The 115,343-nt window shown below is 63.4% G+C and carries 94 protein-coding genes and 1 pseudogene (1 of these 95 running past the window's edge); 54 read left to right on the forward strand and 41 right to left on the reverse strand.

Annotated elements, in window-relative coordinates; genetic code table 11:
* Together AC4FWB_RS05700 and AC4FWB_RS05705 are read left to right on the forward strand one after the other, a co-directional pair.
* Positions 1-287: pseudogene (locus AC4FWB_RS05700) on the forward strand (hypothetical protein); the annotation flags it as partial.
* Between the two features lie 30 nt (positions 288-317).
* Positions 318-1,736 carry an MATE family efflux transporter gene (locus tag AC4FWB_RS05705; protein ID WP_491024858.1) on the forward strand — a complete coding sequence of 473 codons (1,419 nt, stop codon included), beginning with the start codon at positions 318-320 and terminating at the stop codon, positions 1,734-1,736.
* Positions 1,737-1,775: 39 nt separating this feature from the next.
* On the opposite strand, the gene AC4FWB_RS05710 is transcribed toward AC4FWB_RS05705, so the two are convergent.
* On the reverse strand, positions 1,776-2,966 hold the full coding sequence (locus AC4FWB_RS05710) for an ATP-grasp domain-containing protein (RefSeq protein WP_491024859.1): 1,191 nt from the start codon (positions 2,964-2,966) through the stop codon (positions 1,776-1,778).
* Positions 2,967-3,380: 414 nt separating this feature from the next.
* Between AC4FWB_RS05710 and hisD (AC4FWB_RS05715) the strand changes: the two genes are divergently transcribed.
* The 10 genes from hisD (AC4FWB_RS05715) to AC4FWB_RS05760 are packed head-to-tail and all read left to right on the forward strand — an operon-like array spanning position 3,381 to position 13,912.
* Complete coding sequence (gene hisD / locus AC4FWB_RS05715) at positions 3,381-4,721, forward strand: histidinol dehydrogenase (protein ID WP_491024860.1); 1,341 nt, start codon at positions 3,381-3,383, stop codon at positions 4,719-4,721.
* A 29-nt stretch (positions 4,722-4,750) separates the two neighbouring features.
* Positions 4,751-6,472, forward strand: coding sequence for a thiamine pyrophosphate-binding protein (locus tag AC4FWB_RS05720; RefSeq protein ID WP_491024861.1), 1,722 nt, complete (start codon positions 4,751-4,753; stop codon positions 6,470-6,472).
* A 10-nt stretch (positions 6,473-6,482) separates the two neighbouring features.
* Positions 6,483-7,229: an SDR family NAD(P)-dependent oxidoreductase gene (locus AC4FWB_RS05725; protein WP_491024862.1), complete on the forward strand. Its 747-nt coding sequence runs from the start codon at positions 6,483-6,485 to the stop codon at positions 7,227-7,229.
* A 15-nt stretch (positions 7,230-7,244) separates the two neighbouring features.
* Positions 7,245-8,501, forward strand: coding sequence for an aspartate aminotransferase family protein (locus AC4FWB_RS05730; RefSeq protein WP_491024863.1), 1,257 nt, complete (start codon positions 7,245-7,247; stop codon positions 8,499-8,501).
* Positions 8,498-9,253, forward strand: coding sequence for a phosphoribosyltransferase family protein (locus AC4FWB_RS05735; protein ID WP_491024864.1), 756 nt, complete (start codon positions 8,498-8,500; stop codon positions 9,251-9,253). Before AC4FWB_RS05730 ends, AC4FWB_RS05735 begins: the two co-directional genes overlap by 4 nt.
* Before the next feature lie 43 nt (positions 9,254-9,296).
* Complete coding sequence (locus tag AC4FWB_RS05740; protein ID WP_491024865.1) at positions 9,297-9,611, forward strand: cupin domain-containing protein; 315 nt, start codon at positions 9,297-9,299, stop codon at positions 9,609-9,611.
* 50 nt (positions 9,612-9,661) lie between these two features.
* Positions 9,662-11,248: a GMC oxidoreductase gene (locus tag AC4FWB_RS05745; RefSeq protein ID WP_491024866.1), complete on the forward strand. Its 1,587-nt coding sequence runs from the start codon at positions 9,662-9,664 to the stop codon at positions 11,246-11,248.
* An 18-nt stretch (positions 11,249-11,266) separates the two neighbouring features.
* Complete coding sequence (locus AC4FWB_RS05750; protein ID WP_491024867.1) at positions 11,267-12,013, forward strand: SDR family NAD(P)-dependent oxidoreductase; 747 nt, start codon at positions 11,267-11,269, stop codon at positions 12,011-12,013.
* Between the two features lie 18 nt (positions 12,014-12,031).
* A complete protein-coding gene (locus AC4FWB_RS05755) occupies positions 12,032-12,769 on the forward strand; it encodes a 5'/3'-nucleotidase SurE (protein ID WP_491024868.1) in 738 nt (245 codons plus the stop codon).
* Between the two features lie 3 nt (positions 12,770-12,772).
* Positions 12,773-13,912, forward strand: a complete 1,140-nt coding sequence (locus tag AC4FWB_RS05760; protein ID WP_491024870.1) for a sulfotransferase family protein — start codon at positions 12,773-12,775, stop codon at positions 13,910-13,912.
* Positions 13,913-13,952: 40 nt separating this feature from the next.
* On the opposite strand, the gene AC4FWB_RS05765 is transcribed toward AC4FWB_RS05760, so the two are convergent.
* From AC4FWB_RS05765 to AC4FWB_RS05790, 6 genes are all read right to left on the reverse strand, one after another.
* Positions 13,953-14,792: a helix-turn-helix domain-containing protein gene (locus tag AC4FWB_RS05765; RefSeq protein WP_491024872.1), complete on the reverse strand. Its 840-nt coding sequence runs from the start codon at positions 14,790-14,792 to the stop codon at positions 13,953-13,955.
* A 19-nt stretch (positions 14,793-14,811) separates the two neighbouring features.
* Positions 14,812-15,597, reverse strand: coding sequence for an ABC transporter ATP-binding protein (locus AC4FWB_RS05770; protein ID WP_491024873.1), 786 nt, complete (start codon positions 15,595-15,597; stop codon positions 14,812-14,814).
* 25 nt (positions 15,598-15,622) lie between these two features.
* Positions 15,623-16,456, reverse strand: coding sequence for an ABC transporter permease (locus tag AC4FWB_RS05775; protein WP_491024874.1), 834 nt, complete (start codon positions 16,454-16,456; stop codon positions 15,623-15,625).
* 32 nt (positions 16,457-16,488) lie between these two features.
* Positions 16,489-17,448, reverse strand: a complete 960-nt coding sequence (locus AC4FWB_RS05780; protein ID WP_491024875.1) for an ABC transporter substrate-binding protein — start codon at positions 17,446-17,448, stop codon at positions 16,489-16,491.
* 11 nt (positions 17,449-17,459) lie between these two features.
* Positions 17,460-19,538, reverse strand: a complete 2,079-nt coding sequence (locus AC4FWB_RS05785) for a N,N-dimethylformamidase beta subunit family domain-containing protein (RefSeq protein ID WP_491024876.1) — start codon at positions 19,536-19,538, stop codon at positions 17,460-17,462.
* A gap of 275 nt (positions 19,539-19,813) precedes the next feature.
* Positions 19,814-20,926, reverse strand: a complete 1,113-nt coding sequence (locus AC4FWB_RS05790; RefSeq protein WP_491024877.1) for a histidinol-phosphate transaminase — start codon at positions 20,924-20,926, stop codon at positions 19,814-19,816.
* 180 nt (positions 20,927-21,106) lie between these two features.
* On the opposite strand from AC4FWB_RS05790, the gene AC4FWB_RS05795 reads away from it, so the two are divergent.
* The 8 genes from AC4FWB_RS05795 to AC4FWB_RS05830 all read left to right on the forward strand — a co-directional run bounded on the left by AC4FWB_RS05795 (position 21,107) and on the right by AC4FWB_RS05830 (position 29,354).
* A complete protein-coding gene (locus AC4FWB_RS05795; RefSeq protein WP_491024878.1) occupies positions 21,107-21,880 on the forward strand; it encodes an SDR family NAD(P)-dependent oxidoreductase in 774 nt (257 codons plus the stop codon).
* A 57-nt stretch (positions 21,881-21,937) separates the two neighbouring features.
* On the forward strand, positions 21,938-23,260 hold the full coding sequence (gene hisD, locus AC4FWB_RS05800; protein ID WP_491024879.1) for a histidinol dehydrogenase: 1,323 nt from the start codon (positions 21,938-21,940) through the stop codon (positions 23,258-23,260).
* A 14-nt stretch (positions 23,261-23,274) separates the two neighbouring features.
* Positions 23,275-24,300, forward strand: coding sequence for a zinc-dependent alcohol dehydrogenase (locus AC4FWB_RS05805; protein ID WP_491025253.1), 1,026 nt, complete (start codon positions 23,275-23,277; stop codon positions 24,298-24,300).
* A 32-nt stretch (positions 24,301-24,332) separates the two neighbouring features.
* Positions 24,333-25,064: a histidine utilization transcriptional repressor HutC gene (gene hutC / locus AC4FWB_RS05810; RefSeq protein ID WP_491024880.1), complete on the forward strand. Its 732-nt coding sequence runs from the start codon at positions 24,333-24,335 to the stop codon at positions 25,062-25,064.
* 87 nt (positions 25,065-25,151) lie between these two features.
* Positions 25,152-26,456 carry a hypothetical protein gene (locus AC4FWB_RS05815; protein WP_491024881.1) on the forward strand — a complete coding sequence of 435 codons (1,305 nt, stop codon included), beginning with the start codon at positions 25,152-25,154 and terminating at the stop codon, positions 26,454-26,456.
* Between the two features lie 217 nt (positions 26,457-26,673).
* Positions 26,674-27,675 (forward strand): ABC transporter substrate-binding protein, encoded by a 1,002-nt coding sequence (locus AC4FWB_RS05820; protein WP_491025254.1) that lies wholly within the window; start codon positions 26,674-26,676, stop codon positions 27,673-27,675.
* Positions 27,676-27,766: 91 nt separating this feature from the next.
* On the forward strand, positions 27,767-28,561 hold the full coding sequence (locus AC4FWB_RS05825) for an ABC transporter permease (RefSeq protein ID WP_491024882.1): 795 nt from the start codon (positions 27,767-27,769) through the stop codon (positions 28,559-28,561).
* Positions 28,562-28,571: 10 nt separating this feature from the next.
* Positions 28,572-29,354, forward strand: a complete 783-nt coding sequence (locus tag AC4FWB_RS05830) for an ABC transporter ATP-binding protein (RefSeq protein ID WP_491024883.1) — start codon at positions 28,572-28,574, stop codon at positions 29,352-29,354.
* A gap of 421 nt (positions 29,355-29,775) precedes the next feature.
* Here the strand turns inward: AC4FWB_RS05830 and AC4FWB_RS05835 are convergent, their stop codons facing one another.
* The 4 genes from AC4FWB_RS05835 to AC4FWB_RS05850 are packed head-to-tail and all read right to left on the reverse strand — an operon-like array spanning position 29,776 to position 38,046.
* Entirely contained in the window at positions 29,776-31,077 is a 1,302-nt protein-coding gene (locus tag AC4FWB_RS05835; RefSeq protein ID WP_491024884.1) for a TIGR02679 family protein, read from the reverse strand.
* A complete protein-coding gene (locus AC4FWB_RS05840) occupies positions 31,074-35,249 on the reverse strand; it encodes a TIGR02680 family protein (protein WP_491024885.1) in 4,176 nt (1,391 codons plus the stop codon). Before AC4FWB_RS05840 ends, AC4FWB_RS05835 begins: the two co-directional genes overlap by 4 nt.
* Positions 35,246-36,529: a TIGR02678 family protein gene (locus AC4FWB_RS05845; protein WP_491024886.1), complete on the reverse strand. Its 1,284-nt coding sequence runs from the start codon at positions 36,527-36,529 to the stop codon at positions 35,246-35,248. Before AC4FWB_RS05845 ends, AC4FWB_RS05840 begins: the two co-directional genes overlap by 4 nt.
* A complete protein-coding gene (locus tag AC4FWB_RS05850) occupies positions 36,526-38,046 on the reverse strand; it encodes a TIGR02677 family protein (protein WP_491025255.1) in 1,521 nt (506 codons plus the stop codon). Before AC4FWB_RS05850 ends, AC4FWB_RS05845 begins: the two co-directional genes overlap by 4 nt.
* 290 nt (positions 38,047-38,336) lie before the next feature.
* Between AC4FWB_RS05850 and AC4FWB_RS05855 the strand changes: the two genes are divergently transcribed.
* Positions 38,337-40,865 (forward strand): DEAD/DEAH box helicase, encoded by a 2,529-nt coding sequence (locus AC4FWB_RS05855; protein WP_491024887.1) that lies wholly within the window; start codon positions 38,337-38,339, stop codon positions 40,863-40,865.
* Positions 40,866-40,998: 133 nt separating this feature from the next.
* Here AC4FWB_RS05855 and AC4FWB_RS05860 read toward each other — a convergent pair whose 3' ends face one another.
* The 4 genes from AC4FWB_RS05860 to AC4FWB_RS05875 form a co-directional block, all read right to left on the reverse strand.
* A complete protein-coding gene (locus AC4FWB_RS05860; RefSeq protein WP_491024888.1) occupies positions 40,999-41,520 on the reverse strand; it encodes an SRPBCC domain-containing protein in 522 nt (173 codons plus the stop codon).
* Positions 41,501-41,863: an ArsR/SmtB family transcription factor gene (locus AC4FWB_RS05865; protein ID WP_491024889.1), complete on the reverse strand. Its 363-nt coding sequence runs from the start codon at positions 41,861-41,863 to the stop codon at positions 41,501-41,503. The genes AC4FWB_RS05860 and AC4FWB_RS05865 overlap by 20 nt, the downstream gene beginning before the upstream one ends.
* Positions 41,864-42,114: 251 nt before the next feature.
* Positions 42,115-42,903 (reverse strand): undecaprenyl/decaprenyl-phosphate alpha-N-acetylglucosaminyl 1-phosphate transferase, encoded by a 789-nt coding sequence (locus AC4FWB_RS05870; RefSeq protein ID WP_491024890.1) that lies wholly within the window; start codon positions 42,901-42,903, stop codon positions 42,115-42,117.
* Positions 42,900-43,913: an NAD-dependent epimerase/dehydratase family protein gene (locus AC4FWB_RS05875; RefSeq protein WP_491024891.1), complete on the reverse strand. Its 1,014-nt coding sequence runs from the start codon at positions 43,911-43,913 to the stop codon at positions 42,900-42,902. The genes AC4FWB_RS05870 and AC4FWB_RS05875 overlap by 4 nt, the downstream gene beginning before the upstream one ends.
* Positions 43,914-44,334: 421 nt before the next feature.
* Between AC4FWB_RS05875 and AC4FWB_RS05880 the strand changes: the two genes are divergently transcribed.
* Positions 44,335-46,323, forward strand: a complete 1,989-nt coding sequence (locus tag AC4FWB_RS05880) for an acyltransferase family protein (RefSeq protein ID WP_491024892.1) — start codon at positions 44,335-44,337, stop codon at positions 46,321-46,323.
* 50 nt (positions 46,324-46,373) lie between these two features.
* Here the strand turns inward: AC4FWB_RS05880 and AC4FWB_RS05885 are convergent, their stop codons facing one another.
* The 3 genes from AC4FWB_RS05885 to AC4FWB_RS05895 form a co-directional block, all read right to left on the reverse strand.
* The gene (locus AC4FWB_RS05885) at positions 46,374-48,368 is read right to left on the reverse strand and encodes a hypothetical protein (RefSeq protein ID WP_491024893.1); all 1,995 of its coding nucleotides are present in this window, start codon (positions 48,366-48,368) and stop codon (positions 46,374-46,376) included.
* 39 nt (positions 48,369-48,407) lie between these two features.
* Positions 48,408-49,667, reverse strand: coding sequence for a glycosyltransferase (locus AC4FWB_RS05890; protein ID WP_491024894.1), 1,260 nt, complete (start codon positions 49,665-49,667; stop codon positions 48,408-48,410).
* Positions 49,668-49,775: 108 nt separating this feature from the next.
* Complete coding sequence (locus tag AC4FWB_RS05895; protein WP_491024895.1) at positions 49,776-50,711, reverse strand: hypothetical protein; 936 nt, start codon at positions 50,709-50,711, stop codon at positions 49,776-49,778.
* A 139-nt stretch (positions 50,712-50,850) separates the two neighbouring features.
* On the opposite strand from AC4FWB_RS05895, the gene AC4FWB_RS05900 reads away from it, so the two are divergent.
* Positions 50,851-52,659, forward strand: a complete 1,809-nt coding sequence (locus AC4FWB_RS05900) for an ABC transporter ATP-binding protein (protein ID WP_491024897.1) — start codon at positions 50,851-50,853, stop codon at positions 52,657-52,659.
* On the opposite strand, the gene AC4FWB_RS05905 is transcribed toward AC4FWB_RS05900, so the two are convergent.
* Both AC4FWB_RS05905 and AC4FWB_RS05910 read right to left on the reverse strand, forming a co-directional pair.
* Positions 52,656-53,495, reverse strand: a complete 840-nt coding sequence (locus tag AC4FWB_RS05905) for a class I SAM-dependent methyltransferase (protein WP_491024898.1) — start codon at positions 53,493-53,495, stop codon at positions 52,656-52,658. The two genes, AC4FWB_RS05900 and AC4FWB_RS05905, sit on opposite strands and share 4 nt — an antisense overlap.
* Positions 53,492-54,622, reverse strand: coding sequence for a glycosyltransferase family 4 protein (locus AC4FWB_RS05910; protein ID WP_491024899.1), 1,131 nt, complete (start codon positions 54,620-54,622; stop codon positions 53,492-53,494). The genes AC4FWB_RS05905 and AC4FWB_RS05910 overlap by 4 nt, the downstream gene beginning before the upstream one ends.
* Positions 54,623-54,863: 241 nt before the next feature.
* Between AC4FWB_RS05910 and AC4FWB_RS05915 the strand changes: the two genes are divergently transcribed.
* From AC4FWB_RS05915 to AC4FWB_RS05935, 5 genes are all read left to right on the forward strand, one after another.
* The gene (locus tag AC4FWB_RS05915) at positions 54,864-56,144 is read left to right on the forward strand and encodes a nucleotide sugar dehydrogenase (protein ID WP_491024900.1); all 1,281 of its coding nucleotides are present in this window, start codon (positions 54,864-54,866) and stop codon (positions 56,142-56,144) included.
* Positions 56,145-56,177: 33 nt separating this feature from the next.
* Complete coding sequence (locus AC4FWB_RS05920) at positions 56,178-57,197, forward strand: NAD-dependent epimerase (RefSeq protein WP_491024901.1); 1,020 nt, start codon at positions 56,178-56,180, stop codon at positions 57,195-57,197.
* Positions 57,198-57,222: 25 nt separating this feature from the next.
* Positions 57,223-58,017, forward strand: coding sequence for a class I SAM-dependent methyltransferase (locus AC4FWB_RS05925; RefSeq protein ID WP_491024902.1), 795 nt, complete (start codon positions 57,223-57,225; stop codon positions 58,015-58,017).
* An 80-nt stretch (positions 58,018-58,097) separates the two neighbouring features.
* Positions 58,098-60,068 carry an asparagine synthase (glutamine-hydrolyzing) gene (asnB, locus tag AC4FWB_RS05930; protein WP_491024903.1) on the forward strand — a complete coding sequence of 657 codons (1,971 nt, stop codon included), beginning with the start codon at positions 58,098-58,100 and terminating at the stop codon, positions 60,066-60,068.
* Positions 60,069-60,353: 285 nt separating this feature from the next.
* Complete coding sequence (locus AC4FWB_RS05935) at positions 60,354-61,643, forward strand: O-antigen ligase family protein (protein WP_491024904.1); 1,290 nt, start codon at positions 60,354-60,356, stop codon at positions 61,641-61,643.
* Positions 61,644-61,746: 103 nt separating this feature from the next.
* Here AC4FWB_RS05935 and AC4FWB_RS05940 read toward each other — a convergent pair whose 3' ends face one another.
* The 5 genes from AC4FWB_RS05940 to AC4FWB_RS05960 form a co-directional block, all read right to left on the reverse strand.
* On the reverse strand, positions 61,747-62,667 hold the full coding sequence (locus AC4FWB_RS05940; protein WP_491024905.1) for an ABC transporter permease: 921 nt from the start codon (positions 62,665-62,667) through the stop codon (positions 61,747-61,749).
* A gap of 13 nt (positions 62,668-62,680) precedes the next feature.
* Complete coding sequence (locus AC4FWB_RS05945) at positions 62,681-63,775, reverse strand: ABC transporter permease (RefSeq protein WP_491024906.1); 1,095 nt, start codon at positions 63,773-63,775, stop codon at positions 62,681-62,683.
* Positions 63,759-65,294, reverse strand: a complete 1,536-nt coding sequence (locus tag AC4FWB_RS05950; RefSeq protein WP_491024907.1) for an ABC transporter ATP-binding protein — start codon at positions 65,292-65,294, stop codon at positions 63,759-63,761. The genes AC4FWB_RS05945 and AC4FWB_RS05950 overlap by 17 nt, the downstream gene beginning before the upstream one ends.
* Positions 65,295-65,392: 98 nt before the next feature.
* The gene (locus tag AC4FWB_RS05955) at positions 65,393-66,487 is read right to left on the reverse strand and encodes a BMP family ABC transporter substrate-binding protein (RefSeq protein WP_491024908.1); all 1,095 of its coding nucleotides are present in this window, start codon (positions 66,485-66,487) and stop codon (positions 65,393-65,395) included.
* Complete coding sequence (locus AC4FWB_RS05960; RefSeq protein WP_491024909.1) at positions 66,450-67,322, reverse strand: GntR family transcriptional regulator; 873 nt, start codon at positions 67,320-67,322, stop codon at positions 66,450-66,452. The genes AC4FWB_RS05955 and AC4FWB_RS05960 overlap by 38 nt, the downstream gene beginning before the upstream one ends.
* Before the next feature lie 200 nt (positions 67,323-67,522).
* On the opposite strand from AC4FWB_RS05960, the gene AC4FWB_RS05965 reads away from it, so the two are divergent.
* The 7 genes from AC4FWB_RS05965 to AC4FWB_RS05995 all read left to right on the forward strand — a co-directional run bounded on the left by AC4FWB_RS05965 (position 67,523) and on the right by AC4FWB_RS05995 (position 73,758).
* On the forward strand, positions 67,523-68,386 hold the full coding sequence (locus AC4FWB_RS05965) for an aromatic ring-hydroxylating dioxygenase subunit alpha (protein ID WP_491024910.1): 864 nt from the start codon (positions 67,523-67,525) through the stop codon (positions 68,384-68,386).
* 33 nt (positions 68,387-68,419) lie between these two features.
* On the forward strand, positions 68,420-69,310 hold the full coding sequence (locus AC4FWB_RS05970; protein ID WP_491024911.1) for an aromatic ring-hydroxylating dioxygenase subunit alpha: 891 nt from the start codon (positions 68,420-68,422) through the stop codon (positions 69,308-69,310).
* A 23-nt stretch (positions 69,311-69,333) separates the two neighbouring features.
* Positions 69,334-71,100 carry a PDR/VanB family oxidoreductase gene (locus AC4FWB_RS05975; RefSeq protein ID WP_491024912.1) on the forward strand — a complete coding sequence of 589 codons (1,767 nt, stop codon included), beginning with the start codon at positions 69,334-69,336 and terminating at the stop codon, positions 71,098-71,100.
* Positions 71,101-71,173: 73 nt separating this feature from the next.
* Entirely contained in the window at positions 71,174-71,824 is a 651-nt protein-coding gene (locus AC4FWB_RS05980; RefSeq protein ID WP_491024913.1) for a glutathione S-transferase family protein, read from the forward strand.
* A 55-nt stretch (positions 71,825-71,879) separates the two neighbouring features.
* Entirely contained in the window at positions 71,880-73,007 is a 1,128-nt protein-coding gene (locus AC4FWB_RS05985; protein WP_491024915.1) for an S-(hydroxymethyl)glutathione dehydrogenase/class III alcohol dehydrogenase, read from the forward strand.
* A 293-nt stretch (positions 73,008-73,300) separates the two neighbouring features.
* On the forward strand, positions 73,301-73,555 hold the full coding sequence (locus AC4FWB_RS05990; RefSeq protein ID WP_491025267.1) for a hypothetical protein: 255 nt from the start codon (positions 73,301-73,303) through the stop codon (positions 73,553-73,555).
* Positions 73,556-73,569: 14 nt separating this feature from the next.
* Positions 73,570-73,758, forward strand: a complete 189-nt coding sequence (locus AC4FWB_RS05995) for a hypothetical protein (RefSeq protein ID WP_491024916.1) — start codon at positions 73,570-73,572, stop codon at positions 73,756-73,758.
* 43 nt (positions 73,759-73,801) lie between these two features.
* Here the strand turns inward: AC4FWB_RS05995 and AC4FWB_RS06000 are convergent, their stop codons facing one another.
* Positions 73,802-74,716, reverse strand: coding sequence for a LysR substrate-binding domain-containing protein (locus tag AC4FWB_RS06000; RefSeq protein ID WP_491024917.1), 915 nt, complete (start codon positions 74,714-74,716; stop codon positions 73,802-73,804).
* 269 nt (positions 74,717-74,985) lie between these two features.
* Here AC4FWB_RS06000 and AC4FWB_RS06005 point away from each other — a divergent pair, with 269 nt between their 5' ends.
* Genes AC4FWB_RS06005 through AC4FWB_RS06045 form a run of 9 tightly spaced genes read left to right on the forward strand, consistent with a single transcriptional unit; the run spans position 74,986 to position 85,692 of the window.
* Positions 74,986-76,386 (forward strand): MmgE/PrpD family protein, encoded by a 1,401-nt coding sequence (locus AC4FWB_RS06005; protein WP_491024918.1) that lies wholly within the window; start codon positions 74,986-74,988, stop codon positions 76,384-76,386.
* Complete coding sequence (locus AC4FWB_RS06010; RefSeq protein WP_491024920.1) at positions 76,376-77,617, forward strand: FAD-dependent oxidoreductase; 1,242 nt, start codon at positions 76,376-76,378, stop codon at positions 77,615-77,617. The genes AC4FWB_RS06005 and AC4FWB_RS06010 overlap by 11 nt, the downstream gene beginning before the upstream one ends.
* Positions 77,618-77,619: 2 nt before the next feature.
* Positions 77,620-77,877, forward strand: coding sequence for a sarcosine oxidase subunit delta (locus AC4FWB_RS06015; protein ID WP_491024922.1), 258 nt, complete (start codon positions 77,620-77,622; stop codon positions 77,875-77,877).
* The gene (locus tag AC4FWB_RS06020) at positions 77,874-80,723 is read left to right on the forward strand and encodes a 2Fe-2S iron-sulfur cluster-binding protein (RefSeq protein WP_491024923.1); all 2,850 of its coding nucleotides are present in this window, start codon (positions 77,874-77,876) and stop codon (positions 80,721-80,723) included. The genes AC4FWB_RS06015 and AC4FWB_RS06020 overlap by 4 nt, the downstream gene beginning before the upstream one ends.
* 2 nt (positions 80,724-80,725) lie before the next feature.
* Positions 80,726-81,322, forward strand: coding sequence for a hypothetical protein (locus tag AC4FWB_RS06025; protein WP_491024924.1), 597 nt, complete (start codon positions 80,726-80,728; stop codon positions 81,320-81,322).
* On the forward strand, positions 81,319-82,236 hold the full coding sequence (locus AC4FWB_RS06030) for a dihydrodipicolinate synthase family protein (RefSeq protein WP_491024925.1): 918 nt from the start codon (positions 81,319-81,321) through the stop codon (positions 82,234-82,236). Before AC4FWB_RS06025 ends, AC4FWB_RS06030 begins: the two co-directional genes overlap by 4 nt.
* Position 82,237: 1 nt before the next feature.
* Positions 82,238-83,206, forward strand: coding sequence for a D-2-hydroxyacid dehydrogenase (locus AC4FWB_RS06035; protein WP_491024926.1), 969 nt, complete (start codon positions 82,238-82,240; stop codon positions 83,204-83,206).
* A 14-nt stretch (positions 83,207-83,220) separates the two neighbouring features.
* A complete protein-coding gene (locus AC4FWB_RS06040) occupies positions 83,221-84,765 on the forward strand; it encodes a trimethylamine methyltransferase family protein (protein WP_491024927.1) in 1,545 nt (514 codons plus the stop codon).
* 24 nt (positions 84,766-84,789) lie between these two features.
* Positions 84,790-85,692, forward strand: coding sequence for an SMP-30/gluconolactonase/LRE family protein (locus AC4FWB_RS06045; protein ID WP_491024928.1), 903 nt, complete (start codon positions 84,790-84,792; stop codon positions 85,690-85,692).
* 65 nt (positions 85,693-85,757) lie between these two features.
* Here the strand turns inward: AC4FWB_RS06045 and AC4FWB_RS06050 are convergent, their stop codons facing one another.
* The 10 genes from AC4FWB_RS06050 to AC4FWB_RS06095 form a co-directional block, all read right to left on the reverse strand.
* Positions 85,758-86,531, reverse strand: coding sequence for an SDR family NAD(P)-dependent oxidoreductase (locus AC4FWB_RS06050; RefSeq protein WP_491024930.1), 774 nt, complete (start codon positions 86,529-86,531; stop codon positions 85,758-85,760).
* A gap of 10 nt (positions 86,532-86,541) precedes the next feature.
* Positions 86,542-87,876 (reverse strand): dihydroorotase, encoded by a 1,335-nt coding sequence (locus tag AC4FWB_RS06055; protein WP_491024932.1) that lies wholly within the window; start codon positions 87,874-87,876, stop codon positions 86,542-86,544.
* An 18-nt stretch (positions 87,877-87,894) separates the two neighbouring features.
* Entirely contained in the window at positions 87,895-88,836 is a 942-nt protein-coding gene (locus tag AC4FWB_RS06060) for a polysaccharide deacetylase family protein (protein WP_491024934.1), read from the reverse strand.
* 12 nt (positions 88,837-88,848) lie between these two features.
* Positions 88,849-89,874, reverse strand: coding sequence for an NAD-dependent epimerase/dehydratase family protein (locus tag AC4FWB_RS06065; RefSeq protein ID WP_491024936.1), 1,026 nt, complete (start codon positions 89,872-89,874; stop codon positions 88,849-88,851).
* A 30-nt stretch (positions 89,875-89,904) separates the two neighbouring features.
* Positions 89,905-90,678, reverse strand: a complete 774-nt coding sequence (locus tag AC4FWB_RS06070) for an SDR family NAD(P)-dependent oxidoreductase (protein ID WP_491024937.1) — start codon at positions 90,676-90,678, stop codon at positions 89,905-89,907.
* Positions 90,675-91,913, reverse strand: a complete 1,239-nt coding sequence (locus AC4FWB_RS06075) for an MFS transporter (protein WP_491024938.1) — start codon at positions 91,911-91,913, stop codon at positions 90,675-90,677. The genes AC4FWB_RS06070 and AC4FWB_RS06075 overlap by 4 nt, the downstream gene beginning before the upstream one ends.
* Positions 91,910-93,991 (reverse strand): ABC transporter ATP-binding protein, encoded by a 2,082-nt coding sequence (locus AC4FWB_RS06080; protein ID WP_491024940.1) that lies wholly within the window; start codon positions 93,989-93,991, stop codon positions 91,910-91,912. Before AC4FWB_RS06080 ends, AC4FWB_RS06075 begins: the two co-directional genes overlap by 4 nt.
* Positions 93,988-94,869, reverse strand: a complete 882-nt coding sequence (locus tag AC4FWB_RS06085) for an ABC transporter permease (protein WP_491024941.1) — start codon at positions 94,867-94,869, stop codon at positions 93,988-93,990. The genes AC4FWB_RS06080 and AC4FWB_RS06085 overlap by 4 nt, the downstream gene beginning before the upstream one ends.
* Positions 94,866-95,879, reverse strand: a complete 1,014-nt coding sequence (locus AC4FWB_RS06090; RefSeq protein WP_491024942.1) for an ABC transporter permease — start codon at positions 95,877-95,879, stop codon at positions 94,866-94,868. Before AC4FWB_RS06090 ends, AC4FWB_RS06085 begins: the two co-directional genes overlap by 4 nt.
* A gap of 75 nt (positions 95,880-95,954) precedes the next feature.
* Positions 95,955-97,628, reverse strand: coding sequence for an ABC transporter substrate-binding protein (locus tag AC4FWB_RS06095; RefSeq protein WP_491024944.1), 1,674 nt, complete (start codon positions 97,626-97,628; stop codon positions 95,955-95,957).
* A gap of 500 nt (positions 97,629-98,128) precedes the next feature.
* On the opposite strand from AC4FWB_RS06095, the gene AC4FWB_RS06100 reads away from it, so the two are divergent.
* Positions 98,129-100,549 (forward strand): GcvT family protein, encoded by a 2,421-nt coding sequence (locus AC4FWB_RS06100; RefSeq protein WP_491024946.1) that lies wholly within the window; start codon positions 98,129-98,131, stop codon positions 100,547-100,549.
* Positions 100,550-100,614: 65 nt separating this feature from the next.
* Entirely contained in the window at positions 100,615-102,057 is a 1,443-nt protein-coding gene (hydA, locus tag AC4FWB_RS06105; protein WP_491024947.1) for a dihydropyrimidinase, read from the forward strand.
* 72 nt (positions 102,058-102,129) lie between these two features.
* Here the strand turns inward: hydA and AC4FWB_RS06110 are convergent, their stop codons facing one another.
* Positions 102,130-102,720 (reverse strand): amino acid synthesis family protein, encoded by a 591-nt coding sequence (locus AC4FWB_RS06110; RefSeq protein ID WP_491024948.1) that lies wholly within the window; start codon positions 102,718-102,720, stop codon positions 102,130-102,132.
* 162 nt (positions 102,721-102,882) lie between these two features.
* On the opposite strand from AC4FWB_RS06110, the gene AC4FWB_RS06115 reads away from it, so the two are divergent.
* The 8 genes from AC4FWB_RS06115 to AC4FWB_RS06150 all read left to right on the forward strand — a co-directional run bounded on the left by AC4FWB_RS06115 (position 102,883) and on the right by AC4FWB_RS06150 (position 112,178).
* Positions 102,883-104,682 carry a helix-turn-helix domain-containing protein gene (locus tag AC4FWB_RS06115; RefSeq protein WP_491024949.1) on the forward strand — a complete coding sequence of 600 codons (1,800 nt, stop codon included), beginning with the start codon at positions 102,883-102,885 and terminating at the stop codon, positions 104,680-104,682.
* Positions 104,683-104,858: 176 nt separating this feature from the next.
* Positions 104,859-105,836: a flavin reductase family protein gene (locus AC4FWB_RS06120; RefSeq protein WP_491024950.1), complete on the forward strand. Its 978-nt coding sequence runs from the start codon at positions 104,859-104,861 to the stop codon at positions 105,834-105,836.
* A 22-nt stretch (positions 105,837-105,858) separates the two neighbouring features.
* Complete coding sequence (locus AC4FWB_RS06125) at positions 105,859-107,370, forward strand: aldehyde dehydrogenase (protein WP_491024952.1); 1,512 nt, start codon at positions 105,859-105,861, stop codon at positions 107,368-107,370.
* 33 nt (positions 107,371-107,403) lie between these two features.
* Complete coding sequence (locus AC4FWB_RS06130) at positions 107,404-108,480, forward strand: LLM class flavin-dependent oxidoreductase (protein ID WP_491024954.1); 1,077 nt, start codon at positions 107,404-107,406, stop codon at positions 108,478-108,480.
* Positions 108,481-108,482: 2 nt separating this feature from the next.
* Positions 108,483-109,310 carry an alpha/beta fold hydrolase gene (locus AC4FWB_RS06135; RefSeq protein ID WP_491024956.1) on the forward strand — a complete coding sequence of 276 codons (828 nt, stop codon included), beginning with the start codon at positions 108,483-108,485 and terminating at the stop codon, positions 109,308-109,310.
* A gap of 265 nt (positions 109,311-109,575) precedes the next feature.
* A complete protein-coding gene (locus AC4FWB_RS06140) occupies positions 109,576-110,409 on the forward strand; it encodes a transporter substrate-binding domain-containing protein (RefSeq protein ID WP_491024958.1) in 834 nt (277 codons plus the stop codon).
* A 54-nt stretch (positions 110,410-110,463) separates the two neighbouring features.
* On the forward strand, positions 110,464-111,438 hold the full coding sequence (locus tag AC4FWB_RS06145) for an amino acid ABC transporter permease (RefSeq protein WP_491024959.1): 975 nt from the start codon (positions 110,464-110,466) through the stop codon (positions 111,436-111,438).
* The gene (locus tag AC4FWB_RS06150) at positions 111,435-112,178 is read left to right on the forward strand and encodes an amino acid ABC transporter ATP-binding protein (protein ID WP_491024961.1); all 744 of its coding nucleotides are present in this window, start codon (positions 111,435-111,437) and stop codon (positions 112,176-112,178) included. Before AC4FWB_RS06145 ends, AC4FWB_RS06150 begins: the two co-directional genes overlap by 4 nt.
* 8 nt (positions 112,179-112,186) lie before the next feature.
* Here AC4FWB_RS06150 and AC4FWB_RS06155 read toward each other — a convergent pair whose 3' ends face one another.
* The 4 genes in view from AC4FWB_RS06155 to AC4FWB_RS06170 are tightly spaced (each overlapping or abutting the next) and all read right to left on the reverse strand, a layout consistent with a single transcriptional unit that may run on beyond the window.
* Entirely contained in the window at positions 112,187-113,476 is a 1,290-nt protein-coding gene (locus AC4FWB_RS06155) for an NAD(P)/FAD-dependent oxidoreductase (RefSeq protein WP_491024962.1), read from the reverse strand.
* Positions 113,469-114,218, reverse strand: a complete 750-nt coding sequence (locus AC4FWB_RS06160) for an ABC transporter ATP-binding protein (RefSeq protein ID WP_491024964.1) — start codon at positions 114,216-114,218, stop codon at positions 113,469-113,471. The genes AC4FWB_RS06155 and AC4FWB_RS06160 overlap by 8 nt, the downstream gene beginning before the upstream one ends.
* A complete protein-coding gene (locus AC4FWB_RS06165) occupies positions 114,142-114,972 on the reverse strand; it encodes an ABC transporter ATP-binding protein (protein ID WP_491024966.1) in 831 nt (276 codons plus the stop codon). Before AC4FWB_RS06165 ends, AC4FWB_RS06160 begins: the two co-directional genes overlap by 77 nt.
* On the reverse strand, positions 114,969-115,343 hold the 3' portion of the coding sequence (locus AC4FWB_RS06170; protein ID WP_491024967.1) for a branched-chain amino acid ABC transporter permease. It continues 621 nt past the right edge of the window; the window shows 375 of its 996 coding nt (coding positions 622-996); its start codon lies beyond the right edge, outside the window — the gene reads right to left on this strand; its stop codon occupies positions 114,969-114,971. Before AC4FWB_RS06170 ends, AC4FWB_RS06165 begins: the two co-directional genes overlap by 4 nt.

Raw genomic sequence — 115,343 nt, forward strand, 5'->3', positions numbered from 1 at the left:
GGGACGTGTGCCTGCACAACAAGGACGCGATCCTGGAAATGCTGGCGCGCTTTTCGGAGGATCTGGCCTCGCTGCAGCGGGCGATCCGCTGGGGCGACGGCGAAAAGCTGTTCGACCTCTTCACCCGTACCCGCGCCATCCGTCGCTCGATCATCGAGGCCGGCCAGGACATCGATGCGCCGGACTTTGGCCGCCAGGCGGTGGATTGCCTGACGGATGAAGATGACCTGGCAGTCGGACGGGCTTCGAGGGCCGTCAACGCGCCGGAACTTCAACGCTCGATATGAAGCGATCTTGCTGATGAATTTTATCCGGCTGTGACTGCGATAGCGACGTTCTCCCTGAAGGCCGGTTCTGCCTGGCGCGACGAAGCCCGGGCAATATTTGCTCTGGCGTGGCCGATGGTGCTGACGAACCTGGTGCAAACGGCGATGACCGCGACAGATGTCATCTTCATGGGTCGATTGGGTGGGGACACGCTGGCTGCCGGAGCGCTCGGCTCCAACCTTTATCTCATGACGCTGATCTTCGGCCTGGGGCTGGTCTATGCCACCTCGCCCGTGATGGCGGCGAAGCTTGGGGCCAAAAGGCACTGCGTGCGGGAAATGCGTCGAACGACGCACCAGGGTTTGTGGCTCGCCGTGATGATCGCGCTGCCGATCTGGCTGTTCCTTTGGAAGGCCGAAAGCGTGCTGCTGGCCATGGGCCAACAGCCAGCGCTTGCCGCTCAGGCCGGCGCCTATGTGCGTTGCCTGCAATGGGCAGCGCTGCCTTTCTACGGTTTCGTCGTGCTGCGCGCGTTTGCTTCGGCGTTGGAGCGGCCGGGCTGGACTCTGCTGATCATGGTTCTGGCCGTGGTGCTCAATGCCTTTTGCAATTGGCTGCTGATGTTCGGCCATCTGGGGTTTCCGGCGCTCGGCATCGCTGGAGCCGGCATAGCCACAAGCCTGGCCAGTCTCTTCATGTTCACTGGCATGGCAGCCATCATCGCATTCAACGGCAGGTTCCGACGCTATCGGCTGTTCGGTCGGTTCTGGCAGGTGGACTGGCCGCGTCTGGTCGCGTTGGTGAAATTGGGGGCTCCGATTTCGGCGATGCTCGCCTTTGAGGTGACGGTGTTCAACGCAGCGGCCTTTCTCATGGGACTGATCGAGCCGGCGCAGCTCGCCGCCCACTCGATCGCGATGCAGATCACGTCGATCACCTTCGCAATCCCGCTCGGCCTCGAGCAGGCCGCGACGGTGCGGGTGGGACTGGCTTACGGCGCTCGCGATGCCGAGGGCATCAGCCGCTCCGGTTGGACGGCCTTTGTCATTGGGGTCTCGTTCATGGCGGCGATGGCGCTGATCATGCTGGCGTGGCCTAAAGCGCTGATCGGCGTGTTCGTCGACATCGACGATCCCGCGAACAATGCGATCGTTGCTTTTGCCGTTTCCTTCCTTGCCCTGGCTGCCCTCTTTCAGGTGGCTGACGGCGCCCAGGCCGTCGGAGCTGGTATGCTGAGAGGGATGCAGGACACCAGGAAGCCGATGCTCTACGCCGCATTGGGCTACTGGGGCATCGGCGTGCCGGTTGGCGCGGCGCTGGCTTTCCTGTTCGGCCTGGAAGGCAATGGCATATGGATCGGCTTGTGCTGTGGTCTCGTGGCCGTCGCGGCGCTGCTGCTCGTGCGATGGACGAAGCGCGAAAGGCTCGGCCTGACAATGCTCCAGCGTCCATTGCCTGACCTGCGGTGAAGTAACCTGCTCCTCGCCGGATTATGCGGCCATGAAGGCTCAATCCGGCTGAGGTGGCGTCGTTTCTATCGATATGGTCCCCGCAATCCGCGTCGCGATTTCGGCTGCTTCGACGTTCGAGGGCGCGCAGACGAGGACATAACCCTGCCGGTCGAATGAACTCCTCACGGGCTTCACCGTGCTGCCTTTCTCCAATGGCAGTTCGATGCGGACAACATTGGCATGGCTCTTGAAACGCAGGATGCCTTGAATGTTTTTGACGGTGCCAGGCGAAGCGGCGAAATACTTTATCGATGCCGCCCGCCTGGGTTCGGTGTCGATCTGCACGGCCTCACCGGCAGCCCATCGGACATACTTCTCCAGGAGGCTGCATCCTGTCGACCGTTCGAATAGCTCGGTGATGTAGTCCCCACCGAACCGGGAATGCGTTTCGATAAGCACGGGGCCTTGCTTGGTCAGCAACACTTCGGTGTGGGACGGCCCGTAGTCCAGGCCGACGGCTTCCAATGTTTCCCGCACAAACGCGATCGCGGTGTCGCGCTGGTGCGAACTGATGCGGGCGGGATAGACATGCTGCAACTCCACATAAGGGTTGAGGCAATCGGCGCCGCCATTGATCTCTTCGTTCACGCCGAGTGAGATCAACTCATCGCCCGTGCCCAGGAAATCCAGGGAGAGCTCGACGCCCTCGACGATCTCTTCCATGAGCATTGGAAAGCTCACATCGGCCAGCGCATCCAGTTCCGACGGACCGCGGATGGCTCGAACACCCTGGCTGGCCACGCCTCCGACCGGTTTCGCGATTGCCTCTCCGCCGACCTCGATCAGGAAAGCCTTTGCCTCGTCGCGGTTCGCGACCTCCGAAAAGCGGATATCGTGTCCAAGCTTCTCCTTGAGGAGCCGACGCATCGCCGCCTTGTTTCTGCTGATCTCTACAGCGGAGACGGGAGCATATCTGAGGCCGAACTCCTTCGCCGTGAGCGCGGCGGGCATGAGCCCATACTCCGTGAAAGATAGAACACCGGATATGCTGTTTTTTGCAGATACCGACCTCAGTATATCGAGAAACTCCAAGTTGTTTATGTAATCCGTTACGATGACCAGATGCGCGTCCTGATAGCGGAAATCGCTCGCCTCGGACGGCGATACGCACTGGATAAGTGAAAAGCCGAGGCTTCTGGCGATGTCCGCAAGAACCGGCGCATTCCCAAAGATGACAAGCGTCTTCACTTCGGTGACTTCCGCGAGACTTCGTTGTTTCGAGTAGCGTCGATCGCTACTCGGTTGCGTTGAAGAATCAGATAGTTACCAGAAACCACGGCTAATCTCGCCTTGAGACCGACGTCTTATTTTTCCGCCGCGAGCCAACCAATGATCGCGGATCGCCCCTTCTGCCTGGATCATTGGATGCAAGGCTTTCAGCAACAATACCCCGTTGGGGGTATGTAACCCTCTCCCGGCAGAACATAGACTCCTTTCAGTCTAAATAAGGGGTATCTAATTCACCCATATAACGCTCATCGCTTATTCTTATATTTGAAATAGTATTACAAAATTTTATTTACCTAGCGCATCAGTCTCTCTCTTTCTGGCTTGATTTTGTCGAAGTTTTTGCAACCTAACTTATGATGAAGGAAGAGACGTTTGAACCTTGCCGCGGACCCATCTATCGAAACAGTGGCTTTCTGGGAGCTTGACAGGCTTTCCGAGACCGAAAGAACGCTTCTTCTCGTGCGGGTGGAGAGCGACCTTTCCCATTTCATCGCGGGAGCCGCGCCGATAATAGAGGCGGTGGAGCGCGAGGGGGATGCCGCTCTGGTTCGGTTCGCGCGAGAGTTCGACAAGGCCGATATTGCGCAAGACGGCGTCGCCGCCAAACAGGAAGACTTCGACGAAGCCTTTTCCATGCTCGATCGGGAATTGATCGAGACGCTTGAGTATGCGGCCGACAACATCCGCCGCTTTCACGAAGCCCAGCTTCCCGACGAAATCTGGATGAAGGAAATCAAGCCGGGCGTGCTCGTCGGCGAACGTTACACGCCCATCGACAGCGTCGCGCTCTATTCCCCACGCGGAAAGGGTTCCTTCCCATCCGCCACGCTGATGACAGCCGTCCCTGCCACGGTGGCGTGCGTGCCAATGCCGATCATCCTTACGCCGGCGGGGCCGGACGGCAAGATCGACCCGGCAACGCTGGTTGCCGCCAAGCTCGCTGGCATCAAGCATGTCTACAAAGCGGGAGGCGCCGTCGCTGTCGCCGCTGCCGCGTTCGGCACTCAAACGATACCTCGCTGCTGCAAGTTCGAAGGTCCCGGCAGTCCCTGGGTGGTGGCGGCCAAGCAGCTTTTGCACGGCAAGATCGGGTCGCGCGTCTCAGCCGGGCCTAGCGAAAGCATGGTCCTGGCCGACGAGAGCGCCGACCCATATCTCGCGGCGCTGGACCTTCTCATCGAGTCCGAGCACGGATCGGACTCCTCGGCTTTCCTCGTCACCTGGTCACCGGAGGTCGCGGCCGCCTCGCGAAAGGCGATTCCGTCCCTCTGGCGGGGGATGGGCGAGAGACGGATGGGGTATTCCCGCGATGTGCTGGGCGGATCTCGCGGAGGTATCGTGCTGACGCGCGATCGCCAGCAGGCCTATGACTTCATCAACGACTACGCGCCGGAACACCTCCAGATCCATTCCAAGACGCCGTTCGATCATCTCGGACACATACGCAACGCGGCTGAAATCCTGCTTGGCGAACATGTGCCCGGATCGATAGCTAACTATCTGATGGGCCCGAATGCCGTCCTGCCGACCGGAGGGGCGGCTCGCTACAGCTCCGGTCTCGGCGTCCACGATTTCCTCAAAGCAAGCTCGATCGGCCACATCACGGCCGCGGGTTATGCCGAGATGGCTCCGCGTACCCACCGTTTCGCTTCCTATGAAGGGTTCGATGCACACGCGAATGCGGTTTCCCATCTGCGCGAGGAAAGCCGCTAAACCGACAACTCAAGCACAGGTCCGGACAAATGGCGATTGCAGCTACAGAGACGACAGGGGCGATGACGGGCGCGGAGTTGATCGTCGATGTTCTTGCCCAGAACGGCTTCAACCAGGTGTTTGGAGTTCCAGGCCGACGTGTGCTGCCGCTTTATGACGCCATCTATCGTTCGTCCAACAAGATACGGATCGTCGCCAGTCAGAACGAGCAGGGCGCAGCGTTCATGGCAGACGGTTATGCGCGGGCAAACGGCCGTGGCTGCTGCCTTGGCATTTCCGGCCCCGGCCTGCTCAACATGGTGACCGGCGTCGCCGCTTCCTACTACGATTCCGTTCCTGTTCTGGTGCTGGGCGGGCAAGCCCAGACCAAGTCGATCGGCAAATATGCCATTCAGGAAGCGACGGGACATGGCCGTTCGCCCGATCAGTTGGAGATATTCCGGCGTATCACGAAGAAAGCGACGCGAACCCAGGCGGTCGACGACATCGTGCCGGTGCTTACGGCCTCGATCGAGGAGATGTTCTCCAAGCGCCCGGGACCCGTCTATATCGAGTTTCCGACAGACATCCTGCATCAGGAGGTTTCACCCGGGGCATACAATGCCGCGGCGGTACCGTCGATCCCGAGAAGCTCGTCGGCCGGCCAGGTGAAATGGCCTTTCGAAGCGTTCATGGCCGATCTCGGTCGGGCCAAATTCCCCGTCATCCTTGTCGGGGCCGGAGTGAACGCAAGCGGCGCGCGAGACGAGGTCCAGCGGCTCTCGGAGCGTTTCGGCATCCCTTACGTCACCACCACCTTGGCGAAAGGCACGTTGCCGGAGGACAGCGAGCTTTCGCTGGGAAGCTGCGGCATCTGGGGGCAGCCGGCGGCAAAGGAATATCTGCTCGGGCAATGCGATGCGATCCTTGCCTTCGGCACCACGTTCCAGGAGCTGTCGTCCTACGGATGGCGCATCAAGCAAGAACAGGTGCTTCTAAGGGTGGATATCGACGAGGCCGAGCTTCATCGCAACTACAGCGGCAAGCACAGTTTCCTTGGTGACGTGAAGCAGTTCCTGACGGCACTCGAAAGCCATTCCGCCGATGCCGAGATGCCGGGTTTTGCAGAGGCGCGGACCCTCGTCGCCGCACTGAAGCGCAACGCCGGCTTCTATACCAGCATCGATCACAAGCAGGAACATATTCAGTCCGATCTGGTCAACCCGATCTCGCTGGTCAAGACGATATCCCGCCTGACGCCGCACGACGTGCCGATCATCTCCGATGTCGGCGAAAACGGTGCCTGGTCGATGTACCTGATCCAGAGGGAGAAGGTGGGCAGCTATGTCATCAATGCGGGACTGGGCACGATGGGGCACGCGGCCGCGGCGGCGGTCGGAGTCAGCCTGGCGTTGCCCGGCAGCAAGACCGTATCGATCTGCGGTGACGGTGGCCTGATGATGAACGGCAACGAGATCGCGACGGCGGCGAAGTGTCGATCCGACGTCGTATGGATCGTCTTCAACAACGGCATACTCGGAACGCAGAAACACTATCAGCGGGACTATCTCGACGGGCGCTACATCGCCTCGGATATGCCGGACATAGACTATTGCGAATACGCCCGCTCGATGGGCGTGCCGGGCACGCGCGTCAAGACCATTGACGATTTCGAGCATGTCTACAGGCAGACGCTCAAGGCGAAGGGGAACCACCTGATAGAGGTCTGCATCGACCCCAACATCAAACCCGAACCCTGCTATTTCTATTGAGGCAGTCCCCATGTCGGCGCTGCTCATTGTTGGCTGTGCAAGCGGTATCGGCAAGGCGATCGCCCTGCATTTGGCGAAGCGGTTCAATGTGCTCGTGCTGGCCGACATCGATATCGAGGGCGCAGGCAAGGTCGGCGACGAGATCGCAGCCGCATCGCCAGCATGCAGATGCGAGGCCATGCATGTCGATATCCGGTGCGCGGGCTCGGTCGCAGGATTGTTCGCGGAGCTGGAAGCCCGCAACATCGGCCTTGCGGCGGCGGCGAACAACGCCGGGGTGCTTGGCCAGCGCTCGACGCTTGCAGACAGCGATCCGGTCCAGTGGCGCGACACGCTCGAGCTGAACGTTGTCGGGACATATCTCCTGGTCAAGCATGAGATCGCCGCCATGCGGAAGAATGGCGGCGGCCGTATCCTCAACACGGCCTCCGAGTTCGGCGCGCGCGGCGCCGTCAATGTTTCGGCCTATGTGGCCAGCAAGCATGCCGTCATCGGAATGACGCGGGCCGCGGCTTTGGAGGTCGCGCAATCCGGCATCCTGATCAACGCCATCTGCCCGGGAGCGATCAACGCCGGGATCACCAAGAAGTTCGTCGACGAGGTCGACGGATTCCTGGAGCGCACGACCCGGGAGATTCCGATGCGGCGACTGGGCCATGCCGATGAGGTGGCCAGTGCCGCCGCATGGCTGCTCGGCCCCGACAACAGCTACATGACCGGACAATCGATTTTCATAGACGGTGGCAACACGGCATAATGGGAAGGCACTGCGATGGAAGGGGACATCAACCTCATCAATGAAAGACTATCGGGCCGCTACGGCCACACCGATATCGTGGTGGCCAACGCTGCCGGCGCGGCCATAGAGGCCGTGGGCCGAGGCTCGTATGTCGACTATATCCTCGGCAACCTCACCCAGCTAAGGGGCTTTCGCAGCATAGCCTCGCTCTGCGAGAAGTTGGCGGACATCTCCACGCCTTCGAATGTCGGAGACAATCCGCACGAGGTCCAGAGCCAACTGGCCGGCAAGCTGCTGGCGATCGCCGGGAAGGAATGCCTGCGCTTCACCAATTCGGGGTCGGAAGCCGTCCATCTGGCGATCCGGGTCGCGCGGGCGCATACGGGCAGGAAGAAGATCCTGCGCTTCTTCGGCCACTATCATGGCTGGTATTCGGAAGAGATATTCGGCTTCCTTCCGGCCAAATACTCCGACGGGCTGGCCGAAGAGGCGGCTGCCAACAGCATATCCATCGAATGGAATGATCTCGATGCGCTGCAAGACGCTTTCGAGCGGCATGGCGATCAAATCGCCTGTGTCATATGCGAGCCCGTGCTTGCGCATTCGGGCACGATTCCGGCGAAGGAAGGCTTTCTCGAGGCGCTGGTCGCGCTGGCCGAGCGGCACGGCAGCCTGTCCATCTTCGACGAGTGTGTTACCGGCTTCCGCGTCGGGCTTCACGGCGCACAGGGTCTCTACGGCGTCTACGCGGACATGGTGGTCTATTCGAAGGCGATCAGCGGCGGCGTGCCGTTTGGCGTCTTGCTCGGAAAGGCGAAACACTTCGCGCCCCTCTCTCAGGGCAGGGTGTTCCACGCATCGACTTATGACGGCAACGTCTTGTCGGCGCTGGCCTGTCTGGAGGTGCTGTCGGAGTTGGAACAGGGGCAGACCTACCGGCTGATCGAACGCGCGCAGGACAAGCTTGTCGACGGCATCAGGACGGTCATCCTGCGCTCCGGGCTGCCCTGCCATGTGCAATCGGTGCCGGGCTTCTTCCAGGTCTATTTCACAGCCGCCAACGATGTGGACAGCTACAGCGCGGCAATGGCGACGGATTATCAGCTCTATCGCCGGTTCGTGGCCGGCATGCGGGCAAACCATGTCTTGATTTCGGAAGGCGATCTGAGCCACGCGGACCCGCGCCAGAATTGGCTTGGGTCGTGGTTCCTGTCGTCGGCGCATGACGACAAGGCCATCGGCAGGACGCTCGATGCCTGCGAGAAATCGCTCAGGGAGTTGCTCGCGTGACCGGGGATTTTCCCAAGCGTATCTTTTTCTTCAACGACGCGGAGTTCGCGATCGAGGGCAAGGCGAGCACGCACGAGATAGACCATGTCCGGCGCGCCTTCTCCCAAGTGTCGCGATATATAAAATCGCCGGAAGTCAGCGTCATCGACTATCAATTGTGCCGGCTCAATTTCAAGACCGCGCTGAAGCCCGCGCATTATGACGAGGTGATCTGCCTCGGCGGGAAGGGCCTGTCCCTTTACGACAGGGTGAGGCATCTGCTGACGGCCGATCGGGTTCGCCAACTGAAGATAAAACGGGTCTTCGAGGACGAGAGCCTCGACGGTTTCGACTTCGGCATGGCCATGACGCCGGCCGATCACGCCGACCTCGAGACGATCACCGGCAAGCGCGTGCTCATCGTCGACGACGTCATCTATACGGGACGCACGCTTGACTACGTGCTTGGCCGTATCAGCGGCTCGAATTCGATCTCGATCCTGACGATGGTCGTGATGGAGGAGACCAGGGATCAGCTCGACCGGCCTCTCTTCGCCGGCCTGATCATCCCAGGCGGACCCTGGTCGGGTCGCGGGGAGGAGCAGGACCTGTGGTGTTTTCGCGATCTGATCGAAAGCGACGCCGTCGTTTACAGCACCGGGAAATCCCAGAGTTTCATCGAGCGCGAAGACATCATGAAGCGCTATCTGTTCGGAGACGATTATGGGGCTGTCAGCTCAGTCATTGGTGAGATCAGGCATCTGTTCCAGTGAGCCGGACGCCGAAGGGGCGATCAAGCTGGATATCGGTGTCTCGATGGACATGCTCACAGACGTCACGGAATATTCCGTCGATTTCCTGGTGATCGAACCTGACACCAGGGAAGTGACAATCGTGCATCGACGCACCGATGAGGTCCTGTTTGTCGTTCGTGGAAGGCTGGTCGGCACCGTCGGAGGCAGGCAGGTGGAACTTCCGGCCGGCGGGTATGTGGAGATTCGCCGCGGCACGCCGCACACATTCACCAATGCCGGCCCGGAGAACTGCCACCTCATATCCTTCTGTGTGCCGAGATACGATTCCGAAGACGTCTTCAAAATCAACGACGCCGATTTGGGCGCCGGTATCTGAGGAGGCCGCACGGCCATCGTCCCAAATGAAAGCCGATGAGGTTACCCGCCGTGGACGTTGATGTCTGTATCGTCGGTACGGGCGCCGCCGGCGGGATGCTGGCCTATCGGCTTGCAAAACTCGGGATAAACACCGTCTCCGTCGACGCGGGCGATGTCGTTCCGAGTTCATATTTCGACCCGCGTGAAGCCCCCAACGCGGAAGACGTCCAGGATCCGTTCAATCCCTTCAATCCACGGGCGTCAGCCCTTTTTGTCGAGGCGCCTGTCGCTCCTGGCGATGGTTTTACGCAGCACCAGATCCTCAAAGTGGGCGGGCTGCAGAACCTCTGGGGCGGCGTGTCCCTGCGGTTCTCGCCGGATGATTTTTCCGGAAGACACGCCACCCGAGCCTGGCCGATAGGCTATGACGACCTGGCGCCTCACTACGCCGCCGTGGAGGAACTGATAGGCGTCACGGGATTGACAGAAGCCAATCCGGATCTGCCGGACGGCTCGTTCATAGAGCCGCTTCCACTCAACCGCCTGGACCGCCACATCCGGGGCAAGCTCATTCGGGAGCCGAGATGGTCCGGGATAACGGCCAACCGCAAGGCCGTCGAGACGCGGCGGGCCAAGCCGAACCGGTGCCGGCAATGCGGGATGTGCCAGAACGGCTGTCCCTCCGACAGCATCTACAAGTTCAGCAGCCGGCTCCTGCCGGAAATTGCGAATGCGTCAAACTACCGCCTTCAGCCGAACACCACCGTCCGCTCCCTCACGTGCGATCGTGGCGGCACGATCACGGCATTGCGTTGCTTCGACAAGACGAGGCAGGCGGAAGTCACCATCGCCGCAAGACGTTATGTGCTGTGCGCCGGGGCCATCGAAAACGCGATCATACTCCTCGGATCGGCCGGCGCCGAATACCCCCGCGGGCTGGCAAACGGCAGCGGGCTGGTCGGCCGCTATCTGATGGACAATCCCAACGTCGTGTTCGTTGCTCTTCATCCGGGATTCCTGTTCTCGGCCAAAGAAACCTATTTCGGCTACGGCAACCATCTGCTGGTGCCGGCAAGAACCCCCGTCGATCCCGAATCCAGCACGCGATACCTGGCCGACATCTACCACGGCAATCCGCAGCTCGTGCCGCTGTTCTGGCGGAACCTTCCCAAATTCATTCCCTTCTGGCTGGCCGAAAGGATCACTTTCGGATCGTCGCTGATGTTCCTGTTCGGGCCGGCAGATGCGCATGCGGACAACCGGGTAGAAGTCCGCTGCGGGCAAAAGAGGATATTCTACAACTGGACGAAAAGAGATCGCGCCGTCATCGAGGCGATCGAGACCGAAGGTCGGCAAATGGTCCGGGCGACCGGGGGACTGCTGCTGGGAGCCTATCCGGGTGGACCGGGCGATTCCATTCACTATGCCGGAACCTGCCGGATGTCCTCAGCTCCAGCCGACGGCGTGGTCGACAGCAATCTGCGTTCATTCGATCATCGCAACCTCTTCATCTGCGACGGCAGCGTCATGCCCTCGCTGCCGGAAAAGCACTCCGCATTGACGATCATGGCGCTGGCCTCGCGGCTTGCGACATATCTCGCCTCGCCAGCCGGGCGGGCAGCGGAGGCCACAGCGGGACATGTCCAATGCAACTAGGATTGGCGGAGAAGGCGTATGGGGCGTTTTGACGGAAAACGGGTTGTTGTTTTAGGGGCTAGCCGCGGTATCGGCCTTGCCACGGCATGCAGGTTTGCCGAGGAGGGCGCTCAGGTCGTCGTTACGGGTCGTTCCCTCGAGCGTCTGGAACAAGGGCTGGCGTCCCTGGACACGCCGGCGGGCGTGGTGGCGCTGCAATGTGACATCGCGGATGTTTCCGCGCTTGAGCGGCTCTTCGCCGAGATCGGCCGCCGCCTGGGAGCCTTCGACATTCTCGTGGTCAGCGCCGGCGTGGCGCAGCGCACCGCGTTTGAAAAGGTCACGCAAGAAGAATTCGACCAGATCATGGACATCAATGTGAGGGGCACGTTCTTCGCGGTCCAGAAGGCGCTTCCCTATCTCAGACCCGGCGCGGCGGTTGTGCTGGTGGGATCGAATCTCAGCTATACGGGATGGGAGCTGGCCACCGTCTACGGCGCCAGCAAGGCAGCGGTTCTAAGCCTGACGCGCTCGCTGGCTGCGACGCTGGTTGGCCGGGGCATCCGCGTCAACGGCGTCACGCCGGGCTCCGTCAGGACGGCCATGCTCAAGGAAGTGGTGCTCGATCACTATGACGAGGCCGAGTTCGTCCAAGGCGAATTGCCGGTCGGGTTCATTGGCGATCCGGACGACGTCGCCAAGACCATAGCTTTTTTGGCGTCGGACGATGCCAGATACATCGTCGGGGAAGATATTCTGTGCGATGGCGGATCAACCAGACTGTAGGAACGTCTCGAAGCGCCAATGGAAAAGCGACTGCGCCTGTTGATGACCAATGACGACGGGATCGGATCAGATCTGATATTGCCGTTCGTCGTAGCGATGCGGAAAGATTTCGATGTGGTGGCGATCGTCCCGCGCGAAAACAGCAGCTTGACTGCGCATTCCGTTTCGATGCGCCCTGACCTGCGGCTCCAGCTTATCGGCGACGACTGTTACGTGCTCGACGGCTTTCCCGCCGACTGCGTCGCATTGGGTCTCAGCGCGCCTGAATTCGGCGTGTTCGACGCGGTCGTCGCCGGCGTCAATCGTGGCCTCAATGTCGGTTTCGACGTCTGGTATTCCGGGACGGTAGCGGCCGCCCGCGAGGCTGCATTGATGGGCAATTGCGGGATCGCGATATCCTGCGCCGAATTTGCGGAGGACATCGCGGGCTCCGCTGCAATCTGCGCCGATTTGATCGACGGCGTTATCGAGCGGGGGATCGCCGAGAGGGGTGCGGTTATAAACATCAATGTGCCTTCGCTGAAGGCGGAGCGCTTGAAAGGATTGGCTGTGACGCGGCTGGCAGAGCACGGTACGCAAAGCACATTCCGGTTGGATAAGACCGGTGCGAAAGAATGGCGCGTCGTTGTGGCGCTGGAGCAGGCGCCCAGCGCCTCTTGCCGTGACGAATGCGAATGCAGGGCGTTGCAGCGGGGCTACGCCTCCGTCGCGGTCGCCCAACGGTTCCATTGCGCGTCCCCGCACGAGAGGGCATAGCCTTTGTTCGACAAGACGCAAATGCTGCAGCAGGCAGCTTCGCTCACTGGTCTCGACGACTATGGCGGGCCTGATTTCGAGGAAGCTTTCGAGAGGCTGCTCTACTCGGCCGAACACGAGGCCGGATTCAGCGAAACGGGAATCGAGATCTTTCGCGACGACATGATCCGCCTGTTGTCAAATCGTCTGCTGCTGCTCAACGAGTGGAATATGAAACCGGACTTGGCTGCGGAAGAAATCGAACGGCCGATGTTCATTCTGGGGCTGCCTCGATCCGGCACGAGCATATTGCACGAACTGCTGGCGCAGGATGAGGACAACAGGGTCCCGCTGACCTGGGAGACAACCCGGCTTGCGGCCGGCTCAGGCGAAGCTCGGAGCGATGAGGAGACGATCGCCAGGGCGGAAAGCGAATTCCGAGAAATGGACAAGGTCATCCCGGACTTCAAAAAGATACACCGGGTCGGGCCGATGTTGCCTGACGAATGCGTAGGGCTCATGAACAACGATTTCAAGAGCATGCACTTCCACGTGTCCTACAGGGTTCCAGCATTCCAGGAGTGGCTGGACCGGTCAAACTTCGTGGCCGTGTATCAGTCGCACAAAAGACAACTTCAACGGCTGCAACGCAGAAGACGCGGCGTGCAGTGGGTGCTGAAGTCGCCGCAGCATCTATGGACGCTGAAGGCGCTGTTGGAGGTCTATCCCGACGCGCAGATCGTACAGCTGCACCGGGACCCGATAGAAGCGCTGGCATCCTATGCAAGTCTTGTGCGCAACCTCAGGCGCGCCGTCAGCGATAGCCAAGACCCTCATGAGATCGGGCGCGAGTGGGCGCGGTATTTTGCGGTCGGCCTGAACAAGGCCATGGAGGCGAGGCAGGCAAGCGGGGGTAAGGCCTCCTTCCTGGAAATTTCGTACCGGGATCTCGTCACAGATCCCGTTCGCACCATCACGCAGATATATGCCCATTGCGGGCGAAGTCTTTCCCGCAAGTCCGCCGAGAGAATGCGAAACTATCTGAATGCCCACCCGGCGGACATGTTCGGTAAGCACAAATACAGCCTGCGGGATTTCGGCCTCGATCGGGATGAAGAAAGGGAAAGGTTCCGAGCCTACCGACAGGCGTACGACATAGCCTGAAGCGCGACGGGCCTCATTCATATGGCTCGTTCGGTAGCGCTCAGCAATTTCCAGGTATGACGAGGTGCTGTTTGCCGGTGGTGGGAAGCGTCAGCACCTGCTGCAGGATCGGCATCGTCAGGGCGAAGAGCTCAGCTTGGGACGATAAATTGCACCTGCGATACAGTTGTTTGCGGTAGACTTTGACCGTTTGTGGACTGATGCTGAGGTTCAGTCCTATCGAAACCGACGAATGCCCCTGCAGGATGAGCAGTGCCACCTCCGCCTGGCGCCGGCTGAGCATCAGGTTGTATTGATCGCGCATCGCGGCAATGAGGTCGTCCGTAACGGTCAGGCCATGAGGTTGACGAGACAAGAGGTCGCCGCCGCTGGACCAGTGCGATTTGAGCAACGTCATGATGACTGCTTCGTGCCGCTTCAACCGCCTCTCGTCCAGCGAAGAGAACATTTGTCCCGACGACCGGTCCTTGCCCATGGAAATGGTGATCGTGGTGTCGTCGCCCACCATCTGCACAACCGAGATTTCGTCGGTGATCCCTATTCGCCCATAATACCATTCGTAGTAACGGCTTCTTTTGAACTGGTCCGGCGCGACATCCAGAAGGCGGAAAATCCCCGATTTCTCGCGTCTGAGATGGTACTGATAAATCGGATCCAGCACATATGCGCCGGCAAGATATGTGTTTTTCAGATGCCGGAAGACGTTCGGGCCCCGTGCGCATCGAAAGTGCACCGTAGGCAGCGACGTGCCCTGATACGTTATGGCGATGATGTTGTCGTAAGGCATGCATTCGCGCAGATAGGCGCAAAGACGCTCGTGGAAATTGGTTTTTCCTATCGCCTCGATGGTCAGTGCAAGAGTATTCAGCTCAGCGTTCACAGCGATCGCACCGTGGGTATCAGGGTTTCTCCATTGCCATGACTTTCAGCGTTTCCTCGCGGATATCGGCGAATATCTCCCGCTTGTAGGCCGTGAAACTGGCATCCGTGACGATGCTGAAAGATCGCGGCCGTTCGAGTTTGATTGCAATATCTTTTTTCACCCGGCCCGGGCGACTGGCCAGAACGATCACCCTGTCGGCCAGGAATATCGCTTCGTCGACATCATGGGTGACGAACAGGACGGTTACCCTGTGGTCTTCCCAAACCTTGAGCAAGAGCTCCTGCATCATGCCGCGCGTCTGCGCATCGAGCGCCCCGAAAGGCTCATCCATCAGCAGGATCGAGGGTTTGTAGACGAGCGCTCGCGCGATGGCTACGCGCTGACGCATGCCGCCGGAAAGCTGCTTGGGATAGGCGTCCTCGAACCCCGCCAGGCCGACCGCCTGGACGAAGTGCGCCACCAGTCCGCTTTTTTCCGCCTTTGACAAGGCGCTCTTTTCCAAGGCGAAGCGGATGTTGCCCTGCACCGTCATCCACTCAAACAGGCTATAGGACTGAAAGACGAATCCGCGGTTGCGCCCAGGGCCTGAAACCGGAACGCCGTCGATCCTGATTTCGCCCGTGGTCGGCTCGTCGAGCCCCCCAACCATGTTGAGCAACGTCGATTTCCCGCAACCCGACGTACCGACGATGGAAACGAATTCATTTTCCCGAATGTCGACGTCGACGCGCTCGATGGCGACCAGCGGCGCTGCATTCACCTTGAAAATCTTTCCCACGCCGTCAATGGCGACCTTGGGCATTGGCCTGATTTGCATCATCGACAGTTCACCGCGTCTGACTGTTCCAGCGGAACAGCGATTGGCCGGTCTTCTTGAACAGATAATCGGTCAGCAGTCCGAGCACGCCAATGAACAGCGTGCCGAACAGGATCGTGTCCGTCGCCAGGTAGCGCTGCGCATCCATAATGCGTCGTCCTAACCCCTCGCTGGCGGCGACCAGCTCGGCGACCACCAGATAGGTCCAGGTCCAACCTATGGTTATGCGGAACGTGTCCCATATGCCTGGAGAGGAGGCCGGCAGAATGATGCGGCGCAGGATCTCGCTGTTGCTGAAACCCAATGTCTGGCCAGCCCGTATCAGGTTCATGTCGATGTTCTTGACGTTATCCATGATCATCAGGGACTGCTGGAAGAACGTACCGAGGAACAGGATCAGGATCTTCTGCATGTCGCCAATACCTGCCCACAGGATCGACAGGGGTATCAACGCGACGATGGGCATGTACCGAACCGTCGAAATCAAAGGCTCCAGCGCGCCCTCGATCAGCCGGTAGTTTCCCATCAATATGCCGACCGGCACGGCAACGGCCGTCGCGGCAAGCCAACCAATGACGATGCGGTAAATACTGACGGAAGCGTCGGAGAAGAGGATGCCCTCGTGGATCTGGCGCCAGCCTTCCATGAGAACCGCCATAGGGCTCGGCAGGAACAGCGGCCTGACAACGCCCAATGACGTCACCAACCACCAGGACGCCAGCAGCAGGATCGGAACGACAAGTCCCGCCGCCGAAAAAATACCGCTGGGGATTTCCTGTCTTAACCGCAGCAAGCCCTTTTTCGGTTTTCGCGAAACGCGCACTGTTTCAACAGTCTGAAGCACGTCATTCTCCTTCGCTCGCGGATGCTGGGCAGCTATTTCGCAACCGCATTGAGCTCATCGAGCGCAAGCAGATCGTTGGCGGGAGGAATCTTCTTGATCTCATCCGGTTTCGTGGCCTGCATGATCTCGCCTATTTCCTGAAGGGTCGATTGGAAGTCGCCTTTCAGGAATGCCTTGTTTTCGGCCACGCTGTAGAGACGCACGCCCTTGAATGCGGGCTCGAACTCGTTCATGGGACTGCCAACCGCCTTGGCGATGAGTTCGCCCCCTTCCGCGGGATTTGCGCGGATGAAGCCGATTGCGTCGTCCCAGGCCCGGATCAGACCTTCCACATCTTTCGGATGCGCCTTGATCCAATCCGATTTGGCGGTCAGCATGTCGCTGATCAGTCCGGGTTTTTGCGCAGCCGAGAAGATCACCTTGTAGCTGCTGTCCTGAGCAAGTGCGGTGGAGATATAGGGCTCGTAGGTGACTGCAGCGTCCACATGACCTGCGATCAGCGCAAGGCCCGCTTCGGAGGCACCCATGGGCACGTGTTCGATATCGGCCAGCGTCATCCCGTTTTCCTTAAGGGCGTAATTGATCAGCAGGTCGCTGGTGCTTCCGCTTTCAAAGGCCACCTTCTTGCCTTTGAGCGCCGCGACGGTGCCGATTCCATTGCCGGCCAGGATCGCATCGGCCTGGAAGGACACGTCCATCACCAGAAAGCCCTTCTGGTCGAACCCCTGATTGAACTTGGCGATCATGCCGTTGGTGGCGCCAGCGACAACGTCGAGGTTGCCGCTGGCCAGCGCCGCCGCCAAATCCTGATCCCAGTTGAACATGGTAAGGGCGACATCGACGCCGTTTTTCTCGAAGAAGCCCTTTTCCTTGGCCACCCAGAGCGGGCCGTAGCCGAGCCAGGGCTGCAGCCCGAGCTTGATGGTATCCGCGCAGGCAGCGCTCATGGTTGCCGCCACCATAATGGCCGCCAGTCCCAATTTCTTCAGCATTTCGGTTCTCCTCATGAGGTTTGATCGCCCGGCTTCGGAGTTGGCCTCCTGTTTTGTAATGCCGAGAGATGGTTGAGCAGGTTGAGGGTGATCCTCCCCACATCGTTCATTGCTTTGCCGGCAGGCAGCGCGCCGCACCAGGCGACCGAACTTGCCGAAAAGATCAGGCCACCCGCCACGAGATTTCGTAAGGTCATTTCAGCGCAGCGACGGCCGGCGCGTTCTTCATCCCCTCCCTCGTACCAGCGCGAGGGATCCTGAAAGAAGCTGGCGGGGAAGTCCGTCGCGCGGGCGATCACGACGGTGTCGGACGACGTGCCCAAGGCCCGATTGGTCGCATCCACCTCGTAGCCCGCGGCCGCACCCAATACGATGCCTTCCGAACCGAAGGTTTCATCCTCGATGCCTTCGAACAGCCATGCGCATTCCGGCGCGTGGCTTTCGGGCGTGCGCGTGAAGGGGCGCGCGCCGTCGAAGCCCATCAGCGAGATCGCGCCGCCGACCAGCGAAAACTCGCCCCGGCCCCGGGAGCGAAGGTGGCCTCCAGGCTCGTTGGTTATCGACAGATATTGTTCGCCGATCGAGCCGTCCCAAGTGCGCCCCGATTCCAGTGGCGAGCGGCGCAATTCCATCAGGTCGTCCTTGAAGGCGACCGTTCCGGCAAAGCCGTTTCCGCCGAGATAGGCGATGCTGCCGCCCTCGACCGCAAACTGCCGCAGTGCCCCCTCCATCTCGGTCGACATGTATTCCGGATGGCTTCCGGTCACGACCGCCCGATGCCCGCGAAGGGCTTCGATCCCACGTCGATGGAGATCGTGATCGGTGACGATGTCGAGCGCGATGCCGTTCTCGTTGCAGAACCTCAGGAAATGCAGATCGACCGGCAGGTTGTGGGGGCAGCCGCACAGGGGGTAGTTGTAGTCGTCCCGCAGTGTGACCTTGGGTTTGCGGTAGGAACAGATCGATACGCCGCTGAGATCGGAGTGATAGTCGTATAGCGACTTGAGGTTGTTTGCGATGGCAAAGCGGTGTCCGCGGTCGTCGCATTTCCATTCGTAGAGATGGTCGGGGAGATACTCGTCCGCGTAAGCGAGATAGGTCGCGGTCGGCAGCAGATAGAGCAGCGGTGACGAGGCGCGCGCCGAGGTGACGAAGAACACGATGCGCTCGTAGCCTCCGTTCCACTCCACCTGGAATGCGTATACACCCGGCTTCGCATCTTCGGGCACCACGGCTCGGTGGGAAGAGGGCCACTGGAGCGGTCCCATATCATCGTCGTGGCAATGGATGGCATCGTAGTGCGAAGGTACGAGCCGGGGGTCGAAACTCGATCCGTCCCAGCGCGTCGACGTCACGCAGAATGTAGGCTGATTGATCACCTCGAGCGCCAGCGGGACAGGCCCGCCTGACGAAAGGACCGGCTCCGCGGGCAGGAGTGTCGGGAAATCCCAGACGATTGGCCCCTCGGAGGTTTCCAGCCGAATGGCCGCAAATCTGGCGTTGAGCGTGAGCCCGTTTCGAGAGCTGCTCGCTCCGAAGTGGATGTCGTGCTCCTGCAGATGCCGTTTGGCGTCGTACAAACGCTGCTTGAATTCATAAGGGGCAAGGAGATCGTGAGACTTGAGCCTGAAGAACGGCTCGTCCTCATGCAGATCGAGCTCGACGGTCAGCCAAACCCCTTGCGGAACCTGCGCGGTGAACAGACGATCGTTGTGCATCTCCAAGGCAATCGCCCCATCGCGAAGGCTCAGTAGAAAGGACCCGGCTTCCAGGATCGTGCGAGGCCCCATGTTGCGGGTGAGAAGCAGCTCGAAGCGGATGCCCCGGACAGCCGGCGCCTTTGCAAGCTCCTCCGCGCCCAGGCGAAGGTACGATCCGTGATCGAAGCTGCGATGTGCGTCCGGCTCGGACGTCGCCTCGACTGGCCAAGTCACAAATTTCGCGGTTTGTGTGTCCAGCCGACATATCCGCACGCTCTCTACCGACCGGCTGCTGGAAAGACCAAGTTCCACCCGCTGGCCGGGCTCTACGCTCCAGGGGGTGGCATAGCCGACCGCGCTCATCGCTCCATGGTCAACCAAGCGGCGCATCGATCGTGCCTCTCAAATCCATGAATGGCAGGACGACCTCACAGTCTGGGTTCCAGATCGACCGGTTATCGCGCATACCCCTCAATCTCCATGAGACTACTTTCAGGTAGCATATCGCCGGGGTATATACCCCCGTTGGGGTAGGGTGCCAATGGTGTTGGAATATTCGGGCCATTCCGAGTTGGCGGGCCAGCGAAGCGGCGCATCCGGCTGGTGGTCGTATGACTTCCTTGGGGGGCGGCAGCGGCGCTCCTCAGTTGGTTAGGTTGGCAGCCTCACATGTCCTCGAACAGATCGGACAGCTCGTCCATGAACTGGTCGTTCTCCGCCGGCGAGCCAATGCTGACGCGCACATAGGTGTCGAAGCCTTCTTGCTTCCATGGTTTGACGATGACGCCTTTTTGCAGCAGGCCTTCCACGAATGCCGAGGCATTCCGCCGGCAATCGAAGAACAGGAAATTGCCTTTGGAGGGAGCGACGTCGAGGCCCTTACCGCGCAGGAAGCCTTCGACGCGGGTTCTCTCCGCGCCGGCCAGCGCCACCACCCTGGCGAGATGATCTTCATCGGCAAGGGCCGACAGCGCGGCCCCCTGGGCGATGGCATTCGCGTTGAAAGGCGTGCGCACGCGGTCGAGCAGCGCGCGCAACTCCGGATCGCCGACGATGCCGAAGCCGATCCGCAAGCCGGCAAGGCCGAACGCCTTGGAAAATGTCCGAAGCACGATCCAGGGCCGGTCCAGCTTTCCGAGACAGGCAAGCGACGAGGCATAATCCTCACCCGCGGCATACTCCGCGTAGGCTTCGTCGATGACGACCAGCGTTTCGTCGCTGGCCGCGCCGAGGACCCTGACGAGATCGCCGGCGGAAAGCCAGCTGCCGACCGGGTTCATCGGATTCGAGAACAACAGCATGCGCGGCCGTTCGCGCACGGCCGCGATCATGGCCTCGACATCGATGGTGAAATCATCCTTGACGGCAACACGATTGACCGTCGCGCCCGCCAGCGTCGCATAGTCCTCATGCAAGGGAAACGACGGGTAGAGCGTGACGATGGCGTCGCCCGGCCGCAACACGGCGTGGCTGATGATGGAAAGAAGTTCTTCCGAGCCATTGCCGAGGATGACCTGTTCCTGGTCGACGGCATGTTTCGCCGCAATGGCGCTGCGCAGCTTGCGACCGGCAGGATCCGGATAGAGCCGGAACATCTCGGCGTTGGCCGTGAGCATTGTTGCGAGGGTCGGCGTCGGCCCGAGAGGATTTTCATTTGAGCCCAGCTTGGCGATCCTGGCCGGGGTGTATCGCGCCATGACCTCGCCAATGGTGAGGCCCGAATTGTAGGGTGAGAGTCGTGTGACTTCGGCTCGGACGATATCTGAGGCTTTCGACAAGGAACGGACTCCCGCGCGGTTGACCGACCGCCTCGATCCCACGGCTGATTGGGCCCAGCGGCGAACGACCCAACCACTACCGCAGCCGAAATCATTTGTATATGCTTGTATAGATAAGCTGGATCGGCTAGCCTCGAGCGGAACGGCGAACCCGACCCTTACCAGGCAGGAGTATCAAACATGCGCAACGCTCCGCTCTTCGACCTGTCGGGTAGGAAAGCGCTCGTCACCGGCGCAAGCCGCGGCATCGGGCGCAGCATTGCCGAGGCGCTGAGCGCGGCCGGCGCCGATGTCGCCGTCACCGCGCGCAATCTCGCTTCGCTTGGGGAGACGACGGCAGCCATCCGCGCCGCCGGCGGGATCGCCCACGCCATCGCCCTGGACGTCACCGATGTCGGCCGCTGCCGGGCAGCGACGGCGGAGGCCGCCGGCCTGCTCGGCGGTCTCGATATCCTCGTCAACAATGCCGGGATGGAGGAAGTCCGCCCCTCGCTCGATGTCGACGAGGCGCTTTGGGACAGGATCGTCGACACCAATCTCAAGGGCGCGTTCTTCTGCGCCCAGGCCGCCGCGCGCCACATGCGGGACGCCGGCCGGCCCGGCGCCATCATCAACCTTTGCTCGCTCACCTCCGAAGTCGGGATTCCTACGGCCGTGCCCTACGGCTCGTCGAAGTCGGGCCTGCTCGGCATGACGCGGGCCCTGGCGGCGGAGTGGGCGGATCTGGGGATCAGGGTCAACGCCATCGCCCCCGGCTATTTCAGGACGTCGATGACCGAGGTGTTCTACGGCAATGAGGCATGGCGGCAATCGATGCTGGCCAAGATCCCGCAGCACCGCTTCGGCGACCTGTCGGACCTGCACGGGATCGCGGTGTTCCTGGCTTCCGATGCCTCGGCCTACATCACCGGCCAGTCCGTCCCCGTGGATGGCGGCTTTCTCGCATCGATCTGAGCCGGCTTGTGACCGATCAACGCCAACCACCACCGCGTTCCAAGAGAAGGAGCAGCCATGTCTGACATCAGCTTCCACGACCTGTCGACCCTCGATGCCGATCAGCGGGCAAGCCTGCTGCGGCGCGCCGAGGCCGATCTTTCGGTCTTCGTAGAGAAGGTTCGTCCGATCATCGAGGCCGTCAGGACCGAGGGCGACGCGGCCCTGCTTCGCTTCGCAAGAGAACTCGACAAGGCGGAAGTGGCCGAGGGCGGGCTCAAGGTTTCGGAGGCGGAGTTCGACGCGGCATTCGACAAGGTCGAGAAGGATGTCGTGGAGAGCATTCGGTTCGGCATCGAGAACATCCGGCATTTCCACGAGGAGCAGCGCCCGGAAACGATGTGGTTGAAGGAAGTCCGGCCGGGCGCCTACGCGGGCGACAGGTACACGCCGATCGCATCCGTCGCGCTCTACGTTCCGCGCGGCAAGGGCGCCTTCCCGTCGGTGACGATGATGACCTCGGTGCCGGCGGTGATTGCCGGCGTGCCGCAGATCGCGATTGTGACGCCGCCGACATCCGACGGTTCCGTCGATGCCGCGACCCTGGTCGCCGCCCGCCTGGCCGGCGTCGGGACGGTCTACAAATGCGGCGGCGCCCAGGCGGTCGCCGCCGTCGCCTACGGCACCGAGACGGTGAAACCCGCCGTCAAGATCGTCGGGCCGGGCAGCCCCTGGGTGGTGGCGGCGAAGAGCCTGTTGTCCTCGATCATCAACACAGGTCTTCCGGCCGGCCCTTCCGAAGCAATCATCTTCGCCGATGACAGCGTCGACGGTGGCCTTGCCGCCCTGGACCTTTTGATCGAAGCCGAACACGGACCGGATTCCTCGGCCTATCTGGTGACGCACAGCCGCAAGGTCGCCGAAGCGGCCGTGGCCGCGCTGCCGCAACACTGGTCCCGCATGAGCGAACAGCGCGTCGAGTTCTCGCGCGCGGTGCTGACCGGAAAGCGCGGCGGTGTCGTGCTGACCGCATCCCTGGAAGACAGCTACCGCTTCATCAACGACTATGCCCCGGAGCACCTCGAGATCCTGTCGAAGGAACCGTTCGCGCATCTTGGGCACATCACCGAGGCGGCCGAGATCCTCATGGGGCCGCACACGCCGGTGACGCTCGCCAATTTCGTCCTCGGACCCAATGCCGTGCTGCCGACCAGCCGCTGGGCGCGCACCTACGGGCCGCTTTCCGTCACCGATTTCGTCAAACGATCGTCGGTCGGCTATGTGACCTCGGCGGCTTACCCGGAACTCGCCCAGCATGCGCGCAGGCTCGCCCGCTACGAAGGGTTCAGTTCGCATGAGAACGCGGTCTCGGAAATTCGCAGCCGCTATCTTTCCGCCTGATGGAAGCGAAGGCGATGAAGGCGGTACGACTCTACGGACCCGGCGACCTGCGCGTGGAGGATATCGCCGCGCCGGGCACGCCCGATGCGGGCTGGGTGAGGCTCAAGGTCGATGCCGCGGGCATCTGCGGCTCCGATCTGCACAATTTCCGCACCGGTCAATGGATAAGCCGATCGCCATCGACGGCCGGCCATGAGTTTACGGGCACTGTGATCGCGCTAGGCGAGGGCGTGAGCACCATCGCCGAGGGCGACAGGGTCGTCGCCGATTCACGCTTCTGGTGCGGAGAATGCGCGCAATGCCATGCCGGCAGGCCACACCTTTGCGCGTCGCTGGGGTTCGTCGGCGAGGTCTGCGACGGCGGCTTTGCCGAACAGGCGGTTCTGCCCGCGCGCCTGCTGCATGTCGTCGACGCCGCGCTCGACGCGCGGGTCGCGGCGATGGCCGAGCCGCTCGCGGTGGCGCTGCACGCGGTGCGGCGCCTGCCGAAAACGGCGGGCTCGGTGCTTGTCCTCGGCTGCGGGACCATCGGCGGCCTTGCCGCGCTGCTGCTCTCGCGAACCTTCGCCGGCACCATTCTGATCGCCGACCGCAACCAGGCCCGCTGCGCCCGCGTCGCGCGGGTGACCGGCGCCACGATCATCGACCTGGACCCGGACGCCATTGCCGCCGCGACTGCGAATGCCCCCTTGCTCGCGGCCGTCGAGGCGACTGGCAGTGTTGCCGCGCTCAACCAGTTGCTGGGTGTTCTGGGTCCCGGCGGCACCATTGCGATGGTCGGCATATTCCACGGCCGACTCGACATCGATCCCAACATGCTGGTCGAGCGGGAGATCGCATTGCTGGGCTGCCACGCCTTCGCCGACGAGCTTCCCGATGCGATCCGGATGTTGGGTGACCTGAGCGAACCGCTGGTCAGCCTGATCGACCGCGAGGTCGGGCTCGATGACGTCCCCGCGGCCTATCAGCGGCTGTTGGCAGGCCAGGGCGACGGCTTGAAAACAATCATCCGGATGCGGCAACCTGTCGGGCATTCCTGATTCCGATAGCTTGCCGGAAAGGAACATTTGAAATGAACACTTTGCCCGATACGGCCAGCCCTCTTTACGAGAAGGTCAAGGACTACATCCTGACGAACATCGGAACCGGCCGGTGGAGCAAGGACCGCAAGCTGCCGTCCGAGAATGAATTCGTGGCCGCGCTCGGCGTCTCCAGGATGACGGTCCACCGCGCCCTGAGAGAATTGACCTCGGCGGGATTTCTGATCCGGCTCCAAGGGGTGGGAACCTTCATAGCGCCGCCCCGTCCGCAATCGACCCTGATCGAGATCAACAACATCGCGGCCGAGATTGTCGCGCGGGGCAACAGGCATCGCTCGGAAGTCCTGGTTCTCGAAAAGGTCATGCCGACAAAGGAGCTCGCCTTGTCTTTCGAGTTCGCCAAGCGCACCGCGGTCTACCATTCCATCGTCGTCAACTTCGAGAACGATCTGCCCGTGCAGCTGGAAGAGCGCTTCGTCAATCCGAGCCTCATACCCGACTACGACAAGCAGGACTTCTCCAAGACGGCGACCTACGACTACCTGATGCAGAAAACGCCGGTGACCGAGGTCGAGCACATCATCTCCGCCATCCCAGCCGATGCCGAGACGGCGCGGCATCTGGGCATCGATGTCGGGAACTGCTGCCTGCTTCTGCATCGCCGGACATGGACCGGCGCGATCGTCGCCACGATCAGCAGCCTGACCTATGTGGGCAGCCGCTATTCGCTCGGCAGCCGCTACTCTCCCTCCAGGACTCCCTGATAGCGGCGAGGCGGCCCCACAAGCCGGCGAGATGTGTCCGTAAGATGTATATACATGTATTTATGAAAAGGCCGAGAGGAGCGACGGATGACGCCTAGCCGCACGGCAAGGATCAGGGCTCTTGCGCAGGACGACGTTGCCGAGGCTCAGCGTGCGCTGTCGGCGCTGCTTGGCGACCTTTTCGCAATGCGCCCCGACAACGTCCGCATCAACTTCGACAAATACAGCCTGAATTCGCTGAACGGATTCTTCGACAATAATGGCGGGGCCTACTTCTTCAAGTTCCACCAGGAGGAACGGGAGGAAGCCATGACGGGCGAATATTACCGCGCCGAGATCCTTTCCCGGGCTGGCCTGCCGGTCGACCAGCCGGTCCATATGTCGGCTGAGCCGGGCGAGCAGATCCTGATCTATCGCCGCCGCGACGACCCGCGCTTTTCGGACGTGCTCTATGCCCTCGACGTCAAGGACGATGCCGCGAAGCGGCGCGAGGCGGTGCTGGCCGAGCGCGACCTCTCGGCCAGGCTGCTCAAGGTCTACCTCGAGACGCTGCATCCGGTGACCGTCGAGCAGGTCTCCGCGGAGCCGATCCACAGGCTCTTCCACGATCGGCTCGTCGATGCCGGCACGCGTTTATCGCCAGGCGGCCGGCTGGCCGATTTCTATGTCGGCAAGCGGTTTGTCTTTCCAGGCGCTGAGCTGGACTGGGACGAGTTTTCCCGCTTGAAATTCGTCATCAACGGCCAGCGCTACGTCCACAGCGTCGGCGAGCTCTTCGAAGCCGCCGCAATGCGCCTGCGGCCCGAGCGGCTTGCCGATGGCGGAGGGGTGGTCGCGCATGGCGATGCCCACAACGCCAATGTCTGGTACACGGCGAAGGAGGGGAGGGCGGAATTGTCCTTCTTCGATCCCGCCTTCGCCGGCTCGCATATCCCGACGCTGCTGGCGGAGGTGAAGGCGACCTTCCACAACATCTTTGCCCATCCGTTCTGGCTCTATGATCCGGTCACCGCCACCCAGGCCTTCCGGGCAAATGCCCGCAGGGAAGGGAACCTGCTGCAGGTCGAGACCGACTGGGATCTGAGCCTCGTCCGGCGGGATCTGCTGGAGGTCAAGGCAACCCATCTGTGGCGGCCATTGCTCCCCGAGCTGAAGCGGCGAAGCATGCTCCCGTCCGATTGGCGATCGGTCCTGCGGTTGGGGCTGTTCCTGTCGCCCACGCTGGTCATGAACCTCAGGGCCGGCGCACGCAGTCACACGGCGATGTCGTCGCTGATTGCTTTTTCTGTGGCGGTCATGGTCGGCAGCGAGCCCGATAGCGGCACCAATCGCGTGACCGATTTCCTCGACACGGTCGACCCGGAAGCAGCGCCACAAGCGGCTCCCGCCTGACACCTCGGATGAAGCAAAATCAAGCTACCCAACTTGTATATGCATGTATGTATTTTAGCCTTGACATCCACCGCCGCCGACGTTGAATATCCTCACACTTCCGTCGAAGTGGCAGGTAAGACGCCGAGGCACAGTGCCGCAAGAGCAGAAGCCGCATTCTCACCAGACCGGAAGTTTGGTTCAAAAAGCGGTCTGATCATCAAGGGGAACAAAGATGATGCGTAACCTAGCAGGACAATTTCGTGCGCTCGTGGCGGCCGCCGTCGTCGGCTTCGCCCCGGCGGCCTATGCCGCCGACACCGCCATCCCCGCCACACCGGAAGCGGGATCGTTCAAGATCGGCATCGAGCCCTGGCTCGGCTATGGCCAGTGGCACGTCGCCGAAGCCAAGGGCCTGTTCAAGACAAGCGGGTTGTCGGACGTCCAGATCGTCAACTTCGCCGAGGACAAGGACATCAACGCCGCGCTGGCCAGCGGCCAGCTCGATGCCGCCAACATCGCGACCCATACCGCGATGGGCATGGTGGCGGCCGGCCTGCCGGTGAAGATCGTGCTTCTGCTCGACGTCAGCATGACCGCCGACGCCATGATCGCCGGCAAGGACATCGCAACCGTCGCCGACCTCAAGGGCAAGCAGGTCGCCTTCGAGGAAGGCACGACGAGCGACATCCTGCTCAAATACGCGCTCGCCAAGAACGGCATGTCGATCGCCGATGTGCAGCCGGTTCCGATGCCGGCGGCGGACGCCGGCAGCGCGCTGATCGCCGGCCAGGTCCCGGTCGCGGTCACCTATGAACCTTATCTCACCGCGGCCAGGGCGCAGAACAAGGACGTCAAGCTGCTCTTCACCGCCGGCGAGGACCCCGGCTTGATCAGCGACGTGCTGGTGGTGCGCGATGAGGTGATCAAGTCGCGGCCCGGCCAGGTGCTTGCCATGATCAAGACCTGGGATGCGGCCCTGAAGGACTACAACGCCGACACGCCGGGTGGCCGCGCCATCATTTCCAAGGCCGTTGGTTCGAGCGTCGAGGACCTCAACACCGCCTTCGACGGCGTGCGCTACTATTCTCTCGCCGAGAACAAGGGCGCTCTCACCGGCGAGTTCTCCACCAAGACATTCGCCGATGTCGAGGCAGCCGCAAAGAATGCCGGGCTGCTGCAGGCCGACGTGACGCCGGAGCAGATGATCGATCCGTCCTTCGTCAAGGCCGCACAATGACGAAGAGCGGATCGCTGTGGTAGCGCAGATGTCCGGGCAGCGAGCCACGGAAGCGAGGCCATCCGGCTCGGCACCAGTCGCGAGACAGGCGATGCGCCGCCGATCCTCCGGGATCGGCGCGCCCATCACGCGCTCCCGGTTCCTGATGATCGCCGTGGCCGTCTTTGCCGGCCTCGGCCTCGCCTGGTGGGCGGCAACCGGCCTGGAGCTGGTGAAGCCCATCTTCCTGCCCTCGCCGGAGAGCGTGGCTGGCCAGCTCGGCAAGCTCTGGAGCGACGGCACGTTGTGGCTGGATCTCCGGGCCTCGATTTATCGCATCTCCGTCGGCTTCCTCATCGCCTCGGCGCTGGCGATTCCGATCGGCGTGCTGATCGGCAGTTTCAGGGCCTGGGAGGCCGCCATCGAGCCGCTGGTGGATTTCATTCGCTATATGCCGGTTGTCGCTTTCGTGCCGCTCTCCATCCTGTGGTCGGGCACCGGCGATGCCCAGAAATTCCTGATCATCTTCATCGGCACCTTCTTCCAGCAGGTCCTGATGGTCATGGACAATGTGAAGCGGGTTCCGACGGACTTCGTCGGCCTCGGCCGGACGCTCGGCCTGCCGGACCGCAAGATCCTGACGCGCATCGTGGTTCCCAGCGCCTTGCCGGGCATCTGGGATACGCTGCGCATCAGCCTGGGCTGGGCATGGACATGGCTCGTTCTGGCTGAACTCGTCGCGGCGACATCCGGGCTCGGCTACCGCATCACCGTCTCCCAGCGCTATTTCCAGACCAACACCATCATCGGCTACATCCTTTTGCTGGGCGTGCTTGGTCTCGTTACCGACCAGGTCATGAAGGCGCTGGGCAAGGTGCTGTTCCGGCAGGAAGGCCACGCGCAATGAGGTATGGCCGATGAGTTCCCCCAAACTGCGGATCGCGGGTCTCCACAAGAGCTTCGGTGTGGGAGCGCGGCGCACCGAAGTGCTGCGCGACATCAACCTCGATCTCGCCGACAACGAATTCGTCTCGCTGGTGGGCACGTCGGGCTGCGGCAAGAGCACGCTGCTGTCGATCGTGGCCGGGCTGCAGGATTTCGACGCCGGCGAACTCGATATCGACGGCGCACCGATCCTGAAGCCGGGCCTCGACCGCGGCGTCGTCTTCCAGTCCTACACGCTGCTGCCCTGGCTGACGGCGCGGCAGAACATCGAGTTTGCCCTCAAGGCCGCCGGCCATGACCGCTCGACCTGCCGCAGGATCGCGAGCGAGCATCTCGACCTGGTCAAGCTCTCGCACTGCGCCGATCTCTACCCGTCCGAACTCTCCGGCGGCATGAAGCAACGCGTCGCCATTGCGCGGGCACTTTCCTATCGCCCCAAGATGCTTCTGATGGACGAGCCCTTTGGCGCGCTCGATGCCTTGACCAGGCACCAGATGCAGGAGCTTCTGACGCAGATTTGGGAAGAGCACCGGCTCACCGTGCTCTTCGTCACCCATGATGTGGAGGAGGCCGTCTACCTCTCGGACCGCATCGTCGTGATGGGGATCGGCCCCGGGCGCATCACGCGGACCTTCAACGTTGGCATCGAGCGCCCGCGCCGAGAAGAGATCATGGAAAGCGGGGAGTTCATGGACCTGCAGCGCAGCGTCCACAAGGCGATCCGCGAGGCGTCAAGACGCCTAGAAATGGCATGAGGCGAGCAAGCCATAAATCCCCATTTTTCAAAAGGTTGAGTTTTTGACGGTCTCAAAAATCCGAAAAATTATACTCGTTCTCCGTCTCCGAGCTGGCAAGTCCGATCTGCGCCGACGTCACTCCAGCCGGGCGAACTCTCTTGCATGACCCAGAACAGGTCGTTCGGTGAAGATCAGAAGTCATCCAAATTTCACGGGCGGTAGCCGTTCACCTTGCCGTCCTTGAAAGCTTGAATCAGGTAAAAAGGGCTGAAGCCGAAGTGCCGGCATAGCCTCCAAAACTGCCTCGATATCGCACTCGGAATTCCCCGAGTGCGATATTTCTCGGCGGTGACCTCAGACGCTGAAGCTCCTCCAGTTTTTGGTAGAGTCAGTCCGATCAAGGAGACGGGCGAATGAAGCGTTCACGGTTCACGCAGCTTCATCGATCATCGAGATCCTGCAACAACGAGGCGACCAGTGCCTCCTCGGCGACGGCGACGCGATGTTCACGCATGGCGGGCGCCAGCGTCCCATCCCATGACGCTTCGACCGCCCTTCCTCCAAGCGGGTGGGCAAGGCCGCGCGCCGTTCGCACGGCGGCAATATAGTCAACGGCGCCAAAGCGCCATGGCCTTGCACCGTGCTCGCGCATGACGTGGTTGCCGATGCGTAATCCGGGCCAGTCAAAATCGCCGTGATAGTGGAGTTGCGCGCCCGCCTGGGCCAATTGGGCCAGAAGGCATCGCTGCGCAGCCGCTGGCATGCCATCGGTACAGACCAGCGGGGCGCAGCCAGCTCCCCATCGGTCTGCGGCGATGGCAAGCAGGTTGGGATTTTCGCATACGTAGACGTCGCGGCCAGCTGCGCCCCATCGGGGTGGCGAGCGCAGCAATGATCGCAGCGACGCATAGGCCGGTTCTCCAGGAGGCCAACGATCGTTTTCAGTCGCGTTTATAGGCAGGTTCAAGAACAGCGCAGGACGTGCCAGCTCATTGACCAGGACACCTGCTCTGGCCCATGTGTCGCGTGCTCGCTCTACACTGCGGGCCGGTTCCAGATCAACGTCCTCTCCCGATTTCCGCACGGTCTCGCCATCTTCATCGGTAACAGATGCGGGGGGCTCAGGAGCGGGCGGGGCGGTCTGACGCCAGACCGCCAGCACAAGTGCCGCGACCCCGCGGCCGTTGTCGAGCGCATGGGCATCGCCCAGCACGTCTGCCGCCAGTTGCGAGCGCGTTTTGCCTTTTGCCGGCAGATGCTGCAATACCTCTTCGGCGCGTCGGCAAAGCTCCGCTGCCGCGATGGCATCCTGCCGGGTGAGCCGCTTGAGCAGGCCGATGCCCTCCGGCGCCAGGAGCAAGCTAGCCAAGCCGGGATGACTGCAACCATCAATGACACCCGACCAAACTGTTTGCAGATGCAGCCGCATACTGGCGAGATGAAGAATGGGACCGTCGAGCTTTTCCAAAGCGTCGCGCAACGACGTGGCGACACCGGAGCGCAGCAGGTCGGCATCGACCTGGCGAACGTCGATCCGCAGCGACCTGGAACGGCGCTGCGGGCGGCCGAGCAGCGAGGCCAGCGCTGCATGTTCCTCCGCGCTGAGCTCGCCGACGCGAATACATTCCACGGCCTCGTCGAGCGGCGCGCGCTCGAAACGCTGGCGCAGACGCTTGCGCAGCGAGGCGAGATGCTCGCCGCCGAGCAGGCGTTGAAGACGCGGGTCGACCTGGTCGTTCATGCCGGCGCAAATCGGCGATCGGGATCGGCCTCGGACGTCTTTTCCCGGCCGTCCCAAGTCCATCGCGACACGAACACGGCGTCGATGCCTTCGCGCCGCTGCAACTGGCAGATGGCGACGCCCGGCAGTTCGGCATAACACGCCCACTCGCGCTCGCTGGTGATGACGAAGTCCAGGTCGAACTCGCGGATCAGCCCCATGCAGTGCGCGCGCGCCGTGTCGTCGATGCCGGCAAAGGCTTCGTCGAGCAGCATCAGCCGCGGTGCCAGGGCATCGCTGCCCTGGCTGTAGAAGCTGGCCACCGCGGCGAACAACGGCACCGTCAGGCCGAGCGCCCGCTCGCCGCTCGAGGCGGGGCCGGAAAGCTTGCGCCAATGCCCCTCCTGCCAGCGTTCGACGCGAAAACGGTGCCAGTGGCGATAGTCCAGGGCGCGCGCGAGCTGGTCGAGCAGGGTGCCGCTATCCTTTCCGCTGCCGGAATCGGCACGCTCCCTCTCGGCCGAGATGCGCTGCTGCAGCATGGCGCCGACGACGCTCCGGTCTTCCGCCGACCAGAGATCCGAGCTGGTGTTGAGCAGGCGCTTGCGCGCCACGTCGAGGCCCACCGGCGCGCCTTCCTCCTCGGACAGCGGCTGCCACAGCAGCCGATAGCGTACGCCGGTCGACGTGGGGCGCTTGTGCAGCTCCCTGTTGATGGCATAGACCTGCCGTTCGGCGGCTTGCAGCAGACGCTGGATTTCAGCGGCGATCTCGGCCTGCAGATGGTTCTCCAGAACGGTCCGCTCGTTCGCGGTCAGCAATTCGCTGCGCTGGGCGATCTCTTCGGCGAGTCGGCCGGCGAGGCGGTCTGGTCGCTCGCGCCGATTCTGGTAGACGATGTCGATGCTGAACCCCCAATCGCTGGGGTCGGCCTGGGCCTGATGGCCCAGCGCGCCGAGTGTGCGCTGCAACTCGGTCAGTTCCTCGGCGATCTGCCGCTGCACGCGCGCCCATGCCTCGTCGTCGTCCTTAAGGTTCGACAGCTCCTGTTCCGCCCGCCTGGCCAGCGTCAGCGCCGGATCGATCGTCCACTGGCCCCCCATGTCGGGCAGTTCGACACGCGGCAGCGCCGCCGACAGCAGGCCGGTGCTGGTGAACTGCTGTAATTTGGAGATCGCCTGCGCGCGCGCTTCGCCGCGCTCGGTCAGGACGTTGGTCGCGGTCTCGGCCTGCTGCTTTGCAACCGCCCGCGTCTCGCCCGCCTTGCGCAGGGCGTCACCGGCGACTTTCAGCGCAGTCTCATCGGCTGCGACCGCGACGCGCGCTTCGGCGAGCTGCCGCTGCAACTCCTCGACCTTGGCGCCGACCATTTCGCGCAGCACTTCGAGCCGGGCCAGGGCCTCTTCCGCTTCGACGCGGGCTGCAGCGGACTCCTGCTCGCGCTGCTGAAGATCGCCACGCGCTTCGTTTTCCCGGGCAAGTTGGCGCTGCCATTCGGGCAGCGCCAGGCGCAGCTCGCGGGCGGCCTGTTCAAGCCTGACCTGCGTATCGCGATAATGATCCAGTGCCGTTTCGACGAGGGGCAGTTCCTCGGGCGATTCGGGCAGGCGCAGGTCGGCGGCATCCGCGGCGAGTTGTTCGCACACGGCCTTGAGTGCCTGCTCGGCCTCGCGGCACCGCACATCCGCTTCGGCCAGCCGTTCACTGGCGAGACGCGCGGCGCGCGCGCTGGCGACGGCGGCCAGGTGAGCGCCGCGCAGCATCTCGTCGGCGGGCGCCCGACGCCATTCTTCGTCGGCCTGTCCGCGATCCGACGCGAGCTGCTCGGCCATGTCCTGCACGGCTGCCAATTCGCCGGAAAGCTGTGCCAGGCGATCGGCAATCTCGGCCAGCCGCCGCGCGCGGGCGGCGGCGCGGGCCGCATGGCCGATATAGACCGCCGCCGGTTTACCCCAGGCGCCGGACAAGGCACCGAGACGATATCGGCCGTCGGCGGCGATCCAGGCCTCGGTGTCGACCGGGTCGTCATTCGCGCAGGCGATGCCGGACAGCACGCGTTCGACGATATCGGCCGGCACGGTACAGCCGGCCGGCACGGTGACTTCCATGAAGTCGGCAAGCGATGGAGAAGACTTTCGCCGTTCCAGCACCTGCGTGTCGTATAGCGGCGCGCCATCGTCGCCGGGCTGAAGGCTGCCGTTGGGCGAGATCCACGCATCGAGCAGCCCGGCGGCTTCGAGTGCTGCTTCGAGGCCGGCGCGTTGCGGGGCAGTCACCGCATCGCGAAAATCCAACACTTGCCAGAATGGCGCGCCTTGGCGCGCGTCCCGGACGGCGGCGTCACGCGTGTAGGGCAGGGGCGGCGCCATGTCGTCGCCGGCTTCCAGGCGTCGGCGCTCGTCTTCGAGGCCCTCGTGTTCCGCCTCCAACGTTTGCCGTTGGCCGTCGAGCGTCGCACGACGCTGTGTCAGCGCGAAGCTGGCCGCTTCATGTGCTGATTGCAGCAGGTGCCGGGCGGGATTGTCGCCTTGCAGCATGGCTGCCCATTCCGCCAGCGCAGTCAAAGCCGCGAACCTGGCATCCGGATCGACTTGCAGCTGTTTCAGGCCGGTGAAATGGCGATCCCAGCTTTCCGAGAGGTTCCGGCCTTGACGTTCGACCTCGGTATCGGCTTGCGTGCGACGTTCGGCAGCCTCTTCGGCCTCGACTTGCCGCTCGTCCTGGATCTCGCGGCGCCGGACATAGTCCGCCTCGGCTCGTGCGACTTCGCTGTGACGGCGACGCAAAAGGGCGATCTGCTCGCGCCGGCCGGCGACAAGGTTGCTAAGCTCGGCGCAGGCTTTGTCGAAAGCATGCTGCGTCAACTCGACCAGCGCGGAGGCCCCCAATGCGGCGAGCGGGCTTCCAGTGTGCTGGCCGGCGATACCTGCGGCATCGCCGTGCAAGGCGCTTTGCAGGCGCAGTTCGGCCAAGGCGCGTTCCGCCTGTTCGGCGCGCCGGGCGGTGCGCCCGGTTTCCTCGTTGCTGAGTCCCAGCCGCCGGCCGGCCTGCTCAACCGCCACGGCGGCTTTCTGCGTCGCTTGCCGGCGCGCCGCCATCTCCTTCTCGGCGCTTTCGAGACGGTTGGCGTCCTGCATCGTCGGATCGGAGCGCAAGGCGTCGAGCCGCGCCCGCCCGCGCGCCAGCGTTATTTCCGAATCATCATGTGCGGTCTGGGCGAGCGCTTCTCGTGCTTGCGCTTCGTCGAACCGGGCCTGGGCTTCGCCGCGTGCCCGGCTGGCATTGTCGAATTCCGTCTGGGCCTGGCGCAGCAGGCGCGCCTGCCTGCGGGTCTGCGTGCCGGCATAGACGCGATAACGCTCCTCAAAGCGGCCGACGGCCTTGGCGAGCGCCTGATACTCGTCGAGCTGACGGCGGTCTTCATCGAGTTGTCCGAGCGCCTCGGCGACGTCGCCGAGCAGTTCGGGCGCCAGCGGCGGCAAAGCCTCGGTCAGCGCGTTTGACAGCGCGATTTCGTCGGGTTTCCTGGAGAGCTGTGGCTGGCGAAGCTGGATCAGCGTATCCATCAGCGCCTCGTAGCGCTTGGCGCCCAGACGGAACAGGCGCTCGTCGACCGCGCGGCGATAGCTGGCGGCGGTGTCGAACACCTGGCCGCGGCCCTCCAGCGCGTCGCGCAGGCGCTCCTTGGTCAGCACGATCCGATGCTCGCTCGTCAGCCACAGATCCTGGTTGATGCGCGGCGCACCGTCGGCGTCTTCCAGCAGGAAGAACCAACTGTCGACCTGCGGGCGGGCGGCCGTTGCCGAGAGGCCGACGCCGAGCGAGAGATAATGTGGCGTGCCGTCTTCGGCCAAGCGGCCGAACTCGATCCACGCATAACCGTTGCGCCGGTCGTGGCTGTTCATCAGCAGGTTCCACGCCATCCTCTTGCCGGCGTCGCCGTCGGGCTCGATGCGCGAGGATTTGAGCTGAGCGTCGAGCAGGAACGGCAGTGTCAGCGACAGCACCTTGGATTTGCCGGTGCCGTTGTTGCCGCGCAGCAGCAGATGGCCGTCGCGGAACCAGAATTCCTCGCTGTCGTAGTGATAGAGTTCCACCAGACCCAGGCGCAGAGGCTGCCAGCGCTGCCGCGTCGGCGTCGGCAGCGCGGGCTTTTCCAATGGCGAAACGAACAGTTTCAAGCGGTCGTTCATGTCGGTCCGAACAGAGAGCCGGTGGCCTGGGCTGGCGCATTGCGGGCTTCGCGAATTTCGGCCTCTCCCAGCGCAAAGCGGGCGAGCGCCGGCAGAGGGTGCACAGCGCCGGCTTTTCGCACCGCCAGTTGTAGCTTTTCCAACCGATCGATAGCGATTGCCGCGAGTTCGTGTTCGGCGCCGGGCTCGCGCGCCGATTTGCGCCAGTAGCGCCCGTACTTGCCTTTGGCCTCGTGCACGAAGTCGGCAATGTCGTGCTCCCGCATGACGGGAGCTCGCGCCGTGTCGGCGCCATCCTTTCGCCGTTGCCTTTGGCCGGCGGCCAGATGCTCGGCGACGAGCAGCGTCACATGGGCGTCGGTGCCCTCGGCGGGCATCGCCACATCAGTCAGCAGGCCGCCTTCGTCGACCAGGGCCAAACCTTCCGCGCGCTGTTCGGCCACCAGGCCGGCGGCATCGCACAGGCGGGCAGCCATCGTTCCGCGCTGGTTGAAGAAATAGGCGCGGGCTTCCGGATCCAGCGTTTCGACATAGACGACCGGGTCGTCGAGAAGCCGACGCGCGAGTTGGTGGCGCAACGCCGTGCGCCGGCCTTCCTCGCTGTCCGCTACATGTTCGTCGACCATGGCGCGCAGTCGCGCTTCGAGCGTCACGGGCGCTTCTTCCGGCGTCCAGGTGGACGGGCCACGCACCGCCGCCAACATGCCGGCGAGCATGCGTCGCTGCACGTCGTAGAGCGCATCGGCCTGATCGCCTCCGGCCTGCACGAACGTCTCTTCGTCGCCGGCGACGCGGTGCAGCACTCCGAGACCCAGCAATGTGCGGCACACCGACACGAGTTCGCGCCGCTCGTGTTGCGCCTCGAGCGTGAAGGTGAAGTCGAGCGTCGGCTCGGCGGCGAGCTCCAGCAGCCTCTCGCCCAGCAGCTGCAGGGTAATCTGCGGATCGGCGCGTTCGAGCACCGCGCAGGCTAGGCAAAGCAGCACGTAGCGGCGACGGTCGTAGCCGGGAAGGCCGCGCATCGCGTCGGTCAGGTTTCCCGGACGCTTGTAAAGGCGGGCGCCTTCGCGCTCGACCTGCAATATCCAGCCCGCCTCGCGCGAAAACCATTCGCGCAACGCTTCGGCCTGGCGGCGCACGGCCGCGAAATCCTCATCCGCCGGGTTCATCAAGGGCGTCATCAGCAGCGCGCGCACGCAGGCGCGAAACTCCTCGCGCTGCAAGCGCTGCTGCTGCAGGCCGATGTTGCGGCCGTCGTATAACCTGGTTGCCGCTTTCATCGGCCGTCCTGCAAGGGTGTGATGGTGATCAGATGGTCGCGCCCGGCAAAGACGCCGAGCGGCGTGTCGATCCTGGCGTGGCTGTCGGCGGCAAGCGGCCTCAGGTGAATGTGCAGCAGGCCGTCGCCCGTCAGCCGTTCTACCGGGGCCTCCGGCCCGGCCTGTTCGCTCAGCGCTTCTCCAAGCAACCCCAGGAACAGGCCGAAGGCGTGGGTGTCGAGTTCACCCAGATCCGAAAGCCGCGCGGGGTGGCTGGTGGCGAGGCGCTTGCGTGCCGCTTCCACCTGCTGGGATTCTTCCGCGAACTGCAGCGCCAGAAACGCACGGTCCTCGGCGCGGTCCCGCACGCGGGGCGGCGGCCCGCGCGGGGCGGCTTCGCCATATTCGCGCAGACGCGGATGAATCTGGAGCGGCGCGGCGTCGGCCCAAGAGGTGCTAGCTGGCAGTTCGGCATCCGCGTCGGCGTCGAGCGCGAAATGCCGCGCTGGATTGAGGGCGAAGGCGGCGCGCGCCAACTGGTGCGCTTCGCCATTGTCGGCACAGGCGGCGAACCAGCCGGCGAGCAGGCGGAAGTCGGCCGAGCGATCGCTGCGGCCGCTGCGCCGCTCGTTGAGGGCTGCGATCGCGGCCAGGAGCTGCGGGATGGCGGACCGTGCCCGCGCCCGCAACAGTTCGGCTTGAGGCGGTTCGTGGCCGGTGCTGAGGAACCAGCCGCGCAGACCCTTCCATCGCTCGCGCCAGGCTTGCAGGGCGTGGTCGCGCGCATCGGACTGGTCGGGCGCGCCGCCGGGCGCCGCATCGCGCGATTCGCGCTCGGCCACCTGGCCCAGCAAGGCGTCGATGCTCGGCTCCAACGCGAGTATGAAGCGCGCGATGGTGTCGGAGCGGCGCACCAGATCGCCCATGAAGCGTTCCAGATAGTCGATCAGCCGCTTCTTGTAGTTCGCGACCGCGTCCGCCTCAGCCTGCTGCAACTCGATGCTGCGCGCGACCCCAGCCATGAAAGCCTGCGCGTTCTCGGCCAGGCCTTCGAAGACGCGCACAAGATCCCGCAGCGTTTCGTGGATCTTGGCCACGTCGGGCACGGCGGCGTCAGCCAGCGCCTGAAGGGCCTGCAACCGGCTCGCTATGTCTTCGAGCGCCACGGTTTGCAACTCGGCGCGGCGTTGCAAGGTCTGCACGAAGACCGCCAATGCCGATTCCACCGCTTCGCCGCCCTGCGACAGCCGGTAGAGGAAGCGCGCGCGGTAGAAGTCGCTGAGGCTGGAGACCCGTGCGGTGTCGGGGTGCGATTCAAGGTTGCCCCATGCCGTTAGTTGGGTAAGCGCCGTATTAACTTCTTCGATGCGGGGCGTTGCATCTGGCCATCGGGCTTCGGCAAGCACTTCGTCCGGTCTCAACTGCAAACGGTATTGCCGCTTGGCGGCAGCGAAGACGTCCATGATACAGCGGTAGAATCTGGCCTTGTCCGCGCTCACATGGCGAAACAGCTCGGCCGAGTCATTTGCAATTTGCATGGACAATCGCCGCCTCCCCAAATCCACTTTTGATGTTTTCGCTTTGTTCTCACGTCCCGTCAAGACGGCGTGTTGATCCTTGAGCACATGCGCCCGGGGCGAGGCGGCCCTTCACAGTCGCGGGGGAGGCACCACCACCCGCAGCTGCATGATAGGAAGGTTTACCCTGTTGACGAACCGACGCCGATTTTGGCACGCATGTCTACAAACGGCGAAGGGGTATCGGCTGCTCGGTTGAGTCTGGCGCACCTGCGATTGACCCTCGTGAGCAGTGAACGGATCATACTTCGATGAAATCCAAGCGCCAAAGCCTGAATTCCACGATCAAGCCCACGATCAAGCCCAAGATCAAGCCCAAGACCAAGCCAAACAAAGAACCCAAGCTCTCGCGCACACACGCGCCCGTCGATCTATCGCCGGTGGACTGGCAGCGCGGCTTGCGCCGTCAGTTCGGCCAGGAGCAGGATTTCGGGCTTGAAAACCTGACCAGCGAACCGTTTTTCTCCGAATTTCGGATCAGCAATCCTGTTTCGAAATCCAGCTACCGCGTGGCGATCCGAGGCTTGGGGCCGGGTGGCAATTTCTGTTCATGCCCCGATTATGCCACCAGCGAATTGGGAACCTGCAAGCACCTCGAATTCACGCTTGCCCGCCTGAAGAAGAAGCGCGGCGCCAGAACGGCGTTTGCGCGCGGCTACCAGCCGGCATTTTCCGAGTTGTATTTGCGTAATGAAGGCAAACGCCGCGTTCATTTTCGCGCCGGAACGGACTGCCCGCCGGCGGTGAGCGAGGCCGCTGGCGGTTTGTTCGACGCCGAACGCAACGGGATACTGCCGGACGAGCGCTTTGGCGAGTTGGAGCGTTTCATGACCATGGTCTCGAAATCCGGTCATGAATTGCGAGCCTATGATGATGCACTCGATTTCATCGCGGGAAGGCGCGATGCCGACCGCCGCGCCGCGAAGCTCGAACAGTTGTTCCCACGCGGGGTTGCCGATCCCAAGCTGCTGGGACTTCTGAAGGTGCCGCTCTATCCCTACCAGGCCGAAGGCGCGCTGTTCGCCGTGCGGACCGGCCGGGCACTGATCGGCGACGATATGGGGCTGGGCAAGACCATACAGGCAATTGCCGCGACTGAGATACTGGCGCGACATTTTGGCGTCTCGAAAGTGCTTGTGGTTTGCCCGACCTCGCTCAAATACCAGTGGCAAAGCGAGATTGAGCGTTTCTCGGCGCGGGATGGTGAAAATGCGGCACGCGTGATCAACGGCGGTCGGGCACAGCGGCAGAAGGACTACGCCTTAGACGATTTCTGCAAGATCACCAACTACGAGAAACTCCAGCCGGATCTCGACCTGATCGCCGCATGGGGACCCGAACTGGTCATTGTCGATGAAGCGCAACGGGTCAAGAACTGGAACACAATCGCGGCGCGCGCCTTGAAACGCGTCGATAGCTCCTATGCGATCGTGCTGACCGGGACGCCCCTGGAAAACAAACTGGAGGAACTGGTCTCCATCGTCCAGTTTGTCGATCAGCACCGGCTGGGGCCGACCTGGAAGCTGCTGCACGAGCATCAGCTCAAGGACGATGCCGGGCGCGTCACCGGCTACACCGGACTGGAGAAGGTCGGCCAGACGCTGGCGCCGGTCATGATCCGCAGGCGCAAGTCCGAGGTGCTGCGGCAACTGCCCAGCCGTACCGATCAGAATCTGCTGGTGCCGATGACCGAGATGCAAATGCTCCATCATCGGGAAAACGCTGACATGGTGGCGAAAATCGTCCAGCGCTGGCGCAAGACCAAGTTTCTGTCGGACAAGGATCAGCGGCGGCTGACCAGTAGCCTGCAGAACATGCGCATGTCGTGCAACAGCACCTATCTGCTGGACCGCGAAACCGACCATGGCGTCAAGGCCGACGAGCTGGCGGCACTCCTCGACGAGTTGTTCGCCGAGCCCGAGGCCAAGGCGGTGGTGTTTTCGCAATGGACGCGGACCCATGACATCGTCATCCGCCGCCTCGAAGCGCGTGGGCTGGGCTACGTCAGTTTTCACGGCGGCGTGCCGTCCGACAAACGGCCGGCACTGGTCGAACGGTTTCGCGACGATCCCGCCTGCCGCGTGTTCCTGTCCACCGACGCCGGCAGCACGGGTCTCAATCTGCAGCATGCGTCGACGTTGGTGAACATGGATTTGCCGTGGAACCCGGCGATCCTCGAACAGCGCATCGCGCGCATTCATCGCATGGGCCAGGCGCGGCCGGTGCAGGTCATCAATTTCGTGGCCAAGGGCACCATCGAGGAGGGCATGCTTTCGGTGCTTGCGTTCAAGCGCTCCTTGTCGGCGGGAATTCTCGATGGCGGCAGCAGCGAGATTTCGCTCGGCGGTTCGCGTCTCAACCGCTTCATGAAGGACGTGGAAAAAGTCACCGGGGGGATGGGTGAGGCCGAGGCCGTGACACCGGCCGAGGAAGTGACAAACATCGTCGCTGCGGATGCCGTCGGATCAGTGGAGGATGCAAAGGCGGATACAGGCGCTGACGCCGGCGAGATGGCGGGCGCGCGAGCGGGCGGGGCCGCGGCGGCGCCGCATGATGCGGGTACCGATCCTTGGCACGCTCTGGTGCAGGTCGGCGCCCAGTTCATCGCCGCGCTGGCGTCCGCCAGCGATCCCGGCGCGCCAGGCCATCCATGGATCGAGCGCGACCCCGCCACCGGCGCGCAAAGCCTGAAAATGCCGCTGCCGCCGCCGGAGACCGCGAGACAACTTGCCGATACGCTTTCCGCATTGGCCGACCGCTTGCGGGGCAGGATCGCATGAGGAGTGGCGGCTGAACGCATGATGGCTTCGTCGCCAGGCTAGTGATGCAACCTCCGCAGCGGGCGGCGACGACCTCGTCGCGTTCTCTTCCGCGGAGCGACAAGCCAGGCGGCCGGCCGCGAGATCGACGGCTTCATGACCCTCCCGCGCTCGCGCCCAGGCTGACGAGAAGCTCGTCCAGTTGCTCGAACGTCTCGCCCATCGCATCCGCCGCCCCGGTACCGGCTGCGTCGAGCGCTTCCTTCGAGGGATAGAGCTCGTGCATGACCAACAGCGTCTTGCCATCTTTTTCCTCGAAGGTCACCGTGGTGATGGGTCCACCGTCACCACCTTCGTCGTTGGTCCAGACGAGGCGCAAGTGCGGTGTCACTTCGATATACCTGCCGAAGAACTCGTCAGGGTTTGAGGCATCGTGGCCGAACACCAAACGGTACCTGCCCCCGACACGAACATCCATCTCGCAGGAACGCAGGAACATGCCCATCGACTTCGGCACCCACCACCGCATGAACAGCTCGGGCTTGGTCCACGCCTCGAACACGATGCGCGCCGGACCGTCGAAGGTTCGCGTAACGACCAGCTCACGCTCGGACTTCCGTTCCACCGTCGTGCGGTTCTTCATGGGCGCGGGCCCGCTATCTCTTCTTTCGTCCATCGAGTTTCTCCTTCCGTTTCAATTCCTCGACAATCTTGTCCAACTCGTCGAAGCGCGCGTCCCAGAGCTGGCGGTACCTCTCGATCCATGCCGCCTCTTCCTCCAGTCGGCGCAGGCCGAGCTTGCAGGTCCGCACGCGCCCGACCTTCTCCGTGGTGACGAGCCCCGCCTGCTCCAGGACGCCGACATGCTTCTTCATGCCCGTGAGGGTCATGTGGAACTTCACGGCAAGGTCCGTGATCGAAGCGTCCGCACGCCCGAGCTGCTCCAGAACGCCGCGTCGGGTGGCGTCCGAGAGCGCGGCGAACGAGGCATCGAGGCGGGGCGTTATATACTGAACCATGTGGTTCAGTATATAACGCCCCGATTGACGGCATGCAAGGGAAGGCCGAGCGCGCGCTGCGCTGCCGGCGCCTTTGCTCCCAAATCGGCCTCATTTCGATGCGGGTCGACTCGGCGGTCCCCGGATCCCAAGCCGCCGCACCGCCTTGGTGCGGGCTTAACGCGTTGCAGGTCAGTCAGCAGCAGCCTTAACGGGACGCGTCTTGCGCTTGTGAACATCGTGTCAGGCCGCAGTCTTGGCGTCCGGCAGCACTATGGATTCTGCCAAACGGTAAATGCCAGGCCTATCGCCAGCGCCGTCGCCCCATAAAGAGCCGGCAAAGCTTTACCGCTGACGCCGATCCGCAGCAACGCGTGTCCAAGATGGTCGGTACCGCCGATCCAAGGTCGTCGTCCCTGCCGAATGCGGCGAACAACGACGAACATGGCATCGATCAACGGCACCGCCATCCAGGCCAACGAGGAACCGAAACCTTTCTCAGCCGCGAGAAGCACGATTGCTGCGCCAAGCAGGAGGCTGCCGCTGTCACCCATGAAAACACGCGCAGGCGGGTAGTTGAAACAGAGGAATCCGGCGCACGCACCCGCCCCCGCCATTCCAGCTTCGCCGCCAAGGCCAAGGAAGGCGGCCGCGACTGTGCTCGCGGCAAGGCCGTCGGCATGATCGAGCATGTTGACCGCGTTGCAGGCTATCCAAATGACGATCGGTACCCACCACACACCTGTGATGATGCCGGCAAGTATCGCCGCAACGGCCAATGCTGCGGCCTTGGCTCCGGCGGAAAGGGTTCGGACGTCATCGAGCGCGCCGACCAGGCAGAAAATAGCGAGGAGGAAGATTTGTCCGGCCGCAAGCCATGGTGACATCGCGATCAGCAGGGCCGGCCCCGCAAGTCGGGGAACCTCGCCCGATGTGTGCCATCGGTCACTCTTGACTTTGGAGACAGCTCCGATGCGCGTCGCCAGACGCGCAAATAGCCAGACGCAAGGAACTGCTATGAACAGGGCCCCGATGAGCGGGACCAATGGACCGAGCGTCAAGCCATAACTCGTTCGGTACGCATATGCTCGATGCAGTCGAGGATCGTCTGCATTGTGCTTCGCAGCGGACGCCAGCCGGTCATGGTGGTCAGAAGGCTTGTGTCCGGCACGCGGTCATATGTTACGGCGAACTTCTCGCCATAGACCGCATTGGAAGGTTTCATGACAATCGGCGCGTTCGTCTGAGTGGCCTCGACGACCATCTTTGCAAGGTTTCCAATCTGTACCGCCTCGCTGCCGCCGAGATTGACTGGCCGGCCTCGCAACGAGCGACACTGCATGACCAGAAGCAGACCTTCGGCGGCATCGGCAACATGGAGGAACGCCCGCCTCTGCTCGCCATCGTCGTGAACCACAAGCGGTTCGCCCCGCAAGGCTGCGTTGACGAATGCTGGCAACACGAGGCCGGTCGCCGAGCGCTGGCGCGGTCCGGCCATGTTGAATGGTCGAACGATCCAAGTAGGGATGCCTAAATCAAAAAACAGTCCAGCCACCAGATGCTCGACCGCCGCCTTGGCAGCGGCATAGCCCCATCGCGGTCGCAGGTCCGTCATAACTGGATCAGACTCGGTGATTGGCCGATCGCGGCCGGAGCCGTAAACTTCCGAACTCGACGTATAAAGAAGCGGACGCCGGTGCAGTCGGCATGCCTCGACGATCGAACAGCCTGACTCCAGAATGCCGCTGGTGACGGCGAAGCGTTCCTTATGGGCACGCTGTACCCCGATCGGGCTCGCCAGATGGAACACGGCATCGGCCAGGCCGACTTCCTCGTGCACCGCCGCCTCGTATGCCGGATCGCCGACCCTGAAGGTACGGATTGTCAAGCGGGGATCACTGGCCGGCAGATTGCGAAGCGAGCCGTTCGAAAGATCGTCGATAACGGTTACCCTGCAATTGCGCGCAAGCAACAAATCGACCAGCGCCGATCCAACGAAGCCTGCGCCACCGGTAACCAAAACATGCGTGCGTGGGCCGAATTCAACCATGTCCGCGCTATGGTTGTCCAAAGTTGCCCCCTCCAGAACGACGCGTGGCCTCGCAGCGCACAGGACAGTCTTTCTATACAGTCAAGGACACGGTGAACAACTCGTTTTTCTATCAAGCCGATCTAAGCTGGCCGAGCTTTCGGCGATCCTCGACATCTTCAACGAATAAGCACGCCTCCCGGCGTGGTGGTACCATGACCCAGACGCCTTGGCCCATGAGGGCAGCACTGATTCAGCACCTGTGTAGATTTCGTCGTTCTAGCGTGAAATAAATTGTGGGGGAATCCCCATATTTCTCCAGTCCAAGTCGCAAGAAGGCGCTAATATTCGAATATACCGGCGAGAGTATTGGAACCGCAGCGTGACCGCCGCACCTGGTCCCGCCATCGGCTTATGAGGCGCCATCGGGCGATGACGCTCGGGAGATAGGTCGGGAGGAGCTTTGAAGTTCGACTATCGGCCCGACGTCGACGGCTTGCGCGCGATCGCGGTGATCGCCGTCATTCTTTTCCATTTCGGTGTACCAGGTCTTTCCGGCGGATTCGTCGGCGTCGATATCTTCTTCGTCATTTCCGGCTACCTGATCACGCGCCTTTTGACAGCCGAGGGCAGCGAACTGTCGCTCGTCGAATTCTATGGCCGGCGCGCGCGCCGGATCCTGCCGGCTATGCTGGTGATGATGGGGTTGTCGCTCGCGGCCGGCTGGTTCTTCCTGCTGCCCGGGGACTATGCCAGCCTGGGGCGGAGTGCAGCCTTTTCCGCAGCCGGCCTCGGAAACTACTACTTTCTCTGGAATACGGGCTACTTCGATCGCGAGGCGACGCTTCTGCCGCTGCTCCATCTCTGGTCGCTCGGCGTCGAAGAGCAGTTCTATCTGGTTTGGCCGGCCTTGTTGATGGCCGCGAATCGCATATCGCGGGGCGGACGGTCATCGTCCGTCGTGGTAATCTGCCTCGTCGCGCTGATCAGCTTTTCGATTGCTCTGCACCTTGTGGCCGTCGATCCGAAGCACGCGTTTTACAGTCCCTTCAGCCGAGCCTGGGAGCTGGCGCTGGGCGGCCTGGTTGTATTCATGCCCGCCGTCGGGCGCCGTGGCATTTCCGAGGCGTTCGGCTTGGTAGGCTTTTGCCTGATCGTTGCCAGCACCGTCTGGCTATCGTCGAGCCAGCCATTCCCGGGAACCTACGCGCTCCTCCCGGTGGCCGGCGCTGTCCTGCTCATCTGGCCTCGCTCCCAGACCATTTTGGGTGCCGTTCTCTCCAGCCCGCCGCTCCGAATGACAGGCAAGGTCTCCTACAGCCTCTACCTATGGCACTGGCCGATCCTGGTCTTCTTCCGCCATTATGCCGGCGGCTCGACGCCGACGGCTGGCGAAGCGTTGGTTCTCATCGCGACAACCTGGCTGGTCGCGTATCTCTCTTGGCGAGTTGTCGAAGAGCCTGCCCGTCACCTGCGGTTCTTGCCTTCACGCACCATCGCCGCCGGAGCGGTTGCAGCATCAATTGTCGGCTTCGGTGGTAATGCAATCTTCGAAGCCGGCGGCATCGCCAGCCGGATTCCGAAAGAAGGTGCGGCGATGCGCAGCCTCGAGGTGATGTGGGACTGGCAATGTCCGCAACTGGTCAGGATCGACGAGCTGGGCAGCACGTTCTGCGCCTTCGGGGCGCCCTGGGACAAGGCCAGGCATCGCGGCATTGTTTGGGGCGACAGTCATGCGGAGCATATGGCGCCGTTGCTTGATGCTGTCGGACAGCGGGAGGAGACGAGCTTCTTCCTTTATCGAGCCTGCCCGGCGGCTCTTGGCAAAGGGGTTCACCGCAACAACCCTGAAGAGCCCGCTTACAAGGAGAGCTGCGCTTCTTCACGCAAGGCCGCCGTTACGCTGCTTGCGCGGCGATCCGACATTGACATCGTTGTTCTTGCTTCAGCTTGGACGAACCTCGCCAATACCGATCTCGTTGCCGAGGTTGGTCGGCACGCGGACAAAGTCCGGCTGTTGCACGACGGATTGCAAAGCCTCGTCGAAGAAATCAGCACCCAGCAACGGCGTATCGGAATCATTGGGCAGGTGCCGGGACCAGGTTTGGATTTGACGTCGTGCGCGGCGCTGCGCGAAAGCAAGATATTGAGACGTTGCTCGACCGATATGGACAGCGAGAGAATCCTGCGGGCGTGGTCGCCGGTGGTGACCGCGCTGGGCTCGCTTGCAGTGGAAAATGGGGTGTTCTTTGTCGATCCGCTCAAAGGGATGTGTCCGAACAGACATTGCGCCAGCTACGTCAACGGCGAGTTCATTTACCGCGACGGGTCTCATTTGCGCAGGAACCTGAAGCCGGAGACCGACGCCGCCATCGCGCGAATGATGGGTCTATATCCGGCTCTCGCTGCTGGCGATGCTCAAAGCCGGCTATCGGCTGCCGCCAGCGATTAGAAGCCGTTCCAGCCGTCGGTGACGCGATGGGTCCGGGTGCAACAGTCTTCCTATGAAACACCCACCTGATGCGAGCCTCGAATCGAAACCACCGTCGCAATCGACCAGGCGATGATTGTACCCAGAAGCAGGAAACAGAGTGCACTGACCGAGAGTGGCACTGCGACCTCATAGGTCCGCCCGTTTTTGCGGGGATCGCTCGAATCCGTGGCCGAAAACAGCACCGAGTCCCGTCGGCGAAAGGTATACTCGCCTTGCCGGACGGCGGGCCATGCATGGGCAGACCAGTCGACCCGCTGGAGCGATATCCCGTTTTCGCGCAGATCGGATGCTTGCAAAGGGGGAATGCCGGAAAGGTTGTCGAACTGGAAAATGCCGGGAAATCGTGGCGGCGGAAGCAGTGTCTCATATCCGCCTCGGGCGGCAAACATGGTCTCGTTCTGCAGCCGTCCGCCAGCGAGCGGCGGTGTGACGAGCAATATCGCGATGCAGCCGGCGGCAAACGCCGCGACGCCTGTAGCTGTTCCCAACGCGAAGCTCCAAGGTTCCCCTTTCCTGGCCGACGACGACTGTTGAGCGGATGCTCTGCGCTCGGCAAGCATGCCGCCGATTCCGAGAGCCACCGGAAGAAAGAGGCTCGGCGTCAGCAAAAAGTCATGCGAGGTCAGCATCACCCCCACAACTGCTACACCAAGGGCAAGATCGTCGGCGCGTCGAGCAAAGCAGAAGGCGAAGCCGACGAGGCCGATCGGAATGAGCCAGCCGAGGTGGCCGAAAGCGACCGCGAACAGGACGAAGGTGTTGTGAGGCACCAGGGCTTGCGCCTCTTCAAGTCCGCGGCCGAAGAAGCCTCCTTCTCGATAGGCGAGCAGGCCGCGCTCCAGAAAGAGCGCTCTTGCCGAGATGGAATTTCTCTTGCCCTCGTCCGTCAAACGTTCGCCGAGCGCCCGCATCATGGCAACGTTCCTGGACCGGCTGACCGCGGAAGAGGACGTGGCGTCGGAAGGCGAAGGAGATGGAGCGACAGCTTCCGCATGCGTGTCGACCTTGGGAGGGGCCGAACTGATCCCGGGTTTTGCTGCGGGCGTGGCGGTGCCTGCGGACGAACTCGCCTCCGGGGTCGGTTGGCTTGCCCCTGCAGGTGATGGCGCGGTTGCGGCGGCAGGCGGGGATTGATCGTGAGATGTATCGACCGCTTCCGATGCCTCGTCGAGTGCCTTGCTTACCGACAATATGCCGGCAAAGGAGTCGCCGACAGCGACCCGGAAGTAAGTATTCGTGGCCAGCGCGAAGCCGATCGCCCCCAGCAGCGCGAAGGCGACGGCGAGCGATCGACCCCAGCCGTTGGTATCGACCCGGAAGCGACGCCCACTTCGAAATTGGTGCCAAACGCGAACGACAACGGGCACCGCCACGGTGAAAAAGGCGGCAAGAAAGGTCGAGCGGGAGAGAGTGGCAAGAAGCGCCGCGCTTACAAGAACAAGGAAGCTCGCGCGCCACTTTTGCGAGACGGCGCGGTAGCTCGCTGCACCCCCGAGCAGCAGTCCGGCCGCGGCCACATTCGGATTGATCGCCAAACCGGCGGCCCGACCGGGAGTATTGGTGAAGCCGTTGGCGAAGAGGAGGTCTAGGAAGCAGATCACCGCATTGAGCGCTGTAACCGATGCCGACAGCCTCAGCACGGTTGAGGGCGCGGAGGCGAGCATCAGGACAATCGCTGCTCCACCGAGAAAAAGGGTGATCAGATAGCACTTGGCGACGATCCCGACCGGATGCAGCGCAACCGGGGCGACTGCCATGGCGGCAGCGATCGCAAGCGGAAGGACAGCGCTACGCACGTCCCGGCGCGCCGCAAGAACAGCGATCGAAACAATCAGGACGCCGCCATAAAGTGCATGGAAAACCAGCCTCGCGAACCCGTCCCGTCCCGTAAAGAAAGGGAGAAAGTACGGCATGAACCAGGACTGAAAGACGACGATGGTGAACGCGCAGAGCCCGGCGGAAATATTCGTCAGGATCGTCCGCAGCGGACGCGCTGAATCCACTGAGCGACTCGAGGGAGTAGGGGCAATCCCGCTCATTCGTCAGACCGCGAGATAGAGACGTTCATAAGCGTCGACCATAGCCTCTATGGAGTAGCGCTGCCGCATCGTCCGTTGCCGAAACTCCCGGTCAGCAGCCGACTCGGGTAACCGGTCGAGAACAGCCAAAAGCCCACGCGCAAGATCGGCAGGATTGCGAGGCTCTACCAATACACAACCCGGCATGCCGGAGACAGCCTCGGGATTTCCACCGACATTGGTGGCCACGACTGGAAGACCTGCCGCGAGCTTTTCCATCAAGGCGTTGCAAAAGCCTTCTTCATGGGAAGCGATCACGCCAATATCCATGCCGGCGAGCAAGTCGGGCACATCGCTCTGAATTCCCAATGCATGTACTTTCGAGCCGACGCCGAAGCGCTGTGCCTCCTCCGCCAGGCCTTGTCCGATGCCACGGTCCTGACCTGCCATGAACAGCCGCAGGTTAGGGCGCTTCTCGCTTGCGGAAGCGAATGCCTCGATCAGGTCCTTGTGGCCTTTATACGCAATCAAATTGGCGACTATGACGATCCCAATTTCGTCCGGCTCGAGACCAAGCCGGCGCCGGGTTTCGTCGCGGCGGTGGCTGATGTCATCGAAGCGGCCCAGATCGAGACCGTTCGGGATCACCTTTATTTTGTCGATATCATAGCCGTCGCGGGCAGCCGTGTCGGCCGCGACCGCGTGGGAGTTTGCGACCACGATATGGGAAAGCCGATTGGCGATCCGATCCATTCGTTTCGCCCGAGGCCACCGCTCCTGATGATAGCCGAGACCGCGCCGTGAGGTGATGACGCGTGGTGCCAGCGCAAACCGTCCTGCCAAGGCGCCCAGGAAATTGGTTAGCGGCAGGAAGGCGTGAACCACGCGCGGCCTTGTCAAAGCGATGCGGACAACAAGCGAAGTGACGGCAGCGCCGAGGACCAGCATCGCCTTCACACTTGGGCGCGTCTTCGCAGCGGTGCCCGCCTTGGCACCCCCCTTGGCCGACACCGGCAATGCGGGTGACGGATTCGGCCGATGAAGCCCGTATGATATCCGGATTCCCGCATCGTTCAGTGTCTCTGCCAGAACGCCGCCCCGCGAAAGCACAAAGACCTCGACCGTCCAGCCTCGCCTTTTCAATCCCTTGGCAAGCAGCACAAGCTGGCTCTCCGTGCCACCGAGATCGAGTGTGCCGATAACAAAGAGCACGCCGCGGCGACGCCTTCTTGTGAGTGCGGTCGAAGGCTCGGCAGCGCACTCTTGTGGCACAGCATCAGTCATCGGAACGTCTTCTCGCAGCACCATCCGCCGGCCGCCCGTCCTCGCTGGCTCGCTTGTCATAAGGCGCGGTCCATCTGCAAGCATAAGTCCCCGTTGGACAATGGGATTTCATAAATCGTCACGAGCACGCGAAATTGAGATTGCCGGGTGGCTCTGTGAGCCGGACCGCGACGCTAGCCGAGCACTTTCTTCACGCCGCTGAAGGAACGTGCCGCCGGCAGCGAGCAACATCCCCAGGGCAAGAAGCATGAGCGGCGGAACCCATTTCAGGCGTTCGAACTTCGCCTCGTACGCACGGACCTCGTTGAATCCTTCGGCAGTTCCAAGCGGTTGCCAGGACTCACCATACGCCTTTCTTAGCAACGGCAGCATCGATCCGAATTGCGCATAGTAGGAATCGATGATCGACGGATCCTGTTGTATGTCCGCAAGAGAGTGCGGGATGAAGACGCCGTAGTCGGAATCGAGAATGTTGCCGTTCGACTCAACTACGGTGTGCTCAGGCGCGCTGTATACTGCCGCTTCAATTCCCTGATCGGCAAGCACGGAATATACAATCTTCGAAACCTGGGAACAGAATCCATACCCACGATCAAGTGCTTTCCGGGGTGTCACAAATTCATAGTTCTGCAGGTTTTCCCGATATTCCGTCCGAAAACTGAGCATCCAGAGCAAGTAATTGTCGAAAACGCCGATCCTTGTGTAGCGCGTGTCGGCCGTTGTCCAGCGATCACCCTCTGTCCAATAGTGCACCATCCCGCCCGCGACAGCCTTTGTCAGGCGATCGAGATAGGCCTGCGTCGGCTCATCCGGGCCGCGGTAGAGATCGCCGACATCACCCACTTTCTGCTCGAACCCCAACGGCCCGTCGGTTGCCGCAGCGGGCGGTGCCGGGTAGGCGCTGATCAATCCGAGGGGATAGGCCGAGACAAAGAACAGGAAGGCTGTTCCGGCACCCGCTGAGAACAGGCCGAGCGAACGCGTCAATGCCGCTATTGAGCTCAGGCGCGGCTTTCGGTCCCGAATCTCGATGGCATCGTTCATGGTTGAAGCGTATCACTTCGCCGCGGTCGCGGCCTCTCGTCCATGACGGAGAACTGTGGACGGAGTACCTTCGGGCTTATGTGATAAAATTGTCAATTGGCGTCAGTCGTGGCTTGTTGTGGCGCGCTGAACGTGTGCATTGGGCGCTTTGAATGCGGACATCGACTTGGCATTGAGCGGGAATCGAACCTCGGACAACACCCTCGACACACTTCGACGCCTGTGGCGGCAGGTATCGAAGCGCCGGCAGCGACAGTTCTTCGGCCTTTTGGTCCTGATGCTGTTCGGCGCGCTTGCCGAAGCCGCAACGCTTGGCGCTTTGTTGCCGTTCCTTGCCCGCATCGCCAATCCCGAAGCGATTGGCGGCCAGTCGTTCCTCGCCCGCCAGCTTGCCGGCTTTCGGCTGACCAGCTCTCCCGACAGCCTTCTCGGTTTGACGCTTCTGTTTTCGGTGGTCGCGGTCACAGCCGGGGTTGTGCGCATTTTCCTCACTTGGGCCACGAATTCTTACGTCTTCTCGCTGGGACATGAATTGGGGGTCAAGGTCTATGATCGCGTCCTCCATCAGCCCTACAGTTATCATGTTTCGCGCAATTCCAGTTCTGTGCTGGCTGCGCTTCGTCAGGTCCAGGCGATTGCCGCAGGCGTGATGCTGCCCCTGCTGCAATCGATCAGCGGCCTAATCATCGCTGTCTTCATCATCGCTGCTCTTTTTGCCTTAAGCTCTTTCATCACCTTCGTTATTTTCGCCGGGTTTGGCGTGGTTTACCTCGCCATGTCGCTTGTCATTCGCAAGCACCTCAAGAGGAACGCGCGCATCATTGCCAGCGTGCAGGCGGAAGGCATCCGTTCTGTGCAAGAGGGACTGGGCGGCATCCGTGATGTCATTATCAACGACACCCAACCCTACTTTCTTTCGCGGTATGGCGAACTTGACAGCCGCCTGCAGCGCGCGAACGCGACCAACGCGCTGGCGGCGAGCGCTCCCCGTTTTGCGATCGAAGCCGCTGGCATGGTGATCATCGCGGGGCTCGCCTATTTCCTGATCACCCGGTCCAACAATGCAGGCCAGGTGCTTCCGATGCTCGGCACGTTCGTTCTTGGAGCGCAACGTCTGCTTCCGTCCATGCAACTTGTATACGGCAACTGGGCGCTCATACTGAGCAATCTCGCCGGCACGGAAGTCGTGCTCCAGGCGCTAGAAACACCACTTGGCCCGGAGTGGAACCAGCCTCCGGCCGAGCGGCTCCCATTCCGTCGAGCAATCGTGTTCAAGGATGTTTCCTTCCGCTACGCGTCTGACCAACCGCCGATACTCGAGCGGTTCGATCTCACGATCCCGAAAGGGACCAAGGTCGGGTTCATAGGCAAGACGGGGAGCGGGAAGAGCACGACGGTCGATCTGGCAATGGGTCTGCTGGAGCCGACCAGCGGCGCGATCGAGATCGACGGGCAGAGGCTGGATGGCGCTACGCGGCGAGCCTGGCAAAGACAGATAGCGCATGTGCCGCAAAGCATCTTCCTGGCGGACGCCTCGATCGCCGACAATATTGCCTTCGGCATCGACGCCGTCGCGATCGACCGTGAGCGCGTACGCAATGCCGCGCAGCAGGCCGCCTTGGCGGACTTCATAGAAAGCTTGCCGCAAGGCTACGAGACGCGGGTCGGCGAGCGCGGTGTCCGTCTGTCAGGCGGCCAGCGCCAGCGGATCGGCATCGCCCGGGCATTGTACAAACAGGCGTCCGTACTCGTCTTCGACGAAGCCACGAGCGCGCTCGACATGGAAACCGAGGCCGCGGTCATGGAGGCGATCCGAGACCTGCCCACTAACCTGACTGTGCTGATCATCGCGCATCGCCTCACGACGGTCGAAAATTGCGACGAGATCGTAACGCTCGAAAACGGCCGGCCGCATATCTGGACGAGAGCCGGCGGCCAGACGGCCTAATTCTGTTTGGACAACGGGCTCTCCGGGTTCCGGAAGAGAAACTCCGTGCATGCCTCGCCCGTAGACATCCTGACGAGCTCGAAATCGAACCTTTCCTTCAGGAAATCGACCACTGCCTGGTCTTCGGCAAACTCCATTGGCCAGCCGCCCAGCCAGTCGCGGACGTCGGTCATGTAGCTCATGCCCCGACCTTTTTTCTTCTGGTAGATCTGCTTCATAAGCGACGGCAGTTGGAGTGGATTGCGGCCGAGTCTGAAACGCCAGATGTACCAATATTCCATCCAGCGCCTCTTGCTCGGACCGGCGGCATTGTATCGCCGCTTGACGTCGAGCCAGAACTGCGCGGAAGGCTTCACGACATTCGACGAGTATAGAGCAATGAAGAAGAGGCCGCCGGGCGCTACCCTGTGCGCCGCATTTTCAACCGCCTGCCACATGGCGCCGGTGTGGTGCAGCACCCCCCACGAATAGACCAGGCTCCAAGTGCCCAGCTTCTCGAGATAGTCGACGTCGAGCACGTCCCCGCGCTCAACGGTCCAGTTTGGCGGCTCGCCGGCCAAATGGCGCAGCTTTCCGGTCGTCCCAACTGAAAGCGGATCAAAGTCGAAGGAATGTATCCGCTCCGCTTTTGCGTCGAAGGCGGCAAGCGAGTGCAATCCGCTGCCGCTGCCGATATCGAGAAAATCCATCCCTTCGAGACTCTCTTTGCCGAGGAAGGATAGAAGCTTATCTCCGGCCACCCTACGGCGCTCAGTCGAGTAATGCCTGTCGATGAACGACGCCCAATTGGCTCCGAATTCGTATCGGTTTGACGCCGAATTATCTGCAGATGTCATTCTGCGGCCCGGTGCCCAGCTTCGATGATTTCCATCATATGAGCAGTAACTTTCTGAATATCATAGCGCTGCTCGGCGATTGCCCGACTGTTCTTGGCCATGCATGTGGCCTCACTCGGGTTGTCTATCAGGCGGATCATGGCCTCAGCCAAGGGGGCTATGGCACCGACGGGCACTAGCAGGCCGTTCACCCCGGGGACGATCGGCGCGCGGCAACCCGGCGCATCTGTCGTAATCACCGGGCGTCCCATCGCCATCGCCTCCAGAACCGAGCGCGACGTGCCCTCACGATAGGAGGGGAGCACGTAAATACGTGAATCGGCGATCACCCGACGGACGTCATCGACAGCCCCGTGATAGCGGATCGTTTCGTCCGCGACGGCTGCTTCAACCGCCGAAACCGGAAATCCCGCAGGATTGGGATCTGTATCGCCGACCAGGTCGAAACGAGCCTCCGGCCGAACCGCCTTCACCAGTCTCGCCGCGCCCAGATATTCCGCGAGGCCTTTGTCGCGAAGCAGACGCGCTATCATAAGAAATCGCGGCTTCTCCGGCAGCGGCGCCACCTTGAAACGGCCGAGGTCAACCCCCGAACCGTTGACCACATGGGCGGGCGTCCTCCCGAGCAGTCCAAGGCGATGGAAATCATTGCGGTCGTCGTCATTCTGGAAGGTGACCGTGGTAGCCACACGCAGGCTGGCCGCGTAGAGAAGCCGAGCAATGGCGTTGACGATCCGCCAGCGCAGCGATTTGTGCCGGTCCGTGAACGCATACCCAAGGCCGGTGATCAGTGCGTGCCGGCGCGACACTCCCGCAATCAGCGCCGCGGGTATGCCGTAGACGATCGGTTTGATCGCGCAGGCCAGCACGACCCGGGGCTTAAGCTCTCGTATCTTCTTATAAACCCGAACGGCCAAGAGCGCGTCGCCGAACGGCGCAACAGCGGCGCGCTTCATTGGCAATGGATGAAAATGGATGCCGTTTTCGGTCAGCCAGCGAACGGTCATTGCATCGACCGGCGCTGCGGCATGAACCTCATATCCGGCAGCGCGCAGCGCGAGCAGAAAATGGCCTCGAGTGGTTGCAAGGGATGTCGGTTCGCTCACGATGACGACGATACGGTTCATGCGTTCAATTCCCAGGCCGGGCGCTTCCGCCATTCACTTTTGCAGGTTTTTGGAGCCCGAAACCCAATCCTGACGCATGTTATCCACAACATCGATCGTCATGAGCAGATGTGAAGTATAGGCATTGGTCGCGGACCGTTTTTGAGTGGAGACATCACCTTTCGCAGCGGCGCATCGTTGAATTGACCCATCGCCTGCCATACAAGCGCCTCGGCCCATGTTTGACGTAGGAAATCCGCGGATGTCGGAACGCATCGCTGTAATCGGCCTGGGATATGTCGGCCTGCCGGTAGCCGTCGCGTTTGGAAAGGTTTTCCCGGGGACGATTGCATTTGATATCAGCGAACGTCGGATCGATGAACTGCGCGATGGCGTCGATCGCACTGGAGAGGTCGACACGGCGGCGCTCAAGGAATCGTCGATCGTGCTTACGGCCGACCGGGAGATGTTGAAAGGCGCGACCGCCTTCATTGTTGCCGTGCCAACCCCTATCGATATCAACCGCGCTCCCGACCTTGCTCCCTTAAAACTGGCATCCGAGCTCGTCGGCGGAGCGATAGGCAGGGGCGCCGTCGTCATTTTCGAATCGACGGTCTATCCAGGTGTGACCGAAGATTTCTGCGGGCCGATTATCGAGCGGATCTCAGGCCTGCGGCATCCTCACGACTTCGCGCTTGGCTATTCGCCTGAGCGAGCCAACCCCGGCGATCGTGAACACTCGCTGCAACGGATCGTCAAAGTCGTTTCTGGTGAGAATGCCGAGACATTGGAGCGCGTGGCGAGTATCTACGGCCGTATCATCGATGCCGGCGTCTACCGCGCCCAATCGATCAAGGTGGCCGAGGCAGCGAAGGTCATCGAGAACACCCAGCGCGATCTGAACATCGCGCTGATGAATGAACTGGCAATGATCTTCGAGCGCCTTGGGATTCGGACCCAGGACGTCCTTGATGCTGCATCGACAAAATGGAACTTTCTTCCCTTCAAGCCGGGTTTCGTGGGTGGCCACTGCATCAGCGTCGATCCGTACTATCTGACCGCCAAGGCGGAGGCTGCGGGGTACCATCCGCAGATCATCCTCGCCGGTCGTCGCATCAATGACGGCATGGGAGCCTTTGTCGCCCAACAGGTCGTCAAGCAACTGATCCGCTCGGACATGCCAGTCAAGGGAGCTTCCATCGGCATTCTCGGCCTGACCTTCAAGGAGGACGTGCCGGATTTGCGCAACAGCCGCGTTTTCGACATGGTCAGGGAGCTAAGGCAGTTCGGGATTGTCCCTAAAGTCCACGACCCACTTGCCGACGCCGAAACCGCTCGACGCGACCATGGCGAAACAATCCTGCCGCTCGACCAGATAGACGATTTGCACGGGCTTGTTCTGGCGGTTCCTCACAAGCAATATCTGGAGGGCGAGAAGTCCCGTATTTTTCAGATGATCAGGCCAGGTGGAACGCTGTTCGACATCAAGTCTGCCATCAAGCCGAACGAGATTCCGGACAGGATAAAATACTGGAGTCTTTGAGGCTCGGCCTGAAATCAACGCCAGGGATACGCCGTGACATCAAGCAGGCCAATTCTGATCACCGGCGCGGCCGGTTTCATAGGTTTTCACCTCTGCCAGAGGCTACTCGCAGACGGCTGGCACGTTGTCGGGCTCGATTCCATGAACGAGTACTATGACGTCAGCCTGAAGCGGGCGCGGCTCGACCAACTGAACGGGTTCCCGAACTTTCGTTTCGAGCATCTCGATCTTACGGAGCGCGAGCGCATTTCGGCGCTGTTTCTGTCAGCCGCGCCGGAGATTGTCGTCAATCTCGCGGCTCAAGCCGGCGTTCGCTATTCGCTGACCAATCCGCATGCCTACGCGGAAAGCAATCTCAATGGCTTCCTCAACGTCCTGGAAGGATGCCGCCACGCCTCGGTCGGCCATCTGGTCTATGCCTCGTCGAGCTCGATTTATGGCGGCAGCACGCGCATGCCGTTCTCCGTCCACGATTCGGCCGACCACCCGCTCAGCCTCTATGCCGCCAGCAAGAAGGCAAACGAGCTGATGGCCCACACCTACAGCCATCTGTTCGCGCTGCCGACGACGGGATTGCGTTTCTTTACGGTCTACGGTCCCTGGGGACGGCCGGACATGGCCCTGTTCATCTTCGCCAAGGCCATCCTCGCCGGCGAGCCGATCGACGTGTTCAACCATGGCAACATGCAGCGGGATTTCACTTATATCGACGACATCGTTGAAGGTATTGTCCGCGTTACGCAGCAGCCCGCGACAGCCAATCCCGATTGGAAAAGCGCTACGCCGGATCCGGCGACCAGCAACGCGCCGTTCCGGATCCACAACATCGGTGGCAATTCGCCTGTTCAGCTGAACCGGCTGATCGAGGTGTTGGAAGACGCGCTCGGACGCAGGGCGAAACGCAATCTCATGCCGATCCAGCCCGGCGATGTTCCGGCGACTTTCGCCGATGTCAGTTCGCTTGAGGAGGCGACCGGCTTCAGGCCGAAGATTCCAATCGAGATCGGAGTTCCACGTTTCGTGAAGTGGTATCGGGAATTCTACCAGGTATGACCGACAGGTTCGGACGACGACGTCCATGAAGGCGCGCTATGATTTCGGCCGCAACTGGTCCGACCTCGCCGCGCGCTTCGAGAACGAACATCTGGACCGGGCCTGCGAGGATCTTCGCCGCCTGGTGGGCGATGTGGCAGGCAAGACATTCCTGGACATCGGCTGCGGATCGGGTTTGCATTCAGCGGCGGCCCTTCGGCTGGGGGCGGCGAAGGTCCGGGCGCTGGACTATGACAGCGACTGCGTCGAAACGACGAGGGCCGTCCTTTCCCGGTTCGCGCCGGAGGCCGAATGGAGCGTGGAGCGAGCCGATATCCTCGACAAGGGGTCGCTTCCATCGGGGACGTTCGACATCGTCTATTCATGGGGCGTCCTGCACCACACCGGCGACATGTGGGCAGCGATCCGCAACGCGGCAGATTTCGTTGGTCGCGGGGGACGGTTCGGCATCGCGATCTACCTGAAGACACCTCTTTGCAGGCTGTGGACAGTTGAAAAGAGGCTCTACTCCTCCCATCAGTGGCTAAGACCACCAGCAAAGGCGCTGTTTGTTTCGGCTTACATGTTGGCGAGGACGCTGCGCCACGGTGACCCGATCGCTTTTGTGAAGAACTACCGCACGCGCCGAGGCATGGAGTTCTTGGCGGATGTGGACGACTGGCTCGGTGGGTACCCCTATCAATCCACCTCGGCCGAGGAGCTGGAGACGACAGTCGAAAAGCTTGGGTTTCGTACGAAGCGGCGCTTCAATGTAACGCCCGGAATTGGCCTTTTCGGTGCTGGCTGCGGTGAATGGTGTTTCGAGCGACTGGATTTATAGGTACCTGGTTTTCTTCTATCGGATTTCGCGGCATACAGAGGAAGACTCAAGACTCGGCCACCATGGAGCAGTAACGCCGGATGTGCGGTATTGTCGGTATTGTCGGTGGAGTGGCGGCGACGGGCAACGGCGCCTTCGCCGTGCGCCGCATGGCGGATATGATCCGGCATCGCGGACCGGACGGCGACGGCGTCTGGACTGACGCCGAGGCAGGCGTCGCTCTCAGCCAGCGCCGGTTGGCAATCATCGACCTGTCGTCGGCTGGCGCGCAGCCGATGATTTCGCACAGCGGTCGCTACGTCATTGTCTTCAACGGGGAAATCTACAATCACGTCGAGATGCGTACCCTTCTCGATCGGGAATTTGGCGCCCATGCTTGGCGCGGCCACTCCGACACTGAGGTCTTTCTCGCCGCGATCGAAGAGGTTGGAGTCAAAAAGGCCCTTGAAATAGCTGTCGGCATGTTCGCTTTCGGCTTGTGGGACCGGCGAGAGAGAACGCTTGTTCTCGGGCGCGATCGCCTCGGGGAGAAACCTCTATATTATGGCCGGATAGGCAAGGCCTTCGTCTTTGCCTCGGAACCCAAAGCGTTTCATCCGCTTCCAAATTGGCGTCCGGAGATTGACCGGGATGCGCTGGCGTTGTTGATGCGCCACAATTACATCCCCGCCCCCTACAGTATCTATCGGGGCATACGAAAATTAAGGCCCGGCCACTTTCTCGTCTTTTCCGATCACACGCGCGAGCCGCGCATTGAGAGCTATTGGAGCGCCAGGGCAGTCGCGGAGCAAGGCCAGCGTGGACCTTTTCAAGGGAGCCCCGACGAGGCGGTCGACGAGCTCGAGCGTCATCTTCGTGGTGCGCTCGAAGGGCAGATGATCGCGGACGTGCCGCTCGGGGCTTTCCTCTCGGGTGGCATCGATTCCTCGGCAATCGTGGCGGTCATGCAGTCGATCAGCTCGCGGCCCGTGCAGACGTTCACGATCGGCTTTAGCGAGACGGCCTACAACGAAGCCGGTCATGCTCAGCAGGTGGCACGCCATCTCGGCACCGACCATACCGAACTTTATCTTAGCGAGCGGGACGCGCTCGACGTTGTGCCGCAACTGCCCGGCATCTATTGCGAGCCCTTCTCCGACTCCTCGCAAATCCCGACCTTCCTCGTCAGCAAACTGGCGCGTGGCAGTGTTACCGTGGCGCTGTCGGGCGACGGCGGAGACGAGCTGTTCTCCGGCTACACGCGCTACGCACTCGCCGACGCGTTCTGGAACAAGCTGTCCCGGATTCCTATCGGGCTGCGTCGCGTGTCCGCCAGCCTGGCAACACTGCCGTCTCCTGATCTCTACAACAATGTCGCGAGCGCGGTCATGCCGCTTCTGCCGCAACGCCTGCGTCGCGAGCGTGTGGGCGACAAGATCCACAAAGCCGCTTCTGTCCTTTCGCTACGAACCGTGAATGACGTCTACCGTCGCCTCTGCTCGCACTGGGAACCGGCTGAGATCATCCCGGACGCGGTCGAGCCGCCGACCATGATAACCGGACTGGAAGCACTTCCGGCATCGCCGAGTAACGTCGAGCGGATGATGTACATCGATATGATGAGCTATCTGCCGGACGACATCTTGGTAAAGGTAGATCGCGCGGCAATGGCGGTCGGCCTCGAGACCCGAGTGCCGCTGCTCGACCATCGCCTCGTGAGTTTCGCGCTTTCGCTGCCGCTTTCCATTCTGCGGACCGACGGCCAGACGAAGTGGCCACTCAGACAGTTGCTCTACCGGCATGTCCCGCGTGCGCTTGTCGAACGTCCAAAGATGGGCTTCGCAGTACCCATCGACGCCTGGCTGCGCGGTGCGCTTCGGGACTGGGCAGAGGGGCTGCTCGACGTGCGCCGGTTGCGGGACGACGGCTTTTTTCGGCCGGACGTGATCCGGCGCGCCTGGTCCGAGCACCTTTCCGGGCACCGCAACAATCAGTACCTTCTTTGGGACGTGCTGATGTTCCAATCCTGGCGGGAAGCACAGCAAGGAGCCACAACGGCTGTCGCTGCCTGAATAGACCTGAGATCGACGATTTCAGTTCGGACCGTCCGCCGTTCCAGCGGACCGCCACAGTATCGCACTATCGGACACCGGGGCCAGCGGCTATATACCGACTTGGCGAAAAGGGGCCAGGCACGGTAAGCGGGGATCGCTCGAACGATCTGCTCGCAGCGTAGAGCAATTCCAGGAAAAGTGTGTAGCGGTTTTCCGTCCGGAATTGCGTCAAAACAAGAGATAGAGCGGTTCGCCGTTTCCGTGAAACGGTGAAACGCTTAAGACGGATTGCGAAGCAAGGCATTGAACCCGTTCATATCGTTCCGGCGGCATCTCACATCCACGCAGATCAACATCTATTTCTCCATGGTCTGCTTTTTTTCGCCACCAGTGCTTGGATCGGTGGTGAGCTTCGTTTTTCATGGCGGCGCACTCTGGTCGGGACTGCTGCTGGTTGCCGGGCGGCGGCGCCTCAATATTGATCGGCAGATGGTCGCGATGACCGTTGCGATCTATGCCTACTGCGCGGCCATGGTTCTGGCCTCGATCGTCAACGGCACGCTACGGTCCGACGTTACGCATTTCCTGCCGCTGATCACCTTGCTGTTCTTCCCGATTTCCTATTCGACCTGGAGCATCACCGATAAGACGACCCTCGCGCGCATTGCCGTGCTTGCGAGCGCCGCGGCATGTTGTGGCGCGCTGTTGCTGGCACTCATCCAATATTACTGGATGGGGATGCTCAGGGCTGAAGGAGGAGCGGGAAATCCAATCGTGTTTGCGACCGTCACTTGCCTGGCCGTGATGATGTGCCTTGCAGGCGCCCTGTCAGGGATAGAAAGAGCCTGGAGGCCACTCACTGTCGCCGCCTTCGCCGGCGTCGTGGCGACCCTCTACTCGGGCTCGCGGACGGTTTGGGTGGCGTTGCTGATTGCCGTTGTCGCCGTCCTCGCGGTCAATCGCCAGACGTTCACTCGGGCAAGTATAGGGCGATTGCTGGCGATAGCCGGCGTTTCGATCGTATTGACGGCGGCAATTGCGTTCCCAATCGTCGTGAACCGCACCCATGTCCTGCTCGATGACTGGAACGCCCTTGTTACCGAAGGCGATCATTCCACGCCGCTCGGATTGCGCGTTGGGCTCTGGGACATAGGGCTCGATGCATTTCGCGAAGCCCCGCTTTTCGGCCACGGCATTTCTGCAAGCCGGGCGCTTACGAAGCAGGGGTTCAAGGAGCGGTTTGGAGCGAACCAAGGTTTCAACCACTTTCACAATGGCTTTTTGACAGCGGTCGTGGAGGCGGGCCTTGTGGGCGCCCTTGCACTGGCGGCGATCTTCGTCGTCGCGCTCTGGAACGGAACAAGGGTCTTACGCTTCAGTGCCGACCCGATAGAGCGATTTGGGGCGACGATGATCGTCATCACCGTCATAGTATACCTTGTTGGCGGGATGACCGGCATCCTTGTCGGCCACGACATTCTCGATTCGACGCTGATGATATTCCTGGTTTCGGGAACGTATCTGGCTTGTGGAAGAACGGTGTCTCCGGTCGGGGTGGGCTCTCCAGCCAATCGCCAGTCGGTGGTCCTTTAGACTAGAGCGGTTCACCGTTTCACGGAAACGCCGAACCGCTCTATCTCCTTGTTTTGACGCAATTCCGGACGGAAAACCGTTTCACACTTTTCCTGGAATTGCTCTAGCCAGCGGGGCGGAACGGCTTTGCCAGCGACGCGGGAAAGTGCAGGGCAAGCATCTGGCGGTTGCGCGAGATCAGCACCAGCACCACGATCGTCGCCAGATAGGGCAGGGCTGACAGCAGCTCCGACGGAACCTGCAGCCCCAGCGCCTGCCCTTGCAGCTGCAGGATCGTCATGCCGCCGAACAGCCAGGCGCCGAGCAGGACGCGCAGCGGACGCCAGGTGGCGAACACCACCAGCGCCAGCGCGATCCAGCCCTTGCCGGCGGTCATGTTCTCGACCCAGAGCGGCGTGTAGGCGACCGACAGATAGGCGCCTGCTAGGCCCGCCATCAGCCCGCCGAACAGCACCGCCATGTAGCGTATCCTGATCACCGGATAGCCGATGGCATGCGAGGTCTGCGGCGATTCCCCGATCGTGCGCAGGATGAGGCCGGCTTTGGTGCGGTAGAGGAACCAGCTGATGGCCACGAACATCAAGAGCGCCAGGTAGACCAGCGGGTCGAAGCGGAAGAGCAGCGGCCCGATCAGCGGCAGGTCGGACAGGATCGGGATGTCGACGCGGTGCAACGCCTCGATCGGCGCGCTGCCGAAGCCTCGCCCGAGGAAGGCCGAGACGCCCGAACCGAAGATCGCCAGCGCCAGGCCAGCGGCATACTGGTTGGTGAGGAAGGTCAGCGCGAGCACGCCGAACAGCAGCGAGGCGGCGGCACCGGCAAGTGCACCGGCGAGGATCGCGACCGGCATCGAATAGCCCGCGGTGACCGCCCAGAAGGCGAGTGCTGCGCCCATCAGCATCATGCCTTCGATGCCGAGATTGAGCACGCCGGATTTCTCGACCACCAGCTCGCCAAGCGCCGCGAAGATCAGCGGCGTCGCGGCGATGACGGTGCCGGTGAAGATGGCAATGAAGAGTTCCATCGGCTGTCTCCCGCTACCGCGCCGTCTCGAGCGCATGCGCTTCCCTGGCCGGCCGCACCAGGCGAATGCGATAGAAGATGAAGAAGTCGGCGGCGAGCAGGAAGAACAGCAGGATGCCTTGGAAGATGCGCGTCAGCGCCGAGGGCAGGGCAAGCGTCATCTGCACGCCTTCGCCGCCGAGGAAGAGCAGCGACATCAACAGCCCCCCGAGCACGATGCCGAAGGCGTTCAGCCGCCCGATGAAGGCGACGATGATGGCGGCAAATCCGTAGCCGGGCGAAATCTGCGGCGAGAGCTGGCCGAGCGGTCCGGCAGCTTCCGCCATGCCGGCGACGCCGGCCGCGGCACCGCCGGCCAAAAGCCCGATCCAGACCGCTGCGGACTCGCGAAAACCGGCGTAGCGGGCGGCGAGCGGAGCCGCGCCGCTCACCGACATCTTGTAGCCAAGGAAGCTGCGGTCGGTGAACAGCCACATCACAAGCACGGCCACCACGGTGATGAAGATCGAGGGGTTGAGCCGGTAGGCCGGATCGAAGGACTCGAATAGCGCCGCCGCCGGCAGAAGCGCCGTCTGCGGATAATTGAAGCCGGCTGGATCGCGCCACGGCCCGTGCACCAGATAGGACAGGAACAGCGTCGCGATATAGGTCATCATCAGTGTGACCAGGATCTCGTTGGTGTTCATGCGGGCGCGCAGGAAGGCGGGGATCGCGGCCCATGCCATGCCGGCGGCCATGCCGGCCAGGAACATCAGCGGCAGCAGCAGCGCGCTCTCAGAGTTCGGCCAGAACAGCCCGACGCCGCTCGCAGCGATCGCGCCCATGGTGAACTGGCCCTCGGCGCCAATGTTCCAGACATTGGCGCGGAAGCCGATCGCCAGCCCGCAGGCGATCAGGATGAGCGGCGAGGCTTTCAGCAGCCATTCCGACAGGCCGTTCATCGAGCTCAGCGGCTCGACGAAGAAGGCATAGAGCGTCGGCAACGGCTCGTGCCCGAGCGAGGCGAAGAAGAGCGAGCCGACGATCAGCGTCAGGAGCGACGCCAGCACGGGTGCCGCGACACGCATCGTGGCCGAAGGCTCCGGCCTTTGTTCAATCCTGAAGCGCAACGTCGCCACTCCTGCCCTTGCTCATCGTTCTGCCGGTCATCAGCAATCCGATCTCCTCGCGGTCGGTGCTCGTGCGCACGAGCGGCGGCGACACGCGCCCCTGGCAGATCACCAGCAGCCGGTCGCAGATCTCGAACAGCTCGTCGAGCTCCTCCGAGACCACGAACACGGCAGTGCCGGCGCGGCTGAGGTCGACGATGGTCTGGCGGATGAACGCGCTCGCGCCGACATCGACGCCCCAGGTCGGCTGGGAGACCAGCAGCAGCTTCGGCGCCAGCGCGATCTCTCGGCCGACGATGAATTTCTGCAGGTTGCCGCCGGACAGGCTTTGCGCCGTCGCGCCCGGACCGTTGGCCTTGACCTTGAACCGGTCGATGATGCCGGAGGCGAAGGCGCTGGCCCGGCGGCGGTCGACCAGGCCTTTGCGGACGGTGCCGAGGCGATGCGCGGTCAGCACCGCGTTTTCCCACAATGTGTGCGACGGCACCGCGCCGCGTCCAAGCCGCTCCTCGGGAACGAAGGCAAGGCCGAGCTTGCGGCGCTCGTCGGGGCGCAAGCCGGCGGCGGGCGTCCCGTTGATTTTGATGGCGTCGCCTTGTCCGTGCGTGCGCTCGCCGCTGAGGAGCGCAATCAGCTCGGCCTGGCCGTTTCCGGAGACGCCTGCCAGGCCGACGATTTCGCCACCGCGCACGTCGAAGGAAATGTCCTTCAGGTCGACGCCGAAATGGTCCCTGGCCTTGACCGACAGGTTTCTGACCTCGAGCACCGACTTCTCGCTGGGAACCGCGGGGCTGACATGCATTTCCGGCAGCTTGGAGCCGACCATCATGCGGGCAAGCTCGAGCGATGTCGTCTCCTTCGGACGCGCGGTGCCGGTGACCTTGCCGTTGCGCAGCACGGTGGCGGTGTCGCAGAGCTCCTGCACCTCGTCGAGCTTGTGGCTGATATAGACGATCGAGCAGCCTTCGGCGGCGAGTTGGCGAAGCGTGTCGAACAGCTTGACCACGGCCTGCGGCGTCAGCACGGAGGTCGGCTCGTCGAGGATCAAAAGCTTGGGCGCCTGCAGCAGGCAGCGAACGATCTCGACTCGCTGCCGCTCGCCGACCGACAGGTCGTGCACCTGACGGTGCGGATCGATCGGCATCCCGTAGCGCAGCGACAGCGCGCGGATCTTCTCGGCGAGTGAAGGCAGATGGAAGGCGCTGCTTGTGGAGAGCGCGATGTTCTCGACCACCGAAACGGATTCGAACAGCGCGAAGTGCTGGTAGACCATCTCGATGCCGAGCGCTCGCGACGTCGCCGGATTGTGCGCGGTGATCAAGTTGCCGTCGCAATAGATCTCGCCTGAGTCGGCCTGCGCCGCGCCGTAGATGATTTTCATCAGCGTCGATTTGCCGGCGCCGTTTTCGCCGAGCACGGCGTGGATCTCGCCGGGCTGGATGGACAGCGAGACGTCGTCATTGGCGACGACGCCGGGATAGCGCTTTGAGATGTTACGCAGTTCTAGTCGCGGATGCATGGCGGGTCCTGCCGGGCTTGTAGCGAGGTTGGACGGGAACCAGGCGGGGAGGCGCCGAAGATACGGGCTTCGGCGCCTCCCCGGTTCTTTGAAGACGATCAGCTCAGCTTGCCGATCATTCCCTTGACGAACCAGTTCATGCCGCGAATGTCGTCGTCGGAGAGCACCGATCCAGCCGCGACCTTGGCGTTGCCGTCCTGGTCCTTCAGCCCGCCGGCATAGGGATGCACCTTGCCGCTGCCGATATCGGCCTCGAGCTGCTTCAGCTTGGCCTTGGTGTCGGCCGGCATGCCGTCATTGTAGGGCGCCATTTTCACGACGCCGGCGGCCAGTCCGTCCCAGCGCACTTCCGGCTTCCAGGCGCCGGCGGCGACGCCCTTGGCGGCGCCGACATAGTCGCTCGTCCAGTCGAGCAAGAAGGACGTCAGCTGCTTGCCCGAAGCGAATTTCGCCATGTCGCTGGCATAGCCGATCGACCAGGCGCCGCCTTCGCCGGCGACCTGCACGCCGGTCGCCGTATCGGTCATCGAGCAGATGACGTCGCAGCCTTGCGAAAGCAGCGTCTTGGCGGCCTCCTTCTCCTTGCCCGGATCGAACCAGGAATTGAGGAAGATGGCATTGCAGGTGGCGTTCGGGTTGACGCTCTGCGCGCCGAGCAGCAGCGCATTGGCCGGGCCGACGATGTCGGGGATCGGGAAGCCGCCGATGAAGCCGATCTTGCCGGATTTCGACATGTAGCCGCCGGCCGCGCCGGCAACGAATGTGCCTTCGTAATACTTGGCTTCGAAGGTGCCGAGATTGGCGAGGTGGACGATGCCCGAGCAATGCTCGAACGCCACCTTCGGGAAGCGCGGCGCCACCTTCTGCATCGGCGTGCCGTGCGAGAAGCTGGTGCCGAAGATCAATTGATTGCCGGCGCTGGCGAGCTCGCGGAAAATGCGTTCCGCATCCTGCGGCATGAAGATGTTGTCGATGACGGTGAGGGCGACCTTGTCGCCGAACTCCGACTTGATCGCCTCGACGCCGAGGCTGTGCTGCTTGGTCCAGCCGATCTCGGCGATCGGCGAGACGTAGACGACGCCGATCTTGAGCACGTCCTGCGCTCTGGCGACGGTGCTGAAGCCTCCGGCGCCGAGCGCCGCGCCGAGCGCGCCGCTATACCTCAGGAATTGCCGTCTTGTTACGTCGTTCATGATGAAGACCCTCTGTTGGTTTTTTGGTTGCTGCCCGGCTTGTTGGCGCCTGGTCATTGTTGGGGAGATGGACATGCGCGTGCATTGCGGCATCTCCACTCCCGGAAGTCTTTGCTGGTCTGCGAGGTGCTACGGGTACTGGTGTAAGGTCCGCTTTCCCGTCGAGGTAAGGCGCTAGCGCCTCGGGTGGCGTCATCTCCGGAAACACCTCGCGGTCCATGATGTAGCCGCGCACAACCGAGCGGTGGTGCGTGTCGATCAGTTCCATGGCTTGTTTCAGGCGTCCTTTTTCAAGAAGGTCCAAAACCCGTGAATGATCGTCGAGAAGATTGCAGTAGTCCCAGTCGGCGGTCACAAGGGAGCGCAGCAGGACCGTGCGACGGACAAGCTGCGCATGGATTTCCTGCATCACCTTGTTGCGGCTGAGGCGCACGAAGACGGTATGGAACTCTTGGCCAAGGACGTCGGCCAGCGCGTCGTTGCCCGCGGCGACGGCCTGGCGCTGGCGCTCGACATGCTGGCGCAGCTCCGCCCATCCGGCGGGGCCGAGGCGATCGCTGAGCTGGGCGGCGACGCCCTGCTCGACGAGCGTCAGCGCGTCATAGATCTCGATTGCTTCCTGCAGGCCGGGTTTGGCGACAAACGCGCCACGATTGCGCTCGATCTGGGCCAGGCCGTCATCGGCCAGGCGGATCAACGCTTGGCGCACGACGATACGGCTGACCTTGAAAATTTCGGCGAGTTCGCGCTCGCCGAGCTTGCAGCCGGGCACCAGGCGATGGTCCATGATCGCCTTCGTCAGGATCGCTGCGATCTCCTGGGACCGATTGCTCATTTTAAATCCCTGAGGGGTGCTGGCCTCTTTCAAGACCTGGGCGCGTCATCGGCATTTGGATAACCGTCCGAAATTTTTGTCAATCAACGAATGAAAGAAAGATATTCAAAAAAAACTATATTGATATCCAATCTCTGCGGATGGACTATCAATGTGAAAGCGCCCGGCACACTGTGTTCGTGGCCGTCAGGGAGGGTATGATGGAAGCTGGTGTCTTCGCAGACCAATGCCATGATCCCATTCTCTTGAACGACTGGCACGTCGTTGCGGATCGCTCCGCGATCACTGGCGGCAGCACCTTTCAGACACGGTTGCTGGGAACGGCGGTTTCGGTCTACGACACCAGCAAGGTAGTCAGATCCGACAATGGCACGAAGGTCAATTCCGCGGAGCGCTACGGTTTCATCTGGGCATGTCTGGGCAAGCCCTGGCGCGATATCGTCTACATTCCAGAAGCCAACGAGATCGATCGGCATCTGGTCAGCGGCGGCTCGATCGCGGTGAAGGTCTCGGGGCTGCGCGCCGTCGAGAATTTCCTCGACATGGGCCATTTCCCCTTCGTCCACACCGGCTGGCTCGGCGAGGAGCCGCACACCGAGGTGGCGCCTTACAAGGTCGAAATCACGCCCCAGGACGAAGTGCTGGCGACGGAGTGCAAATTCTACCAGCCGATCGCATCGCCGACCGCCAGGGAAGGCTTTATCGTCGACTACATCTACAAAGTGATCCGGCCCTATACGGTGGCGCTCTACAAAAGCAATCCGATCCAGAAGCATCGGCTCGACGTCATCACGCTCTTCGTGCAGCCGGTCGATGAAGAGAACTGCATCGCGCATCCTTTCCTTTGCTATCTCAAGGACGGCATGGAGGCGGCGACGGTGCGCAGCTTCATGCAATTGATCTTCGCCCAGGACAAGCCGATCCTGGAGAACCAGGTCCCGAAGCGCCTGCCGCTCGATCCGCGCGCCGAGACGCCGATCCGCGCCGATGCCGTTTCGGTTTCCTATCGGCGTTGGCTGCGTGATCGCGCCGTAACCTATGGCGCCATTCCGGCACAAAGCTGATTGACGTCCCGACGCTGTTTAAAAGGTAATGCGATGGCAAAATGCTTGGACACGGTGATCCTCAACCTCTGGCATCCCGTCGGTGCGATCGCCGACGCAACTCCCGGCGTCGTCCAGGAAACGGTCCTGCTCGAGGAGCGCCTGAGCTTCGAGATCGGCGCGGATGGCGAACCCGTCGTCTGGCGCTGGCGGCCGGATGCGCGCAGGGCCGATCAGGTTCCGGCTGCCGACAGGCTCCCGGCGAGGAGCGCCTACGGCTATGTCTGGACCTCGCTGGGCTCGCCGCCGGCTGAACTCTTCCCGATCCCCGAATATGCCGAGCCCGACCGCCGCCGGCTCAACGCCGCTACGTTCGGCGTCAACGTCTCGGCGCCGCGCGCCATCGAGAACTTCCTCGACATGGGTCATTTCCCTTACGTGCACACCGACATTCTCGGCGCCGAGCCGCATACCGAGGTCAAGGAATACGATGTCGAGATCTCGGTCGACCGCGACGAGATTCTCGCCACGCGCTGCCGCTTCTTCCAGCCGATGGCGTCCACCGCCTCGGATGGCGGCGCCGATGTCGACTATGTCTACCGCGTGCCGCACCCTTATTGCTCCGTGCTCTATAAATCGAGCCCTGTCGACGAGAGCCGGCGCGACGTCATCGCCATCTTCCTGCAGCCGGTCGACCAGGAGCATGTGCGCGCCCACCTGCTGCTTTGCGTGCTCGACGAAAACAGCGAAGACAAGGTGATCAAGCGCTTCCAACAGACGATCTTCGGCCAGGACAAGCCGATCCTGGAAAACCAGTTCCCGAAGCGCCTGCCGCTCGATCCGCGCGCCGAAACCCCGATCCGGGCCGACAAGTCGGCCATCGCCTATCGGCGCTGGCTCAGCCAGAAGGGCGTGACCTATGGGGTCATTCCGGCTGCCGCCTGACCAGGACATTTTGGAGACGAATGATGTTGGAAGAAGCCCGAAGCCGGTGGCATCCGATTGCTGCCGCCCATGACCTGCCGTTCCGCCATGTTTTCCATGGCCAGTTGCTCGGCCGCGAGTTCGCCGTCTGGCGGGCCGATGACGGCTACGTCAACATCTGGGAGAACCGCTGCCTGCATCGCGGCGTGAGGCTGTCGATCGGCATCAATGACGGCCGCGAGCTGAAATGCCAGTATCATGGCTGGCGCTATTCCAACCGCACCGCCGGTTGCACCTATATTCCCGCGCACCCCGCCGACGCGCCGGCGCGCACCATCACCAACCGCACCTATCCGGCGGTCGAGCGTTACGGCCTGGTCTGGTCTTCCGAAGAGCCGCTGGGCGAGGTGCCGGATGTCGCGGGCCTGGCCGAAGGCAAGCTGCTCGCGCTGCGCGGTATCCCGGTCAATGCGCCGGCCGACAAGGTCGCCGAAAAGCTGAAGGCCTATCGCTTCCAGCCCAACGGGGCGATCGACGGCAACGCCGCCGACATTAGCATCGGCGCCGCTCGGGATTTTGCCGTGGCGCTCCGTTCGCGCGACGGCGCCGCAGAGACGCTTGGCGTCTTCTTCGTTCAGCCGGTCGATTCCAACCGTTCGGTGATCCGCGGCGTGCTTGACCAGGATGCCGAAGGGGCCGCGCGCATCGCCATCCTGCGCCATCACAATGAACGGCTTTCCAAGCTGCGCGACGAGGTCGAGCGCGATGTGGCGAATGCGCCGGCGCCGGCGCCGATCGAGCCGGTTTACGAAAGGGTTTCGGCCGAGCTTGCCGAAATGCCGGAGCTGACCGCGCATGGCCGCAAGGCGGCGCTGCGCGTCACGGTGGCCAGGAAATGGCAGACCGCCGACGGCATCGCCGGCTTCGAGCTGCGGCCGATCAAAGGCATCCTGCCGACCTTCCAGCCCGGCGCGCATATCGACGTCCATATGCCAAACGGCGAAATAAGGCAGTATTCGATCACCAACGGGCCCGGCGAGACCGACAGCTTCGTGATCGGCGTCAAGCTGGAGCGGGAATCGAAGGGCGGCTCGAAATGCATGCACGAGACCGTGCGCGAGGGCGACGTGCTGGCGATCTCGGAGCCGCGCAACAATTTCCCGCTGCGCCGCGATGCGATCAAGACGATCTTCGTCGCCGGCGGCATCGGCATCACGCCGCTGCTCGCCATGGCGCAGGCGCTGAAGAACCAGGCGCTGACGCACGAGCTTCACTATTTCGCGCAAGGCGAAGAGCACCTCGCATTCGCCGATCGCCTGAGAGAGCTTGGCGATGCGCTGAAGCCGCATCTCGGACTGTCGCCGGACGCGACCGGCGCCGAGCTGCGCCGCTTGCTTGCCGGCTACCGGAACGGCATGCATCTCTACATCTGCGGCCCTGGCCCGATGCTGGAGGCGGCGCGTAGAATAGCGGCTGAGCAGGGCTGGCCGGACAGCGCCGTGCATTTCGAATATTTCAAGAACACCAATAAGATCGACGACAGCTCGAGCTTCGAGGTGGCGCTGGCGCGGTCCTGCGTCACGCTCCAGGTGCCGGCCGGCAAGACGATCCTGCAGGTCATGCGCGAAAACGGCATCGACGTGCCGTCGTCCTGCGAGCAGGGCGCCTGCGGCACCTGCGTCGCGACCGTGATCGAGGGCGAGCCCGATCACCAGGACGTCTATCTCAACGACGCCGAGCGCAAGGCCGGGACGAAGATCATGACCTGCGTTTCGCGCGCCAAATCGGCACGCCTCGTGCTGGACATCTAACTATTTGTTTTTACGCAATTCCCGGGCGGAAAACCGTTACACACTTTTCCTGGAATTGCTTTAGGAGCCGCCAATGATCACGCTTTACGACTACGAGCTGTCTGGCAATTGCTACAAATTGCGGCTGCTGATGAGCTTCCTCGGTATCGACCACGAGACCGTGCCGATCGACTTCTATCCCGGGCGTGAGCACAAGTCGGAATGGTTCCTCAAGCTCAATCCTCTCGGCCAGCTGCCGGTCATCGACGATGACGGGCTGATCCTGCGCGACGCCCAGGCGATCCTGGTCTATCTCGCATCGAAATACGACCCGTCCGGCACATGGTATCCAAGGGACAACCCGGCGCTGCTCGGCGAGATAAGCCAGTGGTTGGCCTTCGCCGACGGCATCACCGCGACGGCGTCGGCCGCCCGGCTGCACGACGCGCTGTTCTACGATTTCGACATCGATGCCGCGCGCGCCGGCGCGCACCGCCTGTTCCGCGTCCTCGACGAGCATCTCTGGTTCGGCGAGCAGGAGGGCCGCGACTGGATCTGCTCAGCCGCGCATCCAACGATCGCCGACATCGCCTGCTTCCCCTACATCATGCTGTCGGAAGAGGGCGGCATTCCGCGCCAGGATTATCCGGCGATCCGCCGCTGGTGCGATCGCGTGAAACGCATCAAGGGTTTTATCGTCATGTCGGGCGTGTTTCCGGCTGGGCCTGCCAGGGCCGCCGCATAGTTCAATCGCGAAGCCGGACACTCGCTCCGGCAACCAAAGTTTGGAGAGGGAAGATATGAAAACGCGTGCCGCAGTTGCCGTTGGCGCCGGAAAGCCGCTGGAGATCATGGAGGTCGACCTCGAGGGACCGCGCGCTGGCGAGGTTCTGGTCGAGGTCAAGGCGACCGGCATCTGCCACACCGACGAGTTCACGCTGTCGGGCGCCGATCCGGAAGGCATCTTTCCGGCGATCCTCGGTCATGAGGGCGCCGGCATCGTCGTCGATGTCGGCAAGGGGGTGACCTCGGTCAGGAAGGGCGACCACGTCATCCCGCTCTACACGCCCGAATGCCGGCAGTGCCCGTCGTGCCTGTCGAGGAAGACCAATCTGTGCACCGCCATCCGCGCCACCCAGGGGCAGGGCCTGATGCCGGACGGCACCTCGCGCTTTTCGGTCAATGGCGAAAAGCTGTTCCACTATATGGGCTGCTCGACCTTCTCCAACTTCACCGTGCTGCCGGAGATCGCGGTCGCCAAGGTCAATCCCGACGCCCCCTTCGACAAGATCTGCTACATCGGCTGCGGGGTGACCACCGGCATCGGCGCGGTGATCAACACCGCACGAGTCGAGCAAGGCGCGACGGCGGTCGTCTTCGGCCTCGGCGGCATTGGCTTGAACGTCATCCAGGGGCTTCGCCTTGCCGGCGCCGACATGATCATCGGCGTCGATCTGAACAACGACAAGAAGGCCTGGGGCGAGAAGTTCGGCATGACGCATTTCGTCAATCCGCAGGAGATCGACGGCGACATCGTGCCTTACCTGGTCAACATGACCAAGCGCGGCGCCGACCAGATCGGCGGCGCCGACTACACCTTCGACTGCACCGGCAACACCAAGGTGATGCGCCAGGCGCTGGAAGCCTCGCATCGCGGCTGGGGCAAGTCGGTCGTCATCGGCGTTGCCGGCGCCGGCCAGGAGATTGCGACCCGGCCGTTCCAGCTGGTCACCGGTCGCAGCTGGATGGGCACCGCCTTCGGCGGCGCGCGCGGCCGCACCGACGTGCCGAAGATCGTCGACTGGTACATGGAAAAGAAGATCCAGATCGACCCGATGATCACCCATACGCTGAAGCTGGAAGACATCAACAAGGGCTTCGACCTCATGCATGAGGGCAAGTCGATCAGGAGCGTCGTGGTTTATTGAAGCAATGCCACAGGCCGGGGCCGAAGCAAATCAGGACGACGGAAGTCGCTGTCGTCCAACCCGACCGCCAGGCTTTTCGCAGGGCTCCGCCTCCCGGCTCGCCCGCGTGCTCCCAAATCCTGGCGCCGGCCGGCGGCGTGATCGAGCAAGCGCAGCTCGGTCGCGCCGCCGGTATTGTCTATAAGGGCACAAACATCGAGCGAGCCGTATCGAGAAACGCGCGCACCAGCTTGCCGCCACTGTGTTCGCGCAGGCAGATCAGTGCTTCGTCCATCAGCGTCTCGGGGACGTCCGTGTCCGTCGGTCTCGGCTTGCTCGTTGCATTCAGCAATCCGCCGCTGCTGCTCAACGGCACCGTCGCGATCGTCATGGTCGCGCATTTCGTGCTGATCTCGGCCTTCACCTTCGGCAATGTGTCAGCGGGCCTGGCGCGCCTTTCACCGGACTTCGAGCAGGTCGCCTCGAGCCTTGGCGCGAGGCCGCCTATCGGCTGTGGCACGTCACGCTGCCGCTGCTCGCGCCCTATCTCGCCGCGGCATTCGGGCTGAGCCTCGCGCTCTCCATGGGCGAGCTCGGCGCCACCGTGATGGTCTATCCGCCGGGCTGGGTGACGCTTCCGGTAACGATCTTCTCGCTGACCGACCGCGGCGACATTTTTGCGGGCGCGGCGCTCACCATGATCCTGGTGGCGGCGACCCTGGTCCCCTTGCTTGGCCTCGAACGCATCACGCGGCGCGCGACGGGATCGTAGCGCGCGAAGTGCGATCCGCTTGAGTTCTCGGGCTTGCGCCTCGCTATGCCGATCGGCCTAGTTCTAGACTTGTTTCTACGTGCGCGTTGGCTCGTTCCACGATCCAGCCCCTGACGGTCTTCACCACGCTGCCTTTCGAAAGCTGGCTCTCGGAAAGATAGTAGGTCCACGGACTGGCGGCGCGCACGGGAAAAGGCTCCACCAGAAGGCCGCGGCTGATATAGGTTCTGGCCAGCGAATATTGCGTGGCCACGCAGCCCGCGCCCATCGCCGCCAGTTCCAGCGCGATGTTCGAGGCATTCGTGGTGATGCCTTTCTCATAGTCTGAAATGTCGATCTGCAGCGCGTCGCCCATGCACTGCCAGTATTCCTGGCGGCCATGCACGAAGATCCAGTCGACGTTGAGGATGTCGCGCGGTGAGCGCAGCCCTTTTGGACCCTCCAGCAGGCTGGGTGCGCAGAGGATGGCGAGTTGGTCGTTCCACAGCGGAACGCCGCTCGGCGGGCGGTCGTCGAAGCGGCGGGTCGAGATGGTGATGTCGGCGATTTGTTCGCTGAGGTCCTCCCAAATCGTGCCGTGCAGGACGACCTCGATCTCGGGATGGATTTGGCGGAACGCCGCCATGCAGCCGGCCAGCCAGTTTTCGGCCAGGCTCATCGGGCAGGAGATGACCACCGTCCTGTTGCGCGAGGAGGCGACGATCGCCTCGGTGGCATGGTCGATCTGGTCGAGCGCCTGGCGCAGCGTCGGCAGGAAGGCCTCGCCCATTTCGGTCAGCTTCAGGCTGCGCGGATAACGCACGAAAAGCTGGCGGCCAAGATAGTGCTCCAGCGCCCGCACATGGTTGCTGACGGCCGCCTGGGTGTAGCCGAGTTCGCTGGCGGCGAGGGTGAAGCTGAGATGCCGCGCCGAACACTCGAACGAGCGGATGTAGTTCAGCGGGGGTGGCGGCTTCATGCGGTCCTCCGTGGCAAAGCGAAAAACTAGAGCAATTCCAGGAAAAGTGTGAAACGGTTTTCCGTCCGGAATTGCGCCAAAACGAAGAGATAAAGCGGTTCGCCGTTTCCAGGAAACGGTGAACCGCTTTAGACCGGCGCCGTCGAGCTCCGCAATCGTCTTGACCCCGATTTTTTTGTGCGATGGCGCCAAACTAATCACGTGCCTGGCCCGTGAGACCAAATTATTCGTAGTTATCTTGGAGCGATCGGGACGCGAAAGGTGGCGCCATGGACCAGCGGACGGGGGAAGGTGAGCCGGCTTCCACCGTATTTGCCAGTGTCGCCGACTTCGTCTTGCGCAGGTCGGCCCACGCCTTCCCGCGCGACGTTCTGAAATCGGCGGCGCTGCAGTTCCTCGACACGATGGGCATTGCCATTGCCGCCGGGCCGATGCAGGCGGGGCGCATCGCGCGCGATGCCGCGGTCCTGCTCTACGGTTCCGGCGCGGACCGGCACGCGGCGAGGATGATCTTCGACGGCAGGCGCGTCAGCGTGGCCGGCGCCGCCTTCGCCGCGGCGACGCAAACCGACAATCTCGACGGCCACGACGGCTATCCGCCGACCAAGGGCCATATCGGCGTGGCGGTCGTCCCGGCGCTTCTGGCGCTGGCGGAAGAAAAGCCGGACCTGACGGGAGCCGACGCATTGGCCGCGATCGTCGTCGGCTACGAGGTCGCGGGCCGTGCCGGTATTGCGCTGCATGCGACGGTCTCGGACTATCACACCTCGGGCGCATGGAATTCGCTCGGCGTTGCTGCTGTCGCTGCCCGCCTGCTGCGGCTTGGCGACGATCAGTTGCGCCACGCTTTCGGCATTGCCGAGTATCACGGACCGCGCAGCCAGATGATGCGCGAGATCGCGACGCCGACCATGTTGCATGACGGGTCCGGCATGGGGGCGCTGGTCGGGCTGTCGGCCGCGGTGCTCGCCGAAGCCGGCTTCGCCGGCGCGCCGGCCATTACTGTCGAGGCGCCTAATGTCGCAGCGTATTGGGACGATCTAGGCCGGTTCTGGCAGATGCCCCTGCAGTACATCAAACCCTATCCGGTCTGCCGCTGGGCTCATGCCGCGATCGACGCGACGCGCGCGCTCTGCCTGGAGCATGGGCTTCGGCCGGACGACATCCGCAAAGTCCAGGTCAACAGCTTCCACTATGCGGCGACGCTGTTTGCCGGCATGCCGGACACCACGTCGAAGGCGCAGTACAGCCTGGCCTTCGCCGTGGCCGCGATGATCCTTTATGGCCGGATCGGGGTGGAGCATATTTCCGGCGCCGGTCTGCGCGACGCCGCGATCGCCGACATGTTGAAGCGTGTCCAGGTAAGCGAGGCGGCGAAGCACAGCGATCGTTTTCCGCAAGGACGCTGGGCCGACGTGCAGATCGAGACGATGGACGGCAGGCTGCTGGAGTCCGGCGACGTTCACGCGCGCGGCGGCCCGGAAGCGCCTTTCGGCGAAGCCGATATCGTCGCCAAATTCATGGAGTTCGCGGCGCCCGTCCTGGGCGACACCAGGGCCGTCGCCATCCGCGATGCCATTCTCGGTCTGACCGATACCGAGAGCCGGTTCTCGGACGTGACCGCTCTGCTCTACGATCCTCCCGGCGGCCGGGGCAGCCATGCCGCTTAGGCTTCTCAAATACGGGCTCAGCCGCGACTATCCGGTGACCGGAGACATTCCCGCGACGCCCGAGCTGAAGTCATCCTATGACGTGGTGATCGTCGGCGGCGGTGGGCATGGGCTGGCCTGCGCCCACTATCTGTCGAAATACCACGGCATCGCCAGCGTCGCGGTGCTCGAAAAGGGCTATCTGGCCGGCGGCAACACCGCGCGCAACACCACCACGATCCGCTCCAACTATATCACCCAGGAAGGCGTCGCCTTCTACAAGGAGGGCGTTTCGCTTTTCGAAGCGCTGTCGCAGGAGCTCGACTTCAACGTCATGTTCTCGCAGCGCGGCCAGCTGACGCTTGCCCACACGGAAGCGACGCTGCGCGCCTTCCATCTGCGCGCCGAGATGGGCAAGCACATGGGCACGCGCACCGAGGTGATCGACGCCAGGGAGGTCGAGATGCTGGTGCCCGAACTCAACATGGACCGTGGCGGCGCGCTCGAGGTCCTCGGCGGCCTATGGCACGCCGACGGCGGCACGGCCCGCCACGACGCGGTCGCCTGGGGTTTTGCCGCGCAGGCTTCGCGCCGCGGCGCCGAAATTCACCAGCGCACGGAAGTTCAAAGCTTCGAAGTCGAGAGCGGCCAAGTGCGGGCCGTGCTGACGAACCGTGGGCGGGTCGCCTGCGGCTCGGTGCTCGTCGCTGCCGGCGGCATGAACTACGATGTCGCCATGATGGCCGGCGTTGAATTGCCGATCCGCTGCTATCCCTTACAGGCGATGGTGACGCAGCCTTTGAAGCCATGGCTGCACACGCTGGTCTCGTCGGTGTCGCTCCACACCTATCTGGTGCAATCCTCGCGCGGCGAGATCGTCATCGGCGGCGGCTCGGATCCATACCAGCTCTATTCGATCCGCTCGACGCTTGACATGAAGGAGCATCTGGCCGAAGGCGCCGTGCATCTCTTCCCCTTCCTGCAGGGCGTCCGGTTGCTGCGGCAATGGGCTGGCATCACCGACATGACGCCGGACTACAGTCCGATCATGGGCACCAGCCCGCTCGCCAATCTCTGGCTCGACTGCGGCTGGGGCACCTGGGGCTTCAAGGCGACCGCTGTCGCCGGCAAGCGCATGGCCGAAACCATCGCCAAGGGCCGCGTCCCCGACCTGCTGAAGCCGTTCGCGCTTGAGCGTTTCGAAAACTTCCGGCTGCTCAACGAAATGGGCGCGACGGCGGCGAGCCACTGACCATGAAGCTGCTTGACTGCCCGATGAACGGACCGCGCAACATCGACGAGTTCCAGTCGTTCGGTCCGCTGCGGCAAGCGCCCGATGCCGATGCGGCGGCCGATGTCGATTGGGCGCGGCATCTGTTCCGGGCGGACAATCGCAAGGGCGTGGTGGTCGAGTGGTGGCGGCACGTGCCGAGCAATTTCTTCTTCCTCGCCGAGCGCGACGTCGTCACCAACGAGATCATCCGCACCTACGCGCCGGGGATCTGGCCATGACGCGGCTCAGCACACCATACGGCTCGCGTCTCGACCGGACGCAGACGCTGCGCTTCACCTTCGAAGGCAAAGCCTATGAAGGATTTTCCGGCGACTGCATCGCCAGCGCGCTGGCGGCGGCGGACCAGTGGGTCCTGTCCCGCTCGTTCAAATATCATCGGCCGCGCGGCGTTATGACCATGGCCGGCGCGGAGGCGAACACGCTGGTGCAATTGCCGTCGGAGCCCAATGTTCCCGCCGACCTGACGCCGCTGCAGGACGGCATGACGGTCACGGCGCAGAACGTCAACGGCTCGCTGGAGAACGACCGCGACGCGATGATCGACCGTTTTGGCCGCTTCCTGCCGGTCGGCTTCTACTACCGCACCTTCATGGGCCCGACCCGGGATGCCTGGTTCCGCTTCTGGGAGCCGATGATCCGTCGCAAGGCGGGCCTCGGCATCGTCGACGTCAACGCGCCGCACTCCAGCTTCGACAAGGCCCATCTTCATTGCGACCTCCTGGTCGTCGGCGCAGGGCCGGCGGGGCTGTCGGCCGCGCTTGCCGCCGCGCAGGCAGGCGTCGATGTGCTGCTTTGCGACGAGAACCCGGAAATCGGCGGCTCGCTGACCTATCGCCGCTGTGATCCGGGCGTGTTGTCCAGCCTGGCGGCCGAGGCAGCCAAACTCCACAATCTGCGCATCATGACCGGGACCGTCTGCAACGGCTGGTACGAGGACAACTGGCTGCCGCTGATAGAGGGCAACCGGCTCTACCGCACGCGTGCCCGCGAAGTGATCTTCGCGACGGGCGCGATCGAGCAGCCGGCGGTGTTCCGCAACAACGATCTGCCGGGCATCATGACCGCAGGCGCCGTGCAGCGTCTGATCCGCCACTATGCGGTGAAGCCCGGCCGGCGCGCCGTCGTGCTGGCGGCCAATGACGATGGCTACGATGCCGCGCTCGACCTGATCGAGGCCGGCGTCGAACTCGCGGCGATCGTCGATCCGTGGCCAGATGCGAGCGGAGACCGCGCCGGTGAACTTCGTGCCAAGGGGTCAGAAGTCCTTGAGGGTAGCCAGATCGACGAAGCCTCCGGGGCTAGCGGCAACAAACATCTCGCTCGTGTTCGGATCGGCAGCCGCTGGATCGACTGCGACCTGCTGGCGGTCGCTGTCGGCTCGGTGCCTGCCTGGCAACTGCCTTGCCATGCGGGAGCCAAGGTCGGTTACGACGACGCCACGGCGCGAATGACGCTCAGCCTGCCGAAAGGCGGCGTCCGGCTGGCGGGCGCCGTCGCCGGCAAATCGCGATTGGGATCGGCGATGGCCGATGGCCGCCGCGCCGCGCATGAGGCCCTGGAACGGTTCGGCCGCGCCGATCTGCCTGACGCGCAGAACGAGTCCGAACCAGAACCCGCTGCCTGGGCACAACCGCTCCCTGTCCATGCGAAGGGCCGCGACTTCGTCGATTTCGACGAGGACCTGCAGGTCAAGGATCTGTGGCACGCGGTCAAGGAAGGCTATCGCGAGCTCGAGCTGGTGAAGCGCTTCTCCACCGTCGGGATGGGACCGAGCCAGGGCCGCCACTCGGCGCTCGCCACGGCGCGGATCGTCGCCGAGGCGACGGGGCGCGCCGTCGACGAGGTCGGCGTCACCACGGCCCGTCCGCCGACCGGACCGGAAAAACTCGGCCTGCTCGCCGGCCACCACGAGCCCTTGGAACGGCGCACCGCGCTGCACGCGCGCCATCTCGCGCTCCACGCCCGCATGAAGCCGATCGGCGCCTGGTGGCGGCCCTATTACTATGGTTCGGAAGACCAGAGCGAGCGCCTGATCGGGCAAGAGATCGCGGCGGTCCGCAAGGGCGTCGGCATGCTCGACGTGTCGACTTTGGGCAAGCTGGAAGTGCGTGGCCCGGACGCCGGCGCCTTCCTCGATCGCATGTACACCATGGCGCATGCCAACCAGCCGGTCGGCCGCGTCCGCTACTGCCTGATGCTCAACGAGATGGGCACGGTCATCGATGACGGCGTCGCCTACCGTCTCGCGGATGACCAGTTCTATGTGACCGCGACGACCGGCGCCGTCGCCCGCGTGCAGGCCGACATGCTGTTCTGGAATGCGCAGTGGCGGCTGCAGGTCGACGTGCTCAACGTCACCGCGGCGTTTTCCGGCATCAACGTCACCGGGCCCAGGGCGCGCGACGTCTTGCAGGCGCTCGATGGCGACATCGACTTCTCGCGCGATGCCTTCCCCTATCTCCACGGGCGCAAAGGCACGGTCGCCGGCGTGCCGGTGCGCGTCATGCGCATCGGCTTCACCGGAGAACTGAGTTACGAGCTGCATTGCCCTTCGAGCTACGCAATTGCGCTCTGGGACGCGCTGGTCGAGGCAGGCAAGCCACATGGCTTGCGCCCTTATGGGCTCGAAGCCTCGCGCATGCTGCGGCTGGAAAAAGGGCACATCCTGATCGGCCAGGACACCGATGCGCTGACGACGCCCGACGAGCTCGGTTTCGGCTGGGCGGTTTCGAAGAAGAAGCCCTTCTTTGTCGGCAAGCGATCGATCGAGATGCGGGCGAGGCTCGGTGAAAAGCGCCGGCTGGTCGGCCTCTCCCTCGAGGGTGCGCGCAACATACCCGGCGAATCCTGCCTCGTGCTGCGCGGCGGCAATCCTGTAGGGCAGATCACTTCGGTTGGCGTCTCGCCGACGCTTGGCCACGCCATCGCGCTGGCCTATGTCCATATCGACGACGCTGCTCCCGGCAGCATGATCACGGTGAAATGCCGCAATGGCGAATTGGTGCAGGCGCCGGTCGTCGGCCACGCCTTCTTCGATCCGCAGAACACCCGGCAGGAGATGTAGCGATGGGTCTTGCTGCGCGGACATTTCCCCTGTCGCCGGACGGCTCGGCTGGCGAAGCCGCCCTGCCGGCGGGGCAACTGGCGGTGACCGATCTGACGGCAAGACCGCGTTTTGGTATCAAGGGCCCAGGCAGCTCGGCGTGGCTGGAAGCGCAGGGCCTCTCTTTGCCACTGGTCAATCGCATTGCCACGCAGGCCGGCATCAGGCTGCTGCGCCTCGGCGGCGAGGATTTCCTGGCGGTTGATGATGTCGCCGGCGATGCGGTCGCAAAACTCATCGCCGCCTGGAATGCCGAGAAAGGCCCGCGCGGCTATTGGTCGTGGCGGGAAGAGGGCTGGAGCTGGATGCGGCTTACCGGCCCGCTGACCGAAGCTGTGATGGCGAGGCTTTGCGCGTTGGACCTGCTGCGGGCTGGCGGCTTTGCCGAGGACGAGATTGCGCAGACGCGCGTCGCGCATCTCGAAGCCGTGCTGGTGCGGAGCGAGGGAGGCTTCGATGTCTTCTTCGACATCGCCTCGACAGCGTTCTTCATCAGAACAGTTACGGCGGCGGCGAAGCTCGCCGCCGGCGACGCGACGACCCGGGAGAACCATCGATGAACTGCGTGCAAGGCGTCATTGCCCCCATCCTGACGCCCTTCGAAAAAGACGGCGGCGTCGCCCGCGACCTGTGGGTGAGCCACGCCAAATGGGTGCTTGCCCAGGGCGCGCACTACCTTTCGCCTTTCGGGACGACCGGCGAGGCGCTGTCGCTGTCGCCGCACGAGCGCATGCAGGCGCTGGAGTGGCTGGCCGAGGCCGGCATCCCGGCGGACAAGATGATGCCCGGCACGGGCGTCACCGCGCTGCCCGAGACGGTCGAGCTCAGCAGGCACGCCCTGGAGCTTGGCTGCGCCGGCGTCATGGTGCTGCCCTCGTTCTTCTACACGGCGGCGGGCGACAACGGGCAGGCGCGCTACTATTCCGAACTGATCGAGAAGGTCGCCAGCCCGAAGCTCAAGCTGATCCTCTATCATATCCCGCAGAACTCCGGCGTGCCGGTCTCTCCGGCGCTGACGGCGCGGCTCAACGCGGCCTTCCCCGACACCGTTGTCGCCTACAAGGACAGCGCCGGAAGCTGGGACAACACCGCCGCCGTGATTGCCGCGGCGCCCAACGTCTCCGTCTTTCCGAGCTCCGAAGGCCAGCTCACCCAAGGCCTGGCCAGTGGCGCGGCCGGCTGCATCTCCGCCTCCGTCAACCTCAACGCCAAGGCGATCCGCGCGGTCTATGACGGCGCGCGCGCCGGCCGTGATGTCTCCGCCGCTGATGCCGCCATCAAGTCGTTTCGCAAGGCGGTGCAGGACGCGGGGCTGATCGGCGGCATGAAGGCCGCGCTCGCCGTGCGCTCCGGCGACCATCGCTGGCTCAATCTGCGTGCGCCGCATGAGAACACCACCCCGCAAGCGGGCAAGGCCTTGCTCGAAGCCCTGGGCTCTCTTGCCGATCACATTCCCGGTCCGAGGCGAGGCTGAGATGTCCGCACAGCCAACCGTCATCTTGAGCACGGACTCGCTGGACGGGCCGATGGCCGTGCTCGCCGAAACCCATCCCGATCTCACGGTGCTCGGCTGCGACAGCTACGAGGCGCTGCCCGGCATGATTTCGGAGACCGGCGCCGAAGTGGTGTTCACCATCAAGTTCGATCGCGGATCGCCCTATCCGCGCACAGCGCTGGTCGAGAGCCCGACCGTGCGCTGGGTCTCGGTCGGCGGCTCCGGCACCGATCATCTGCGCCCGTGGGATCCGGCGCGGGTGACCGTAACCAATTCGGCCGGCGTCGCGGCCGATATGATGGCGGAATATGTCTTCGGCGCCATACTCTCCTTTTCGCTAGGCCTGCGCGGTTTCGCACGCGAGCAGGCGGCCAGAAACTGGACGGCCGGCAAGGTCGAGCCGATCCAGGGCAAGACGCTGCTCATCCTTGGCCTCGGCAAAACAGGGCAGGCGGTCGCCGCCCGGGCCAAGGCCTTCGGCATGACGACGCTGGGCGTGCGCGCTGGCCCGAAGCCGACCGACCACGTCGATGAGGTCCACGGCATGGCCGATCTGCCAAAACTGTGGGGTCGCGCCGATTTCATCCTCTGCGCCGTGCCGCTGCTCGAAAGCACCCGCGGCATCGTTGGCAGCGAGGCTTTCGCGGCGATGAAGCCCTCGGCGGTGCTGATCGACGTGTCCCGCGGTGGCGTGGTCGACCAGACGGCACTTCTGGTGGCGCTCGACGGCGGCAGGATCAAGGGCGCGGCGCTCGATGTGTTCGCCACCGAGCCGCTGCCGCCGGTGCATCCGCTCTGGGCCTATGACAACGTGATCGTCACACCGCATTGCTCCTCGGTCTACGACGGCTGGGACGTGAAATCGGCGCGCATGTTCGCCGAGAATCTCACCCGCTACCGGCGCGGTGAGCCGTTGGCGAATGTCGTCGATCCGGGGCGTGGCTACTAAGGAAGGACAAGCCGATGACAGCGCATGACAGGCGAAGCGGCGGACGGCGCACCAGGGCGGCCGGGCGCAGTGGCGGCGGCATCGCGCAACTGCCCTGGCAGCGCGTGACGAACCCTTACACACCGATGCAAATCCTCGATGAGGAGCAGATGGACAAGCTCCATCGCACCTCGATGCGCATCCTGTCCGAACTCGGCATCCGCGTGATGGGCGAGAAGGTGATGGGCATCTTCGAGGCCGCGGGCGCTATCGTCGACCGGGCCGAGAACACCATAAGGATCGACGAGAGCATCGTCAGCGAAGTGCTGAAGAGCGCGCCGTCCTCCTTCTCGATAACCTCGCGCAACCCGGACAAGCAGATCCGCATCGGCGGCAATTCGCTGGTGTTCGGCCTGGTCGCCGGGCCGCCCAATGTGCACGACCGCATCAACGGCCGCCGGCAGGGCAATCTGCCTGACTACGAGAACTTCATCCGCCTCGCGCATCATTTCAACGCCATCCACATCATCGGCAACCAGGTGGTGGCGCCGATGGAACTGCCGGCGAATTCGCGCCATCTCGACACCTATCGCGCCAACCTCACACTGTCGGATCTGAGCTTCCATTGTTCGGCGATCGGGCGCGGCCGCGCGATGGACAGCATCGCCATGACGGCGATCGCGCGCGGCACGACCATCGAGGCGTTGCGCAATTCGCCGGGGGTCACGACGATCATCTCCGTCAACTCGCCGCGCCTGTTCGATGAGGCGATGGCCGAAGGCCTGATCGCCATGGCCGAGCACGGCCAGCCGGTGACGATCACGCCTTTCACGCTGATGGGCGCGATGACGCCGGTGACGCTGGCGGCAGCACTCGCGCAGCAGAACGCCGAGGCCCTGTTCGGCGTGACGCTGACGCAACTGGTCAATCCGGGCACGCCGGTCATGTACGGCGCCTTCACGTCGAACGTCGACATGCGTTCCGGCGCGCCTGCCTTCGGCACGCCGGAGAACGCCAAGGCCAACATTGTCGCCGGACAATTGGCGCGGCGCTACAGCCTTCCGTACCGCACCTCCAACGCCAATGCCTCGAACGTCGTCGACCTGCAGGCGGCCTACGAGACCGAGATGGCGACCTGGGGCGCGGTGCTTGGCGGCGCGAACTTGATCTACCACGCCGCCGGCTGGCTGGAAGGCGGGCTGACCGCTTCCTATGAGAAGCTCGTCCTCGACGTCGAGATCCTGCAGAACATGATGGAGTTCCTGCGGCCGATGCCGTTCGAGGAGGACGACCTCGGCTTCGAGGCGATCAAGGCTGTGCCGACCGGCGGGCATTTCTTCGGCTCCGAACACACGATGGCGCGCTACGAGACCGCGTTCTACCGGCCGATGCTGTCCAACTGGCAGAACTACGGCAGCTGGCAGGAAGCGGGCGGCCACGATGCGCTGGAACGGGCGACGCAGCTCTGGCAGCAGGCGCTCAACGATTACGAGGAACCCGTCATGGATCCGGCTGTCCGCGAGGAGCTGGATGCCTATGTCGCGCGCCGCAAGGAGGAGATCGGCGCCGGCGAGCCATAACCAGTTCAAAGAAGGGGAACCAGCATGAAAGGCAAGCATCTTCTGGGCGCCGCCTTGGCGCTCGCACTCACCACGTCCGCCTATGCGGCCAACGTCAAGGTGGTCAACGACGACGCCTGGTTCGCCGAAGGCCCGATCTGGTACCAGGACAAGCTCTTCTACGTCGAATACGGCCGCGGCACGGTCGACGTATGGGACGGCAAGCAGAACGATATCTTCTGGAAGATGGATGGCTGCGGCCCTTCGGCCGTGCTGCCGACCGCGACGGGCGAATTCGTCGTCACCTGCTATGACAACAACACGATCGGCCGCATCACGGCCGACGGCAAGACGCTGCCGGCTTACGACAAGGACAGCGACGGCAAGCCGTTCAGCGGCCCCAACGATTTCGCGCCGGACAAGGATGGCGGCATCTATTTCACCGGCTCCGGCAAGGGTGGCCCGCTGATTGACGCGTCGGCCTATTACATCGGCAAGGACGGCAGCGTGAGGAAGGTCGCCGGCGATCTGCACAATGCCAACGGGCTGGTCATGTCGAACGACGGCAAGATCCTCTATCTGGTCGAGACCGAGGACAACCGCATCATCGAGTTCGATGTCGGGGCCGACCACACCTTAAGCAACCGCCGTGTCTTCCTGCGGCTTGACGATCTGTTCCCGAACCAGCCGCATATCTGGCCCGACGGCATCAAGATGGACAAGGCCGGCGAGATGTATATCGGCCAGAGCCCGCGCTCGCTCGATGCTCCAGGCAAGATCATCGTCGTGGACAAGGACGCCAAGCTTCTGCGCACGCTTTCGGTGCCGTCGCCGTCCATGCCGAACTTCGCCTTCGGGCCGGACGAGAAGGTGCTTTACGTCATGGCGCTCGACCAGATCGATGCCGCGCCATGGCACGGCAAGGTCTACGAAGTGCCGAACAAATAACGGCGATCATTGGAGCGGGAAAGGCCGGCCGCTTTGCCGCCGGCCCTCTCTTGCGGATGACTTGCTCAGCCGGCCATCCAGCCGCCGTCCACCATCAGGTTGATGCCGGTGACGTATGTCGACAGGTCACTGGCCAGGAAGAGCGCCGCGCCGGCGACATCGTTGGGCTCGCCGAGCCGGGGCCATGGCGTGCGGCGGCGCGAATAATCGAGCGCATCGGGATCGTTGGCGACGCCCGGCTTGCCGGTGATGATCTTGCCGGGCGCAATGGCATTGCAGACGATCAGGTCGTCGGCGTGATCGACGGCGATCTGGCGCGTCATCTGCACGATGGCGCCCTTGCTGACCGAATAGGGGAAGTCGCCAGGGCAGGCGACCATGCCGTGCTGAGAGGAGATGTTGACGATCCGCCCGCGCACGCCGTTGACCGGATCCTGCTTCAACATCTGCAGCACCGCCTGCTGCGAGCAGAAGAAAAAGCCGGTGACATTGACGCCCATCACCTTCGCCCATTGCTCCGGCGTCGTCTCGATCAGATTGGTCGAGGTGTAGATCGCGGCATTGTTGACCAGGATATCCAGCCGTCCGAACCGCTCGACCGTTTGCCGCACCATGCCTATGACAGCCTGCTGGTCGGCAATGTCCGTGGGGATGAAAATCGCCTCGCCGCCGGCCGCTCCGATCACGCGAACCGTCGTTTCGCCGCCCTCGATCGGCTCCTCGCGCATATCGGCCACCACGACCTTCGCGCCCTCTTGCGCGTAGCGTTGCGCGATGGCGCGGCCGATGCCGGAACTCGCGCCGGTGACGATGGCGACCTTGGCTTCCAGAAGACCCATCTTGCTCGCCTCAGTTCTCCCGCCGCACCACTTGGCCTTGCGCTGCCTTCAGCAGCACGCCGTTGCGCATGATTTCCTCGCCCCGCAGGAACACCTGCCGCAGCGTGGCGGAAACGCTCCAGCCGTCGAAAGGCGTGTAGCCGGCCTTGGATTTTTGGTCCGCGTTGCGGATCGCGAAAACCTGCTTCGGATCGATGATCAGGATGTCGGCATCATGGCCCACGGCCAGCCGGCCCTTGCTCTTGCCAAGCCCGAACCGTTCCGCCGGATTGGCCGCGCACATCCGGGCGATGTCGCGCATTCCGATCAGGCCCTCGTCCACAAGCTTGAGCATGACGGACAAAAGGGTCTGCAGTCCCGGCATGCCGCCCGGGATATCGGCAAATGAGGGATAGTGGGCAGCCTTCTCCGCGGGGCTGTGCGGGGCATGATCGGTGGCGATGATGTCGATCAGCCCGGCAGCGACCGCTTCGCGCAGGCGCTGCATATCTTCCCTCGACCGCAGGGGCGGCGATCCCTTTAGCCGTGCGCCTTGTGTCTCGTAGTCGTCCGCTAAGAAAGAAAGGTTTTGCGGCGTCGTCTCCACGCTGGCATCGGCGAAATCGCGCAGGCGCCGCCACGCCTCGATGCCAAGCGCCGAATTGATCTGCCGGACATGAACGCGCGCGCCGGTCTCGGCCGCCGCCAGCAGCGCTCGTGCGATGCCGTTTGCCTCGGCGAGCGGCGGGCGGCTCTCCTGGAACGCCGAGATATCGCCGGTCCGGTCGCGCGCGGCACTGCCCTCGAGCAGCGATTGGTCGCCGGGTGAAATACCGACGGTCGTCTTGAGCGGGGCCATCCGCTTCAGCGCGAAAAGAACGGCGTCCATCGTCGGAAAAAGAAACTGCTGCGGAACGTCGGCCGTGAAAAGCTCGAACGATACCGGGGCAAGAGCCGCGAGCCTTTCGAGGCGGTCCAACCTCTCGCTGACGACGGCCTGGAAGCCGACATCGACGTTCAGCCTGCCTTCCGCCATCGACATCTTCTCGGCAAGCTGTTCAGCCGATGCCGTCCAGGGATCGTCGGTCGGCATGTCGAGCACGGTCGTCACGCCGCCGAGCGCTGCCGCATGCGTGCCGGACGAAAAATCTTCCTTGTGGGTCAGTCCCGGCTCGCGCAGATGCGCATGCGCATCGACGAGTCCCGGCAGAAGGAAACAGCCGCTTGCGTCGATCACCGTTCGCGCTTCGGCTGCATCTCCGGGCTGGATCAGGGCCGCGATCTTGCCGCCCTTGGTCGCCACGTCGCGCCGGGCTTCGCCGTCCGCGTTGACGATCGTCGCGCCGATGATGAGCGTCTCGAACAAGCTGCAAGCTCCGGTGTTTTAGCTGGCAGCTTTGCCGGCAAATTTTTCGTGGTTGTCCAGCCAGAAGCGCGCGATGTCGGCGCGGCGCATGAAGGCGGCGCCCGGCGTCTTCTGCACATGCTCGATCACCTCGCGCAGGCCCGAAGCCCGGTTCGGCTGACCCATCCAGCGCGCATGCACGCAGATGTTCAGCATGCGTCCGCCGGTCTCATCCGCTTCCCACAGCATGTAGTCGATGGCCGAGCGGCAATCCTCGGCAAAGTCGCGCGGGTTGCTGTAGCCCGGCGCGATGAGGAAGCGGCTGTCATTGAGCGTCTTGGAATAGGGCACGACCAGGATGCGCGCCCCGCCATGGTCGACGAAATAGGGCAGCTCGTCATTGCAGGGGTCGGAGTGGTAGAGGAAACCACCCTCCCGCACCAGCAGGTCGCGGGTGTTGACGCTCGGAAACGAGCGGCAGTTCCAGCCGAGCGGCCGCCGGCCGAGCACTTTCTGGTAGAGCGCGATCGCCTCGTGCAATTGCCGCTCTTCTTCCTCGCGCGGCATGCCGGGATAGTCGGTCCAGCGCAGCCCATGTCCAAGCAGGTCATGGCCGCGCGCGTTCATCCACTCGGCGACGGCGGGATTCTTCTCCAGCGCCACCGCGCAGGCCGACACCGTGATCGGGACGTTGTAACGGTCGAACAGCCGGGCGAGCCGCCAGACGCCGACCCGGCTGCCATATTCGAAATGCGTCTCCGTGCCGAGGTCGCGATGCGGTGAGAGGCCTGGGTTATTGTACTCGCCCCAATTGTCGTTGCGGGCGTCGTCCAGCCAGTTGTACTCCGACCCTTCCTCGTAGTTCAGCACGAGGTTGATCGCGATCTTCGCCCCGCCCGGCCAGGTGACATAGGGCGGGTTGGGTCCATAGCCGACGAAGTCGCGCGGCTGGGCCGGTTGTGAGGCAGCGCTCGGCGTCATGGCAAATCCCTCTCAGTTCGTCTCGTTGGCGGAAATCCAGTCCATATAGGCATGGAACGCTTCCCTACCGGGGCGCGGCCGCCACGCGGTATCGCGCATGATCCGGGCGATGTCATAGGCGCCCCACATGCCGCCCTTCAGCGTGACGTCCTGAACGATGTTCGCATTCTCGCCCGGCGTGACCTCGGCCTTCAAGGTGGGCACGCGCTCTCTTGCCCAGCCGATGATCTCGCCGATGGTCTGGCTCGACCCTGAGCCGATGTTGTAGTGGCGATAGTTGAGGCGTGGCGCATCGATCAGCGCGAGGATCGCGGCGGCCACATCGGTCGAGGCGACATAATCGCCGACAGGTTCCAGGCTGTTCGGCCTGATCGTTTCGCCGGCCAGCGCCATATGCGCGACACGGTTGGGGACATGGCGAAAGTTGCGGCTCTCGGTCGCGCGATCCATCGGACCGTAGACGGAAGCAAGCCGCACCGAGATCGCCGACAGGCCGAACAGGTCGGCATAGCGGTTGGTGACCATCTCGGAGGCGAACTTAGAAATGCCGTAGAGCGTCAGCGGCGCGACATAGCCGTCCTCCGGTAGCGGCTCGCCACTCCAGTCGGGCCCGTTGTGCCGGTAGACGGAACCGGAGCTGACATAGATGAAGCGCTTTACGGTGGGCCGCGTGCGTGCCCAGTCCAGCATCCGCACCGTACCCATGAGATTGACGTCGACGATACGGGCCGGATCTTTGGCTTCCGGCCGACGCTTGGCCTCCGAGGCGCTGCCGCGCGAGATCGGCGTGATGGTCGCGCCATGCACGATTGCCGTGACGCCTTCCTTGTCGAGGGCGGCGGACCAGGCCTTCGGGTCGAGGATGTCGGCGGCGATCGCGGTGAGCCGGTCGCGCACCGGAGCGAAATGCTTTTCGGCCGCCGCGTCGAGGCCGGAACGATCCAGAATGACGGTGCGCGCTGCAGGATTGCGGTCGAGCCATGCGCGCGCCACCACGCTCATGACGAAGCCGGTGCCGCCTGTGACGAGAAGGGTCATGCCGCAAAACCTCCGATATAGGAATTTCGTTCAGCGCACCGCATAGCCGCCATCCACCAGAAGATCCGTGCCGGTGACGAAAGATGCGTCGGATGAGAGCAGGAAGGCGCAAGCCGCCGCGATCTCTTCGGGCTCGGCGATCCTTCCGAGCAGATGCGCCGGCCCGAGACCCTTGTCGGCTGCTTCCAGGCTGGGCCAGCGCTGCAGCAGTCTTGCGGTCGCGACCGCGCCCGGCGACAGGCTGTTGACGCGGATGCGCTCGCCCGCATGGTCGACGGCCATGGCCTTTGCCAGATGCACGAGCCCCGCCTTCGCCGCGCAGTAGGCCACCGCCTTGCCGACGGCGACCCGCGCGAATTGCGAGCCGATGAAGACGATCGATCCGCCGCCGCTGTCTGCCATCAGCGGCACGGCGAATTTGGAGGTCAGGAAAGCGCCGGTCAGGCTGACGTCGATCTCCAGCCGCCATTTGTCGATGGCAAGGTCCGCGACGGTGCCGTCAGTCGAGGGAGCCGCGGCATTGTGGACCAGACCGTCCAGCCGGCCGAAGGCCTGACCAGTCGCATCGACCGCATTTCTGGTCGAGTCCAGGTCGGTTACGTCGCAGTCGACCGCTAGCGCAGACGTCCCCAGGCTTGTGGCAAGCGCGCGTGTCGCCGCCGCATCGCGATCGGCGCAGGCGACACGGGCTCCTTCTTCGACGCAGCGGCGCGCTATCGCCGCGCCGATGCCGCTGGCGGCGCCGGTGATCAGGATGGCTTTGCCGGCCAATCGATCAGGTAGGGCACCGGCGGCGGCGGTCACGGCTCGCCTCCGGACGGCTGTGCGGCAACGACAACGATCGGCCGTCGCCGCAGATTGACGCAAGCCGCCAGCGCCACCAGGATGCCGCCGGTGCCGAGCACGAACAGCATCGCCTGCGGCGCGGTGCGCTCCATCAGCCCGGCGGCCAGCCCGGGCGTCAGGATGTTGCCGATCGAATAGAGGAGCAGCAGCGTGCCCGAGGCCGCCACCATGTGCCGGCTGTGCATGCGCGAGTTGGCGAAGGCGATTGCCACCGGATAGACCGTGAGCGCCGTGGCGCCATAGAGGAAGAACAGCAGGAAGAGCAGCGGCAGCGGTCCGTTGCCCAGCCAGGCGATCGACGCGCATAGCGACACGGAAAGCAGGCCCTGGATGAGCAGCATGATGCGCCTGTCGAACCGATCGGACAGCCATCCGACCGGCGTCTGCGCCAGCATCCCGGCGATGCTGACCGTCGTCACCAGGCCGACGGTGGCGGACAATCCGATCCTGGCGCCGTAGATCGGCGTCAGCACGAAGATGTTCATGTTGGTGATGCCGACCTGGAAGATGCTGACCACCGTTACCGGCGCCAGGCGCAGCAACTGGATGACACCGTAGCGTTCTTCCTTGGCGGGGATTTCAGCAAGGGATGGTTCGAGCTGCGGAGCGGGCAGGGCGGGCCATGGTTTGGAGACAAACCGCGCAAGCGCGGACAGGAGCACGGTCGCCGCGCTGACGCCGAACAAATGCGGCGAATGCGCGCCGACCATCTCCAGCAGCAGCTGCCCGAACAGCACGGCGACCGCCGTCGTCAGCATGTAGAGGGAGAACAGCCTGCCGCGATTGTGCTGGTCGGCATAGAGGTTGATCCAGCTTTCGCAGACAACGAACATGGCCGCCATGGCAAGCCCGCCGAGCAGCCGGAAACAAAGCCATGCCGGCATGGAATCGGTGATCGTGAAGCCCGAGGCGGCGAGGCTTGCAAGCACGGTTATGACGAAGAAGGCGCGCTCATGGCCGACCCGCGACACCAGCGGACGCGCAATGAGGCAGCCGATCAGAAATCCGACCGGATAGGCGGTCAGCACCAATTGCACTTCGGAAGGATCGATACCCGGCGCGCTCAGCGCCAGCGACACCGCCGTCGTCAGCATCGCGCTGCCGGTGCCGGCCAGGCAAATGCGCGCCATGATCGGCAGGATCGCGCGTGATCGTTCGGCCTGACGCCAGAGGCGGCCCAGCGATGTCGTCATGCAGGGTCGCGCGCCTCATCCGGGAGTGCGAGAGCAGCCAACGCCTCTGCCGGAATGTGGCAGGCGATCTCGTGTGTGGACGACATCCTTCGGATCGGTGGCGGCTCGTTGTCGCAGATCGAACCCACCTTGCGGTGGCAGCGGCTGGCGAAGCGGCAGCCGGGCGGGACATCGACGGGGCTCGGCGTGTCGCCGCTCAGCGTGATCCGCTTGCGCGCAGCGCCCTCCGGCTTGGTGCTGCGGATCGCCGAAATCAGCGCCTCGGTGTAGGGATGGGTCGCCCCGCAGAAGATCTCTTCGACGGTGCCTTTCTCCATCACCTTGCCGAGATACATCACCACGACCTTGTCGGCGACATGGCGCACCAGCGCCAGGTCGTGGCTGATGAACAGCATCGTCGCATGCCTGGTCTTCTGGATGTCGAGCAGCAGCGTCACCACGGCCGCCTGCACGGAAACGTCCAGCGCCGACACGGGCTCGTCGGCGACGATCAGCGACGGGTCGGAGGCGAAGGCGCGCGCGATGGCGATGCGCTGCTTCTGCCCGCCCGACAACTGGCTCGGCCGGCGCGCGGCGAAGTCCGGCGAAAGCCGCACCATCTCGAGCAGCTCGCGCATGCGCTGGTCGATGGCCGCCTTGCCCTTGCGGATGCCGAACTTCTTCAGCGAGCGGCGGATCGGGAAGCCGGCGCTGTGCGACGGATTGAGCGTCGAATCCGGATTCTGGAACACCATCTGGATCGATCGCAGCAACTGCTTCGACCGGGAGCTCGCCTCCACCGCGACGATGTCGTCGCCCGCCATGCGGATTTCGCCTGATGTGGCGCGGTCGAGGCCGGTGACGATGCGCGCGAGGGTCGACTTGCCGCAGCCGGACTCTCCGACCAGCGCAACGATCTCGGCCTTACCGGCTTCGAACGACACACCCTCATTGGCTTTCAGCGTCTTGTGGTAGCCGAGGTGATAGAGCTTGGTGATATCCGAGACGGCGATTGCGGCGCCCGCTGTCGCGCTCTCGTCGGAGAGCGGCGGCAACTCCCGGCGCGCGAGATCGAGTTCCGGCCAGCGCGCGCAGCGCACCAGATGCTGCTCGCCGACCGGTTCGAATGTCATGCCGGGCTGGTCGCACAAGCCGGCGCGGAAACCCGCGCAGCGCGGGCCGAACAGGCAGCCGCGCGGCCGCTCCGAAGGCAACGGGATATGGCCCGGAATGGCGGCGAGCGTGCGGGTGTGCTTGCCCTGCCCGATATCGGGGATGCAGTCGATCAGCCCTTGCGTGTAGGGATGCCGCGGCCGGCCGAACAATTCGCGCGTCGGCGCCTCTTCGACCAGTTCGCCGGAATACATGATGCCGACGCGGTCGCAGCTTTCGGCGATCAGGCCGAGATTATGCGAGATGAAGAGCAGGCTGGTGCCGTAGCGGCGGCGCAACTCGCCGATCAGGTCGATCACCGCCGATTCCACCGTGACGTCCAGCCCTGTGGTCGGCTCGTCGAGCAACAGCAGCGACGGCCGCCCGAGCAGCGCCATGGCGATGACGACCCGCTGCTGCTGGCCACCGGAAAGCTGATGCGGATAGCGCTTCAGCATGTCGCCGGCGTCGGGCAGGCGCACGTCCCTGAGCATCGCCGCCGCCATCTCGATCGCCTCGGCGCGGCTGGTGCCAAGATGCAGCATCGGCACTTCGGCGAGTTGCGCGCCGATCGTCTTCACCGGATTGAGCGCGCTCATTGGGTCCTGATAGACCATGGCGATGCGCCGCCCGCGTATCGAGCGCAGCTTCTGCGCCGGGGCGGCGACCAGTTCCTCGCCTTCGAAGCGGATGCTGCCGCCGGCGATAACCCCCGTCGCGCCGAGATAGCCCATGATGGCCATGGCCGTGGTGCTCTTGCCGCAGCCGGATTCGCCGACCAACCCAAAACTTTCGCCGGGCTTCACCTCGAACGAAAGCTTCGGCACGGCGACGATCGTCTCGGCCTTGCCGCGAAACTCGATGCGCAAGTCGCGGACGGCGAGCAAGGGCGTGTCGGACGCTTGCCGGCCCGGTTTTGACAATGCTGTCTCTGCGGTCGGCGTCATGGCTTCCAGGCCTCCCGCAAGCCGTCGGCCAACAGGTTGAAGCCCAGCACCAGGCTGACGATCGCGACCGAGGGCAGGACCGACATCAGCGGCCAGACGTTGAGCACGGTGGTGCTTTCCTTGACCATGCCGCCCCAGTCTGGATTGGGCGGCGGCAGGCCGAGGCCGAGGAAGCCCAAAATGCCGATGGTGATGATCGTGTAGCCGATGCGCAGGCAGGCATCGACGATCAGCATGCCGCGGCAGTTGGGCAAAAGCTCGACGAGCATGATGTATAAAGTGCTTTCGGCACGCAGCCTGGCGGCGGCGACGTATTCCTGCTCCTTCAGGCCGAGCGCCAGTCCGCGCGTTATCCGCCCGATGCCTGGCGCCGAGGCGATCGTCGTGGCGATGACGATGTTGATGACCGAAGGGCCGATATTGGCGATCAGGATGACGTAGAGGACCAGCACCGGGAAGGCGAGGATGATGTCGGACAGGCGGCTGATCACGGCATCGATCCAGCCGCCGTAATAGCCGGCGATCATGCCGAGCGTGATGCCGACGATCATGGCGACGGCGACCGAAAGCGGCGCGACCACCAGCACGGTGCGGGCGCCGAAGATCAGGCGCGATAATTCATCGCGGCCGAGAATGTCGACGCCAAGCCAGTGCGCCGCCGACGGCGTCGGGTCGGCCAGCGCCATGACGTCCTGTTCGGTCGGCGAATAGAGCGGCAGCACCGGCGCCAGGATCGCCGCAAGCACCCAGAAGCCGACCAGGAAGAGCCCGACCATTGCGGTGGGCGAGCGCAGGATCCGCGCCCATTTCAGGCGTGGCCTGCCCATTGCCTTGACGGCTGTCGCCTCCATCGCTCTCTGCTCGACCAGTGCGTTCATCGCAATCTTATGCGCGGATCGAGCAGCATGTAACCGAGATCGCCGACGAACTGCGTCGTGACCGCGATAGCGACGGTGATCAGCGTGGCGGCCTCGATGGTGGCGATGTCGCCGAACAGGCTGGCGTCGAGCAGCAGCCGGCCGAACCCTGGATAGGCAAAGACGAGCTCGGTCACCACCACGCCGCTGATCAGGAAATTGATCTGCAGCAAGAGCACAGTGAAAGGGGCGATCATGGCGTTGCGAAGCGCGTGGCCGAGCACGACCTGGCGCGTGCTCATGCCCTTCAGCACCGCGGTGCGGATAAAGGGTTTTTCCATCACGCCGATCATCGAGACGCGGATCATGCGCGCGACGTAACCGAAGTCGTAGATGACGAGCACCGCGACCGGCAGCACGAGCTGGGACGGGACCGACCAGCCGCCCTCCGCATCGAGCGGGCTGGTGCCCGGCAGCACCGGCCACAGGATGACGAACAGCGTGACCAGGAACACGCCCGACGCGAATTCCGGGATCGAGGTGAAGGTGATGCAGATGACCGACAACAGCCAGTCGAGCACGCCGCCTTCCTTCAGGCCGGACAATATGCCGAAGACGATCGACAGCGGCACGATCAGCAGGAAGGCCAGTCCGGCCAGGATCGCCGTGTTGCCGAGCCGGTTCCAGATGACGTCGTTGACGGGCAGCTTGTTCAGCGTCGAATAGCCGAAATTGCCAAAGTATTGCGCGCCGCGCGGGTCCTTGAAATTGAGCCCGGTGCTCGGGTCCTGGAGCGGATCCGGAATGATGCCGAGCAGCACGCCCGCCCAGCGCCCATAGCGCACCAAAAGCGGATCGTCCGCCTTCAGCTTCTTGGTGAGGAAATCGACCTGCTGCTGGGTCGCGAAGGGACCGAGCGACTTGCGCGCGACGCTGCCCGGCGTGAATTCGCAGACGGCGAATACCAGGAACGACGCCGCGACCATGGTGAGCAGCATCATCGCCAGCCGTTTCGCCACGAATATCGCCATCAGCTGGAGGTTTCCGATCTACTTTCGAGTGGAAGGGAGCCCGACCGCCATGCCGACGGCCGGGCGCAGAGTGGTCTAGGCGGAGGCGATCGCGTAGTCCTTGGCGAAGATGTACTGCGAAGGATGCAGCTCGAAGCCCTGCACCTTCTTGTCCATCACGGTCGAGAAGATGCGCCAGAACGGCTGCACGATCGGCCCCTCGTCCTGCATGATCAGCTCGATCTTCTCCATCACCTTGCTGCGCTCCTTCGGGTCGAGGATGCCCTCGGCCTGGGTGAGCAGCTTGTCGAATTCGGCGTTCGAGAAGTGGGATTCGTTCCACGCCGCGTTGGAGCGGTAGGCAAGGCCGAGCGTCATGATGGCGAGCGGGCGGTGGCCCCAGGCCGTCAGGCTGAACGGAGCGCTGGTCCACACTTCCCAATACTGCGCGCTCGGCAGCGACTTGATGTTGGCCTTGATGCCGATGTCCTTCAACTGCTCGGCCATCGCCTGGGTGGTATTCAGCTCCCAGATCGGATCGGGCCGCGTCACCAGGTCCAGTTCGAAACCGTCGGCATGGCCGGCGTCGGCCATCAGCTTCTTTGCCTTGTCGATGTCGCGCGGCCATTTGGGCAGCGCGGCATATTCGGGATGCGAGGGAGCCACGTGATGGTCCTCGGCCGGCGTGCCGGCGCCGAGCAGAACGGTCTGGATGATCTTGTCGCGGTCAAGCGCGTGGCGCATCGCCTGGCGCACGCGCTTGTCCTTGAACTGCTCGACGTCGGGATGCACGCGCATGACGATGGTCTGCGTCGTCTCGACCTTGTGGACGGCGACATGCGGGAAGGCCTTCATCGAGTTGATCTGCACGGCGTCGGCTTCCGACAGGCCGTCGACCTGCTTGGAGGCCATCGCCGCGATGCCGGCGCCCGGGTTGTCGCCGAGGTCGACGAACTCGAAGGTGTCGAGATGCGCAGCGCCGCCCCAGTAATCGGCCCGCGCCTTGTATTTCGCGCCCTTGCCGACCGTGTATTCGACCATCTCGAACGGACCGGTGCCGTTGGCGCTCGGACCGAACGCGCCATTGTCCTTCGGGTCGAGGATGAACATCGGATAGTGGAAGAGGTGTTCGGCGACCGCGATCTGCGGCGAGAACAGGTTCAGCCGCACCGTGCTGTCGTCGACCTTCTCGATCGCCTTGTCGGACCACAGCCGGCTCGACTTTTTCGGATTGCCCTTGTCGTCCTTCTCGCCCGTCTCGTATTCCTGGACCAGATAGCCGGTGAACAGGCCGAGCACGGAGGAGCCGACCGCGGGATCGCTGACGCGCTTCAGGTTCCACACCACGTCGGCGGCATTGAGCGCCCTGCCGTCACGCCATTTCACATCCTTGCGGATATGCAGCGTCCAGGTCTTCAAGTCCTCGCTGACATCCCATTTCTCCAAAAGGTAGGGGTGGGTGATGTTGTTGCGGTCGGTGAAGGTCAGGTATTCGCAGACCTGGCGGATGACATTGGACTTTTCGGCGAAGTCGGCGAGATGCGGATCCTTGATTTCCATGCAGCGCATGCCGATGCGCAGGTTGCCGCCTTTCGGCAGGTCTGTGGCGCGGGCTTGTATGGCCGGGTCGACGACGCCGGCTATGGCGTAGGCAGCGCCGGCCGAGAGGCCGAGCAGCGTCGACTTGCGCAGGAAATCCCTGCGGCTGATCGCGCCCTCGTTGAGTTGGTCGAAGAGTGCCGGAATATAGGGATGCGATGTCTTATCCAAGGTTTTGACCTCCGAGTTGTCGCAATGCGCGGTTCGGACAAGGCGTTTCGGCCCTGTCATTTCGGCTGGTGCGGAACCGAATTCGCCGGCCGGCGCGCAACCGCGCTGCCGGACCGTCAAGGCGCATGGACGACGAGAGGCATGCCGGCTTGGCCGGTCTGTCTCCGCGCTCGGAATGCAGGTCCATGGCGGGTGGCTCCCATTGGTGGCGCCGCTGATCGCGGCTGCTCAATTCCCCGCTAAAAGCTACACCCGGCCTCCATGCCTACAAACGAAGATTGATGTGGCTATGACCTCGTTTTTTTTGGCCATAACTGCCCCAAAAAGCAGCAGTAGGCCTCAATTGCGGGCTTTACAGTCGTTTCCCGAGCTTTCTACATTGCCGGCGGTCGAAAAAGTGGGGTCATGTCGTCGACTGAGGAGCCAAGCGGAACCCTGTCGCTATCCAGCCCCGTCGCCTGCCTGTCCGGCTCCGGACGCACAGCCAAAAGGAACAAAAAATGCGGAACCATGCCCAGGCTGTTGTGATCGGCGGCGGCCTGATCGGATGCTCGATCCTCTACCACCTGACCAAGCACGGCTGGAGCGACGTTGTGCTGTTCGAGCGTGACGAGCTCACCTCCGGCTCGACCTGGCATGCCGCGGCCAACATTCACGGCCTGCACGACTCGACCAACATCAGCCGCCTGCAGCACTACACGATGGCGCTCTACAAGGAGCTCGAGCAGGAGACGGGTCAGGGCTGCGGCATCTTCCAACCGGGATCGCTCTATCTCGCCCAGACCGAGGCGCGCGAGCACCAGCTTCGGCTGCAGGAAGCCAAAGCACGCCGCTACAAGATGAATTTCTACGAGGTCGACAGGGCGGAGGCCGAGCGATTGCACCCGCTCGTCGACTTCGACGGCATACGCTGCATCATGTACGAACCCGAAGGCGGCAATGTCGATCCTTCGGGCGTGACGGCCGCCTATGCGGCCGGCGCGCGCCAGCGCGGCGCCGAGATCCATCGGTTCACCGCGGTGACCGGAACCGAGCAGCAGCCGGACGGCAGTTGGATCGTGCGCACCACCAAGGGCGACGTCCACGCGCAATGGGTGGTGAACGCCGCCGGCCTATGGGCGCGTGAGGTCGGTGCGATGGCCGGGCTGGCGCTGCCGCTCATTCCGACCGAGCATCAGTATTTCGTCACCGAGACCATCCCCGAGATCGCCTCGATGGGCCGGCGCCTGCCTTCGGTCGCCGACCGCGACGGTGAATATTACCTGCGCCAGGAGGGGCTCGGCCTGCTGATCGGCGCCTATGAGCGGGCAATGAAATTCTGGGCCGAGGACGGCACGCCGCAGGATTTCGGCCACGAGCTCTTCCCGGACGATCTGGAGCGCATTGAGGAGAACATGATGCGCGCCATCGCCCGCGTGCCCGCGGTCGGCACGGCCGGCGTCAAGCGGGTGATCAACGGCCCGATGATCTGGTCGCCGGACAGCGCCGCCCTGTTCGGCCCCGTGCCGGAACTGCGCAACTACTTCTGCTGCGCCGGCATCATTCCGGGCTTCTCGCAGTCCGGCGGCCTCGGCCGCCTGGCGGCCGAGTGGATGATCGAGGGCGAACCGACGCTCGACATGTTCGGCTGGGATCTCGCCCGCTTCGGCCACTGGGCCGGCAAGGCCTTCGTCAAGGCCCGCGTGCAGGACCAGTACAGCCACCGCTTCAAGATCCATTTCCCGAACGAGGAGCGGGCAGCGGGGCGGCCGGTGCGCACGCGCCCGGCCTATTCCATGCAGAAGGAAAACGGCGCGGTGTTCGGCCTGAACTTCGGCTGGGAGCATCCGCTGTGGTTCTCCATCGACGGCGAGCCGCGCGAGGAGACGATCGGCTTCACCAGGCAGAACTGGTGGCATCCGGTCGGCCGCGAGGCGCGCATGCTGCGCGACCATGTCGGCATCATCGACATCTCCAATTTCGCCAAATACGAGGTGAAGGGGCCGGGCGCCGAAGCCTGGCTGAACGCGCTCTTCGCCAACAAGATCCCTTCGCAGGTCGGCCGATCCTGCCTGACGCCGCTGATCGGCAAGCGCGGCGGCATCGCCGGCGACTTCACCGTCACCAAGCTGGCGCAGGACGAGTATCGCATCTTCGGCTCCGGCATGGCCGAGCGCTATCATCAGCGTTTCTTCAAGATGGTGCCGTTGCCGGAGGGCACGACGTTCCGCTCCCTCACCGAGGACATGTGCGGCTTCAACGTCGCCGGGCCGAAATCGCGCGCCGTGCTGCAGCGCCTGACCAATGACGACCTGACGACGGCGTCCTTCCCCTTCATGGCCTCGCGCCGCATCACCGTTGCCGGCCTCGATGTCATCGCGCTGCGCGTCTCCTTCACCGGCGATCTCGGCTGGGAGCTCTACTGCGAGGAGAAGGACCAGACCGCTCTCTACAACGCCCTGCTCGACGCCGCGCGGCAGGAAGGCGGCGGACCGGTCGGCTCGCGCGCCCTGATGTCGCTGAGGGTGGAGAAAGGCTATGGCAGCTGGGGCCGCGAGTACTCGCCCGAATACTGGCCGCAGGAGGTCAAGTTCGACCGGCTGATCAAGATGGACAAGGGCGACTTCCTCAATCGCGACGCCTATGCCGCGCTGGCGTCGAAGCCGGCCCGCGACGAGCTGATCATGATCTCGATCGAGGCGAAGGATGCCGACGCCACCGGCGGCGAGCCGATCTTCCTTCCCGACGGCACGCCGGTCGGCCAGGTGACGTCCGGCGCCTACGGCTACCATGTCGGCATGTCGCTCGCGCTCGGCTATGTGAAGGCAGGCTCCGTGAAGTCGGGCGATGCGGTGACGGTCGCGATCCTCGGCCGGCCGCACAACGCGGTGTTGCTTGACCGACCGCCCTTCGACCCTGATGGCAAACGGTTGAGGGCCTGAGCGTGCCGCGCCAAAGCCTTGGTGTGGATATCGCTGTGGCCTCAATGGCAATGTGGTGAGCGTCCATGGCGTCGCCCTTGCATGAACTGGTGATCAGAGGCGGACGCCTCGCCTTCGATGACGGCTGGCGGGATTGCGACGTCGCTGTCGATGACGGCCGGATCTCGGCCATAGATTCAGGCCTGCAAGGTGCGGAAACCGTCGACGCCGCGGGCCTGTGGGTGATGCCCGGCGGCATCGATGCCCACTGCCATCTCGACCAGCCGGTCTGGGGCGGCGCCGACAATGCCGACGACTTCGAATCGGGCTCGATCTCCGCCGCGTTCGGCGGCACGACCTGCATCGTGCCTTTCGGCATGCCAGGCCCGGACATGACGACGGTCGGCGCGCTCGAGCGGGCGATGGGCCGCGCGGCTGGGCGTTCCATCGTCGACTACGGCCTCCATGCGGTGGTGACGACGGGAACCGGTGCGGACGTCGAAGCACAGCTCAGCCAATTGGCCGGGCAGGGTATCGCTTCGGTCAAGCTGTTCATGACCTACCAGGGTTTTGCTGTCGACGACGACCTGTTCTTCACCGTCCTCGATGCGGCGAGGAAGCTCGGCTGGGTCGTCATGGTCCACGCCGAGAACGATGCCGCCATCCGGCGCACGCGGCAAAGACTGATAGAACTCGGCCGCACCGGGATGCGCTACCACGCCGTCGCCCACAGCGAGATCATGGAGCGCGAGGCCACCCACCGGGCTCTGGCGCTGGCGGAGATGACCGGCACCCGCATGACCATCGTGCATGTGTCGTCGCAGCAGTCGGCCGAGGAAGTCGAACGGGCACGTCGGCGCGGCGTCGACGTCGCGGCGGAAACCTGCCCGCAATATGTCTTCCTCGGCGCGGCGGATCTCGACCGGCCGGGGCGCGATGCCGCCCGCTTCGTGTTTTCGCCGCCGCCGCGCACGCCGCGGAGCCGCGAGCATCTCTGGCGGCTTCTGGCCGACGGTGGCATCGACCTCTGGTCGTCCGATCATTCGCCCTATTATTTTGCCGACAAGATCGGCAAGGCGGCGGAGCCTGGTTTCGCCACGACGCTGAGCGGCATTCCCGGCCTGGAGACCAGGCTGCCGCTGCTGTTCTCCGAAGGGCTTCTGACCGGACGGCTGACGTTGCCGCGATATCTCGATCTGACCTCGCGCAATGCCGCCGCGGTCTACGGTCTCGACCACTGCAAGGGTCGTATCGCCGTCGGTCTGGACGCGGATCTCGCGTTGTGGGATCCGGGACGCAAGTGGACCGTCAGCCACGAAGCGCTGCATTCGCGCGTCGATTTTTCGCCTTACGAAGGCAAGGTGGTGACAGGCAAGCCGATCACCGTGCTGCTGCGCGGGGTGCCGCTGATCGCGGGCGAGGAACTGCAGGCGCGAGCCGGCTTCGGCCGCTTCGTTGCGCGCCGCCCGTCCGATCCGGCAAAGGCCGGACCGGCCGTCGAGGACGCTACGCCCTGGCTCGATCCCTGACGGCTGCGACGCCCGAAACATTGGCCGGCTCAAGTGGCGCTTGTCCGGATACAGCTCCCGGAACTGCAACCGTTAGCCTTGAACGCTGAGCCGCTCCTGCTCCATCTCTGCCATGTCCTGGAAGCGGTCGGCGATGCGTGGATGGATACGGCCGCCATCCGCCGCGCCGATGGCCACGACGATCTCGTCGGCGGCCGGGCCGTCGGCGATCTGGAAATTGGCGGTGATGAAATGCGAGCGGAGGCCGTTCTCGCTCTTGTGCATCATCGGCAGCGACAGCAGCGCGCCCGGCGCATTGCGCGTGTTGCAGAATTCGAGATAGGTCGTGCCGCCGACCGCGTTGCGGAACACGTTGCCGAAACGCAGCGTGTGGATCATGGCCGAGGCGTGCTCGATCTCGCCGGCCACGCCAACGGCAGCGGCCTTGCCGTAGCTCTCGATACGCTCCGCAGGCATGAGCCCGAGCAGGCGATGCGTAAGCTCGTGCCCCAGGCGGGGCGCGATGGCCACGATCTCGGGTCGCAGGTCCTCGACGAAGCCGCGCCCGGCCCAGGGATTGCGCAGTACGCCGGCGACGACGATCGACGTTACCGGCCTGGCACCTGCCTTGCCGCCTTCGATGTGCACTTCCTCGATGAACGTGCAGACTTTTCGCAATTCCATGATTTTGGGCCCTGTTGGTGGAAGCCCAGCCTAGTAAGGTCCGCTGGACAGGTATTCCTCCGGTTCGTAGGAAGAATCGGCGTGCACCCCGCTTGGAAGCGGTGTAGCGTTCATATATCCGCGACGGCTTAAATTGGCCCTTCGCGAGGCGGAAGACCGGGCGTGGATCACGAGTCGCAAATTCTCTCTTTGCGGGACGCCGCCAGCCTCATCAATTCGGGTGGCGATCTCCAGTCCGTGCTGCGCGACCTCGTGCTGGCAGCTTGCCGCCATGCCAAATGGACCTTGGGCTCGATCATGAGCATCGATGCGCCGCATGGCCACGCCTACGTCATCGTGCGCCATGACCCGACGCTCATTCAGCGCACTTTGCCGGACCGGTGGGAACTGGCCACCAGTCCTTCGATCGTCGCGCTCAACCGCAACGAGCCCGTCTATATCAGGGACGCGCGGGAATCCGAGGAGTTCCCGGGCTATCGCCGCGAGGCGTTCGAGCGCGACTACCGCAGCGTGCTCGTCATGCCGATGAACTGCGTCGATGAAGACGGCCGGCCGATGGTGCTGACGGTCGTCTCGCGCGAAATCACCGAAGTCAGCGCCGAGGATGTCGCCTTCATCGGCATGATCGTGCATCTGGGCGAGATCGCGGTCGAGAAGCAGCATCGGCTGCGCCAGGAGAAGCAGGCCGGCGAGCGTCTGCAGCACGCCTTGCTGGCGCACACCTCGCTTCTGCAGCAGGCCCTGTCGGAAGGATCGGTGGCCGCACTCGCCGATAAGGTCGGCGAGCTGTTGCCCAATCCGGTCGTGGTCATCGATTTCCACGCCAACCTGGTCGTGGCGGGCCGCTCGCCGAGCGAAGCGCATTTCGACGCCGCGACCTGGCAACAGGCCGTTGGCGGCGTGCTCAACCGGCAGGTACTCAAGGTCGCGCGCGGCGCGTCCGAGGCACGCCAGGACGAGACGCTGTTCGTCGATGACGGCAAGCACCGGCTCAAGCTTTCGGTACGTATCGAGCCGCTTACGATCGATGACGAAGTGGTTGGCGCGCTAATGATTTTTCCGACGCCGCAGCAGTCTGGCCAGCTCGATCAGATGCTGCTCGACAGCGCCAAATTCGCGCTCAGCGTGCAGATGATGCGCAGCTTCGTTCGCTTCCGCTTCGAGACCAGATCTCTGACGGAACTCTTTCTTGAAGTCGTGGAGCGCCGCTGGCGCGACGAGGCGGATATCGTCAATCGCGCACGCCGATTAGGGATCGACCTGACCACTTCCCAAAGAATGATCGTCGTGGACTACGCCGACGAGGCAAAGGACGGCAGCGGTGGTCTTGCCGATCCGCACCATGCAATTGTTCGGCTGCTGGAACAGGCAGGCGTGGCGGGCACCGTTATCGCCGTTGAAAGCGGCCTTGTCTGTCTCGTTGCGGACGATGCCAGGCAAGACAGCACCCGCCTGGGGAAATTGCCAAACAAGATTGCCGCAGAGCTTGGCCGCTATTTCGAGCGTGAGCCGGCGGTCCTGGTTTCCGAGATGTGTGCTGCGCTGGCCGACTATCCGACCGCGTGGGACCGTTGCCGCCGCATGATCCGCATCGGCCGGTCTTTTGGACGCACCGGCGTTTTCGCCGGCCAGGATTTTGGTCCGCTGCCGATGCTGGTCGCCGCCGCCGACGTGCCAGACGTGCGCAACTTCGTCGACAAAAGCGTCGGCGCGCTGATCGCGCATGATCGCGAGCACGGCACGCCCTATCTGGACACGTTGTTTGCCTATCTGCGCGAAGGCTGCCGCAGCCAGGCCTGCGCCGACGCCATCGGTCTTCACGTCACCACCTTGCGCTATCGTCTGTCGCGCATAGAGGACCTGTTCGGCATCCGGCTCGACACGCCCGAACAGCGCTTCGCGGTTGAATTGGCAATCCGTCTCAGCGGCATCATCGACAGCCGCGTGCCGGCAGTCCGCTAGAGCCACCCCATCCCAACATTGCTGCCGCCAAATGGCGTCCGCCGCCAGGCGCGGGCTCGTCACGCCCACGCTTGCTCGGGATGACAGCAGCCTGTCGCGAAGTCTTTCCTACAGATCGGAGGAAGAAGCGGTGCCGGCTCCTGCCTAGCCTTCATCCGACACTATGGAGGAAAGCAATGGCGGATGCGGTGGTACAAAGGACGATCGACCCGATCGCTTTGCGTCGTGCATTCGGCACCTTCGTCACCGGGGTCACCGTCATCACCACGCGCGATCGCGACGGTAATCCGCGCGGCATGACCGCCAATTCCTTCACCTCCGTCTCGCTCGACCCGCCGCTGCTGCTGGTCTGTGTCGGCAAGTCGGCTGCGAGCTTTCCGGCCTTCAACGAGACGCGGTCCTTCGCGGTCAATTTCCTGCACGAGGGGCAGGCCGATGTTTCATCGGTGTTCGCCTCGAAGGCGGCGGACAAGTTCCAGTCGGTCAATCATGACCGCGCCCACACAGGCGCGCCTGTCCTTACCGACAGCCTGACATGGTTCGACTGCACCGTTCACAACCGCATCGAGGCCGGCGACCACATCATCCTGATCGGCCAGGTGCAGGCTTTTGGAACCAGCCCGTCGGCGCCGCTCGGCTTCTGCCGCGGCCGCTACGCCAGCGTGAAAGATCCGCTGCCGGCCGGCTGGCTGGCCTCGCAGGACATGATCATCGGCTACCTGGTCGAGGCCGGAGACCGCATTCTTCTGCGCAGCGACGGCAAGGGAGGCTGGGTGCTGCCGACCGCACAGCGCCGCAAGGCTGATCGCCAACTCGTCCTCGACGGCGGCGAGGCGCTGAGCCTCGTCCCTGAAAACACCTTTCTCTATTCGGTCTTCGACGTCGCCGACAGCGATCCCGGCTACCTGATCTACCGCGCCGAACTGAGCCGCGAGAGCGCGGAAGGCGCGCTGCCGAATGGCCACACCTTCTTTGCCGTCGACGCGCTGCCCTACGAGCAGGTCGCTACCCACGAGCTGCGCGCCATGCTGCGCCGCTATGCGCGCGAGCGGCAGGACAAGCGCTTCGGCATCTACATGGATACCGGCGACGGCGGCCGCGTCGCGATGATCGATGGCCAGTCGCAATCGTGGACGCAGGCGGCGTCCGAATGATGATCCAAGCAGGACAGACAGCATGAAAACGATAGTCGGATCGCTCGAAGGCTCGCGCCAGAACCTTTTCATCAACGGCGTTTTCGTGGCGCCGAGCAGCGGGCAGTATATCGACAGCTTCGACCCGACCACCGGCAAGCCCTGGTACCAATTCGCCGATGCCGGCGCCGAGGATGTCGGCGTGGCTGTCGAAGCCGCGCACGCGGCCTTCGCCAACCCGGCCTGGCGGCGCATGACCCAGACCGACCGTGGCAAGCTCGTCCGCCGTTTGGCGGAACTGGTGCTGGAGCACGCCGACGAGCTGGCGCTGATCGAGACGCGCGACAATGGCAAGCTGCTGAAGGAAATGCGGGCGCAGATGCGCGCCATGCCCGACAGCTACACCTATTTCGCGGGGATGGCCGACAAGCTGCTCGGCGACACCATCCCGGTCAACAAGCTCGACATGCTCAACTTCAACCTGCGCGAGCCGATCGGCGTCGTCGGCATGATCACGCCGTGGAACTCGCCGCTGATGCTGCTCACCGGCACGCTGGCGCCGTGCCTTGCGCTCGGCAACACGGTGGTCGTCAAGCCGTCCGAGCACGCCTCGGCCTCGACGCTCGCTCTGGCCGAACTGATCATGGAAGCCGGCTTTCCTGCCGGCGTCGTCAACGTCGTGACCGGGACGGGTGCCGTGGCGGGCGATGCGCTGACCCGGCATCCAGGCGTCGCCAAATTCGTCTTCACCGGCTCGACGGGAACCGGGCGCCGCATTGCCGCCAATGCTGCAGAGAACCTCATACCCTGCTCGATGGAACTCGGCGGCAAGTCGCCGCATGTCGTCTTCGGCGACGTCGATATCGAGCATGCCGTGAACGGCGTGGTGTCCGGTGTCTTCGCTGCCGCGGGCCAGACATGCGTCGCCGGTTCGCGCTGCTTCGTCGAGGCGGGCGCCCATGACCGTTTTGTCGAGGCGTTGGTCGAGCGCACCCGGCGGGTGCGGGTCGGGCTGCCGATGCTGGAGGACACCGACATCGGCCCGCTCGCCCTGTCGGCACAACTTGCAAAGGTGGAAGGCTATGTCGCCTCGGGGGTACGCCAGGGCGCCAAGATAGCCGCCGGCGGCCGACGGCCGCAGACGGCCGATCTTGCCGGCGGCTGGTATTTCGAGCCGACGGTCATGACCGATGCCGACAACGGCATGGAGTTCATGCAGGAGGAGCTGTTCGGCCCCGTCGTCGGCGTCATTCCGTTCTCGTCGGAAGACGAGATGATCCGCCTCGCCAACGATACACGCTACGGGCTCGCCTCCGGCATATGGACGCGCGACATCAACCGTGCGCTGCGCTTCGCCCGCAATGTCGAGGCCGGCACGGTCTGGATCAACACCTATCGCGCCTCCTCCTTCATGTCCGCCAATGGCGGCTTCAAGGAGAGTGGGTATGGCCGGCGCGGCGGCTTCGACGCCATGGAGGAATTCTCGCGCCTGAAAAACGTCGTCATCGATTACTCCGGCGCCATGCAGGACCCCTTCGTAATCCGCCTCCGCTGAACCAAAACCCGACGCAACGAACGGAAGATCGACATGAAATTCGCCGTATCGCTGACCATGGAGCGCTTCTCGCCCGACACCCCCATGAGCAAGGTGAAGAGCAATCTCCTTGAGCTCGCGCGCATGGCTGACGAGGGCGGCTTCGAGATGCTGTGGACGGCTGAGCACCACACGATCGAATGCACGATCTCGCCGAACCCGCTGATGACGCTGACCTGGCTTGCCCAACATACCGAAGAGATCCGGCTCGGCACCTCGACATTGGTCGCGCCCTATTGGAGCCCGATCCGGCTCGCGGGCGAGGCGGCGCTTTGCGACCACCTGACCGGCGGACGGCTGGAGTTCGGCATCGCGCGCGGTTCCTATCAGTATGAATTCGACCGCATGGCCGGCGGCATGCCGCAGCAGGAAGGCGTTGCCTATTTGAAGGAACTGGTGCCGGCGGTGAAGAAGCTATGGGCCGAGGACTACGCCCATGACGGTCACTACTGGAAGTTCCCTTTAGCCGCCGGCGTGCCGAAGCCGCTGCAGAAGCCACACCCGCCAATCTGGGTGGCCGCGCGCGATCCCGGCACGTTCGACTGGGCGGTCGGGATAGGCGCCTCGATCCTGTCGACGCCTTTGTCGGCGCCGCCGGCCGAGATCGCGGTGCTAGGCGAGAAATTCCGCAAGGCCGTCGCCGATCATCCGGAAGTGCCGCGGCCGCGGCTGATGATGCAGCGGCGCACCTGCGTTTACGAGCGGGAGCAGGACTGGGAGGTGGCGGTTAAGCATGCCATCGACTACGGCCGCGCCTTCGAGAACCTGTTCCAGAACATCGGCACCGTGAAAAACGGCTTCCCCGATGCGGTGCCTTACGAGAGTGTCAAGGGCAAGGACAACTACAATCCCGAGAGTATTCGTCGCAACCTCATGTTCGGCACACCGGACGAGGTGATCGAGAAGCTGCTGGACTATGAAGTCGCGGGCGTCGATCAGTACTGCCTGGGCCTGACATTCAACCTGCCGTTCGAGCTGCAGAAGAAGACGATCAAGCTGTGGGTCGATGAGGTGATGCCGGTCTTCGCCGCGCGCGAGCGCGACAAGGCACGTGCGGCGGCGAGGGCGTGAGGATGGCGCGATCCGGCCAGCTCGACGTCGCGGGCGTGTCGCTCAACTGGCGCCTCGATGGCGAGGGCGGCGAACCCCTGGTCTGCATCCATGGCGTGGGCTCCTACCTCGAAGCCTGGAATGGGGTGGCCGAGCGGCTGAGGGGTCGTTTCGCGGTGCTTACCTTCGACCTGCGCGGCCACGGTCGCTCCAGCCGAGTGAAAGGTCGCTACGAGATCGACGATTTCGTCGCCGAGACGCTGGCGCTGGCCGAGCACGTGGGTTTCACCACCTTCCATCTGGCTGGGTTTTCGCTGGGCGGGCTCATCGCGCAGCGCCTGGCCCTGACACATCCCGAGCGGCTGCGGAAATTGGTGCTGCTGTCGACCGTCGCCAGCCGCACGCCCGAAGAGCGGCAAGCGGTTCGCGGCAGGCTGGCGGCCCTTGTGGCGAGCGACGCCTCGACCCATCACGCCGCATCGCTGTCGCGCTGGCTGACAGAAGACTTCCAGGACCGGAACCCAGAGGTCATCGCCGAATTGCGTCGGCGGGACGCCGAGAACGACCGCGACTGCTACGCGGCCGCCTATCGCGTTTTGGCCGAAACCGATTTCGGCGGCATCCTCGACCGCATTACCTGCCCGACGCTGATCGTGACCGGCGAGGACGACCAGGGTTCCAGCCCGCGCATGGCGCGGCTGATGCACGAACAAATCCAGGCTTCGCAACTCGCGATCCTGCCGGGGCTTCGCCATTCGATCCTGATCGAGGCGCCGGCTCTCGTCGCTGATGCGATGGCCGACTTCCTGCTGGGCGTCGGTCGCGCGAGAGGAGCCGTTGCGCATGGGTAGCGGTCTTTGCGGAGCAGGAGCGGGTGCCTTGCTCGAGGCGCCGGGCGGCACCTCGCCGGCAACAAGCCAGAGCTTTCACCGTGAGCGAGGGAATGACGGCTGCAAACATCCTCCGCGGCAGCGGAAGACCGGACCGGCGCCGGCGTCGCTAAATCCGCGAGCCGCCCGTAGGACGCCGACCTCGTCGGCAAGGGATTGCGAGATCGTGACCGGCTGAACGGCCATGAGCGCATGGGACTGAACAAACAACAAGGGAACACGCAAAATGACATTCTGGAACAGACGACAGCTGACGATGGCCGCGCTGGCGCTTGCGCTCGGCGCATATCCCGCCCATGCCGGGGCGGTGCTCGATCGCGTGACCACGGCAGGCACGCTCAAGGTTGCGACCGACGCCAACTGGGCGCCGCAATCCTTCATGAACGCCAACAATGAACTCGACGGCTTCGACGTCGATGTCGCCAAGGCGATCGGCAAGCATCTCGGCGTCAAGGTCGAGTTCGTCACGCCCGGCTGGGACATCATCACCGCCGGCAACTGGGCGGGGCGCTGGGACATGCATGTCGGCTCGATGACGCCGACGAAGAAGCGCGCCGAGATCTTCGATTTCCCGGCGGTGTACTACTACACCCCCGCGGCTGTCGCGGTGCACAAGGATAGCAAGGCCAAGACGCTGGCCGATCTCGACGGCAAGGTCGTCGGCGCCACCAGCACCTCCACCTTCGAGGCCTATGCCAAGAAGGATCTGACGCTGGACGCCGCCGGCGCGCCGCCCTTCGAGTACAAGCTCAACCCGAAGGAAGTTCATTCCTACGAGAATTCGACGACGGCCTTTGACGACCTTCGCCTCGGCGACGGCGTCCGCCTGGACGCCGTGGTGTCGTCGCTACCGTCGATCCGCGATGCCGTGAAAGCCGGCTATCCGATCAAGCAGGTGGGCGATCCGGTGTTCTACGAGCCGCTGGCGATCGCGATCGAGCATGGCGATCCGGAACTGTCGACCAAGATCGCCGACGCCGTGAAGGCGATGAAAGCCGATGGCACGCTGAGCAAGCTCTCGGAGAAATGGTACGGCCAGGATTATTCGAAGACGAACTAGTCCCTCCAGAGGCGGCCTGCCACCAGCAGGCCGCCGAACCGCCGGTGCTCAAAGATGCTCTATCCGGATACCGTCGAGGCCGAAGTCCTCGTTCACAAGCCGCGGTTCGTGGCGACGATGTTCAGCGTCGTCCTGCTGGTGTTCATGGCGTTCAACATGTCGGGCACCAGCTTCGCCGAATTGATGAGGCCGGTGATCGGCGAGCCGTCGATGAGTGGCCTCTACGGCCGTTTTGCCATCGCCTTCGCCATAGCGTTGATCTTCACGCTGAACGTCGTGCTGATTGGTTTCGCGCCGCTCAAGCTCCAGATCGGCATCGTCTGGCTGGAGCTGCTGCTGCTGTTCATCGCCTTCTTCGAGACATTTCACCTCAGCCTGCCGTTCATCCGCGAGAAGCTGCCTTTCCTGATCAGCCAGGGCGTCGTCACCACGCTTTACGTCTCGGCTGTTTCCATCGTCATCGCTTCTATCATCGCGGTGGCTGGTGCGGTTGCGAAGCTCTCCAACAACGGCTTCGCCTTTGCGATCGCCAGCTTCTATACGTCCTTTTTTCGCGGCCTTCCGCTGCTCATGCAGGTCTATTTGATTTATCTCGGGCTGCCACAGCTCGGCTTCGTCATCAACGCGGTGCCGGCCGGCATCCTGGCGCTTTCGCTCTGCTATGGCGCCTATATGACCGAGATCTTCCGATCCGGCATACAAAGCATCGATCGCGGCCAGTGGGAGGCGTCGCGCTCCATGGGGTTCGGCTTCGCCCTGACCATGCGCCGCATCATCCTGCCGCAGGCGTTGCCGGTCATCATTCCGCCGACCGGCAATCAGTTCATATCGATGCTGAAGGATTCCTCGCTGGTCTCGGTCATCGGTGTGTGGGAGCTGATGTTCCTGGCGCGCACGCTCGGGCAGAAGACCTTCCAGCACATGGAGATGCTGATATCGGCGGCGGTGATCTACTGGATGCTGTCCATCTGCCTCGAACTGATCCAGTCCCGCATCGAACGGCACTATGCCAGGAGCAAGGTGCGATGAGCGCTGAGGCCATTATCGAAGCCAGGGCCGTTTCCAAATGGTACGGTCAGTTCCACGCGCTGAAGGACATCAACCTGACGGTCCACAAGGGCGAGCGGATCGTCATCTGCGGGCCGTCCGGCTCAGGCAAGTCGACTTTGATCCGCTGCTTCAACCGCCTCGAGGCGCATCAGGAGGGCGAGATCGTCGTCAACGGCGTTGCGCTGCATGGCAAGATGAGCAACGTCGCCGCCGTGCGTTCCAACGTCGGCATGGTCTTCCAGCACTTCAACCTGTTCCCGCACATGACGGTGCTGATGAACTGCATGGCCGGGCCGATGTGGGTCAAAGGCGTTTCGGCCGCGGAGGCGCGTCAGACCGCGCTCGAGTTCCTGGAGCGGGTCCGCATTCCCGAGCAGGCGAACAAGTTCCCCGTCCAGCTTTCGGGCGGCCAGCAGCAGCGCGTGGCGATCGCCCGCAGCCTGTGCATGAAACCGGATGTCATGTTGTTCGACGAACCGACCTCCGCGCTCGATCCTGAAATGGTGTCCGAAGTGTTGGAAACGATGACGGGACTTGCCCGCGACGGCATGACCATGGTGTGCGTGACACATGAGATGGGCTTTGCCCGGGCGGTGGCTGACCGCGTCATCTTCATGGACGCCGGGCAGATCGTCGAGGAGGGAACGCCCGACGAGTTTTTCAGCCATCCGCGTCATGATCGAACGAAGTTGTTCCTCAGCCAGATTTTGAAGCATTAAAAAATGCCCTACGAGCGCCGGTCCTGAAGACGGTTCCAGGCGTGTATGCGGTTGGCGACCTGCACCGCGATCGGATGGTACGGAACCGGTTTCATGGCCGTGACCGGCAGCGGCATCTGCCCGTCGGTGCGGCGGCCCGCCGCCCAGCGGCCGATCTCCTGGCCGAGCGACATGGAAAGGGCCACGCCGCGGCCCGAATAGACGCCGCCGAAGACGAGACCGGGCGCCAGCCGATAGAGGCGCGGCCTGCGATCGGGCACTACGGCGAAGGTGCCGTGCCAGTATTCCACCATCTCCGGTTCGCCGCCAAAGGCCCGGAACGCCTTGCCCAGCATGTGCGAGACTTTCGCGCGGCCGCGATCGGCCTCGTTCAGCCAGAACGTGTGCGTGCCGCCGCTCACCAGCCGGTTGTCGCGATCATAGTGGAAGTAGCGGAGGTCGTTGCGCATGTCGGACACGGCCGGATTGCCGAGAAGGATCCTGGCGCGCAATTCCTCCGGCAGCGGATTGGTCGCCGCCTGGAACACCTTGAAGGGCACGAGCGTCTTCTTCAGCCCGGGCCAGATGTCGCCGGTCAGCGCGTTGGTCGCCAGAACCACCTCCGGCGCCGTGACGCTTCCCGTTGCCGTGAACACGCGCCAACCGCCTTCCAGGCGCTCGATCCGCGTGGCGCGCGAGTTCTCCTGGATGGTCACGCCCTCACGCTCCAGCGCGGCCGCAAGGCCAACCGTCATGGCGAACGGATTGATGTGGCCTGAATTGTGGACCATCCAGCCGCCGAGATAGGGGCTGCCGATGCGCGCGCTGGCCTCGGTGCGGTCGAGCCAGGAGACATTTGCGCCGAAGGCTTTCCATTCGTCATGGAACTGGCGAGCGCGGGCAAGCGTCGCCTCGGTGTGGGCGGGCTGGATCCAGCCTTCCTGCACCTGATGCGCATCGATGTTGAAGCGCTGCATCAGGCCGAAGGCGACGCCGGCCGCGTCGGCCACCATGCGGTTGTAGCGGGTGCCGAGGCTCTTGCCGTAGACGGCCTCGAACTCCGAAGGCGATGCCTTGGAATGATGCGAGATGACAAGGCCGTTGTTGCGGCCGGACGCAGCCGATCCGATCTCGTTGCCTTCCAGCAGGATGACGTCGACGCCGCTGTCGCGCGCGCCGAGCGCCGCGGCCATGCCGGTGAAGCCGCCGCCGACGACCAGCACATCGGTCCTCAGATCGCCCTGGAGCGCAGGCGCCGTCTCGCGCGGCTTCGTGGTCTTGCGCCACAGATGCGGCGTCCTCCAGTCGACCTCAAACATTGAGGACATTCTCGTTGGCGGCGCCGAGATAGTGCTCCCTCAATGCGGAATGCTCGGCCATCTCCTGGGCCGGGCCGTGCAGCTTCACCTTGCCGGTGTTAAGCAGATAGGCGTAGTCGCCGCATTCGAGCGCGAGCTGGACGTTCTGTTCGACGAGCAGGATCGAGATGCCGTTGCGCGACAGGTCGAGGATGATGCGGAAGATCTGGTGGACGATCTTCGGGGCGAGGCCGAGGGACGGCTCGTCGAGCATCAACAGCTTCGGTTCGGCCATCAGCGCGCGGCCGATGGCAAGCATCTGCTGTTGTCCGCCCGACATCCGGCTGGCGATGCTGTTGCGGCGCTCCTTGAGCACCGGGAAGAGATCGAACGCCTCGGCGCGAAGCGCCTCGAAACTCTTGCCGGCGCGGCCGATATGAGCCGCGACCAGATTCTCCTCTACCGTCAGGCGTTGGAAGATCTGGCGGCCTTCCGGGCAATGTGTGATGCCGAGGCGAACGACCTGTTCCGGCCGCATGCCGGTGATGTCGCGTCCCTCGAAGGTGATCGCGCCCGCGCTCGCCCGTGCGACGCCGGAGATGGAATTGAGCAGCGTCGTCTTGCCGGCGCCGTTGGGGCCGAGCACGACGACGATCTCATTTGGATCGACCTCGATGTCGATGTCTTCAAGAACGCCGACGCGCCCGTATCCCGAGCTGAGCCCGGCGATCCTGAGCAGCGGCCCGGATGTCGTCGATGTCATTGGCGGTTCCCAGATAGGCGAGTTGGACGTCGGGGCTCGCCTGCACCTCGGCGGGCGTGCCCTGGAACAAAAGCTTGCCGTGATGCATGACGATGATGTTGTCGCAGAGCGACATGACCAGATCCATGTCGTGCTCGACGATGATGGTGATCCGGTCGGGCAGGCGCTGGGCGGCGAGCCTTGCGGTCAGTTCCGCCGTCTCGTGATGGTTCAGCCCGGCGGCCGGCTCGTCGAGCAGCAGCACGCGCGGATTTGCGACCAGCGCGCGGGCGATCTCCAGCATGCGCTGCCGGCCATAGGGCAGGCTGCCGGCTTCGGCCTGCGCATAGCCCCGCAGGTCGAAGAGGCGCAGGATCTCCATGCATTTCTCGCGCCGCTTTTCGCGCCTTGCCGAGGCATAAGGCGGCCACACCACTTCCTTCCAGGTGCCGCCGACATCGGCCGGGTAGAAGCACACTTCGAGGTTTTCGAGCACCGTCATCTGGTCGAAAAGCCGGATGTTCTGGTAGGTGCGGGCCACGCCGGAATTGGCGATCTGATATTTCTTCAGCGTGTCGAGGCGCTTGCCGTCGAGCGCGATCGATCCCGAGGAGACGCTGTAGGAGCCGGCGGTCATGTTGATGAGCGTCGACTTGCCGGCGCCGTTGGGTCCGATCACGCCGTGGATGAGTCCCGGGGCGAAGGAGGCCGTCACGTCGTCGATGGCGACGACCTGGCCGTATTGCTTTCGCAGCTTGTCGAAGGCGAGCGTCATTTGCCGAAAAGCCTCCGGATGAGCTTGTCCGGCCCGAAGCTGCGCGGCACGATGCCGGCCGGGCGCACGATGATGAGGAAGATCATCAAGAGCCCGAGGAAGAGGATGCGCCATTCGGCGAACTCGCGCAGCACTTCCGGCAAGAGCATCAGGATCGCCGCGCCCGCGACGATGCCGAGGATGTTGCCGATGCCGCCGATCACGATCATCAGCACGATGAGCACGGATTCCTGGAGCGTGAAGCTCTCCGGGCTGACGAAGCGCTGCGAGGCGGCAAAGATCGCGCCCGCGATCGAGCCGATCGTCGCGGAGGTGGCGAAGGCGGCGAGCTTGGCGTTGGTGGTGTTGATGCCGATGCCGCGCGCGGCATC

This window comes from Mesorhizobium sp. LEGMi-168a (assembly GCF_058312955.1).

Bases quoted from the DNA above. Each gene is read 5' to 3' on its own strand.
- AC4FWB_RS05825 (WP_491024882.1), top strand. From the start codon at position 27,767: ATGCGCCGCCGATCCTCCGGGATCGGCGCGCCCATCACGCGCTCCCGG.
- AC4FWB_RS05910 (WP_491024899.1), bottom strand. From the start codon at position 54,622: ATGAACCGTATCGTCGTCATCGTGAGCGAACCGACATCCCTTGCAACC.
- AC4FWB_RS06005 (WP_491024918.1), top strand. From the start codon at position 74,986: ATGGACCAGCGGACGGGGGAAGGTGAGCCGGCTTCCACCGTATTTGCC.
- AC4FWB_RS06145 (WP_491024959.1), top strand. From the start codon at position 110,464: ATGCTCTATCCGGATACCGTCGAGGCCGAAGTCCTCGTTCACAAGCCG.
- AC4FWB_RS05820 (WP_491025254.1), top strand. From the start codon at position 26,674: ATGCGTAACCTAGCAGGACAATTTCGTGCGCTCGTGGCGGCCGCCGTC.
- AC4FWB_RS06110 (WP_491024948.1), bottom strand. From the start codon at position 102,720: ATGGAATTGCGAAAAGTCTGCACGTTCATCGAGGAAGTGCACATCGAA.
- AC4FWB_RS06040 (WP_491024927.1), top strand. From the start codon at position 83,221: ATGACAGCGCATGACAGGCGAAGCGGCGGACGGCGCACCAGGGCGGCC.
- AC4FWB_RS05750 (WP_491024867.1), top strand. From the start codon at position 11,267: ATGGGGCGTTTTGACGGAAAACGGGTTGTTGTTTTAGGGGCTAGCCGC.
- AC4FWB_RS05950 (WP_491024907.1), bottom strand. From the start codon at position 65,294: ATGCATCCGCGACTAGAACTGCGTAACATCTCAAAGCGCTATCCCGGC.
- AC4FWB_RS06150 (WP_491024961.1), top strand. From the start codon at position 111,435: ATGAGCGCTGAGGCCATTATCGAAGCCAGGGCCGTTTCCAAATGGTAC.
- AC4FWB_RS06050 (WP_491024930.1), bottom strand. From the start codon at position 86,531: ATGGGTCTTCTGGAAGCCAAGGTCGCCATCGTCACCGGCGCGAGTTCC.
- AC4FWB_RS05890 (WP_491024894.1), bottom strand. From the start codon at position 49,667: ATGACTGATGCTGTGCCACAAGAGTGCGCTGCCGAGCCTTCGACCGCA.
- AC4FWB_RS06025 (WP_491024924.1), top strand. From the start codon at position 80,726: ATGGGTCTTGCTGCGCGGACATTTCCCCTGTCGCCGGACGGCTCGGCT.
- AC4FWB_RS06120 (WP_491024950.1), top strand. From the start codon at position 104,859: ATGGCGGATGCGGTGGTACAAAGGACGATCGACCCGATCGCTTTGCGT.
- AC4FWB_RS06090 (WP_491024942.1), bottom strand. From the start codon at position 95,879: ATGGCGATATTCGTGGCGAAACGGCTGGCGATGATGCTGCTCACCATG.
- AC4FWB_RS06015 (WP_491024922.1), top strand. From the start codon at position 77,620: ATGAAGCTGCTTGACTGCCCGATGAACGGACCGCGCAACATCGACGAG.
- AC4FWB_RS05955 (WP_491024908.1), bottom strand. From the start codon at position 66,487: ATGAACGACGTAACAAGACGGCAATTCCTGAGGTATAGCGGCGCGCTC.
- AC4FWB_RS06160 (WP_491024964.1), bottom strand. From the start codon at position 114,218: ATGACATCGACGACATCCGGGCCGCTGCTCAGGATCGCCGGGCTCAGC.
- AC4FWB_RS05835 (WP_491024884.1), bottom strand. From the start codon at position 31,077: ATGAACGACCAGGTCGACCCGCGTCTTCAACGCCTGCTCGGCGGCGAG.
- AC4FWB_RS06045 (WP_491024928.1), top strand. From the start codon at position 84,790: ATGAAAGGCAAGCATCTTCTGGGCGCCGCCTTGGCGCTCGCACTCACC.
- AC4FWB_RS06130 (WP_491024954.1), top strand. From the start codon at position 107,404: ATGAAATTCGCCGTATCGCTGACCATGGAGCGCTTCTCGCCCGACACC.
- AC4FWB_RS06155 (WP_491024962.1), bottom strand. From the start codon at position 113,476: ATGTTTGAGGTCGACTGGAGGACGCCGCATCTGTGGCGCAAGACCACG.
- AC4FWB_RS05850 (WP_491025255.1), bottom strand. From the start codon at position 38,046: ATGCAAATTGCAAATGACTCGGCCGAGCTGTTTCGCCATGTGAGCGCG.
- AC4FWB_RS05785 (WP_491024876.1), bottom strand. From the start codon at position 19,538: ATGCGCCGCTTGGTTGACCATGGAGCGATGAGCGCGGTCGGCTATGCC.
- AC4FWB_RS05970 (WP_491024911.1), top strand. From the start codon at position 68,420: ATGGCAAAATGCTTGGACACGGTGATCCTCAACCTCTGGCATCCCGTC.
- AC4FWB_RS06125 (WP_491024952.1), top strand. From the start codon at position 105,859: ATGAAAACGATAGTCGGATCGCTCGAAGGCTCGCGCCAGAACCTTTTC.
- AC4FWB_RS06075 (WP_491024938.1), bottom strand. From the start codon at position 91,913: ATGACGACATCGCTGGGCCGCCTCTGGCGTCAGGCCGAACGATCACGC.
- AC4FWB_RS05860 (WP_491024888.1), bottom strand. From the start codon at position 41,520: ATGGACGAAAGAAGAGATAGCGGGCCCGCGCCCATGAAGAACCGCACG.
- AC4FWB_RS05720 (WP_491024861.1), top strand. From the start codon at position 4,751: ATGGCGATTGCAGCTACAGAGACGACAGGGGCGATGACGGGCGCGGAG.
- AC4FWB_RS05845 (WP_491024886.1), bottom strand. From the start codon at position 36,529: ATGAAAGCGGCAACCAGGTTATACGACGGCCGCAACATCGGCCTGCAG.
- AC4FWB_RS06100 (WP_491024946.1), top strand. From the start codon at position 98,129: ATGCGGAACCATGCCCAGGCTGTTGTGATCGGCGGCGGCCTGATCGGA.
- AC4FWB_RS05915 (WP_491024900.1), top strand. From the start codon at position 54,864: ATGTCGGAACGCATCGCTGTAATCGGCCTGGGATATGTCGGCCTGCCG.
- AC4FWB_RS05730 (WP_491024863.1), top strand. From the start codon at position 7,245: ATGGAAGGGGACATCAACCTCATCAATGAAAGACTATCGGGCCGCTAC.
- hisD (WP_491024879.1), top strand. From the start codon at position 21,938: ATGTCTGACATCAGCTTCCACGACCTGTCGACCCTCGATGCCGATCAG.
- AC4FWB_RS05975 (WP_491024912.1), top strand. From the start codon at position 69,334: ATGTTGGAAGAAGCCCGAAGCCGGTGGCATCCGATTGCTGCCGCCCAT.
- hydA (WP_491024947.1), top strand. From the start codon at position 100,615: ATGGCGTCGCCCTTGCATGAACTGGTGATCAGAGGCGGACGCCTCGCC.
- AC4FWB_RS05755 (WP_491024868.1), top strand. From the start codon at position 12,032: ATGGAAAAGCGACTGCGCCTGTTGATGACCAATGACGACGGGATCGGA.
- AC4FWB_RS05805 (WP_491025253.1), top strand. From the start codon at position 23,275: ATGAAGGCGGTACGACTCTACGGACCCGGCGACCTGCGCGTGGAGGAT.
- AC4FWB_RS06065 (WP_491024936.1), bottom strand. From the start codon at position 89,874: ATGACCCTTCTCGTCACAGGCGGCACCGGCTTCGTCATGAGCGTGGTG.
- AC4FWB_RS06080 (WP_491024940.1), bottom strand. From the start codon at position 93,991: ATGACGCCGACCGCAGAGACAGCATTGTCAAAACCGGGCCGGCAAGCG.
- AC4FWB_RS05940 (WP_491024905.1), bottom strand. From the start codon at position 62,667: ATGGAACTCTTCATTGCCATCTTCACCGGCACCGTCATCGCCGCGACG.
- AC4FWB_RS05995 (WP_491024916.1), top strand. From the start codon at position 73,570: ATGGGCGAGCTCGGCGCCACCGTGATGGTCTATCCGCCGGGCTGGGTG.
- AC4FWB_RS06020 (WP_491024923.1), top strand. From the start codon at position 77,874: ATGACGCGGCTCAGCACACCATACGGCTCGCGTCTCGACCGGACGCAG.
- AC4FWB_RS05780 (WP_491024875.1), bottom strand. From the start codon at position 17,448: ATGCTGAAGAAATTGGGACTGGCGGCCATTATGGTGGCGGCAACCATG.
- AC4FWB_RS05980 (WP_491024913.1), top strand. From the start codon at position 71,174: ATGATCACGCTTTACGACTACGAGCTGTCTGGCAATTGCTACAAATTG.
- AC4FWB_RS05840 (WP_491024885.1), bottom strand. From the start codon at position 35,249: ATGAACGACCGCTTGAAACTGTTCGTTTCGCCATTGGAAAAGCCCGCG.
- AC4FWB_RS06060 (WP_491024934.1), bottom strand. From the start codon at position 88,836: ATGACGCCGAGCGCTGCCTCACAACCGGCCCAGCCGCGCGACTTCGTC.
- AC4FWB_RS05865 (WP_491024889.1), bottom strand. From the start codon at position 41,863: ATGGTTCAGTATATAACGCCCCGCCTCGATGCCTCGTTCGCCGCGCTC.
- AC4FWB_RS05770 (WP_491024873.1), bottom strand. From the start codon at position 15,597: ATGCCCAAGGTCGCCATTGACGGCGTGGGAAAGATTTTCAAGGTGAAT.
- AC4FWB_RS05740 (WP_491024865.1), top strand. From the start codon at position 9,297: ATGGACATGCTCACAGACGTCACGGAATATTCCGTCGATTTCCTGGTG.
- AC4FWB_RS06000 (WP_491024917.1), bottom strand. From the start codon at position 74,716: ATGAAGCCGCCACCCCCGCTGAACTACATCCGCTCGTTCGAGTGTTCG.
- AC4FWB_RS05895 (WP_491024895.1), bottom strand. From the start codon at position 50,711: ATGAACGATGCCATCGAGATTCGGGACCGAAAGCCGCGCCTGAGCTCA.
- AC4FWB_RS05925 (WP_491024902.1), top strand. From the start codon at position 57,223: ATGAAGGCGCGCTATGATTTCGGCCGCAACTGGTCCGACCTCGCCGCG.
- AC4FWB_RS05985 (WP_491024915.1), top strand. From the start codon at position 71,880: ATGAAAACGCGTGCCGCAGTTGCCGTTGGCGCCGGAAAGCCGCTGGAG.
- AC4FWB_RS05725 (WP_491024862.1), top strand. From the start codon at position 6,483: ATGTCGGCGCTGCTCATTGTTGGCTGTGCAAGCGGTATCGGCAAGGCG.
- AC4FWB_RS05795 (WP_491024878.1), top strand. From the start codon at position 21,107: ATGCGCAACGCTCCGCTCTTCGACCTGTCGGGTAGGAAAGCGCTCGTC.
- AC4FWB_RS05965 (WP_491024910.1), top strand. From the start codon at position 67,523: ATGGAAGCTGGTGTCTTCGCAGACCAATGCCATGATCCCATTCTCTTG.
- AC4FWB_RS06035 (WP_491024926.1), top strand. From the start codon at position 82,238: ATGTCCGCACAGCCAACCGTCATCTTGAGCACGGACTCGCTGGACGGG.
- AC4FWB_RS05905 (WP_491024898.1), bottom strand. From the start codon at position 53,495: ATGACATCTGCAGATAATTCGGCGTCAAACCGATACGAATTCGGAGCC.
- AC4FWB_RS06010 (WP_491024920.1), top strand. From the start codon at position 76,376: ATGCCGCTTAGGCTTCTCAAATACGGGCTCAGCCGCGACTATCCGGTG.
- AC4FWB_RS05830 (WP_491024883.1), top strand. From the start codon at position 28,572: ATGAGTTCCCCCAAACTGCGGATCGCGGGTCTCCACAAGAGCTTCGGT.
- AC4FWB_RS06085 (WP_491024941.1), bottom strand. From the start codon at position 94,869: ATGAACGCACTGGTCGAGCAGAGAGCGATGGAGGCGACAGCCGTCAAG.
- AC4FWB_RS06165 (WP_491024966.1), bottom strand. From the start codon at position 114,972: ATGACGCTCGCCTTCGACAAGCTGCGAAAGCAATACGGCCAGGTCGTC.
- AC4FWB_RS06135 (WP_491024956.1), top strand. From the start codon at position 108,483: ATGGCGCGATCCGGCCAGCTCGACGTCGCGGGCGTGTCGCTCAACTGG.
- AC4FWB_RS05855 (WP_491024887.1), top strand. From the start codon at position 38,337: ATGAAATCCAAGCGCCAAAGCCTGAATTCCACGATCAAGCCCACGATC.
- AC4FWB_RS05960 (WP_491024909.1), bottom strand. From the start codon at position 67,322: ATGAGCAATCGGTCCCAGGAGATCGCAGCGATCCTGACGAAGGCGATC.
- AC4FWB_RS06140 (WP_491024958.1), top strand. From the start codon at position 109,576: ATGACATTCTGGAACAGACGACAGCTGACGATGGCCGCGCTGGCGCTT.
- asnB (WP_491024903.1), top strand. From the start codon at position 58,098: ATGTGCGGTATTGTCGGTATTGTCGGTGGAGTGGCGGCGACGGGCAAC.
- hutC (WP_491024880.1), top strand. From the start codon at position 24,333: ATGAACACTTTGCCCGATACGGCCAGCCCTCTTTACGAGAAGGTCAAG.
- AC4FWB_RS05815 (WP_491024881.1), top strand. From the start codon at position 25,152: ATGACGCCTAGCCGCACGGCAAGGATCAGGGCTCTTGCGCAGGACGAC.
- AC4FWB_RS06030 (WP_491024925.1), top strand. From the start codon at position 81,319: ATGAACTGCGTGCAAGGCGTCATTGCCCCCATCCTGACGCCCTTCGAA.